Genomic DNA, 114,468 nt, shown 5'->3' on the forward strand with positions numbered 1-114,468 from the left:
ACGATCGCGCCCGCGAATGCGGTGACGAACTGCAACTGGCTGTCGCTACCGGCCGGCGCGCTCTGCGCGAGCTCCCACAGACCTTCGGCAACCTTCAGCCGGGCAGCCTGCTGTTCACCGGGCGCCACATAGAGCGCCGCTGCCGTGCGCAGCTGGGCGAGGGTGGTGCGAACGGTCGTCGATTCGGTCTCGCTGCCGATGTTCCCGAGCACCAGATCGATGTAATCGGATGCTGCGCTCTCGGCGTCGCGGGTCTGGTCCCAGGCTGCGCCCCAGACGATCGAACGCGCCAGCGGATCGGAGATGGCACCGAGGTGCGCGATGGCGGTGGCCAGTGACCGCTCGTCCAGACGGATCTTCGCGTATGCGAGGTCGTTGTCGTTGAGCAGTACCAGGTCTGGGCGGTCGTGACCCTGCAGCTCCGGAACTTCGGTGCGGTCGCCGTCGACGTCGATTTCGACGTAGTGCGTGCGGGTGAGCGCCCCATCGACAAGGTTGTAGAGACCGACGCCCAGGCGGTGCGGGCGGATCGTCGGGTAATCAGCGGGAGCCGTCTGCGTGACGGCGAAACGGGTGATCTTGCCTGAAGAGTCTTCGGCGATGACAGGGGAGAGCGTGTTGACGCCCGCGGTCTCCAGCCATTTGCTCGCCCAGGTGCTGAGATCGCGCCCACTGGTGGCCTCGAGCTCGGTGAGCAGATCGCTGACCTCGGTGTTGCCCCAGGCGTGCTTCTGGAAGTACTGGCCGACGCCGGCGAAGAAGGCATCGATCCCGACCCAGGCGGCGAGCTGCTTGAGGACCGAGCCGCCCTTCGCATAGGTGATGCCGTCGAAGTTGACCTGGACATCTTCGAGGTCGTTGATCTCGGCGACGATCGGATGCGTGGAGGGAAGCTGGTCCTGGCGGTAGGCCCAGGTCTTCTCCATGGCATTGAACGTCGTCCAGGCCTCGGTCCACTCCGTGGCCTCGGCGGTGGCGATGGTCGAAGCCCACTCGGCGAACGACTCGTTCAGCCACAGGTCGTTCCACCACCTCATGGTGACGAGGTCACCGAACCACATGTGCGCGAGTTCGTGCAGGATCGTGACGACGCGGCGTTCCTTGACAGCATCCGTCACCTTGCTGCGGAAGACGTAAGTCTCCGTGAAGGTGACCGCTCCCGCGTTCTCCATCGCGCCGGCGTTGAATTCCGGAACGAACAGCTGGTCGTACTTCTCGAACGGGTACGGCACGCCGAATTTCGATTCGAAGTAGGCGAACCCTTCGCGGGTCTTGTCGAAGAGGTAATCGGCGTCGATGTGCTGCCACAGGCTCTTGCGTCCGTAGACACCGAGCGGGATAATCCGGCCGTCAGAGCTGGTGAGCTCGGAGAATGTCGATTCGTACGGCCCCGCCACGAGTGCGGTGATGTAGGAGGAGATGCGCGGCGTCGGCTCGAAGCCCCATGTCGCTGTGCTGCTGGCGTCATGGTTGATCGGCTCGGGTGTGGGGGAGTTGGAGATGACCTTCCAGTTATCCGGGGCGGTCACGGTGAACTGGAAGGTGGCCTTCAGATCAGGCTGTTCGAAGACGGCGAACACACGACGGGAGTCGGGCACCTCGAACTGCGAGTAGAGGTAGACCTCGTCGTCGACGGGATCGACGAAGCGGTGCAGCCCCTCTCCGGTGTTCGTGTAAGAGCAATCCGCGTCGACGACGAGGACGTTCTGCTCCTGGAGGTTCGTCAGCGCGATGCGGGAATCGGCGAAGACCTCGCTCGGTGACAGCTGCTCGCCATTGAGCGAGATCTCGCGCACCTCGTGTGCGATGAGGTCGATGAATGTGAAGCTTCCCGGCTTCGCGGTGAAGCGCACGACGCTGCGGGAGCCGAAGAGTTCGGCGCCCTTCGTCAGATCGAGCGAGATCTCGTACGACTGTGTGTCGACGAGAGCACGACGCTCCTGCGCTTCGATTCGGGTGAGGTTCTCTCCAGGCACAGCTGTTTCTCCCAGGGGTTCGGGGGTGTCGCCTGCAATCGATGCGCGTGGCGCCGACGGCAACCATGACAGCCTACGCCAGGACTAGGCAGATCCTTATGCAAGCAGTGGAAAGATGAGCATGTGACTGTGTCTGATGAGAATGTCGTTCCCTTCGCTTCCGAAGCCGCCGCGGCCGGTGCCAAATTCATTGAAACGCCGGTGGCATATGACGCCGTGCTCCTCGCGGGCTTCGGCGGGCCTGAGGGACAGGACGATGTGATCCCGTTTCTGCGCAATGTGACTCGGGGGAGGGGAATCCCCGACGAACGCCTGGAAGACGTCTCGCATCACTATCGCCACTTCGGCGGCATCAGCCCCATCAACGCGCAGAACCGAGCCCTGAAAGCGGCTCTCGAGCACGAGCTGGCTGCGCGGAGCATCGAGTTGCCTGTGTACTGGGGCAACCGCAACTGGGCACCGTACCTGGAAGATGCCGTCACGGACGCCGAGCGTGCGGGGGACACGACGCTTCTTGCCTTTGCGACAAGCGCCTACAGTTCGTTCTCGAGCTGTCGTCAGTACCGCGAGGACTTCGCCCGGGTGCTGACCCAGACCGGTCTTGATGACCGCGTGACAATCGACAAGATCCGTCCGTTCTACGACCACCCCGGGTTCGTCCAAGCATTCATCGATGGCGTACACGCGGCAGTCGCACAGTTCGTTTCGGACGGGGTTCGAGCTGACGGCATCCACGTGCTGTTCTCCACGCACAGTGTTCCTATGGACGATGCCGAGCGCTCCGGACCGCGCGACATCGACTGGGGTGACGGCGGTGCTTATGCCGCGCAGCACCAGGCGGTCGCGGCCTGGGTGATGGATAAGGTACGTCAGCTCGTGCCCGAAGCCGTCAGCACCACCTGGGAACTCGTCTACCAGTCACGATCAGGCCCGGCTTCACAGCCCTGGTTGGAACCGGACGTGTGCGATGTCATCGGTGAGCTGCCTGCGCGCGGCATCGAAGCTGTGGTCGTGGTTCCGGTTGGGTTCATGAGCGATCACATGGAAGTGCTCTGGGATCTGGACACGGAAGCTGCGGAAGCTGCCCAGGAAGCCGGCTTGCAGTTTGTGCGCACGCCGACACCGGGGATTTCGCCCGCGTTCGTCTCCGGGATCGTTGACCTCATTCAGGAGCGACTCGAAGGCCGGGCAGCATCCGATCGCGCTCACGTCACAGCGCTGGGTCCCGCATTCGATATCTGCCGTCCTGGATGCTGTGAGAACATCCGAGCCGGATTCAAACCGGCCGCTGGCGGAATCGCCCCCTGATCAACCGCTGACTCAGACACTTCTAGGATGGTGAGCATGCGCATCCACATCGCCACAGACCACGCGGGACTGGAATTCTCCACACAGCTTCAGCAGCATTTGCGAACGCTCGGACACGAAGTCATCGATCACGGTCCCGTCGAGTATGACGCGCTCGACGACTACCCGGCCTTCTGTATCCGAGCCGCTCGTGCCGTCGTGGCCGACCAGTCCGCTGGAGTCGAAGCGCTCGGAATCGTATTCGGCGGCTCGGGCAACGGCGAGCAGATCGCTGCCAACAAGGTGCAGGGCGTTCGCGCTGCGCTGGTCTGGAACCTCTCCACGGCCGAACTCGCACGCCAGCACAACGACGCCAACGTGATCTCCATCGGCGCGCGCCAGCACACCTTCGAAGAAGTTGTCTCGTTCATCGAGCGTTTCATCTCGACACCGTTCTCGGACGAAGAGCGTCACGTGCGCCGTATCGGTCAGATCGCGGACTTCGAACGCGATGGGTCGCTGCTGCCGGACCCGCGCGCCTGAGATGCCTGAGGGACACTCCGTTCACCGAATTGCTCGGCAGTTCGATCGGAACTTCGTAGGCAAGACGCTGCAGGCGTCGAGTCCGCAGGGCCGATTCGTCGAGGGGGCATCGGTGCTCGACGGGCGCCAGGCCGTGAGCGTGAAAGCCGTCGGCAAGCAGATGTTCCTCGAGACCGAGGGCGATATCTGGCTTCGAGTGCATCTGGGACTGTACGGCGCGTGGGACTTCGCCGGGGAGGTCCTGCTCGACCCGACGATCGCATCCGCGAACGGACGGATGGGGCAGACGAATCAGCGCGGCGCTGATCTGGATGCGGGAGCCGAGACGCCGATCCTCGACGATGCCGGTGAGAACTCGCTGTCTTCGATCGGGGCGCCTCGGCGTACGCGCGTGCATGTGCGCATGTCAGAGCAGACCAAGGGGCTGGCGGATGAGGACATGCCGTGGCCGCCGCCGGTCGTCGGGCAGGTGCGCTTGCGTCTGATGACCGACATTACCGCGGCGGACCTGCGCGGCCCCACCGCCTGCGTGCTGCAGACGCCCGATGAGATGCTCGCATCCGTCGCCAAGCTCGGCCCGGATCCGCTGGTCGGGGACCCTGCCCAGAACGAAGCACGATTCGTGCACACAGTCGGCAAGAAGGGCACCGCGATCGCGTTGCTGCTGATGGATCAGTCCGTCGTCAGCGGAATCGGGAACGTCTACCGCGCGGAGATGCTCTATCGGGCGCGGCTGAACCCGCACACACCCGGAAAAGCTGTACCTGTGGAGATCGTCCGGGAGCTCTGGCACGACTGGGCCCGGCTTCTGCCGATCGGAGTCGAGACCGGTCAGATGATGACGATGGACGACCTCTCAGCCGACGACTACCGCGCAGCTATGGCAAGTCGTGATGACCGTCACTGGGTCTATCACCGTGCCGGTCTGCCGTGCCGTACGTGCGGCACGCAGATTGTGCTCGAGGAGCTCGGTGCACGCAAGCTCTACTGGTGCCCGAAATGCCAGGCCTGACCGTGGGATCAGACTTAGGCTGAGGGAATGCGTCAGAACCCGAGTTTCACACTGGCAGACGTCGCCGAGATGCGCCGTGTCATCGAGCACAATCCCTGGGCCACTATCGTCACGGCAACCGCAGACGGCCAGGTCGCTTCGCACTACGCGGTCATGCTGGATGATGATCGTGATGACCTCACGATCGTTGCGCATGTGGGAAAGCCGGACGACCTCATCCACGAACTCGGCCAGCACGAGATGCTCGTGATCTTCCAAGGGCCGAACGGGTACATCTCACCCGGCTGGTATGACGCAGACACCAAAGCGGTGCCCACGTGGAACTACACCGCGGTTCACCTTTCCGGCATTCCGGAGATCCTCAGCGACGAGGAGAACCTGCGGGTGCTGGATCGCCTCGTCGAGCGGTTCGAAGGCCAGCTGCCGGAGCCGCGGCTCATGTGGGAGCGCCCCAATGATGAAGCGTTCGTCCATCGGCTCGCGGCCGGAACAGTCGGCTTCCGCCTGACGCCGACACGCGTCGTAGCCAAACGGAAACTCAGCCAGAACAAGGATGCCGCCACGGTGGAGAACATCATCGCCGAACTTCAGAGCAACGGCGCTTATGCCAACCCGGCGCTTGCCGCGGAGATGCGCCGGGCGCAGGATGCGCGACCGGGACGAAGCGCATGAGCGCGGTCGGCGAACACATCTCGATGATTCGGGAAGTGCGCGTAGCGGGACCCGGACGCGAATATCTGGTCGACGCCGAGCCGGTGGACATTCACCTGGACGGCGACCGAATCGTGGACATCGCCCCGACTGGCGCCCTTCGTTCAGCCGGCGCTGTTCTCGAGGGGCAGGGCGCCTGGGTGGTGCCGGGGCTGTGGGACCATCACGTGCACACCACGCAGTGGGCGCTCACTGCCGAGCGGGAGCACCTCGGCGACACGACATCGGCTGCTGAAGCCGCAGCCCGAATGTCGAATGTGGCGGTGCTGACAGACGGAAGGCGAGTGGGCACAGGTTTTCGTGACGCCTTCTGGCCGGATGCCCCCTCGATTGCGGTTCTGGATGCTGCCACGGGGAGTGTGCCGACCTATTTGATCAACGCGGATGTGCACAGCGTCTGGTTGAACACCGCAGCGCTGGAGCGCGAAGGCTTTCGCACGTCCGATGGAATGCTGCGAGAGGACGACGCATTCCTGATCTCGCGGCGGTTGAACGCGGTGGACCCGGCTCACGGAGATCTGGCTGTCATACGTGCCGGAGACGCTGCCGCGGCGCGCGGCGTGACCGGGATAGTGGACTTCGATATGGCCTGGAACCTCCAAGCCTGGGACCGTCGAGCAGCGGGTGGATTCGCCGCGCAACGGGTTGAGTTCGCCGTGTACATCTCCGACCTCGACCGCGCGATCTCTGCTGGTCTGCGTACCGGGGATAGCATCGCTGATCTTGTGCGCATGGGGCCGCTGAAGATCATCTCGGATGGATCGCTGGGGACCCGGACTGCGGCGTGCTCGCATCCCTATCCCGACGACCAAACCGACTTCGGGGTGATGAACGTCTCACCCGTTGATCTCATCGAGCTGCTGACCCGTGCGACCGGGGCGGGACTCGAAGTCTCCGTACACGCCATCGGCGACCGCGCCGTGGCATCGGCGTTGGACGCGGTAGCCGCCTCCGGAGCCACCGGAACGATCGAGCATGCGCAACTGGTGCGACACGCCGACATCTCGCGAATCGCCCGACTGGGGCTGGCCGCCAGTGTGCAACCGCAGCACGCAATTGATGATCGTGACCTGGTGGAAGGGTATTGGGCTCATCAAACGGCCGTGGGCTACCCGATGGCCACCCTCCTTCGCGCGGGGGTCGAATTGCGACTGGGCTCAGATGCTCCGGTGGCGCCGCTGGATCCGTGGGCAACCATTGCCGCGGCGGTGGCGCGGACGGATGATGACCGCGATGCGTGGCATCCGGAGGAGCAACTGACCCGCGGTGAGGCTCTTGCCGCAAGCGTTCGCTCGTCAACGAGGCCAGGGGACACCGCAGATCTTGTGCTGTGCGGTGCGGATCCGCACACGGCATCGGCATCGACGCTGCGTGCCATGCCGGTGCAGGCTACGCTGCTCGCCGGACGCATCACACACCTGAGCTAAACGCGATCGGCAAAGCGCCCGCCGCAGTTGCGGGGGTTCTGAGGTGTTCACGCTAGCGTTGGAGGGTGAACTCCGCCGCGCCTTTCTCCTCGACCACCCGCTCTCAGCGCAGGCGCGACAAGTCTCCCGAGCACGAGAATCGCACGCGGTTCATTCCGCACGTCCAGGGGCTGCGAGCGATCGCCGTCCTCTTTGTCGTGCTCTACCACTTCTGGCCAGGACGCCTCAGTGGCGGTTACGTCGGTGTCGACGTGTTCTTCGTGATCTCCGGGTTCTTGATCACCGCGCACCTGGTCAGGGAGCTCACCTCCACGGGAACCGTGAAACTGGGCCAGTTCTGGGCACGGCGAGCACGTCGGCTGCTACCGGCATCGCTGCTTGTCCTGCTATTCTGCGCGATCGTCGTATCGGTCCCGTATCTGACTCCCACCTCTGCGCTCCCCGCCGAGCTCAAAGAGATCATCGCCTCGACGTTCTACGTGGAGAACTGGTTCCTGGCGTTCAACTCCGCCGACTATCTGGCGCTGACCGGCGAACCGACTACGGTGCAGCACTACTGGTCGCTCTCGCTCGAAGAGCAGTTCTACGTGCTGTGGCCGCTTCTGATGCTTCTGGCCGCGTGGGTCGCGGTCAAGTGGTTCTCGGGTGCGCGGCTTCGTGCGGTCACTATCGCCATCGCCATCGTCTCCGTTGCATCCCTCATCTTCTGCATCGTGTTCACGATCACCGACCCCGCACCCGCGTATTTCGTCACTTTCACTCGGATGTGGCAGTTCGGCGTCGGCGCGTTGATCGCGCTGGTGCCGATGCTGCGCGTTCAGCATCCGGTGCTGAGCTTCGTGCTCGGCTGGGGCGGCATCCTGGCACTTTTGTACACCGCGCTCCGCTTCGACGGGCAGACACCATTCCCGGGATACATGGCGCTGCTGCCGACCCTCGGAGCGGGTGCGATCATCGCTGCATCGAACACCGACCGCTGGTGGTATCCGACCCGCCTGCTCGCGGTTCGCCCGATGCGCTTCACCGGTGATATCTCGTACAGCCTGTACCTGTGGCACTGGCCGCTGATCGTGATTGCGCCATCGTTGCCGTTCTGGGGTCTGACCATCTACCACCGCGTTGCTCTGCTGGGCATCTGTTTCGTGCTCGCGTGGCTCACCAAACGTTTTGTGGAAGATCCGATGCGCTCGTGGAAGCCGCTGACCGCGCGCCGCCCCCGGGTCACTCTGTGGGCTGCTCTGGTGGCCATGATCCTTGTCGCCGGAACAGCTGCTGGCGGCTGGGCTGCCAATGCCCCCGCATACCAGCAGGGTGTGCAGGCCATCCAAGACGTGCGAGAGAACCCTCCGGCATGCTTCGGCGCTGCCGGTGCGCTGGATCCCGCGTGCGTTGACACGGAACTCGACGTCGTCCTCCCGGCACCCGGATTTGCGGGGGCGGATCGCCCCACCGAACAGCAGTGCTTCGTGCAGTTGAACGATACGAGACCCGTGTCGTGCGAGTTCGGGTCGGATGAACGGGATGCTGCGCAGATCGCACTCGTCGGCGATAGCCATGCCTTCCAGCTTCTGACCACGTTCCAAGCGATGGCCGAGCGTGAAGGATGGCACCTGACGACGTTCTTCAAGGGCGCCTGCCCCTGGAACACAACTCCGCTGTCGACGGGCGGAGCGTTCGGTTCGGCATGTTCAGAGTGGCGTGACGGCATTGAAGCCGAGCTCGAGGAGCGCGACTTCGATGCGGTGTTTACCGCGGCGATCTCGAACACACCCTTCTCGGCAGACGGCTATGACTCGGTACACGACGCGGCGGCGGCTGGGTACCAAGAGGCGTGGTCGACGATGACCGATCGTGGAATTCCTGTGGTCACCGTCATCGACAACCCGGTGTGGGAGACAGACCCGAACAAGTGCCTGCGGATCAGAGATCTCGCCGAGTGCGTGGGTGTGCGCTCAGACGTACTCGTCGATGAGGATCCTCTGCGTGCCGCAGCAGCGGACATGGCGGGAGTGACGCTTTTGGACTTCACCGATGTGTTCTGCGACGACGACCTGTGCTATCCCGTCGTCAACGGTGCGAACGTCTACCGTGACCAGGATCACCTGACGGTGACCTTCGCCGACACACTTGCGCCGCAGTACACCCAGGCATTGAAAGAAGCGATGGCGGCTGCGGTGGAGTGATCCGCAACCGCCATCGCTGGGGTTTCTGAGCCGGGACGTGTTACTCGGCGATGTGAGCGACGAGGAACCAGCGGTCCTTCTCGAGGCCACGCAAGATCTCGATCGCGACATCCTGACTGGTGAGGTCGACCTCGTCCAGGCCTTCGACCGCAGCCTTCGTGTCGACGAGGATCGCGTCGATGTCTGCGATCACATCGCGGATGAGAGCGTCCGACTGGGCGAAGCCGGCCGGAACGTTCGACGACGCCTTGTCAGCGACGGCGCTCAGGCGAGCGTCGATCGGCAGTCCCAGCGCAACGATGCGTTCTGCAGCGCTGTCGGCGAAGTCACCGGCGTGCGCGACAATCGTGTCGAACAATTCGTGCACCCCGACGAAGTTCGCGCCACGGACGTGCCAGTGCGCCTGCTTCGTGTTGATGGTGAGGGCCTGCAACCCGAGAACGACGGGAGACAGGAACTGAGCCGCGGCGGCAGCAACCGTCGGATCGCTGGCAGTGGTGGAAACAGTGGTTGTCTTGCTCATAATTCTTCCTCCAGAACGGCATCTTTGTTACCTGATGGATATAACGCTACTCAGCCTGGAAGATTCCGCAAGCAAGCTGAGGCTCGGCTTATCGGGCCGAAAAGACGCGGATTCACGCGGAAGTAAGGGTAGTCTCGCCTCATGAGTATCTCCTCGTCAGCATCTGTCCTCGCCCTCCCGGATAAGACTCCGAGCATCGCCGATGACACGTTCATCGCAGACGGTGCACGCATCATCGGCGCAGTCACCGTCGAGTCTGGTGCCAGCGTCTGGTACAACGCGGTGCTTCGAGCGGATTCCGCGGCCATCACGCTAGGTCGGGGAAGCAACGTGCAAGATAATGTGTCCGTTCACGTCGACAGCGGGCATCCCGTTCAGATCGGTGAGAACGTATCGATCGGGCACAACGCGGTCGTGCACGGTTGCACGATCGGCGACGGATCGCTGGTGGGGATGGGCGCGGTGATTCTCAGCGGAGCGGTCATCGGCAAGGGATGTTTGATCGCCGGGGGAGCGGTGATCCTCGGCGGGACCGAGATTCCCGACGGATCACTGGTTGCCGGAGTACCCGCGAAGGTGCGCCGCGAGCTCAGCGACGAGGAACGAGCGGGACTCATCCAGAACGCCATGATTTATCGTCAGCATCTCGGAACGCATCAGTCGGCAAAAGCGGTGTGAACGTGCGCGGCACGAACGCTTCGCTCCGATAAGCTGGGACTCTTACGGGGCGGTGGCCAAGCTGGTTAAGGCAGCGGGCTCATAACCCGACGATTCGTGGGTTCAAGTCCCACCCGCCCTACTCTTGCCCCTGACAGGTTACGCCTGATCGTAGCGGTGCGCAGACCCCCACCGAGCCTCCGGGCCCGGTGGGGGTCTTTTGTCGAATCAGACCCTGTCCGAGTTGACAGCTCGGCGAGGGACGAACAGTTCGATGAGTGCGATGATCGCTGCGATTCCAACGAGCACGTACACGACGCGGGATGCTGCTGACCCAGCACCGAAGATCGTGTCAACCAAGTTGAAATCGAAGGCGCCTACGAGGCCCCAGTTCAGCCCGCCGACGATGATCAGAACGCGAGCGATGACAAACAGAATGTTCATGGTGTTCACTTCTCCTCGTGCTTGAGTGCGATGCCGATCGCGAAGAGCGTCGGCGCCCATTCCCCGATGAATAGACCCCATCGGTCGGACTGCGGTTTGGAATCTCCCTTGCCCCTGGAGATGAGCCACGTGAGGAACGAGATCGCCACTGCGGCGAATCCGGCCATGTAGGCGTGGCTGCTGCGCACGCCCCATCCGCTGACGACCCGCATTGGAGTCCACGCGGTAGCGTCCGCGGCGCGCTGTACTTCCTTCTTCATCTTCATCCTGCCCCCAGTGTGCTTTATCCGGTCGCCCTCCGATTTGAAGGGCGTTAATTATGCACAGGTGAGACCGCGGATGGGAACCCCCTTTGCAGATTGGGGCCAACGGGATGTCCGACCGGTGAACGACGGCGAGCTGCGATACAAGGTCACGTTCGGCGGTGAGCTGCTGGGGTGGGCAGGGTCGCTCCAGTACGGTGCAGAAAGTCTTCACGCGCACTATGTGCGGAGTCTCGGGCCGAAGGATGCAGCGTGCCAGTTATAGCGGACGCGCGGTAATGGCCTCGTTGCCGAGGTCTTTACGCGCGGTTCGCAAGCACTTCGTGCACAGCAATTCGATCGTGCGAGGATGATCCTCGCCGCAGGTGCAGTCGATCGTCACGCGCCATTTGGCTCGGCGACCGCACGGGGCATAGGCCGCTTCGTCGCCGTGGTCGCACTCGCAGATCTGCGGCGCGTCGTCATCCCACCCGATCGAGATGTCGGCGAATGCTTGGTCGAAGGGGTCGGCAGTGAGATCGGGCAGTGCCGGAACCCTGGTGGGTGTTTCCTGTCGCATCACATCACGTTGCCGATATATGAGTACTTCACGAACACCTCGGCGGCGATGCCCGACTCTTCCAACACGCCCTGCACAGCGTTCATCATGTAGTTCGAGTCCCATCCCATGTACAGAAAGTTCTCGTCGTCCAGTGCGTCCCACTGGCCTTTCCACGCCATTTCATTGTAGATCGGTCCACCGTGCGCAGCACAGTACCTGATCGCAGCCGCGCGGTCGTCGGTCCAGGCGCGACGGAAGACGCGGTTGAACAGCGCACGAACGTCTTTGACCTCCCAGTGCTCGCCGCGATACTCGATGTAATCGAACTCGCGATCCCAGCCTGCGGGCCAGCCGCGGCGGCGCACGGCATCCAGAACCGGGGTCAACCCGTCATCGTCGATCTCAGGCAGCCCGGGGCGCGCCCAGATCTGCAGCAGCTGTGCGGTCAGCGCGATCGTGCGCTGAGAAATCGCCGACGTGGTCCACGCCGGCGTCTGCGCGAGGTCGCGGGTTTCTGAAACCTTGCTGCGAGCGTAGGTGCTCTGCTTGTCGGGATACGACGCTCCGAACACACGTTCAGTCAGGGGCTGCTCGAGTAGCGTCAGGTTTCCCAGGGTCGGTGCCAACGCACGATGGCTGTTCTGCTCGTCGTCGGTGTACTCGCTCCACGGGCGAACTCCATCGCCGGACCAGGTCTCTCCCGGTGCAAGGGGAACAATGTGCTCGATGTCGAACGCAGAGGTGTCGGGGACGCGTTCGATACGACCGAGTACGTACGCGGCGTGCGGGAGTTCTACGTACTTCAGTACCGCCGCGACGCGTTCGTCCGACGGAGTGATGCGTGCCAGCGCGCGCATCAGCGCCTCGCGCCCTTCCGAACGAGCACGGCACAGGCGTGCGATGAGGCGCTCCGTCGGCAGGTTGACGAGAGCTCGACGCAGATACAGTGCCTGGATCCACTCCAGCGTCTCCACGAGCTCATCACGAGAAATCAGCCCGCGTACGCGATCGCTGTATGCGCTCAACGCGAGCGGGTAAGCCTGTTTGCCGAAGGTGTTGATGTACTCGAGCTGCTGGCGAAGCACCGGGTCCGTTTCTTGAGACGGATCGAGAAGGATGCCGTAGATCTCGGCATAGTGGCGCCAGATCGCGGCATCAGCCTGCAGATGCTCCACATCGACCCGCGGGAAGGACTGGCGAAACGCGCTGTACACGCCATGCTCACCGGCGGCCGCGACTTCGCGACCTGTCGTCATCACCAGGTAGTGCCGCCAGAAAGCACCGATCGTCTCGCCCGTATGGCGCTCGATGGGCAGCCAGAAGCGCTCTTCGACATCCAACTGCTCGGTGTGGGTCAGGCCCATCAGGATGTAGTTGTGAATGAGCTCGTGATCGCGCAGGGGCTCGCCGGTGGAGTTCAGGCTCTCGAAGATCTGCTGGGCGTTGGCGGATGCCCCGAGCGTGATTGAGACGTGTTCGAGTTTCTGTAGCCCGCACCAGATGCGCGATGCCTCATCAGCGTGCACCTGGCTGCGGAAGAACGCATAGTTGTCGTCGAACCGCGACTCGCGCTCGCTGTCGTCACGCCGGTCGAGCACCACAGACTCGTAGAGCTCGGCCCAGGCGTCGTGCGGGCGCAACTTGGTGCGAGTCGGGTCGTCGGGGCGGATCAGCACGCGCTCGAGCTCAGCGCCCATGCTCGGATCGGTCTCGCGCACCGCGTGATGGAGCGCAGCAACCAAGAGCATCAGTGTGGTGATGCGCTGCTGGCCGTCGATGAGGATGAGATCGGTGTCGGAGGAGTCCTGGGCAGACAGGATCGAGCCGATGAAGTGGCGATGTGCGCTGTCTTCGCCGGCCACGGCGCGCACATCGGCGAGGAGGCGTTCGCATCCACCGATGTCCCAGCGGTACTGCCGCTGATAGACGGGGACGACGATGGTCGTGTCGGGGGCGGATAGCCACTCGATCGTGTTGACGGCGGTCGCTTCGACATTGGTGGCGGTGGCCATATTGTTCGCTCGTGCTCCTCACATCGGCGGAGTGCCATCCGCCGTCATCGAGTCTAGCGGCCTCGGATTTTTCCCGGCCGCGCTCTCGAAGGTGTTCAGGGCGCGCTGTTAGGCTTGCCTTATCAGGGCCTGTTAAAACGTGCTGGCCCCAGATGAAAGGACATGACTCAGATCATGGGATACATCAAATCCGCAGCCCTCGAAGACAAGGGTTTCGTCATTCTTGACAAGTACGACAAGGAGATGGACCCGAAGGAGTGGCTCGATATCGAGTACAACGACTGGAAGTCTTCGGGAGACACGCGCTTCGCGCCACTCGCGAGCGCCAAGGGCGAGATCGAGTGCAACGGCTTTTGGAACCACAAGCCGCCGCGCACTGACAAGGACGGGGTGTGGATCGACTCGCAGACCGCGATTGCGCCGACCCTGACCGCACGTGCTCAGGAACCGGGCGCGAACGTCGGTCGTTGCCGCGTGATCGAGCTGCAGCCGACCCCCTATGGCGAATGCCTCTACAACCTTCACCAGGACGACAACAATCGTCTCAACCCCGACGGTACCGGCTGGGTGGTTCGCGGGTTCTTCAACCTCACCGACGACAAGGACAGCTACTTCGTCCTGCGTGAGAACCGCACCGACCCGAGCATCGAGTACCGCATCGCGCTTCCCGCCGGCGCGCAGCTGATCGTCGACACCCAGCGCCTGTGGCACGCTACGACGCACAACGGTGACCAGCCGCGCTACTGCCTGATCACGTCGTGGACGTCAGGCCCCGAGCTGGATGCTTACATCGAGAAGTACAACGGCACCGACCAGCACGAGCAGGTCGAGGTCGCGCAGGATGTGCTCGAGCAGGGCTACGCAGAACAGGCTCGCCGGGATGCCGCACGTGCTGCCTATTACGCAGCCAAGGGGCAGCAGGCCAAGCTCGCCATGAGCGAGGCCTGACCCTCAGCTTGACATCGGGAAGCCCTGGTCTCACGACCGGGGCTTCCCGTGTAATCACACGCTTGTGATTTCACACAGACTGGGCGATAATCGCCATATAACCGCATACACGCGCCACGCTTCGTTGGTTTAGGTCGTTGGGGAAGACGCACCTGATGAAACGGAGAGATCATGGCGACGGCATACGCACGCGGAGTGGTGTACATCCACTCTGCACCTCGCGCGCTCTGCCCGCACCTGGAATGGGCGGTGGGACGCGCTATTGGTCGTGCAGTCAACTTTGACTGGGCTGATCAGCCAGTCCTCGATGGCGCCCGCCGCGCCGAGTTCTATTGGGATGGTCCGGCCGGCACGGGTGCGGCTCTCGCGACAGCCATTCGCGGGTGGGAGCATCTGCGGTTCGAGGTCAGTGAAGACCCGACGCCTCGCAGCGAAGGCGGCCGCTGGCTGCACACCCCTGATCTCGGCATCCATTACGCCCAGACCGACACCGCCGGCAACATCGTCGTCGGTGAGGACCGCATCCGCTACGCGATGGAGATCGCGGCCGGCAGCGCCGTCGAGCTGCAGCGCGAACTCGACGTTGCCTTGGGTTCGGCTTGGGATGAAGAACTCGAACCGTTCCGGCACGCCAGCGATGACGCGAGCGTCGTCTGGCTGCACAAGGTCGGCTGAGAAGGCTCGACGACCACAATGACCCGGGTGCCGGGAGGCGTCAGTATCGGAAACCGGTGAGCGATCCCGGAAGCTGAGAAATCGAATCCCGCCCCGCACGATGAAGGCCTCGCCCCGAAAGAATCGGGGTCGAGGCCTTCATCATGAGATCAGGCGCTACCGGTCAGCCGTCGTAGTCGGCGAATGCTGCGACGGCATTGTGCCCGCCGAAGCCGAAGGAGTTGCTGATCGCGAGCTGTGGGCCATCGCCCAGCGGCTGGGCGTCGCCGGAGACCAGCAGCGGGATCGCAGGATCCTGCGTGGTGATGTTGATGGTCGGGGGTGCCAGACGGTCCCGGATGGCGAGAACGGTGAAGATCGCCTCAAGCGCACCGGTGCCGCCGAGGAGGTGGCCTGTGGATGCCTTGGTCGCTGAAACGGGAACGTCATGGACTCGATCGCCCATGATGCTTCGCAGGGCGGTGTACTCGTTCGGGTCGCCGACCGGCGTTGACGTCGCGTGCGCGTTGATGTGGGTGATCTGATCCGGCGTGCGACCGGCCATCTCGAGCGCCTGGCGCACAGCGCGTTCCGCACCGCGTCCCTCGGGGTCGTTCGCGGTGATGTGGTACGAATCAGCGGTGACACCGCCGCCGACGATCTCGGCGTAGATCTTGGCGCCGCGTGCCTTGGCATGCTCCTCGGTTTCGAGGATCAGCACACCGGCTCCCTCGCCCATGACGAAACCATCGCGGTCGATGGAGTAGGGGCGCGATGCGCCGGCGGGGTCATCGTTGCGGCGCGAGAGCGCCTGCATTGAGGAGAACGAAGCGATGGTGATCGGATGCACGGCAGATTCCGTGCCACCGGCGATCACGATGTCGGCGTAACCGGCCTGCAGATGCTCGTAGGCGTTGACCAGTGATTCTGTGCTGGAAGCGCAGGCGGAGGCTCCGGTGCGAGCGAACGCCCGTGCCTGGAAGTGCAGTGACAGGTTGCCAGCGGCCGCATTCGGCATCAGCATCGGAACGGTCATGGGCATGACCCGACGCGGACCCTTTTCGCGCAGGGTGTCCCAGGCATCCAAAAGGGTCCAGATGCCGCCGATGCCGGTGGCGAAGTCGACGCCCAGGCGCTCCGGGTCAACATCCGGCGTGCCGGCATCTTCCCAAGCCTCCATCGCGGCGACCAGCGCGAACTGCGATGACGGATCAAGGCGCTTGGCCATCGGGCGAGCGAGTACGGTCTCTGGTCGCACCATCGCCTCAGCAGCGAAAGTGACGGGCAGGTCGTACTCGGCGACCCAGTCATGCTCGAGGGCCCGTCCACCGGCCATTCCAGCAAGCAGATTGGTCCAGTTCTCGGGGGCCGTGCCGCCGATGGCGGAGCTGGCGCCGATACCGGTGACGACGATGCGCTTGGTCATTGCGTGAGGTTCCTTGTCGGACGGAGTACTCGAGTGTGGGAAGGCAGAGGATGCCACGCCCCGCGGACAGCGGGTGTGGCATCCATCAGGTATTACTCCTGGCCGGCGACGATGAAGTTGACGGCGTCAGCGACGGTCTTGAGGTTCTTGACCTCGTCGTCGGGGATGGTGACACCGAACTTCTCCTCGGCGTTGACGACGATCGTCATCATCGAAATCGAGTCGATGTCGAGGTCGTCCGTGAAGGACTTCTCGAGTGCGACCTCGGAGCTATCGATGCCGGTCTCATCGGTGACGAGCTCGGCGAGGCCTGCGAGAACCTCATCGTTGGTGAAAGCCATGTGGTTTTCCTCTTTCTTGCGGGTTGTAATCGGAACCGTTGAATAGTTTAGGCAACGGATGAGGCGGATCAGGGGAGGACGACGACCTGTGCGGCAAAAACTAGGCCCGCGCCGAAGCCGATCTGCAGTGCGAGGCCGCCGGAAAGTTCCGGATGCTCACTCATCAGACGGTGGCTGGCCAGCGGGATGGACGCGGCCGATGTGTTGCCGGTGGTCTCGATATCGCGGGCGATAACCGTGGTCTCGGGCAGCTTGAGCTGCTTTGCGAATTCGTCGATGATGCGCATGTTGGCCTGGTGCGGAATAAAGGCGGCGAGGTCGGATGCCTCGATGCCAGCGGCCTCAAGTGCCTTCCGGGCGACCTTCGCCATGTCCCACACCGCCCAGCGGAAGACGGTGGGACCTTCTTGGCGCAGCGTCGGCCAGGGAGCCTGACCATCGCGGAACGCGGTGAGCGTGTGGTTCATGCCGACCGCGTCAGACTTCGAGCCGTCGGAACCCCACACGACGGGCGCGATTCCGGGAGTGTCACTGGGGCCGACAACGGCCGCACCAGCACCATCGCCGAGCAGGAACGAGATGCTGCGGTCAGCGGGGTCGACGACGTCGGAGAGCTTCTCCGTGCCGATCACGAGCGCGTAGTGCGCGGCTCCCGCGCGGATCAGTGCATCCGCCTGAGCGATGCCGTACGCGTAGCCGGCGCAGGCGGCGTTGGAGTCATACGCCGCGGCAGGGTTCGCCCCGACACGGTCAGCGACGATCGCTGCGGCCGAAGGCGTCTGCTTCGGGTTGCTGATCGTCGCCACGATGACGAGGTCGATCTTCGCCGGATCGATGCCCGAGCGCTCGATGGCCTCCTTGGCAGCGGTGGTTGCGAGGTCGATCGCGTCGGTTTCCGGTACCGCTCGTGCGCGGGTGATGATGCCCGTACGTTGACGGATCCATTCATCGCTGGAGTCGATCGGCCCGATCAGGTCTTCGTTCGGCACCGCGTTCTCACCCCGCGCCGCACCGTAAGCGAGGATGCGGGTGTACTGCGGGCCTGTCGTCTGCTTCAGCGTGACGGTCATGCGGCTGCTCCATTCAGCAGCTCAGCTGCTGCGTCGAGGTCTTCGGGGGTCTTGACAGCGACGGTGGGCGTGCCGCGCAGCCCGCGCTTGGCGAGTCCGGTGAGGGCGCCGGCCGGAGCCAGTTCGATCAGCCCGGTGATGCCGTTGTCGGCAAACGACGACATGCACAGATCCCAGCGCACCGGCGAGGACACCTGGTTGACGATGAGTTCGAGTGCGCTTGCGCCCGAGGTGACGATCGACCCGTCGCGGTTCGTCCACAGCTTGATCTGCGGGTCACTCGGAACGACTGCTGCGACGGCGGAGCGCAGCGCCGCAACGGCCGGAGCCATGTAATCGGTGTGGAAGGCACCGGCGACCTGGAGCGGGATCACGCGGGTGCCCTTGACCGGTGCCTCAGCGAGTTCTGCGAGTGCCGGCAGGCTTCCTGCCACGACGATCTGACCGCCACCGTTGTAGTTCGCCGGCGACAGCCCGAGTTCAGTGAGGCGCGCGAGCACTGTCTGCTCATCGCCGCCGATGACCGCGCTCATGCCGGTCGGAGTCTGTGCCGCGGCATCCGCCATCGCGCGCCCGCGCACCCCGACCAGACGCATAGCGTGTTCTGCGGAGATGACTGCCGAGCCGACCAGAGCGGCAAGCTCTCCGACCGAGTGGCCCGCCACGCCGTCCGGGGTGCGCCCCGCGCGCCCGACGAGAGCCTGTGCGGCGATCAGTGAGGCAGCGACGATCAGTGGCTGCGCAATGCGCGTGTCGCGGATCGTGTCGGCGTCCGATTCTGTGCCGTGGCGGATCAGGTCGACTTGAGCGGCCTCCGAGTAGGCGGCGAGGCTGTCGGCGACGCCGTCCAGCTCGAGCCAGGGGGCGAGGAAACCGGGGGTCTGGGAGCCCTGTCCGGGGCAAGCGACGACAATCACTCACCCAGTCTGCCAACGATCAGGCAAAAACGGTGGATGATCCATCACAAGATTGTGCGAATCGTTTGTGTGTGTCGAACACTCGTTGAAGGGCTGTTACCGTGCGCGACGGGGAGCGGAGCGGCGGCGCACCGATTCCGCCGTACCGATCGAGCCAAGAATCAGCGCCGTCTGCAGGATCAGGGCCTCACGAGGGCCGGTAGCATCCCAACCGATGACCTCGCTGACGCGCTTGAGGCGGTACCGGACAGTGTTGGGGTGGATAAACAACTCGCGCGCCGTGGCTTCGAGCGAGCGGCCGTTGTCGAGATAGCTCCACAGCGTCGTGACCAGATCGGTGGAGTGCGCCTGCAGGGGGCGATAGATCCGCTCGATGAGCGTCTGCTTCGCAAGCGGATCACCAGCCAGCGCACGTTCGGGAAGCAGATCATCCGCTTCTACCGGGCGCGGAGCGGTGCGCCAGGCGCGAGCGACGGCGAAGCCGGCAAGGGCCGCGCGGGCGCTCTGACCAGCATCCACGAGGGCTGCCACGGGTGGGCCGAGAACGACGTAACCGTTCCCAAACGTCGGCTCCAGGCGCGTTGCGATCTCCGCGAACGAAAGATCGTCGTCTTCTTCTTCCCGGCCCGCGACACGCGCACGGCCGAGCACAAGCACGAGGCGCGAACCCTGCACACCGATGAGCACGTCGACGGAAAGCTTGCGCGCCGTGCGTCGAACGTAATCCACGTCGAACTGCGGGGGAGTTGCACCGACGAGAACGCAGACCTCACCGTGACCGTGCCAGCCGAGGGCGGCGATTCGGCTGGGGAGTTCCTCGTCGGCTTCGCCGGTGAGGATCGAGTCGACGACGAGGGCTTCGAGCCGTGCATCCCACAGGCCGCGAGCCTCAGCCGCGCGTGCGTACACATCGGCTGCGGCGAAAGCGACGTCGCGGGAGTACAGCAGGATTCCCTCGCGCAGCATCTCGCCCTTGCCGGCGATGCGTTCCTCGGTGATCTCCACCGTGACGCGGATCAGCTGCAGCGTCTGGGTGAGGCTGACGCTGCGCAGCAACTCGCGGGGAGCTGCAGCGAAGATGTCAGCTGCGATCCAGGGGGTGGATGTCGGATCGTCGAACCACTGGATGAACGACGTGATGCCTGCCTGGGCCACCAGCCCGACCGCAGAGCGGCGGGCTGGTGGCATATCGGCGTACCAGGGCAGCGTGTCTTCAAGGCGCTGGATGGTCGCTGTGGCCAAATCACCGGAGATCCGGCGGAGCCAGGCGAGCGTCGCGGCCTTGTCCATCGACGTGGGAGACGATCCGGTCACACCCGGCTCAGCTATCTCCGCCGGCGTTTCCGCTCGTGCCGGCGTTGACGTTGTGCAGGTCGTACTTTGTGATCGCCTGTGCGATCAGCGAACGGTCGATCTGGCCCTTGTCCGCGAGGCTCTGCAAAGCGCGAACCACCATCGAGGGGCCGTCGATCTTGAAGAAGCGACGGGCAGCCGCGCGGGTGTCAGCGAAACCGAACCCGTCTGCACCCAGCGTGTAGTAGCTGCCGGGAATCCACTGACGGATCTGATCCTGAACCGCGTGCATGAAGTCGCTCGTTGCGATGAACGGGCCTTCCGCGTGCTGCAGCTTCTGCGTGAGGTAGGCCACCTGGGGCTCTGCCTCGGGGTGCAGGAAGTTGTGCTCGTCGGCGGCGAGTCCGTCGCGACGCAGCTCGTTCCAGCTGGTGACCGACCAGACATCGGCGACAATGCCCCAGTCCTGCTTGAGCAGTCCCTGAGCTTCGAGAGCCCACGGCACACCGACGCCGGATGCGAGCAGCTGCACGCGGGGTCCGTCGCCGTCACCTTCGGCGACACGGTGGATGCCCTTGAGGATGCCCTCGACGTCGACGTTCTCCGGCTCAGCGGGCTGCTTCAGCGGCTCGTTGTAGACCGTGAGGTAGTACATGACGTTCGGGTCGGGGTGCTCGCCGCCGTACATGCGCTCGATGCCGGCCTGGACGATGTGTGAAACCTCGTAGCCGTAGGCCGGATCGTAGGTCAGCGTCGACGGGTTGGTGGAGGCCAGCAGCGGCGAGTGGCCGTCAGCGTGCTGGGTGCCCTCACCGGTCAGCGTTGTGCGACCTGCGGTTGCACCGATGACGAAGCCACGAGTCATCTGGTCAGCAGCAGCCCAGAAGGCGTCGCCGGTGCGCTGGTAGCCGAACATCGAGTAGAAGATGTAGATCGGAATCAGCGGCTCGCCGTGTGTCGAGTAGGACGTACCGGTTGCGGTGAACGCTGCGGTGGCGCCGGCTTCGTTGATGCCGACGTGCATGATCTGACCCTGCGGGCTCTCCTTGTAGGCCAGGAGCAGCTCGCGGTCAACGGCAGTGTAGTTCTGTCCGTTCGGGTTGTAGATCTTCGCCGTCGGGAAGTACGCGTCCATACCGAAGGTGCGGGCCTCGTCCGGAATGATCGGAACGATCCGCTCGCCGAAGCCCTTCACCCGCATGAGGTCCTTGAGCATGCGGACGAACGCCATGGTCGTGGCGACTTCCTGGTTGCCCGAGCCCTTCTTGGGGAAGGCATAATCCTTGTCCTCGGGCAGAGTCAGATCGACATGCGTGCTGCGCCGCTCGGGGAGGAAACCGCCGAGGTCGCCGCGGCGGTCCAGCATGTACTGGATCGTCTCGTCCTGGGCGCCCGGGTGGTAGTAGGGGGGACGGTACGGGTCTTCTTCGAGCTGAGCATCCGTGATCGGAATCTGCATGGTGTCGCGGAAGAGCTTCAAATCTTCCAGCGTCATCTTCTTCATCTGGTGCGTCGCGTTACGACCCTCGAAGTGCGGGCCGAGGCCGTAGCCCTTGACCGTCTTCGCGAGGATGACGGTCGGCTGGCCCTTGTGCTCCATCGCGGCCTTGTAAGCGGCATATACCTTGCGGTAGTCGTGTCCGCCGCGGCGCAGCTTCCAGATCTGGTCGTCGGTGTAGTCCTTGACCAGAGCTGCGGCACGCTCATCGCGGCCGAAGAAGTTCTCGCGCACGAATGCGCCGCTCTCGGCCTTGTAGGTCTGGTAGTCACCGTCGGGGGTGACGTTCATGAGGTTCAGCAGTGCGCCGTCGGTGTCGCGGTCGAGGAGGTCATCCCATTCGCGACCCCAGACGACCTTGATGACGTTCCAGCCGGCGCCGCGGAAATACGACTCCAGTTCCTGGATGATCTTGCCGTTACCGCGCACCGGACCATCAAGGCGCTGCAGGTTGCAGTTGATCACGAAGGTGAGGTTGTCGAGGCCCTCGTTCGCTGCGACCTGGAGCTGGCCGCGAGATTCGACCTCATCCATCTCGCCATCGCCGAGGAATGCCCAGACGTGCGAGTCCCCGACGTCCTTGATGCCGCGGTTCTCGAGGTACTTGTTCGCCATCGCCTGGTAGATGGCGTTGATCGGGCCGAGTCCCATCGAGACCGTGGGGAACTGCCAGAACTCCGGCATCATGCGCGGGTGCGGGTAGGAGGGGATGCCGTTCGGGGCGCCGGACTTCTCCTGGCGGAACGCATCGAGCTGCTGTTCGCTGAGGCGACCCTCAAGGAAACTACGGGCGTACATGCCGGGGGAGGCATGTCCCTGGTAGAAGATCTGGTCTCCGCCGGAGGAGTGATCCTGCCCACGGAAGAAGTGGTTGTGACCGACCTCGTACAGCGAAGCTGCTGAAGCATAGGTCGAGATGTGGCCACCGACACCGATGCCGGGGCGCTGTGCGCGGTGCACCGTGACGGCGGCGTTCCACCGGATCCAGTGGCGGTAGCGGCGCTCGAGTTCTTCGTCACCCGGGAAGTCGGGTTCATTCTCTGAAGCGATGGTGTTGATGTAGTCCGTGGTCGGAACCATCGGGACGTTTAGGTGCAGCTCCTTGGAGCGCTTGAGCATGCTGAGCATGATCTCGCGGCCGCGGCCGGGACCCTTTACATCAACGAGCTCGTCGAGGGACTGATTCCACTCGCCGGTTTCCTCCGGATCGCTGTCAAGGGGGCCTTGGGAGTACGGATCCTGGTCGTGAACGGTCACGTGGAGCCTTTCGTCAAGCTGGCAGGTCTTGCCAAGGAAACGGGAAGCAACGCGGGGAGCCTTGTCGGCTCGGCACAACGCGCGCCTCATTCAGCCTAGCCCCCTTCATCGGTGTCGGCGCACATCTTTCAGGCGGATATGATGGAGACACCAGGGCCTGTAGCTCAGCTGGTAGAGCGCCACGTTTACACCGTGGATGTCGTCGGTTCGATCCCGGCCGGGCCCACCCAAAGTTCCTTACAGGAACACATGACATCGCATTTTGCGTCGTGTTCGTGTTCGTGTTTCGTTTCCTTGCTTCGTGCTACTTCGGTAATCGTGGTGAAGGGCACGGCCAGCTGTGGCCGTAGTTCCTCGTCGTCAGTGATTTCGAGGCGTGTGTAGAACGCTTGGTTCGCGAGCCTGCGGTTGCCGTCGTCGGAGTGCGCGTAGGCGTGCCGGGCGTCGGTGAGTAGCCGTAGGGAGTCATGGAGGAACGCTCGTCCACCGCTGTGGTGTTCATCATGCTCGCTCGGACGCTGCTCGATGTCGGCGAGGCCCGACCGGATGCGGTCTTGGTGCCGCTTCAACGTCGTAAGGTCGATAGCGTCTGCAAAATGGGCGGCGAGTAGTTTGTCGCTTTCGGATTCGAGGCGTGCCCGGTGCACGGTCAGGTCCGCGAACTCGGCATCGCGTCCAGCGCTGCGCTTGTCGAATGCGGCATCCACTCGTGCCGCGAGGTCTCTGTAGTCATCCTCGCTGATCGTGACGGAGTCATAGGAGGCTTCGACAAGTCGTTCCGCGACCTGCACAGGCACAGCGCGCCTGGTGCAGGGGGTCTTCTTGGCGGCGCGGCCGGAGCAAATGAAGTACGCGTAGGTGGTGCCTCTCGGGTTGGTCGCGAAGTCCAGCAGCATCCGTGATCCGCAGGTACCGCAGTGCAAGAGCCCTTTCAGGTGGTTTGCATGCCGCACATGCCGAGTCATCTTCGCGGTGCGCGCCTTCAACAACGATTGCACGGTGTCGAAGAGCTCAGCTTCGACGATGGGTTCGTGCGCGCCGGGATGCAGTGCGCCCTTGTAGCGGATCGCGCCCGCGTAGTACGGGTTCGTCAGCAGCGAGTAGAACGTTGCCTTGCCGAGCGGCTTCGAGGGGCGTTTCGGGGATGGCAACGTCAGTAGGCCGCGTGCGGTCAGATCAGGTAGGAGTGCTGCGACGGAGGTCTCGCCGGTGGCGTAGCGTTCAAACGCCCACGCGATCAGCGGTGCGCGTTCGGGGTCGATCTCGACGGTGCGGATCTCTCGGCCCTGGTCGTCGATGCGGCGGACGTTGAGGTAGCCGATGGGGGCACGCATCGGGGTGCCGCCCTGGGCGAGTTTCTGTTGCATGCCTTTGGTCACTTCGGTGGCGAGGTTGCGAGAGTAAAACTCCGCAATCGAAGACATGATCCCGTGCACGAGCATCCCCGACGGCGTCTGATCGATGCTCTCGGTCGCTGACACGAGCGTCACTCCCGCCGCAAGCAGCGCCTGGTGAATCTCGATGTCGTCGGCGCGGTTGCGGGCGAGACGGTCGAGCTTGTGCACGATGCAAAATTGCACCCGCGTCGCGGTGACGAACGCGAGCATCTCCTGGAGCCCGTCACGATCCGCGGAGCGCGCCGACTCGCCCGCGTCGACGAACTCCCGCACCACGCGTGCGCCGAACTCGGTAGCCTTACGCAGGTTCGCTTCGCGCTGGGCAGGGATCGAGAATCCTTCATCGGTGCCGCCGCGTTCGGCCTGTTCACGGGTCGAGACACGCAGATAGGACACCGCCCGTAGAACCGGCGCGTCTTGAGGTTTCACCATCATCGTGGTGGCGGGAGTGGTGATACTCATGCTGGCCTCCTTGCCGGGGATGTTGCTTGCTGTGATTCTCTCGCGTACTACTGATAGACGCTCAGGGTCATTGGGACGAGTCGACGGGCGGGAGGGCATCGGGCGGTGGCAGTGCGTAGGGGTCTGGTTCTCCGTTCAGCCAGGCGCGGTGGCGAGCCTCGGCGACGTTCAGCACCCACTCCATCAGACGAGCCATGTCGGGTTCCTCCCGCCGTTGCTCCCTGAGCCGCAGATTCCTCGCATCGTCCTTCATGCCCAGTAGGTGCGCATCCGCTCCCCGGGCACCGAATTACTGCCCAAAGAATCGGCTCATTCGGAACTGTCACGCGTCTTGCAAACGAGGATTAGCACCAGTAGGTATGTAGTTGTTAAACCCCACAGTACGCTGGGTTTCATGGCACGACCAGTGGGCAGACCCCGCTACGACACGAAACAGAAGCTCATCGCCGCGATGCGCGAACTCATGGCCGAACGCGGGTACACGGCGACGAGCCCAAAGATGGTCCTGGAACGCGCGAAACTCGGACAGGGCAGCCTCTACTACCACTTCACCGGCAAAGAAGAGCTCGCCATCGAGACTGTCGCGGCGCTCATGCATCGTTCCCTGATGATCGTGAACGACCACCTCGTTGGCGTCGCCGTGGAGGAATCCGATACGTGGCCAGTTGTGCAACTCAGCGAAGAAGTAAATCCTCCTGAATCCAACATTGAAGCGACCGACGGAGCACCCGAAGCGCCGAGGACGAGAGCCGCAGGGGCGCTCGGGCAACTGTTTGAGAAACGGGAAGGCAGAGCCCTCGTGCGTCTGCTCGCTGACCCGACTGCTAACCAGCCAGGCCCGCTCGCGGACGGCATCGCCGTCTGGATCGAAGCACTCCGACTCCTTCTCACCGAAGCCAGTGACAGCACGTGGGAAGCACCGGTGCCGGATGCCAGACGTGTCGCTGAAACGATCCTCAGGGAGGCCCTCGGCCAGGCACTGTTGCAGATCGGTGTCGAAGCGCATCTACCTCGGTAGCCTCCGTTCGTTCTTGGATATTGGTAAGTACATGAGAAGCGTGGGGAGGTCGATTGAATCGAGCGTTGAGGGCGGATGAAGTGCACGGTGAGAAGAGGCGTTGTTGCGGGGCTTCTGGGTGTGCACCGGAGGGTCAGGATCAGTGTTGACGGAGGTGGTGCCGTGTGGATTTCAAGGTCAGGTGCTCCGCCCCAGTGCCGCGTCGCTGCGGTGCGCGCGATGACTCCGTGACCCCTCAGCACGACGCCGTGAAGATGCGGGAAACAGGGGATTTCGATAGGAACAGGGGATTTCGATAGGGTCGGAGGCGTGTGAGGCGCGTTCCTTCGTGAGGGGGCGATCCAGGGCCCCGATGGAAGGTTTGAGACAGGTATGAACGCCGTGACGACACGCGACAGGTCGAGACTGCAGCGGTGGGGCGCCATGCTCGCCGCTGGGTTCCTTGCTGCGGCTGCCCTGATAGTGACGGTGCCGGTCGCGGCGCACGCCGCCCTCACCCCGGAAGCCACGATCACGGTCGGCGACGGCCCGCGCTCGGTGGCGGTGTCCCCGGACGGGGCCACCGTCTATACCGCCAACTCCTTTGATGATTCGGTGTCGGTGATCGATGCCGCCACGAACACCGTCACTGACACGATCACGGTCGACGACGACCCGTACTCGGTGGCGGTGTCCCCGGACGGGGCCACGGTCTATACCGCCAACTCCTTTGGTGATTCGGTGTCGGTGATCGATGCCGCCACGAACACCGTCACTGACACGATCACGGTCGGTGAGGCCCCGTACTCGGTGGTGGTGTCCCCGGACGGGGCCACGGTCTATACCGCCAACTCCTCTGGTGATTCGGTGTCGGTGATCGATGCCGTCACGAATGACGTCACTGACACGATCACGGTCGACGTCGACCCGCGCTCGGTGGTGGTGTCCCCGGACGGGGCCACGGTCTATACCGCCAACTTCTCTGGTGGTTCGGTGTCGGTGATCGATGCCGTCACGAATGCCGTCACTGACACGATCACGGTCGACGCCGCCCCTCGCTCGGTGGCGGTGTCCCCGGACGGGGCCACGGTCTATACCGCCAACTACTCTCATGATTCGGTGTCGGTGATCGATGCCGCCACGAATGCCGTCACTGACACGATCACGGTCGGCGACGACCCGTACTCGGTGGCGGTGTCCCCGGACGGGGCCACGGTCTATACCGCCAACTACTGGGATGATTCGGTGTCGGTGATCGACACGTCCACGAACACCGTCACTGACACGATCACGGTCGGCGACGGCCCGTACTCGGTGGCGGTGTCCCCGGATGGGGCCACGGTCTATACCGCCAACTACTTTGGTGATTCGGTGTCGGTGTCGGTGTTGCGGGAGGTCGCCCCGACCCACGCGGTGGCTTTCGAGGCCAACGGTGGTACTGGGGTGATGGCGCCGCAGGTAGCGAACACGTCCACCCCGCTGGCGTCGAACATGTTCACGCGGGAGGGGTACGCCTTCACAGGCTGGAACACCGTGGCGGACGGCACCGGAACCTCCTACGCGGAGGGCGCGGACTATGCGTTTACCACGGATGCGACCCTGTACGCGCAGTGGGCTGTAGTCGAGTACACGGTCTCCTATGACCTGGCAGGTGGGGTCGAGGGGACTCCGGTGAATCCGGCCTCCTACACCATCGAGTCTGCACCGATCACGTTGACTGCCCCGGTACGGGATGGGTTCACGTTCACCGGGTGGACGGGCACCGGCCTGACCGAACCCACTATGTCGGTGACGATCCCTACCGGCTCGACCGGCGACCGGGCCTTCACCGCCACCTGGGAGGCGAACCCTGCCGCGTCGCTGGTGATCTCTGGTCCGACCACGGTCACTGAGCTNCGCTACGGGAGCCTCCGGGGCGTTGGGGAACGCGACCGGGTACGCGGTGATCACCTCTAACGTGCCTACCGATGTGGTCGACGGCGCGCAGGTGTCATTCCCGTCCGCGAGCCCCCACACTCTCACCATTACCCTCGGTGCCCTCACATCTACCCACATGGTCGATGTCACCCCCGCTGTGGTTGAGTACACGGTCTCCTACGATCTGGCAGGTGGGGTCGAGGGGACCCCGGTGAACCCGGCCTCCTACACCATCGAGTCTGCACCGATCACGTTGACTGCCCCGGTACGGGATGGGTTCACGTTCACCGGGTGGACGGGCACCGGCCTGACCGAACCCACTATGTCGGTGACGATCCCTACCGGCTCGACCGGCGACCGGGCCTTCACCGCCACCTGGGAGGCGAACCCTGCCGCGTCGCTGGTGATCTCTGGTCCGACCACGGTCACTGAGCTGGAGTCGCATTCGTTCACGGTGGAAGCGTTCGACGCGCACGGGGTCTCCCTCGGGGATGTCACCGGGGAGGTGACGTTCACCGGCGCGGACATCACTGGCACGGACGTCTCTTTCCCTGTTGATTTCTCGTCGGCCGGTCAGATTACAACGCGGACTCTGACCGCGGTGTTGGACAGTGATCCGTCGGTCACGGGAACCTTGGATGTGCACGTCGCGTCCGCGGTAACTGGGATCACGGTCACCGCGCCTGCGATCGCAGCGGAGGGCGACACGATCACCGTCGAGGTCACCGCTACGGGAGCCTCCGGGGCGTTGGGGAACGCGACCGGGTACGCGGTGATCACCTCTAACGTGCCTACCGATGTGGTCGACGGCGCGCAGGTGTCATTCCCGTCCGCGAGCCCCCACACTCTCACCATTACCCTCGGTGCCCTCACATCTACCCACACGGTCGATGTCACCCCCGCTGTGGTTGTCAACCCGACCCCGACCCCGGCCCCGACTCCGACCCCGACCACGCCGGCCCCGACCCCAGCCCCGCCGACCCCGACCCCGCCCACGTCGACCCCGACCACGCCGGGCGGACTCCCGGCTACGGGCGCGAACCTCTACTGGGGTGTGCCCGTGGCGGCTGGGCTGCTCCTCGCCATCGGCGCAGCACTCACCATCACCAACCACCGGCGGCGCGACAGCTGACGGGTTGAGGCGGGAGGGCATCTCGGGCGTGTGAATATCCCGAGATGCCCTCGCTTCCGCATGCCTCGCATCGTCTTTGTGTGTTTCCGCGGTGGCGAGAGGAAGGAATCCGTGGAACCAGACCGAGGGTGTGACCGTCTGATGGGTACCGGCAGCTGTGAAGGCTCAAGCAGGCACACCCCGGTGGTCTCACTTAGTCTTCGCCCACACCGTTGCCCGGTGAATCTCGAACTGTCTCGCAAGCGCCGTCACGCTGATGCCTTGTGCCCGGGCTGTTCGTATAGCGTCCACTTCTTCGTCTGTGAGGCGTGTTCGAGGTCGTTTCTTTGGTTCCGCCGACGCGCCAACCAACGGGTCTTCCGCGTCGCTCTCGGACTCGGCATCACTACGAACCCCTTGATTCCACGCGGTGTCGACGGCGCTCGAACTCTGAACGCTTTCGGCGTTCGAAAAGTGAACGGTTGCGGGCAGTCTAGTCAGGGTTCTCGTTGGTCGTGGTTCTGATGCTGGGGAGGCTGTCGATGCCTCTCCCGCGGAGCCGGTAGCTGGCGCCCTTGAGCGTGAGAACATCGGCGTGGTGAACGATCCGGTCGATCATCGCGGCGGCGACGGCTTGGTCACCAAACACACCACCCCAGCTCGAGAATGGCAGGTTCGATGTCAGAATCAGTGAGGCATGTTCGTAGCGGGACGACACGAGCTGGAAGAACAGGTTCGCGGCGTCTTGCTCGAACGGGAGGTAGCCGACTTCGTCGACGATGATCAGCCCGTATCGGCGGAGCCTCGCGAGCTCTTGCGGGAGCCGGCCCTGTCGGTGCGCGTCGGTCAGGCGAGTGATCCAGTCCGTCGCCGTCGCGAACAGCACGCGGTGTCCGTGTCTGGCCGCAACGATCCCGAGCGCGGTCGCCAGGTGCGTCTTCCCCGTCCCCGGTGGGCCGAGCAGCACGACGTTTCTCGCTTCGAGGAGGAACCCTCCGGAGGCGAGAGCGCCGATCTGCTGCCGGCTGGTGGGTTGCGGATCCCAGTCGAAGTCCTCAAGCGTTTTCCTCGATGGGAACCCGGCGGCTTTGATCCGCAACTCTGCTCCGGACGCGTTGCGGGCTGACACTTCGCGTTCCAGGACCGCGGCGAGGTAGTCCTCGAACGACCAGCCCGCGTCCCGCGCTTGATCACCGAGGCGGCCTGCAGCCTCGGTGATCCGCGGTGCTTTCAACGCGGACGCGAGATAGGTGATCTGCTTGACCGACTCGGTCTGCTTCGCGCCCATCAGTTCAGCCCTCCCTCGACGAGCCCGAACGCGCGGTCGTAATCGCCCAGGTCTCGCGTGAGATCATCGACGACACTGATCGGGCGAGGTTGCTGGAACTCGCGCCGTAGTACTGCGGCGGCTGCTTTGTGGGTGGGGTCGGTAATCACCATCGAGCGTGCCCAAACCCGCGGATGATCCGCGATGACCCGGCCATCCAGACGGACCTTGACCCTGTCCAGGTCCGCGGACACGTCGACGACCCGACCGATCGCGCGTGGGTCAACGGAGTAGTCGGTTGTGTCGACACGGACGTAGTAGTCGCGGCCGAGGCGGATCCGGGTCCGCCATCCCAGATGCAATGGGATCGGTGGCAACGGCAGCATCGCCTCCAGATCAGCGGGAAGGCGGTCCGTGGGCGATGCGCGTAGCGTGCGCACGACCCGCCGGTTCGCGGTCTCCAACCAGTCAGTGAACTGGGTGTTGAAGTCCGCCGGTGATGTGAAAGAACGCCCGGGCATGAACGATGTCTCGAACCAGCCGTTTCGTCGCTCCACGATCCCTTTGGATTCTGGGTCCCGTGGTGGAAGAAGGATCAGTTTCGTCGCGAGGGTGCCCATGAACGCTTCGACTCCGGCCGCGTGGCGTTTCCCGCGGCCGATGCCCGGCTCGTTGTCCCAGAGCAGTCGCCGTGGCACCCGCCCGAGTTGCTCGATCAGCTCCCACGATCCCAGAAGTAGATCCTCGGTCTTGCGGGTCGGGATCATCCGCCCCAGAGCGAAACGGGAGTGCGCAGGAGTGATCACCAGCACGGGCAGCAGCTTCGCGGTGCCGTCCTCGAGCGGGATCCGTTTCGGCGGGAACCAGAGATCACACTGCGCCGCGTCCCCGGCCGCCCAAACCAGACGGTCTGCCGGATCAATGCGTTGCTGCTCAGGGCGCAACCGGCGCACGTTGTCACTGAACCAGCGGATCGAGCCCTCCCATCCGACCCGCTCAGCGAGCACCGTCGCCGGCATCGACGGCGTCTCGACCAACAACGCCCGCACCCGCTCCTCGAACGGCGTGAACGACGTCACCGCCGCTTTCCGCACGTATTCTGGTGGCGATTCCGATGCCACGGCCTTGATGACCGTGGTCCGCGAGATCCCCAAACGTGCAGCGATCTTCGTCTTCGGCACGCCCTCCGCGGCCAACCTTCGAATCAGCGCCCAATCTTCCAAAGTGATCACTCTCCAATAATTGAGTGTTCACTTTTCAAGCGCCGAAACTGACCAGTTTTCGAGCGCCGCCGACACGCGGCAACTAGCTTCTGGACTCGTGGTTGTCTGTTCCCGCAACGCTCCATTGCTTCCACCCAATGTTCGATGTCAAACTCGCGACATCCGCAGGTTTGACATCCTCCCCTGCACGCAGCCTGGCCTCGTAGGCCAGTGCTGCGGCGTGGAGGTCCGGATCAAGAAGCGATTCGAACGATTCACCGGGTTCGCCTTCCACCGTATCTTCGATCGGGATGGCCTGACGGACACAGTTACGCGTTGTTGAAATATGCACCCCCAACGCACAATAAAATCGTGCCTTATGCGTCGATCATTGTTGAGCGCGAGTGCCGTCGTTTCACTCGCCGCTGGTGCCCTGTTCATCAGCACTCCCGCCTACGCGGATGCCGTCTCTTTCCAATTCCAATACACCGTCACTAACGAAGACCCGAGCATCGCCGCCTGGCCCAGTGGCTCCGACTGCTCAACAGCCGCGGCTTGGGATAACAGTGGACGTCGTGCGATGGCCTCGGTGGCCGTCGTGAGCGCGACCGGTCTGTACACCTTCCTTGACTTAAGAAGCCCGACGGATGGGCGATTCGTGATATTTGAAGGAGCCTTCGACCGAAATGACGTCAGTAACTGTCTTATGGAGGTTGATGACGTCGGGCATGTGAATCTCGAAGCTGGGGTGGAGTACACGATGGTGCTCGCTGGTTTCGCGGGCCAAGCGGGCACGGTTACCTACCATGTCTCGGGCCCCGGAAATTTTGGCACCGCCAACACCCTCTTAGGTGCCACCACCGTGCTGACCGCCAGCAGTGGCACGGTCACGGCGGGAGACCCTGTTGATCTGACTGCAACGGTTGCACGCCCGGGGTTTACGGCGAACTTCGCGGGCAATGTCGAATTCTTCGATGGTGCTACGAACCTCGGGGAGGTTTCGGTGGCTGCGACGGGCGAAGCTACCCTGCCTAATGTGGTGCTGACCGATGGATCCCACCAGATCACCGCCCACTATGAGGGCAACGCTTGGGTTTTACCATCGATTTCAGCGCCTGTGGCTGTCGAAGTAGAACCACCAGTAGCGGCGACCACGACGGTCGTGACTGCAGCCAATGCGTCGGTGGAAGCCGGCACTGAGGTGTCCTTCAACGCCGAGGTAACGGGGGCGACGCCCACCGGCACGGTCGAGTTCTTCGCCGATGGCACCTCGCTGGGTAGCGCAACCACAACGGCCGGCGCCTCGGCCACAACGGCGAGCGCGATCCTCGCCACCGCCTCGCTCGCGGTCGGTACTCACTCGATCACCGCAACCTACGGCGGAGATCTCAACAACGCGGCATCGACGTCGCTCGTTGCGCTGACATTGATGGTGACCGCGGTGCCGGATCCTGAGCCAACACCCGATCCGGTACCAACACCTGAGCCGACACCTGCGCCTGTGCCGGTGACCCCGGTCGTCAAACCGGAGCCTGCGAAGAATGACACCTCTGCCAAGCAACTTGCGGCTACCGGGACAGAGCTGCCGCTTGGGTAGCTTGGGCTCCTCAGCGGAGGGCTGACGATTGCGGCGGGCGCGATACTGCTGGTCGCTAGGCAACGAGCGCGGCGCACACGTCAGGCGTAGGGAACCGGAGCCGGATCAGCGGGTGCTTGGTGAGCGGGTGTTTGGGCCGCAAGTACCCAGCTCGTACGCGATAATCTCGTACGTTTGATCACCGAGCCGAGCACTTTAGCGAGCACGAGTTTCCGGTACGTCAGCGGCGTGTAGAGCAGGCCCTCGATGGTGCGGCGCTCCTTCTCGCCGACAAAGCTGGAGGAGGCGGTGATCGACGCGGTCATGACGGGGATGACCCGGAGGAACGGTGCGAGGAAGCACACGATCACCGCGTACACGATGGTCTGCTCTGGTGTGTACCCAGACGGTGCGATGCCTTGGGGTGCAGAGCTGGAGCCTGTGATCATCCAGCTGGGTGCTTGGGGCGCCCGATCGCCCTTCTTCGACCGCGAGCGGGGGTTGAGCGTGAGTTCGGTCATCCTCTCGCAGCGCATGATGTTCCGGCCGGAGGCGGCGTCAGGTGTTCGGCTGAGCAGAGAGATGCTGCTCGAGGAGCGCCGTTTTCATGCGCAGGTAGACAACGGATCCTTGCGCGTAGAACCGGTATCGGCGACATCAGCGGACGCGACTATTGCAACGGACCCCAAGACACTCGCCTCGCTGCTCTACGACGGGAGAACGCTTGCAGAGGCCGTGGACACAGGTGCGGCCGACGTCAAGGGTGACGCGGCCGCGGTCGAGTAGTTAGATGTATACGCAGGTATCGGTGCAAATCCCGGGCTCCCGATGGGGCGCGGCGGCGGTCGGCTGCACAAATGGTTCGCTCACGACGTTGCGGATCGGGCACAGTTCACAGCCGACGAGATCCTGTCCCGAGTTCGAGCGCACCGGCTCGATGATCATGGGTCGTGACAGCTACGACCACGCCGAGGCGCTGTGGGGCGAGCGTCCGCACCTCATTCCGGTGATCCTTGGCAAGGGACGCCGACTGTTCTCAGGCCTCGATGACGAGCCCATCGCAATGGAGATTATTCGGGTCGTTGAGGGGCCGGCGGTCACGCATCTCAAATATGGGATGCGTGAGGGGTGAGAGCATTCTGGTGGGGTCGAGAAAGCGACTGTTTGCCGCTGTCGCTTCGTGCAGGCGAAGTCATGCGCTAAGCAGAAGGATCGCGCCGACGATCATGACCGCTGCTGTCGTTCCATGTATACGCCATGCGGCCTTGACGTCACCGCGTGCAGCCAGTATGGTCACGGCGTCCCCGACTGGGATGATTGCGAATGCGAGCAGGGTCCATCCGATCACGGTAGAGGGTGCCAGCAGAATGAGGACACCAACTACGACGCCGGTTGTGAGGTCACGAATGCCTTTGATGCGGAGCCACGGTGTCGCACCCTCGTGCGGCAGTGCGGGTAGCCCGAAAACTGTTGCCATCATGCGTGGCCGCATGAGGTAGAGAACGCCAATGGCAGCGATCGCTAGGCCAGCAAGTGCGGCAATCACGAGTCCCAGGGTCTCCATAATCGTTGATAGTAGCCCTAGCGTCGATAGAAGGCTGGTCCGCGCGGCCCCATGGTCCCGCCACAGTCGGCGAGGTTGCGGCGCCATTCGATATGAGTGCACCCGCGATCTCCCAGCACATCAAGGTGCTCGAACGCGCGGGTCTCGTTACCCGCACCGTGCAGGCGCAGTGGCGAACACTCTCCATTACCGGCACTTTTGACGTCTCGCGTGAACTCGTATGGCGCGCCTGGACGGAGGAGTCCGAGCTGGCCCAGTGGCTGCGCCCGTTCGGCGTCAGCACCGACTCGGTCTCGTTCGACGTCCGCGTCGGTGGCCGCTACGCGTACACGATGACCAATGACGAGACCGGCGAGAAATTCCCCACCGGCGGCGTTTTCCTCGAGGTCGAGCCGATTCACCGTCTCGTCTTCACATGGGGCGAACCAAGCGCGCCCGTCGAGACAGCACCGGTCATCACCCTCACCTTTACTTCGCAGGGTCTCAACCGCAGTGAGCTGGTGTTCCATTTGCGCGGGTACGAAGGGAAGCCCGGCGATGGCTTCGTGTACGACGGCTGGGACGAAGCGCTCACAAACTTCGGACGACACCTGTCCGGTGAACAGCTGGGCTGAGTCACCGGGGTCTCCGATGATGGCATCCCGCCGCCGCGAGGGTACCCGACGGAGCCTCGATGGTTGACGTGCACGTCTGCGCTCAGGCGTCGTCCTCCGTGACGCGAATGAGGACTTTGCCGATCGTTCCCTGTTGCACCGCGTCGTGAGCGGCGGCGGTCTCTTCTAGCGAAAACCAGGTGAGCGGAAGCCCGGCCTCAGCACCAACGGGAAGCGCGTTTGCTTCCAGCGCAGCCGTGATGTCTTCGACCGCCCTGGCGAGAGCATCCTCGCCGACCGTGTACAGCAGCAATCCCTGCCAGCGGGCGTTCTTTGCGAAGCTGGCGACGATGGGGACCGTGATCGTTTCGCCCTTGTCGTTGGCGTAGAACGCGATCGAACCGTGGTTGGCCAGCACAGCGACATCCACGGCGGCGTTCATGGCTGGTGATACCTCAACGATGTGGTCGACGCCCGACGGGGCGACCTCGAGAATGCTTTCAGCCAGCCGGTGGTCGGGATAGCGGAATACGTGGTGGGCCCCGGCCGCGCGGGCGAGCTCCTCCTTCTGGTCGCTGCTGACGGTCGTGAGAACCTTTGCGCCTGCCCAGACGGCGAGCTGGATGGCCGCATGCCCCACAGCGCCCGCCCCACCTTGAACGAGAACCGTCCGATCGGCGAGCGCGCCGGGGGAGAGCCGGGATGGGCCATGCTCGTGCACGGTCAGCGCGCGATGCGCAGTCATCGCCGGTACGCCGAGGCTCGCAGCGACGTCGAATCCGACCCCGTCCGGAAGTCGGACAGCGCGAGACGCGGGAACGATCGTGACGTCCTGGGCGGTCCCGGTCGGACGTTCGTGCGCTGCAAGGTACACCCACACACGATCTCCGACCTGCAGGTCACCGACGCCGTCACCGACGGCATCCGCGATGCCGGCACCATCCTGGTTGGGCACGATCTGCTCGAACGGCATGGGTGTTCCCGAGGACGCTCGAGCCTTCCAATCGGTGGGATTCACGCCCGATACGTGGACGCGGATGCGCACCTCACCGGTGCCCGGCTGTTCTTCGTCGCGCTCGACCAACGTGAGCGTGTCGGAGCCGCCCTTGCCTGTGTACACGATTGCTCTCATACTCAATGCAAGCAGGCGACGCAGCCGGATATTCCGGTCTGGGCATCAGTCTCCCGGGTCGAGAGCTGCTAGGACTCTTCGTGCGTACGCGGATCCGCATTGAACAGTCGGCCATCAACACGACCGAGGGCCGTAATCGCGGCAACCTCGTCATCGGCGAGAACGACGGATGCTGCCGCAAGATTGGCCTGCTGGTGCTCCAGCGACGACGCCTTCGGGATTGCAACAGTCTCCCGAGCTACATGCCAGGCCAGCACTGTCTGCACCGGCGTGATGCCGTGCGCCTGGGCGACCTCGACGACCACCGGCTCTTCAATCAGATCACGGGCACGCCCGATCGGGCTCCAGGCTTCGGTGATGATCCCGTGCTCGCGGTGGAATGCGAGCTGCTCCTCCTGCGGGAAGTACGGGTGCAGTTCAATCTGATTCACGACGGGCAGCACACCGGTCTCACGCTCGAGACGCTCCAGGTGCTCGGGCAGAAAGTTCGACACACCGATCTGTCGCACGATGCCGCGCTGCTGGGCGTCGACGAGTGCTGTCCACGCCTGCACGTACTCGTCTTGGGTCGGATTCGGCCAATGAATGAGGTGCAGATCGGTCACATCCAGACCGAGCCGGAATCGGCTTTCCTCGATGCTCGTCCGAGCCTTCTCGAGTGGGTGATGGCGACCGGGAATCTTGGTCGTGACGATGATCTCTGAGCGCTCGGTGATAGCAGCGGCCACGCCGCGACCGACCGCACCCTCGTTCTCATAATTGAAGGCGGAGTCCACCAGCCGATATCCGGCATCGATGCCCGCGGCAATCGCGGCGGCGCCCTCCTCACCGTTCAAGCGATAAGTTCCAAGCCCGAGTGCGGGCAGCGTGAAGCCGTTGTGCGCCGTACGGATGGGAAGAGCGGTCATCGAGATCTCCTTCGGTCGTGATTCAGCGTAGCGGGGCGGCCCCTACGCGGCATGATTGAACCATGCGCTGCCCCTGCTTATCCGGCGACATTTATGAGTCGTGCTGCGGTCCGATCCTGTCGGACGCTATCGCTGCGCCGACCGCGGAGCGGTTGATGCGATCGCGATTCACTGCGTTCGCGATGGGGGATGCCGCGTACCTGCTGCGGTCGTGGCATCCATCCACCAGACCGAACGACCTGGAACTGGACCCGCAAATTCGGTGGACGAGACTCGACATCATCGCCACGGAAGCCGGCGGGCCGTTCGATACGGCGGCGGTCGTCGAGTTCGAAGCGTTCTACCGTGAAGACGGCGTGCATGCCTCGATGCGGGAGCGGAGCCGATTCGTTCGCGAGAATCGCGTCTGGACGTACCTCGATGGCACGCCCGGCTGAACGAGCCGATCGGCGGATGTCAGCTGCCGCGGGTAGGTTGGACATGTGAACGCCAGTCCTGAGCACCAGCGCATCCTTCTCGACGTCGCCGACCTAGATCGTCGCATCCAGAAAGTCGAGCGCGCGCGGACGACCCCGGTCCAAGGGCCGCGTATCAACGAGCTGGCAACACAACGCCAGGAGCAGCTTCGTGAGCTGACGGCGTTGGCCGGTGCTCGTGACGACGCGCGCACAGAACTCAAGCGTCTCGAATCAGACGTTCAGCTCGTCGAGCAGCGTCGGACCCGGGACGCGGACCGGCTGGCGACATCCACCAATGCGAAAGATGCTCAGGCTCTCGAGAGCGAACTCGCCAGCCTTGCCAAGCGCGTCAGCGATCTGGAAGACATGGAGCTCGAGGTCATGTCGCGGGTTGAAGCGGCCGAGGCTGCCGTTGCCGCGCAGCAGGCGCTGATTGACGTGACGACTGCTGAGGGCACCGAGCTTACAACGCAGGCAAAAGCTGCCGTGGCAGCGGCGACCACAGAACTCGATCACCTGAACCGTGACCGTGAAGCCATCACCGCCGCCATTCCCGCCGATCTCCTCGCCGACTACACACGTCGTGCAACACGGGGAATTGCCGTTGGTCTGCTGCGTCGCGGCACCTGCGAGGGATGCCGCATGATGCTCCCCGGGACGAGCCTCAGCCAGATTCGCCAAGCTGCACCCGATGCTGTGCTCTCCTGCCCGGAGTGTGGCGGAATCCTCGTGCGCACCGAAGAATCGGGCCTGTGACACCATGTCGGCACCGTCCCCGACGGTGACGGCGCCGACGGTCTCCGCCTCGGGCACCAGAATCCTGCTGGCCGATACCGGCGCTGGCGAAGTTACCGCGGTCGAGCTCGACGCCGGCGACGCTGAACACGAGCGCACCGTGCTGCGTGGTGCCGCGTTCATCACATGGGTGCGAGAAACCGAAACCGAGCGCTCTCCGCGGTGGGTGATCCGCAGCGCCCGCGAGATCTATCCGCGGCTGCTGGCAGCGTCGGTGCTCCTCGTGCGCACACATGACCTGCTGCTGTGTCATGCGATCCTGCGCGACACCGATGCGGTCGCCCGGCCACTTGCTCCTTCATCCGAATGGATTCCCCGCGCTCCGGAGGACGGCGCGCCCGCCCTGTTCGAAGTCGTCGATCACACCGCCGCCGATCCGGTGGCCGATCTGCTTGCGCAATACCTCGAGCAGCGTCGCGTCATCGAAGCTGATCGCACCGGGCGGCTCGCTCTGCTGTGCGCAGCAGAGTCGGCCGGGGGCCTCCTCGCCGAAGAGATGCGCGCCGGCGGGTTGCCGTGGGATGTCGAAACGCACGACCGCATTCTCGTGGATGCCCTCGGACAGCGACCTGCAGGCGGGGGGATGCCGGCACGGATGGCTCAGTTCGCCGATACTGTGCGCTTCCACCTGGGAGATCCGCAACTCCATCTCGACAGCCACACCAAACTGCTGCGCGCGCTGCACCGCGTCGGCGTCAACGTCGAATCCACCAGTCAATGGGAACTCAGCGAGATCTCGCACCCGGTGATTGAGCCGCTGCTGGCGTACAAAAAGCTTGCACGGCTGCTGAGCGCGAACGGTTGGGCATGGCTTTCCGAGTGGGTGCACGACGGACGCTTTCGCCCGGTCTACATTCCTGGCGGCGTCGTCACCGGACGCTGGGCATCGGCCGGCGGCGGGGCGCTTCAGCTGCCGCGGATTCTCCGCCCTGCCGTGCGCGCTGACCCGGGATGGGTTCTGGTCGTCGCCGATGTCGCGCAGCTCGAGCCCCGGATGCTCGCAGCGCTCGCTGAGGACAAGGCGATGGCTGAGGCTGCTCGCGGGCGTGATCTGTACGAGGGAGTCGTCGCGTCCGGTGCGGTAGCCACGCGTGAAGAAGCCAAGTACGCGGTGCTCGGTGCAATGTACGGCGCGACCACAGGAGACAGCGGACGCCTGGTGCCGCGCTTGCGCAGGGTCTATCCCCGCGCGATGCGTCGTGTCGATGAAGCGGCGCGCACCGGCGAGAACGGGGGAGTCGTCTCGACCAAGCTCGGGCGATCCTCGCCGCCGCCCGATGAACGTTGGCAGGCGCTGCAGAGCGCAGCATCCGATGCGGATGTTGACCCGGGCGAGGTCAAACGCGCCCGACAGAGTGCGCGTGAACGCGGACGGTTCACGCGTAACTTCATCGTGCAGGGAACCGCGGCCGAGTGGTCGCTGATCTGGCTTGCTGAGATCCGGCACCGTCTGCGGCAACTCCCGGACGCGCAGGTGGAAGCCCCAGCATCCGGCCCGTTCGCACGAAGTGCACATCTGGCCTTCTTTCTGCACGACGAGGTGATCCTGCACGTGCCAGAGGAACAGGCAGATGCCGCGGCCGCCGCGGTACGCGAAGCAGCGGCGATTGCCACCCGACGTCTGTTCGGGACGTTTCCGATCGATGTTCCGCTCGACCTGCAGATCGTGCAGACGGCGGAGAAGTAGACTGGGCACGCGAATGGGTCGGCTGGACGGCCGCGTTGCGGGAAACCGCACCGAGGAACGTCCGGGCTCCACAGGGCAGGACGGTGGGTAACACCCACCAGGAGTAATCCGCGAGACAGTGCCACAGAGAGCAGACCGCCATCCGTTCCCTGAGCTTGTCGAAGGGCTCGGATGGTAAGGGTGAAAGGGTGGTGTAAGAGACCACCGGGGGTCATGGTGACATGACCCGCCAGGTAAACCTCGTCCGGAGCAAGGTCATACAGAGGATGTTGACGCGGCCCGCTGAGTCCTCGGGTAGACCGCTAGAGCGGCACGGCAACGTGTCGCGTAGAGAGATGGCCGTCGAAGGGAACCTCGAGAGGGGCCCCGGAACAGAACCCGGCGTACAGGCCGGCCCATTCGCCCTGTACGACACAAGAGCCCGGCAGCTGCCGGGCTCTTGCTGTTCGTGCGATGTATAGAAGCTCGTGCGGATCAGTCGTTGGAAAGCGACGCGGCGCCGATGATGCCCGAGTTGTTGCGGTGGATCGCCGGGACGATCGGGGTGTTGAGTTCGAGCAGGGGGAGGAAATCTGCGGCGTTCTTGGACACGCCGCCGCCGACCACGAACAGGTCAGGGCTGAAGAGGAACTCGATGTGCGAGTAGAACGCCTGCAGGCGCTCGGCCCACTCGGCCCAGGTGAGGCCTTCGCGTTCGCGTGCGGATGTTGCGGCCCACCGCTCCACAGACTCGTGCTCGCGGAAGTTCAGGTGCCCGAGTTCTGTGTTCGGTACAAGAACACCGTCGTAGAGGAATGCTGAACCGATCCCGGTGCCGAGGGTGGTCAGCAGCGTGAGGCCGCGGACATCCCTGGCAGCACCATGGCGTGCTTCGGCGACTCCGGCGGCATCGGCGTCGTTCACGAAGACGATGTTGCGCTGCAGACCGTCACGGAAGAACTGCTCCGCCTCGAATCCCACCCATTCTGGTGAGACGTTCGCCGCGGACAGCGTCTTTCCGCGCTTGACGATGGCGGGGAAAGCCACCCCGAGAGGCAAGGTCGAATCCTGCACATCGAGCTTCTCCAACACGGTCTGCACTGCCGTGAGGACGTCCTGCGGAGAAGCGCCCTCGGGCGTTGGGACGCGGACGCGGTCGGATGCCATCGTTCCGTGCTCCAGATCAACAATGCCTGCTTTGATGCCTGTGCCGCCGATGTCGACGCCGATCGCTTTTGCCATGCCCACTAGCCTAGCGAGACTGGTCCGCGACAGTAGGATCATGACAGACCCTTACAGAGGGATGCGGCCATGTCAGACGGTAAGGATGCGCACATGTCTAACGGTGAAGACAAGTACTGGTACAACATCAAGTCCGGTGAAGTCGAACTCGGGTACGTTTCGCCCGCCGTCGACCGGGTCGGTCCCTTCGATACCCAGGAGCAGGCGGCGAACGCATTGCAGACGCTGCGTGAGCGCTCTGAGGCCTGGGCTGCCGAAGACGCAGAAGAAGACGCCTGGACCGATAACGACGAAGCTGAGGGGAACTAGGACACCATATGGGCATGGACAAGCAGCGGGATTTCGTCTTGCGCACGATCGAAGAGCGTGGCGTCAAGTTCGTCCGACTCTGGTTCACAGATGTGATCGGCACGCTCAAATCGGTGGCAATCGCTCCCGCTGAGGTCGAAGGCGCATTTGCTGAGGGCATCGGTTTCGATGGCTCCGCAATCGAGGGCTTGACGAGAACCTTTGAGTCGGATCTGCTCGCGCAGCCTGATCCGACGACGTTCCAGACGCTGCCCTGGCGTGGTGACGTCGATCCCACCGCACGCATGTTCTGCGATCTGACCACTCCCGACGGCCAACCGGCGGTCGCGGATCCGCGTCAGGTGCTCAAGCGCTCCCTCGCGAAGGCCGCGGATGCCGGATTCACTTTCTACACGCATCCGGAGATCGAGTTCTATCTGCTCAAATCGTCCGAGATCGGTCCGGATGGCCCTGTTCCCGTCGACTCAGCCGGATATTTCGATAACGTCCCCGGTGGCACTGCACATGATTTCCGTCGTCGTTCAGTGCGGATGCTGGAAGACCTCGGCATCTCCGTCGAATACAGCCACCACGAAGGTGGCCCGGGCCAGAACGAGATCGATCTGCGGTATGCGGATGCGCTGACCACCGCTGACAACGTCATGACGTTCCGCACGGTGATCAAAGAGGTTGCGATCGAGCAGGGCGTCTACGCGACGTTCATGCCGAAGCCGATGAGCGATCAGCCCGGTAGCGGCATGCACACGCACATGTCGCTGTTCGAGGGTGACCAGAACGCGTTCTGGGAAGAGGGTGCGGAGTACCAGCTTTCAAAGACAGGCCGCCACTTCATCGCAGGGCTGCTGAAGCACGCCAACGAGGTCGCGGCCGTCACTAATCAATTCGTGAACTCGTACAAGCGACTGTGGGGCGGCGACGAAGCCCCGAGCTTCGTCACCTGGGGGCACACCAACCGGTCTGCACTGGTGCGCGTGCCGATGTACAAGCCACACAAGAGCCAGTCCTCGCGGGTTGAGCACCGGGGCCTTGACCCGGCAGCGAACCCGTACCTGGCCTATGCGCTGCTTCTCGCGGCCGGACTCAAAGGCATCGAGGAAGAGTACGACCTGCCACCCGAAGCGGAGAACAACGTATGGGCGTTGAGCGCCGCTGAACGGCGCGCACTGGGCTACCGCTCGTTGCCCACCAGCTTGGATCAGGCGCTCGAGTACATGGAAGACTCCGAGCTGGTCGCCGAGACACTGGGCGAACAGGTCTTCAACTATGTGCTGCTCAACAAGCGCAAGGAATGGGAAGCCTACCGGGGGCAGGTCACCCCGTTCGAGCTGAAGAGCAACCTCGAGCTCCTCTGAGCGCCGATGGCCAGATCAGGTTCGACGTTCACCCTCTCCGGCCTTGCCCGTCTGGGGTTCACCGAGCTGAGAGCGGCCGCCTCCGCGCTGGATGAGCTGTCGGCTTTGGTCGACCTCGATCGAGACGAACTGGTGCGGGGCGCGGACGCTGCCGACCCGGATGCTGCCGCAGCCGGAATGCTGCATGTCGCGCGGCGCGACCCCACCGTACTGGCAGCGATCTTGCGTGACGAGACGGCGCGCAGTCTGGCTTGGCGCGTATTCGGTGCCTCCGTCGGGCTGGGCGACTTCTTTCACCGGCACCCAGAGCAGCTCGAAGTACTGCTCGAGGCGGGCCCGCTCGTCCCGAACGCGGTGACGCTGACGGAGCGCATGCTCGCGGCCGTCGGCGCGCACGATGGTTTTGCCGCAAGCGGTGACGAGTTCGCATGGTGTTCGCTGCGGGTGGCCTACCGCCGGTGCATCGCCGAGATCGCGGCCATCGATCTGTCGACCCCGGAGCCGGCATCCAGAATCGCCGCAGTTTCGGCATCTTTGGCCGACGCCGCAGGTGCGGCTCTGGAAGCGGCGTTGGCGATCGCCAGAACACGCGTGGCCGAGGTGGTCTCGCGCGAGGAAGTCGCCCTGACACAGCTGTCGATCATCGGCATGGGTAAAGCGGGAGCTCGCGAGCTCAATTATGTGAGCGACGTCGACGTCATCTTCGTCGGGGCCAGTGCTGATGAGGATCGTCTTGACGAAGGACGAGCGATAGATATCGCCACGAAACTCGCTCGGGAGACGATGCGCGCGCTGTCGTCGGCCGAGATCGAGCCTCCGCTGTGGGAGGTCGACGCGAACCTGCGCCCGGAGGGCAAACAGGGGGCGCTGGTGCGTTCGCTCGCGTCGCACCTGGCGTATTACGACCGCTGGGCGAAGAGCTGGGAGTTCCAAGCGCTCCTGAAAGCCAGGCCGCTCGCAGGCGATTCCGAACTGGGCGAAGCGTATATCGAGGCCGTGCAGCCGAAAATCTGGTCGAGCGCCGCGCGTGAGAACTTCGTCGATAGTGTGCAGCGCATGCGCGAGCGGGTCACCGAGCACATCGACCCGGAGGATGCCGGTTACCAGATCAAACTCGGTGCCGGTGGACTGCGGGACATCGAATTCACGGTTCAGCTGCTGCAATTGGTGCACGGCCTCACCGATCCGAGCATCCGAACCCAGGGCACCCTGGAGAGCCTGGACGCCCTCGTCGCGGGCGGATACATCGGGCGAGAGGACGCCGCGATTTTTGCCGCGGACTATCGGATGCTGCGCCTGCTCGAGCACCGTCTGCAACTGCGAGAGCTCTCTCGCACGCATCTGATGCCGCGCACTGGTGATGGGCTGCGCGTGCTCGCCCGGGCCACCGGGCTTGCCGAAGATGGTCCTGGTGTGTGGGCGATGTGGGAGAGCGTGCGCCGCGAGGTGCGGGAGATTCATACGCGCCTGTTCTATCGGCCGCTGCTGAGTGCTGTCGCCGAGCTGCCGGAAGATCAGCGCACACTCGCCACAGAGCGTGCGCACGACCGACTCGCGGCGATCGGATTCCGAGACCCTGCCGGGGCGCTGGGCCACATCGGTGCGCTGACCACGGGGATCAGCCGCAAGGTGACGATTCAGCGGCATCTGATGCCGGTGATGGTCAGCTGGTTCGCCGAGGGGAGCGACCCGGACTACGCGCTGGTCGCATTTCGTCGCATCAGCGAGCGACTGGGGGACAGCTCCTGGTTCCTGCGTGTGCTGCGCGACTCCTCCGGTGCAGCCGAGAGATTGACGCGTCTGCTGTCATCATCTCGTTACATCGGCGAGCTGATGGAGTGGATTCCCGAGTCCGTGGCATGGCTCGACAGCAACGAGCGATTGCGCCCGCGCGGTGAATCGAAGCTCTACGAGGAAGCCCGCGCCATTCAGACCCGTCACTCTTCGGTGGCATCGGCGCTGAAGGCTGTGCGCGCTCTTCGAAGACGTGAGCTGCTGCGCACAGCGATGGGCGCGGTGCTGGGCACCATCACGATCGAGGAGGTCGCCACCGCTCTCACGGCGATCACCGACGCCACGATTCAGGCGGGTCTGCGGGCAGTGCGTCGGGAAGTCGTGCCTGCTGAGGACGACGCCTTGGAGTTCGCGGTCATCGGGATGGGACGCTTCGGTGGTGCTGAGCTCGGTTTCGGATCGGATGCTGACGTCCTCTACGTATACGACGCGCACGGTGTCGATCCGGAACGGGCGCAGATTCTGGCGACAAAGCTGGTATCCGGGCTGCGCGAGCATCTCACCGACCATCGTGCTCCGCTCGATCTCGACGCCGATCTGCGGCCCGAAGGGCGGCAGGGGCCGCTGGTGCGTTCGCTGGCGGCCTATGCCGCGTACTACCAGCGCTGGTCGGTCTCGTGGGAGGCGCAAGCGCTGCTGCGAGCTCGGGGGGTCGCCGGCAGCACCGCGCTGATCGAGAGATTCACGGTGATGGCAGATGCCGTGCGGTACCCCGAGGATGTCGATCAGCAGGGGCTGCGTGACATCAAACGCATCAAGGCGCGTATCGAGGGGGAGCGGCTGCCGCGGGGTGCCGACCCGCGACGGCATCTCAAGCTCGGCCCCGGCACCCTTAGCGATGTGGAGTGGCTGGTGCAGCTGTTGCAACTGCAGCACGCGCATGCGCTGGCCGAACTGCGCACGACCTCGACTCTCGACGCGCTTTCGACCTGTGTGGAAAACGGACTCATCTCCGCTGATGATGCCGAGCTCCTCCGTGAAGCCTGGCTGCTGTCGAGCCGCCTGCGCAGCGCAATCACGCTGTTGACGGGAAAAACGAGCGACATGCTGCCCTCGGATCGCAGCGAGCTCGATGCGATCGGCCGGCTGCTCGGATACCCCGACCGCTCGGCGAGCGCCGTGGAAGAGGACTATTTCGGTGCCACTCGCCGCGCACGCCGCGTGTTCGAGCACCTCTTCTACGGATGAGTTGCGATCTCAGCGTCGCTGGCTCAGGCTGAGCACATGACAGCTACGAAGCTCGGCATCATCTGGAATCCTTCGAAGATCGACGAGGACGAATTGCGCTCCGCCGTCGAGCAGCAGCTGAAGGATGCTGACGGCGATGAGATCACGGTTCAGTGGTGGCAGACCAGCGAGGACGACCCGGGACTGGGTATGGCTCAGGAGGCCGTGCAGGCCGGTTGCACGACCGTTGTTGCTGTCGGAGGCGATGGCACTGTTCGAGCGGTAGCCGAGGCGCTTGCGGGAACAGACGTGGCGTTGGGCATCGTGCCACAAGGAACCGGAAATCTGTTGGCGCGAAACCTTGAGATTCCACTCGACGACATTCCTGCTGCACTCGAGCGCATTAGCGCGGGTGAAACGCGTCAGATCGACCTTGGATGGGTCGCCTTCAACGACGAAGAACGAGCCTTCGCCGTAATGGTGGGCTTCGGAATAGACGCGCAGATGCTGGTGGAGACTGACGATGATCTGAAGGATCGTGCCGGGTGGTTGGCGTACGTCGAAGCGATGGGGCGGGCGATGGCCGGCACCGAAATGACCGGGATCACAATGCAGATCGATGGGGGAGAGCCTCAGGAGCTCAGGGGCCACACTCTGCTGATCGGCAACTGCGGAATGGTGCAGGGCGGTATCCGGTTGCTGCCGGACGCGAAGATCGACGACGGACAGCTGGATCTGCTCCTCGTGAGCGCAGACGGGGCACTGCAGTGGCTCGACACGGCCCGCTCGTTCATCTGGGACAACGGCATCCGACGGCTCTTCAAGGGTGAGGAGAGTGCCGTGAGCACCGAGTCGACGCGGCATCTGACAGTTGTGAGCGTGAAGATCGAGCTCGAGACACCACTTGCCTTCGAGATCGATGGCGAGGAGGTCGGCGAGGTCGCGGCCTTCGAAGTGCGAGTGCAAGCGGGTGCACTGAAGGTGCGCTGAAGGCCCGCCACCTGAGATGACGGGCCTTCATAAGGTCACGTTGAATCAGACGCCGTAGTACAGCTCGAACTCGAACGGGTGCGGCCGCTGTGCGATCGGCAGGATCTCATTCTCCATCTTGTAGGAGATCCAGGTCTCGATGAGCTCCTCGGTGAAGACGCCGCCCTCGAGCAGGAACTGGTGGTCGGCGCGCAGGTCGTTGAGCGAGTCAAGCAGTGAGTTGGGCACCTGCGGGATGTTCTTGGCTTCCTCGGGCGGCAGCTCGTACAGGTCCTTGTCGATCGGCGCGAGCGGCTCGATACGGTTCTTGATGCCGTCGAGGCCAGCCATGAGCTGAGCTGCGAAGGCGAGATACGGGTTGCTCGAAGCATCCGGAACCCGGAACTCGATGCGCTTGGCCTTGGGGTTCGAACCGGTCAGCGGGATGCGGATCGCAGCCGAGCGGTTACCGGCGGAGTAAGCCAGGTTGACGGGTGCCTCGAAGCCCTTCACCAGACGGTGGTAGCTGTTCAGCGACGGGTTCGTGAACGCGAGCACGGCGTTGGCGTGCTTGAGCAGTCCGCCGATATACCAGCGGGCGATATCGCTGAGTTGGCCGTAGCCTGCCTCATCGTAGAACAGCGGCTTGCCGTCGCTCCACAGTGACTGGTGCGTGTGCATGCCGGAGCCGTTGTCGCCGTACAGCGGCTTGGGCATGAACGTCACCGTCTTGCCCCACTGCTCGGCAGTGTTCTTGATGATGTACTTGAACTTCAAGATGTCATCGGCGGCGTGGACCATCGTGTCGAAACGGTAGTTGATCTCCTGCTGACCGCCGGTGCCGACCTCATGGTGTGAACGCTCCAGGGCGAACCCGGCCTCGATGAGGTTGAGGGTCATCTCATCGCGCAGATCAGCCGTCTTGTCCACCGGAGCTACGGGGAAGTATCCGCCCTTGTACGGCGTCTTGTTGCCCAGGTTGCCGCCGACCTCTTCGCGGTCGGTGTTCCAGGCGCCCTCTTCGGAGTCGACGCTGTACGAGCTGTGGTTCGAGGTCACCGAGTAGCGGACATCGTCGAAGATGTAGAACTCGGCCTCGGGGGCGAAGAATGCGGTGTCGGCGATCCCGGTGGATGCGAGGTACTTTTCGGCCTTCTTAGCGACCTGGCGCGGATCTTTTGCATAGATCTCGCCGGTGCGCGGGTTGTAGATGTCGAACAGCATCACGAGCGTCTTGGCTTCGCGGAACTGGTCCAGGTACGCGGTGGTCACGTCAGGGATGAGCTGCATGTCAGATTCGTGGATGCTGGCGAAACCCCGGATCGAGGAGCCGTCGAAGAGCTGTCCTTCAGTGAAGAACGCCTCGTCAACGGTCGACGCGGGGATGTTGAAGTGCTGCTGCACGCCGGGCAGATCGGTGAACCGGATGTCAAGGAACTTGACGTCATGCTCCTTGATGTAGCTCAGCACTTCGGACGAATCGGTGAACATGTATCACTCCTGGATGATTCGGGTTTGCGGTCTTCAGACCTTCATGAAGATTACGGGCCAGCCATTACTCGGCCGTGTCTTCTTTGTTTCCGCCATGTTACAGACCATCGGTAGACTGGATCCGTGAGTGACGCTCAGATCTTGTACCCCGGTGAGCGTCTTGGCCTCCCGAAAACCGGCAGCGGAAGCATCGGTCGTGTCGGCCGCCGACTGGCTGCACTGGCTATCGATTGGGCTGCCGCGGTGATCATCTCCGTCGCGTTCTTCGACTATGACTCGATTGCGACGCTGTTGATCTTCGCTGTGGTGCAGATCGCCTTCATCCCGACGATCGGCGGGAGCCCGGGGCACCGCATCGTCGGCTTGCGCCTGGTGATGTTGAACGGATCCTGGGTGGGGCTGTGGCGTCCGATTGTGCGCACACTGCTTCTTGTCATCATCATTCCCGCGGTGATCTGGGACCCTGACCAGCGCGGACTGCATGACAAGGCCGTGGGAACAGTACTGATTCGCGTGTGAGCTACTCGCGTCCGCGGTTGCGACGCCGTGCTTCGCGTGGAGCGCGACCGCCTAAGAACGACCGAGCGGGATCAACGATGAAGCCCCGTCGCAGCGCCTCGCGTCCGATCAGCATCCGAAACCCCATCGCATCGCGCTTGCTCAGCGTCACCTCAGAAACGACAAGCCGATCCACCAGGCGAATGGCGAGCAGCACGACGAGCCGCAGTTCAGTGTGTCCGGATGAACTGCGTACTTCGCGGCGGTCATGCAGCGGCGACTCCACGAACGTGGCATCCGCGTCGGAGTCCTGCCAGGGATTGACGCGGAAACGGACCCAGTCCTCACCCTCACGCTGGAACTCTTCGATATCGAAGGCGTGCAATGACGATGTTCGCGCGCCGGTATCGACCTTCGCCTTGATCCAATCGACTCCGGCATCGGGCAGGCTCACCCATTCACGCCATCCCGTGAGCGTGTTTGAATGAGAAGACCTATCCACTTGATACATCTTGGCAGGAAAATTTCGTGAAGCTGGCCGTACTTTCTCGCGCACCGCAGGCATACTCGACGCAGCGTCTGCGCGCCGCAGCCCTGCAGCGCGGTCACAACGTCAAAGTGCTGAACACGCTGAAGTTCGCCATCGATCTGACCGCCGACGAACCCGACCTGCATTTTCGCGGAAAGCAGCTCAGCGACTATGACGCGATCCTGCCGCGTATCGGCAGTTCGATCACGTACTTCGGCACCGCGGTGGTGCGCCAATTCGAACAGATGGACGTCTACACGCCCAATACCGCCAACGGCATCTCCAGCGCCCGCGACAAGCTGCGCGCGAATCAGATTCTGTCGCGCCACAACATCGCGATGCCGCCGACAGCGTTCGTGCGCAACCGTGCTGACGTCCGCCCTGCCATCGAGCGCGTCGGTGGCGCGCCGGTCGTGATCAAGCTGCTCGAGGGCACCCAGGGCATCGGTGTGATCCTCGCACCACAGGTCAAGGTGGCCGAGGCGATCATCGAAACGCTGCACTCGACCAAGCAGAACGTTCTGATCCAGAAGTTCATCGCCGAGAGCCGTGGCCGTGATATTCGCGCGCTCGTGGTCGGCGACCGAGTGGTCGCTGCGATGCGTCGCGTCGCGGCTGGCGATGAGTTCCGCTCAAACGTGCATCGCGGCGGCAGCGTCGAACCGGTTGAGCTGGACCCGGTCTACGAGCAGGCGGCGGTGCGTTCTGCGCAGATCATGGGGCTGCGCGTCGCTGGCGTCGACATGCTCGAGGGCGACGAGGGCCCGCTGGTGATGGAGGTCAACTCCTCACCAGGACTGCAAGGAATCGAGCAGGCGACCAAGCTCGACGTCGCCGGTGCCATCATCGACTACATCGCCGCCCAGGTGGCGTTCCCGGAGATCGATGTGCGCCAGCGGCTGACCGTTTCCACCGGATACGGCGTCGCGGAGCTGCTCGTGCACAACGCCGCCGAGTTGGTCGGCCGCACGCTCGGCGAATCCGGGCTGTGGGAGCGTGACATCACCGTGCTGACGCTGCACCGGGGTGTCAGCGTGATCCCGAACCCACGTAAGCACGTCGTTCTGGAGGCGGATGACCGCCTGCTGTGCTTTGGGAAGCTCGAGGAGATGCGCGGAATGATTCCGGAGCGTCGCCGTCGCCGTGCGAAGGTACGCCGCCTGCCGAAGCAGCCGCTGAGCTGATCGGTCCCTGAGGTCGCTCGTACTGAGCCCGCTCGTACTGAGCGAGCTTCAGTGAGTCGAAGCGATAGGTCAGCGCGGACGCTGCGCGCGAACCTTCGTCGGGTCGATGCCCTTGGGGATCGGCAGCGAGGAGAGCGACTGTGAGACCGAGTCGATGCGGCGGATGACTGCGGCGAGGGTCGTCTTGTCAATCGCCTTGGGCAGCTTCTTGATGGTCTTGGCAAGGTCCGCGATCGCCACCTCGTCCTCACCATGTCCGACGTAGAACACGTGAACCGGGACGCCATTAGCAACCCGTTGGGCCTTGGTGCGCTCTTCGTTGACGAGGCGGGTGAGTCGGCCACGTGCGCCTTCACCGACAACGACAATGCCGCCGCGTCCGATCGCTCGGTACACGGCCTCCTGCGTCTTCGGGTTGATGCCTACAGGGGTGTCGGACGCCTGCCAGGCACGCCCGAGGCTTGAGCTCATGACATGGCCGGTGGCGCCGGGCATCCCGTCGATCTTCACGTACATTGCCTTCGTCGACAGACGAGTCATCAGGAAGAGGGATCCCAGGACACCAACCATGAGACCGGTGACGCCCCACAGCACCAGCGTCCACACCTGGAACGGCGGGATGAGGTAGCCGATGACGAGACCGAGCAGCACGCCGCCGACCAGGATCGCGATCTGCGCCCAGGGCAACCAGGGGTACACCTCACGCGTGAACCGGAAGAGGGACTTGATCTGGGAGAAGAACCCCGGACGCTTGTCGGGTTCTGGAGCGCGCTTAGCCATGGGTACAAGACTACCGAGTCTGCAGGCCTGCTTCATGCGCGTTCGCGCCAGGCGCACTGGTTACTCACATTCGGCCGGGCGGCGGACCTATCCACAATCGGGCCTTTCCCGCGTTGCCGGCAGGAGCTATGCGCTGTGATGAAGTGATGACCGAACCGGATGCCGTTGCAGATCGTTCCTCGTTAGTGCCTGGGGTGCATCGAGTGATTCGTGTTGTCGACGGAAAAGAGGGTCCATTCGCCGGGCAGCTCGTCACTGGGGATGACGGGGTGGCGGTCTGCGTGGATGCTGAGGTGCTCACCGACTGGGACGGATGGGCATTCTCAGACGCTGAACACGTCTGTGGGGTGATCGATGTTCGGCGCCGCATCAACGGTCATGATGCGCTACTGCCGTGGTGCACGCAGCGTGTCGAGGCATTTCTGGGCCGCAGGATGGTGGCTGAGGCTCCGCTCACGGCGGGCGAATTGGGAACGCTCGTCGTGAGTCTGCTTCGTGGAATGCGTGAACTGGGAAACGCGGCGGCCGATGCGACCGGAGAATGGTGGCTGACCGGTGACGGGCGCCCGCTGTTCGTGCTCGGAGCCGGAGGAGTGGCGCGCGCGGCCTCGGCAGCGCTGACAGACCGGGTGGCTGAGCACAGCGCAGATCGGGCCACCACGCGCGTTCTCGAAGAGATAGCCACCTCACTGCGCCAACCTCGCCATCACATCGACGACGACCACCGCTGGGAGGAGCAGCTGTTCGCGATGGCAGCACCCCGCGCACTGCGCCTGGATGTATTCGCACCGGAGCGTGTGGTGGACGTCGGCGTTCGCCGCCTGCCGAGGGTTCCCGTGGAACACCCCGGTAGCCGGCACTCGAGAAGTGAAACACGCCGTGCGCGATCGGAAGATCGTCCGCGCGGGGTTGTCAGTGCTGTGGTGCGCACGATAGGCCAGCAGGTCCATGCCGCTATCGAGCGATTCGGTCCCGCGGATGACAGGGTGAAGGGCGCCAGGGTGGGCGCTGTGACTGCAGCCGATCCGAGACAGGCCCCGACGAAGTCACGCAAACGTCCGCTCATTCTGGCGGGCTCGCTGGCGGCAATGGTGCTGGCTGTGGGATTGATGTGGCCGAGCGGCGAGAAACCGGACGATGCGAATGCGATGGTGCCGATCGCCACGAGTACACCGCCTGCAGCGGGGGAACCGCCAGCGTCGAGCGAAGCGTCTCCTCCGGAGGGCGAAACGGCGCCGCCGGCTGAGGGGCCCCCGACTGAGGCGCCGCCAGCTGAGGCGCCCCCGAATTCCGAGAAGCCGCCGAACGATACCGGGGCTGTTGCCGCCGTACCGGCTCTGCTCGATGAGATCCGCGAATGCGTGGATGCCGCAGCGGACAGCTGCCCGTCGGCGACAGCCGAGGGAACAGTGGTGCCGACCGACGGCATCGCGAGCCTGGGGTCAACTGCGAGCACAGCCGCGCTGGTCGACGACCACGGGGACGTTGCCGTGGTCAGGCTCACACCGGTGGAGGAGGGAGACCAGCTGGAGCAGATGCTGGTGCTTGAACGCAGAAACGAAAGCTGGCTGGTGCGCGACGTATATGACGTCGCGCACCAGCCAGCGTAGGTACTACTCGTGCTTAGGCTCCGAGGTCTCCCGCGAAGTTCGCAGCCTCGAGACGTGCCTTGACCGCTCCGAGGAAGCGAGCAGCGTCCGCGCCGTCAACGATGCGGTGATCGTAGGACAACGCGAGGTACACGTAGGAGCGAATCGCGATCGCCTCAGCGCCGTCGACCTTCACCAGGCCGGGACGCTTGACGACCGTGCCGGTTCCGAGAATCGCAGACTGCGGCAGGAACACGACTGGCGTGTCGAACAGCGCGCCACGTGAGCCCGTGTTGGTCAGCGTGAACGTGCCTCCGGACAGCTCATCGGGCTTCAGCTTGTTGTCGCGGGTGCGAGCAGCAAGGTCGGCGATCTCGTGAGCGATCTCCGCGATGTTCTTCGTCGCAGCGTCGCGCAGCACCGGCGTGAGCAGACCACGCTCGGTGTCGACCGCGATCGAGAGGTTCTCTGTTGCCGGGTAGACGATGTTCTCGCCCTCGACAGTCGAGTTCACGATCGGGAAGGCCTGCAGAGCCTCGGAAGCTGCCAGAGCGAAGAACGGCAGGAAGGAGAGTTTGTCGCCCGTCTTCTTGAGGAACTCAGCCTTGACGCTCTCGCGGTAGTTGGCGAGGTTGGTGACGTCGACCTCGACCACGGTGGTGAGCTGGGCCGTCTGCTGCATCGACTCGACCGCGCGCTTGGCGAGAACCTTGCGCAGGCGCGACATCGGCTGGGTCGTGCCACGCAGCGGCGAGACCTCAAGCGGCGCAGGCGCCGGGGCCGCAGCGGGAGCAGCGCTCTGCGATGCTGCAGCCTTGAGGACGTCTTCCTTGCGGATGCGTCCACCCACTCCAGAACCGGTCACGGTTGCCAGGTCGACGCCCTGCTGAGTCGCCAGACGACGAACCAGCGGGGTGACGTACTTGATCTGCTCGTTGTCAGCAGCAGGTGCGGCGGCGGGAACGGGTGCAGCGGCAGGTGCGGCGGGTGCAGCAGGAGCTGCGGCGGGCGCCGGAGCAGCAGGCGCAGGAGCGGCAGCGGCAGGCGCGGGAGCAGCAGGTGCCGGTGCCGGTGTGGCCGGTGCCGGTGCGGCCGGTGCCGCGGCAGCGGGCGCTTCGGCGGCGGGCGCCGGAGCAGCAGCTGCCGCGCCGGAGCCGACACGTGCGAGCACGCTGCCGACGGCGATCGTCTCGTCTTCAGCAGCGAGGATCTCCTGCAGGACGCCGGCCACCGGCGACGGGATCTCGGTGTCGACCTTGTCGGTCGAGATCTCGAGCAGCGGTTCGTCCACCGCGACGTCATCACCGACCTGCTTCAGCCAGCGCGTGACGGTGCCCTCAGTGACGCTCTCGCCGAGCTCGGGGAGAACGACGTCGGTGGCGTCGCCAGCGGGGGCAGCCTCAGCGGCCGGAGCCGCAGCCGCCGGAGCAGCCTCAGCCGGTGCAGCCTCGGCCGGTGCGGCTTCAGCAGGTGCTTCAGCAGGTGCGGCCTCAGCCGGTGCTGCCGAGCTGCCGTCACCGATCTTGGCGAGAACAGCGCCGACCTCGACGGTCTCGTCTTCGGCGACCATAATCTCTTCGATCACGCCGGAGACAGGCGAGGGGATCTCGGTATCGACCTTGTCGGTCGAGATCTCGAGCAGGCCTTCGTCCGCCTGAACGGTGTCTCCCACCTGCTTCAGCCAGCGGGTGACCGTACCCTCTGTGACGCTCTCACCGAGAGCGGGGAGGACCACGGATGTGCTCATGACGGAGTCTCCTTCAAGAATGTTTGTGACGTATTCAGCTTAGTGACCCTGACACCGATTGGTGTTCAGAGAGCGTGCAATGGTTTTCCGGCGAGCGCGAGGAACGCTTCGCCCAGGGCCTCGCTCTGCGTGGGGTGCGCATGAATGAGCGGGGCAATGTCTTCGGGGTGTGCCTCCCAAGCGACGGCGAGTTGACCCTCAGTGATGAGTTCTCCGACCCGATCGCCGAGAAGGTGCATACCTACGATAGGCCCGTCCTTCAGTCGTACGACCTTGACGAGGCCGCTCGTGCCGATGATCTCGCTCTTGCCGTTACCTGCGAGGTTGTACTCATAGGATACGACCGCGTCCGCGCCATGCTCGCCAATGGCGGCTTCCTCAGTCACTCCGACCGAAGCGACCTCCGGGTTGCAGTAGGTGATCTTCGGGATCTGCGACTCCGGAATTGGCGCGGGCGTGAGCCCCGCGATTCGCTCCGCGACGGCGATGCCCTGCAGGAAACCGCGGTGCGCGAGTTGAAGTCCGGGCACGATGTCACCGACCGCCCAAACGCCAGGCACGTTGGTGCGCAGCTCCTGGTCAGTCGTAACGAAGCCGCGGTCGAGCGTGATGCCGGCCGCTTCGAAACCGAGGTCGGCTGTGGCGGGGCCACGTCCAACCGCGACCAGCAGATAGTCGCCGGTGAAGGTCTTTCCGTCTTCGAGCGTGACGGTCACGCTGGAGTCATCCTGCGTTGCCGTCTGGAACCGCGTACCCAGTGAGTACTTGATCCCGCGACGACGGAACGCCCGTTCCAACCCCTTGCTCAACGCGATGTCCTCGTTGGGTACGAGATGAGGCAGCGCCTCGATAATGGTGACTTCCGCGCCGAAGGATCGCCACACACTGGCGAACTCGACACCGATGACACCGCCACCGAGCACAAGAACCTGCTGGGGAATGACTTCCAGCTCCAGCGCCTGCTCGCTGGTCAGGATGCGTCCACCGATCTTCAGGCCGGGCAACGAGCGGCTGTAAGACCCGGTGGCGAGTACGACATCCGTGCCCGCATACACATCATCACCAACGCTGACCGTGCGGTCCTCGTTGAGACGACCGGTGCCGGCGACCGTGGTGATGCCGCGAGCCTTGATCAAGCCCTCCAGCCCCTTGAACTTCTTCGCGACGATATTCTCGCGGTAGGTGCGCACACCGCCGGCATCGACGCCCTCGAAAGTGGCGCTGACACCGACGGATGCGGCATCGCGCACGTGATCGGCGACCTCGGCTGCGTGCAGCAGCGCCTTCGTCGGGATGCATCCACGATGAAGGCAGGTACCACCCACCTTGTCCTTCTCAATGAGAGCGACGCTCTTGCCGAGCTCTGCAGCCCGCAGGGCAGCGGCGTATCCGCCGCTGCCACCACCGAGGACGACGATGTCGAAGGTGTGCGTGGTCATCATGCCTCCTTGGCTGCAGCCTCTGCGTACGCGACGAGCGAGCGAACGGTGGCACCCGTTGCGCCCTTGTCGGTGAACCCGAACGGTGCACTGGCGTGCTCGGCGGAACCGGCGACATCGAGGTGCACCCACGGAATGCGCGGAGCATCCCCAGCCTCACTGGTGCGGCCGATGAAACGCTGCAGGAACAGCCCCGCGAACATTGAACCACCAGCGCGATCGCTCATGTTCGCGTTGATCATGTCGGCGATGGGGGAGTCGAGTGAATCCTCCATGTACGCCGGTAGCGGCAGTGCCCAGGCCAGCTCACCGACTGACTCAGCAGCGGCGAGGTAGTCGGCGACGGCGTCATCGTCGCCCATGACACCGGTGTGACGGTGTCCGAGCGCGACGAGGATCGCGCCGGTGAGCGTTGCGACATCGAAGATCACATCGGGATTCTCGCGGCTCGCGGCCACCAGGCCATCGGCGAGAACGAGACGGCCTTCAGCGTCGGTGTTCAGCACCTCGACGGTTGTACCGTCGAGCATCCGCAGAACATCGCCGGGGCGCGTGGCCTTACCGGACGGCATGTTGTCCGTGATGCACATCCACGCGGTGACCCGCACCGGAATCTTCAACGCGGCGATGGCGCGAATGGTGGCGAGCACGGTGGCGGCACCGGCCATGTCGAACTTCATCCCCACCATGCTGGCGGCCGGCTTGAGCGAGAGGCCGCCGGTGTCGAACGTGATTCCCTTGCCGACCAGTGCGATGTGGCGACCTGCGTCAGCCGGGGCGTAATCCAGGCGGACCACGCGAGGCGGGCGATCGGAGCCCTGTGCGACTCCGAGGACACCGCCGAAGCCCTGTTCTGCGAGGTCGGACTCGTCGAGAACCGTGACCGTGACATCAAGGCCGGCGACAGCGTCGACGGCGCTCTGCGCGAGATCGGCGGGACTCTGCCATTCGGCCGGGACGGTGACCAGGTCCTTGACGAGCGCGAGAGCATCACCGAGCGTCTGAGCGCGAGCGATGTCGGCGTCGGAGAGCGTGGAGCTGTGCACGCTGACCGCAGCTGCGCGGGTCTTGCCCGGCTTTGCCTGGTAAGCGTCGAATCGGTAACCGCCGAAGACGGCGCCCTCGGCAGCAGCCGCGGAATGCTCAGCCAGCGACCCGGCGAGAGCGAGCGACACGCTATCGAACCCGGTCAATGAACGCAGTGCCACTCCGGCGGCATCGCGCACGGATGCCGCATCTGCGGCGGACCCGGCACCGACGACGGCGAAGGGGAGCGTGGTCACCTCCGGCAGATACACACGGGCGAATGCGGACGCAGCACCGGTGAACCCGATGCTGGCGAGAAGATCGGCAAGGCCGGGGAAGGCGTCCAGAGCCTCGGGGAACGCGGTGGTGTCCGGAACGATGAGCGCTGCTGCGTCGGCAGCACTCCCGGGGAATGGATCTGTTGTGTGCGAGAGCGCAGGAAGCGACATGCCTCCATCCTAAGCGCGTGTGCACCCTCCTCCTCCAGTTCTGTTCGCTGTGAGCTAGACACAGCCCCGCTGTCTCCGCCTGCTCGTAGCATGGGAGCATGCCCGTCTCCGGAGAGCTTTACGAACGCGTCTCGAACGCCCCCGCTGTTACGCAGGGACTCCCACTCGTGATCCTGCTCACGGGGTTCACCGATGCAGGCAGCGCGGTCTCCGGACTGATTGACCATCTGCGCGACGTCACCGATCCGCAACCGATCGTCGTGTTCGATAATGACGTGCTTCTCGACTATCGGGCTCGTCGTCCGATCTTCGTCTTCGAGCAGGATCACCTCTCCGAGTTCCGGCCCGCCCGACTGGAGCTGTCGTTGGCGCATGACACCCTGGGTCAGCAGTTCCTCCTGCTCGCCGGATACGAACCGGATTTCTCCTGGAACGCCTTCACCCAGGTGGTGCTCGACCTGGCAGAAGAGTTCGGCGTCTCCGGGGTGAGCTGGGTGCATTCCATCGCGATGCCCGTCCCGCACACTCGACCGATCAGCACGACCGTCAGCGGAAACCGCAAGGAACTCACGGCGAGCCTGTCGGTGTGGCGGCCGCGCACGCAGCTCCCGGCGACCGCCGGGCACCTGCTCGAGTACCGGTTTGCCCAGCGCGGGGATCGTGTCGTCGGATTTGTGCTGTTGGTTCCGCATTACCTCGCAGACACGGAGAACCCGGACGCGGTCATTGCAGCCGCCGACCGCGTGATGAGTTCAACGGGCATCGTGCTGGGACTCGACGATCTTCGGGAAAGCCGCCAGGAATACCTCGGCAAAGTGAACGACCAAGTCGAGACCAACGACGAGCTGCGCCAGATGGTGCAGACGCTGGAGAGCCGCTACGACGCGTACATGGCCGGCCGCAATCCTGATGGCGCCGACCACTTCGATGAGGGCGGGTTCGACGAGCGGGACCTGCCCAGCGCGGATGAACTCGCAGCCGAACTCGAGCGGTATCTGGCCACTCGTCCTCCCGGAGATGACGACAAGCGCTCACGATCCTGACTTCCTCGATCCTGATGCATCCGGATCGCTGATCATATGCGATACTGGTTATCTGACCCGTTGTCAATCGTCCGCCGTCAGGCAGATGGCTTGACAAGGGTCTTACTAGTGTCCGAAATGTCCCGGGGTAGGAATTGCTACCCCGTGAAAGGCGAAACGTGACTCCTGCCGCGACCAAGAACTCCCGGACGACCAAGATGACCGAAGCTGCTGACGTCGACGTCAACGTCGTCGAACCCGAAGAGACCGCGCCAGCGGCGAAGAAGCCGGCTGCCAAGAAGGCTCCCGCCAAGAAGGTGGCTGCTGAGAAGGTGGCTGCTGAGAAGGCTCCCGCGAAGAAGGCCCCTGCGAAGAAGGCGCCGGTCAAGCGCAAGAAGGCTGCTGACCCGGTCGACGAAGCGCAGGCCGAGCCAGAAGTTGTCGACGAGGTCGATGACGAAGACAACAAGAAGCCTGCGTTCACCGAGCCGCTTCCCACCGGCGCTATCGTGCTGTCCTCGAAGGACGAGGACGATGTTCCGGTTTACTCGACGCAGATCACCGGTGCTACTGCCGACCCGGTCAAGGACTACCTGAAGCAGATCGGTAAGGTCGCACTGCTGAACGCCGCCGAAGAGGTGGAGCTTGCGATGCGTATCGAAGCCGGCCTGTTCGCCGAAGAGAAGCTGTCGGATATGACGCCGGCTGAGAAGACCGGCCAGCTCGGCCTCGACCTCCAGTGGGTCGCCCGCGACGGACAGCGCGCAAAGAGCCACCTGCTCGGCGCCAACCTCCGTCTGGTCGTCTCCCTGGCTAAGCGCTACACCGGCCGCGGCATGCAGTTCCTCGATCTCATTCAGGAAGGAAACCTGGGTCTGATCCGTGCGGTCGAGAAGTTCGACTACACCAAGGGCTTCAAGTTCTCGACCTATGCCACGTGGTGGATTCGTCAGGCGATCACCCGTGCGATGGCCGATCAGGCCCGTACCATCCGCATCCCGGTGCACATGGTCGAGGTCATCAACAAGCTCGCTCGTGTGCAGCGCCAGATGCTGCAGGACCTGGGCCGCGAGCCCACGCCGGAAGAGCTCAGCCGCGAGCTCGATATGACTCCGGAGAAGGTCGTGGAGGTGCAGAAGTACGGTCGCGAACCGATTTCGCTGCACACCCCGCTCGGCGAAGATGGCGACAGTGAGTTCGGTGACCTCATTGAGGACACCGAGGCTGTCGTTCCTGCCGACGCGGTTGGCTTCACGATGCTGCAGCGCCAGCTCGAGCAGCTTCTGGATTCGCTCTCCGAGCGTGAGGCCGGCGTGATTCGCATGCGCTTCGGCCTCGGCGACGGTCAGCCCAAGACGCTCGACCAGATCGGTGACACCTTCGGCGTGACGCGTGAGCGGATCCGCCAGATCGAGTCGAAGACGATGGCGAAGCTGCGTCACCCGAGCCGCTCGCAGTCGCTGCGCGACTACCTCGAATGAGCCAGGCGAACGACGGTAAGGCGCTCGAAACGAGCGTCGACGGCAAGCAGTACGCGCGCATCCCGCTGCGTACCCGTGTCGTCATGCCCGGTGATGATCTCGATGCGATCATCACCGAGTACGCGTCAGCAGCTGTCGAACCCGGAGATCTGCTGTTCGTCACGGAGAAGATCGTCGCGATCACTCAGGGACGCTCTTTCCGCCTCGACGAGATCAAACCGCGCAAGCTCGCGCTGTTCCTATCGAAGTACGTCACACGCACGCCGTACGGCATCGGTCTCGGCATGCCCGAGACGATGGAAATGGCGCTGCGAGAGTGCGGCACGTCGCGCATCCTGTTCGCCTCCGCGGTCGCAGCCGTGACCAAGGCGTTCGGACGGAAGGGTGACTTCTACCGCATTGCCGGTGACAAGGCCCGCGCGATCGACGGACCGACGAAGAACACCATCCCGCCCTATAACGAGGCGGTCGTGCTCGGACCGACAGATCCGGCCGGAGTGTCCGCGCATCTGAAGCAGCTGATCGGCGGGACCGCTGAGGTCGCCGTCGTCGATATCAACGATCTCGGTGGCAACATCCTCGGGTCAACCCTCGACAAGGCTGGTGAGCAGCGTCTCCTTCAGGTCCTCGGCGATAACCCGCTCGGGCAAGGACACCAGTCCACCCCGCTCGGGATCGTCCGCGAGGTCTGACCAACAGACACGTGAAAAGAGGCCCGGATGCTCGCATCCGGGCCTCTTTTCCGTTGGGCGACGGCTTCGCTTAGAACCCGATGACCTGCTGGTAGCGCGGTTTGTGACCGGTGCGGATGCCGCTGACGCTCGGCTTGTTCTCATAGACACCGCAGCCCCAGTTGCCCTCGACAAGGACGGGGCCATCGGGGGAGACGACAATATCCCAACCGACGTACTGAATCTGCGGGACGACGCGGGCCACCTCATCGATGAACTCGCGCACCTTGTCCATATGTGGCAGTTGGAAATCGGCGATACGGAACCCGGAGTCCGGATGCACCTCGTGCACGTGGCCGTGCGAGTCGTAGCCCGCGCTCACTGCGTGGCCGTTCTCGTCGAGCATCGTGTAGAAACCGCCGAAAGTCATCTGGTCGCTGACCTCGCCGCGGCCGAATTTCTGCGCCATCGCGAGAATGTGGGCCTTCTCGCCATCGAAGAAAGCCGTGATACGCGTGGTGTTGACGGTGCCGGGGCAAACAGCGGCGAGATCTGCGTGCTGACGGATGACCTCTTCGATCAGCAGTTCTCCGCGCGAGAGAAGTCCGCGGTGGAACTCGTCCCAGTCCTCGACATCCGCCGCGTAGTAGCGGTGCACGCCGGTGCCAGCCTGCCCGACTGGTTCCTTGGTGACGATCGTTCCCAGACGCTGAGCGAACTCGCGCACAGCATCGGAGTTTCCCTCCTCGACGATCATCCAGTCGCGGTGCAAGTACTGAGAGAACTGCTTGTCGAACTCGACCTTGTCCTGGAAAATCCAACGATAATCGGGGTGGTCGTACTTCTGCGACAGCTCGTTCGACACCGGATGCGTCATGAACGTCGCACGCTCGGCGCGATTGAGCATGGCGAAGTCATAGTCGATGTAATCCTGGAAGCCGACGTTGTGCCGACCCGCCGACCACAGCATGTCGACGACGATCCGCGGGACCGCCTTGCCGTGCTGCTTCGACGCCTCCCTGGCACGCTCGAAGACCGCGCCGACGTCAATGCGTCGGGCACGTTCGATCACGTAGCTGATGCGGGTCGCGAGAGAAAGGCGTGACATGGAACTCCGAGGGTTGGGGATACCCCAGTCTACGGTGGCGCACCGGAGAAGACGGTGAGCGAAGCTAGTGTGGAGGGTGTGAGTGAGACGACTTCCAGCTCAGCGACACGTGTTCTGATTTCGCGCTCCGCATTGGCTGAGGCCGCGGTGGCTGCCTTCGCAGCCGGTGGGTCTGTGGCAGACCTTCGCGGCGACGCCTACGGCCATGGCACACTCCGGGTCGCGCGAGCGGTGACAGTTGCTGGCGCACGCAGGGTCGTTGTGGATTCGGCAACGGAGGTCGCGCTGCTGGCCGGCGAAGGCATCAGCGCAGCATCATCCGGCACTGCCGATATCGACCCGGGCGTGCTCTACGGCATCCGTGATGGCGAGCACACAACCCGCACGCCCCCACTACGCCTGCGCGGGAGCATCCTCTCAACGAAAATCCTGCAGGCTGGCGATGCCGTTTCCTACGGCTACACCTACCGTGCGCCCTCCGTTCGCACGGTCGCCCTGGTGACCGGCGGCTACGCGCAGGGAATCGTCCGTGCACTGGGAAACCATGCCCAGGTCGAGATCAACGGCGAGCTGTGCCCGATCATCGGCCGTGTTGCGATGGATGTCTGCGTTGTAGACCTGGGCCATTCAGACGCTGCGGCCGGCTCCGATGTGACCTACTTCGGAGGCAGCGGTCCGGCGGCGCATCAACTGAGTCAGTGGGCTGCGGTGACCGGCATGTCAGCGGCAGAGCTGCTCACGGTCGCGGCCAGCCACGCCGTACGGGAAGAGGAAGCCTGATGCGCCCAACGCTGCACATTTCACACGCGCAGTTTCTGCACAACATCGATGTGGTCCGCTCGCGCATCGCGCCCTCGGCACTGATGCTGGTGATGAAGGACGACGCCTACGGGCACGGTATCGATTGGGCGGTGGATGCTGCCGCCAGCGCGGACGTCCGCTGGTACGGCTCCTACGACGTGCGTACCGGGCTTCGTATCCGGACGCGCCTCGCAGGGCGAGCAGGACGAGTATTCGCCTGGGCGACGTCTGTGGCAGGCGAAGTCGAAGCAGCGCTGCGGGCAGAGATCGACCTCGGCGTCGGGACGCTCGAGTACCTGCGGCTGGTGATCGAGGCCGCCGAGCGGCTCGGCATCTGCGCGCGCGTACACCTGAAGATCGATACCGGACTGCATCGCAACGGCATTCGCTCGGAGGACTGGCCCGAGGCGGTGGCCCTCGCGCGTACGGCTGAAATCGCGGGCCGAGTGGCCGTGGTGGGCGTCTGGAGCCACCTTGCTGAAGCTAGCGATGCGGAAGACGATGACGCCCAGTCGGTTTTTCTCGATGCGGTTGACGTGCTTCGCGCGAGCGGCTCGAATCCGGAGGTCTTGCACCTCACTGCTTCTGCGGCGTCGTGGTGGCGTCCGGCATTGCGCGGATCGCTGTCGCGCGTGGGCGCTTTCTGCTTCGGCATCCGATCCGCGGACGGTCCCGATCTCGATGGCATTCGCCCCATCAGCGCGCTGAGCGCACCGGTTCTGGAGATCCGCGACGACCACGCGCTCGTCGGCATCGGAGCCTTCCACGGGTTGCCGTCCACGCTAGCTGGGATCACCGTGGGCACCGCCGGGGGAGCACGCGAACTGCGTCGCGTCGACGAGACCACCTCTCAGGTAGCACTGTGGCCGGGAGCCGCTCTCGGAGACGACGTGTGGATTCTCGGGCCGGGGGACAGCGGGGAGTCCTCAGCAACGACACTCGCCGAGCGGATCGACACCGTCGGGGAAGAAATAATCACCCGCCTCACCCCAGGGGTGCGACGGGTGATTGAAGACTGAGTGGCTTAGACGGCGTCGACGAGGCGTGCTGTCTCGTCATGCCATGTGGTAGCCACGCTGCGGAGCTTCTCTTCGTACTTGCGACCATGGTGGGCGCAGAAGAGCAACTCGGAGCCACTGACCTCTGCGGCGATATACGCCTGAGCTCCGCATGAGTCGCAACGATCTGCGGCGCTCAGACGATACTCGACAGTGGAGGTCTCACGTTCGGTTGTAGCGTTCATCTCGGTGCCTCCTCGGGTGTCGGCTTCAGGTGGAATGTGCTCAATACAACCACGAACACCTCGTAGTCATGCCCGGAAGACGGCGTGTTTCGCTCCGGGCGTACCTGCACCGCGCGCACCTGCGACGAGTAGGAGTGTCTGCGCGGCTGCGCTGGGGCAGAAGAATAGAATGGGGGATTGTGACCGCCGAGTATTCCGCCCATCATCTTCAGGTGCTTGAAGGGCTCGAAGCAGTCCGGAAGCGCCCCGGCATGTACATCGGATCGAACGGGTCTCCCGGGCTGATGCACTGCCTCTGGGAGATCATCGACAACGCGGTGGACGAGGCGGTCGGCGGGAACGGCAATCAGATCGAGATCGTTCTGCACGCCGATGGCAGCGTGGAGGTTCACGACCAGGGGCGAGGCATCCCCGTCGATGTCGAACCGCGCACCGGTCTCACGGGCGTCGAAGTGGTGTTCACAAAGCTCCACGCCGGAGGAAAGTTCGGCGGTGGCTCGTACGCAGCTTCCGGCGGACTGCACGGTGTCGGAGCATCCGTCGTCAACGCGCTCTCCGAGCGCCTCGATGTCGAGGTCGATCGCGGCGGCAAAACCTACGCGATGTCGTTCCACCGTGGCGAGCCCGGTGTCTTCGCGGACTCGGGTGAGAAGCGACCGGATGCCCCTTTCACGCCGTTCCAGAAGAGCAGCGAGCTGCGCGTCGTCGGCAAGACGAAACGCGGGGTGACCGGCACGCGGGTGCGGTACTGGGCCGACCGACAGATCTTCACGAAGGACGCGGCTTTCCAACTGGAAGAGCTGGAAACGCGGGCACGCCAGACGGCATTCCTCGTTCCCGGCCTGGAACTGGTCATCCGCGACGCGCGCGGCGAAGAGAACAATGTCACCTCGCACAAGTACGAGGGCGGAATCTCCGAGTTCGTCGACTATCTGGCAACGGATGCCCCGATCACCGACACCTGGCGAATCCAGGGTGAGGGGACGTTCACAGAGACGGTTCCCGTGTTGCAGGCGAACGGCACAATGGCCTCCACCGAGGTGGAGCGTGTCTGCCGCGTCGACATCGCGATGCGCTGGGGCACCGGCTATGAGACGACAACGCGATCGTTCGTCAACATCATCGCAACGCCGAAGGGCGGTACGCACCAGCAGGGATTCGAGCAGGAACTCCTGAAGGTGCTGCGGGCGCAGATCGAGCAGAATTCGCGACGGCTGAAGGTCGGCAACGACAAGGTCGAGAAGGACGATGTGCAGGCCGGGCTGACGGCTGTGCTGACCGTCGAGGTGCCCGAACCGCAGTTCGAGGGGCAGACGAAGGAAGTCCTGGGTACGCCGGCCGTGCGGCAGGTCGTCGCTCAGGTGCTGCGCAAAGAGCTGGGCGCGCGCTTCAGCTCGACCAAACGCGACGATAAGAACCAGGCGAGTCAACTGCTGGACAAGGTCGTCTCCGAGATGAAGGCGCGCGTATCTGCGCGCGCTCACAAAGAGACCCAGCGTCGAAAGAACGCCCTAGAGTCGTCTTCGCTGCCGGCCAAACTCGTCGACTGCCGCTCCAAAGATCTGGATCGCAGCGAACTGTTCATCGTCGAGGGGGACTCGGCGCTGGGGACCGCCCGACGCGCCCGCGACAGCGAGATCCAGGCGCTGCTGCCGATCCGCGGCAAGATTCTGAACGTCCAACGCGCCTCGATCGCGGACATGCTCAACAACGCAGAATGCGCGGCCATCATCCAGGTGATCGGTGCGGGTTCCGGACGCTCGTTCGATATTGATTCGGCGCGGTACGGCAAGGTGATTCTGATGAGCGACGCCGACGTTGACGGCGCGCACATTCGCACGCTGCTGCTGACGCTGTTCTTCCGCTACATGCGGCCGCTGATCGAAGCGGGTCGCGTTTTTGCTGCGGTGCCGCCGCTGCACCGCGTGATCGTAATGAACCCGGGCTCCAAGCCGAACGAGACTATCTACACATACTCAGAGCAGGAGTTGCACACGCTACTGGCGAAGCTTCGCAAGACGAACAAGCGCTGGCACGAGCCGATCCAGCGGTATAAGGGTCTCGGCGAGATGGATGCCGATCAGCTGGCAACCACCACGATGGACAAGTCTGGGAGGCTGCTTCGTCGGGTGCGCATGGAGGATGCTGAGGGAGCAGGCCGAGTGTTCGAACTGCTGATGGGCAACGAAGTCGCTCCGCGTCGGGAATTCATCATCGACTCATCAGATCAGCTGTCGCGCGAGGCGATCGACGCCTGAGGTCAGATGATCGGGCGGCCGATCGAGCCGATCACACCGTCGATCGGCTGACCGGAGGCATCACGCTTCGACAGCGTCTCCGGCAGCTTGCGCACGGCGCCGTCGGTGCCGACCGCGTATGCGGGTGCCGCACCGACCCAGGCGACCGTCAGCCGATCCTCGCCCTTCAAGAACGAGTGCGCACGAACGCCCCCGGTCGCGCGGCCCTTCGCCGGGAACTCCGCGAAGGACGAGACCTTGGCGCGTCCCGGATCCGTGCCGGGGATCACACCCTCAGCCCCCGAGACGGTTGCGACGGTGATGTCGTCCAGGTCAGTGGTGACGCCGAAGAACAGGACGGAAGCACCGGCGGCGAGCTTGATGCCGGCCATACCGGATGCTGGTGCCCCCTGTGGCCGCACAGTGGATGCTGGGAAGTGCAGAAGTCGAGCATCCGTGGTCAAGAACACGACACTCGTGTCTTCTGGGGCAGACACCGCGCCGACAAGCGTGTCACCGGACTTGAGTCCGATGACTTCCAGTTCTTGCCGGACGGCCAGCGACGCGGGGACGATTCTCTTCACCGTTCCCTGCGCCGTGCCGAGCGCGACGGGAGTCTCGGTGGTGAGGTCGATGAGTGCAACGACCTTCTCTGAGCGTGATGTGATTCCGAGGTAGTCGCGGAGGGGAGTGCCAGCAGCCAGCTGGACAGAAGTCCCGGGGACAGACGGAAGATCCACGGGAGAGAAGCGCAGCAGACGTCCGGTGCTTGTGATCGCACCTGCCTCGCCACGAACCGTTCCCGACACCGTCGAGAGGATCGCATCGTGTTTACTGCGCCGTGCGGGACGGCTCAGCTCCTGGCCCTCAGCGAGATCCACCCGGACGGCACGTCCGGTGGTCGACAGGGCGATGATCGTGGGAGCATCCGCGATCTGCAGATCTGCTTCACCTGCCTTCGCGCGACGAGGCGCGGCGGGCTTCGCGTTCATGAGCAGGGTGCGGCGCGGAGTGCCGTAGGCCTCGGCTGCGGCATCCAATTCTTTCGCGACCTGAGCACGCAACAGCGCCGGGCTGCTCAGCAGTTCTTGAAGCTGGGCGATCTCCGCCTGCAGTGCATCGCGCTCGGCCTCGAGCTCGACACGGGAGAATTTCGTCAGCCGACGCAGGCGCAGCTCGAGTATGTACTCGGCCTGTGCCTCGGAGAGATCGAACACCGATCGAAGGCGTGCACGGGCCTGCTCCGAGTCATCGGACGAACGAATGACCTGGATGACCTCGTCGATGTCGAGAATTGCGATGAGCAGACCCTCAACCAGGTGCAGCCGCTCTTGTCGGCGTGCCAAACGGTATCGACTCCGACGAGTCACCACCTCGAGCCGGTGCCCGACGTAGACGCTGAGCATCTCCTTGAGGCCGAGCGTGCGGGGCTGGCCCTCGACGAGGGCGACATTGTTGATGTTGAAGGAGTCTTCCAACGGCGTCAGCCGGTAGAGCTGCTCAAGTACCGCGTTCGGATCGAAACCGGTCTTGATGCCGATCGCGACGCGCAGACCGTGTTGGCGGTCGGTGAGGTCGTTGACATCGCTGATGCCCTGCAGCTTCTTGGCCTGCACGGCATCGCGGATCTTCTCGATCAGTCGCTCCGGGCCCACCATATAGGGCAGTTCGGTGACGATGATTCCGGTGCGGCGCGGTCCGATCGACTCGATCGACACCTTGCCGCGCACCTTGAACGCGCCGCGGCCGTTCGTGTACGCGTCCTTGATGCCATCGAGCCCCATGATGATGGCTCCGCAGGGGAAATCAGGGCCGGGCACGAATTCCATGAGCTCGTCGAGAGTGGCATCCGGATGTTCGAGAAGATGGGCCGCTGCCGCCACGACCTCGTTGAGGTTGTGTGGGGCCATGTTCGTCGCCATGCCGACTGCGATGCCACTGGCACCGTTGACGAGCAGATTGGGGAACGCGGCGGGAAGCACAGCTGGCTGCTGGAACTGGCCATCGTAGTTGGGCACGAAATCGACGACATCTTCGTCGAGATTCTCGGTCAGCGCGAGAGAAGAGGGGGCGAGACGCGCCTCGGTGTAACGGGATGCTGCGGGGCCATCATCGAGTGAACCGAAGTTTCCGTGTCCGTCGACCAGCGGCACGCGCAGCGCGAAGTCCTGCGACAGGCGCACGAGAGCGTCATAGATCGCTGAATCGCCGTGCGGGTGCAACTTTCCCATGACCTCGCCGACGACGCGGGCACTCTTCACATGGCCGCGGTCGGGTCGGAGCCCCATCTCTGCCATCTGGTAGAGGATGCGCCGTTGCACGGGCTTGAGCCCATCGCGAGCGTCCGGAAGCGCGCGGGAGTAGATGACCGAGTAGGCGTACTCGAGAAAAGATCCCTGCATCTCATCGGACAGATTGATGTCCTGGATGCGCTCCTCGACGGGCTCGGCAGATTCGGTGCGGGGCATGAACTTCCTGGGGACGATGCTGGGCCTGTGAAAGACTGGCTCGGATGCCTCCCATTCTACCGACCACGCCCCCCACAGCTCGGATTCTGAGCGGGGTGGCGGGCGACCTGCTCGCGTCGCTGCGCGGCGCGGAGGGCGCGTTGCCGGCAGCGCGCTCCGTTGTGGTCGTCGTCATTGACGGACTCGGCGCGATCCAGCTGCGCGCACACGCCGGGCATGCCCGGCACCTGACCGCAGGGCTTGGCAAGAAAGACGTGGCGTATTCCGTATTTCCCACCACGACGGCTGCGGCCTTGACCAGTCTGCTGACCGGTGTCGACCCCGGAGTGCACGGTCTGGTCGGATACCAGGTGCTGGACCGCTCCCGCGACATGCTGGTCAATCAGCTCTCCGGCTGGGAAAGCGACGGAATCGATCCGCTGCAGTGGCAGCCAACGCCGACGGTCTTCGAGCAGGCTGCAGCGAGCGGCTACCCCAGTTATGCCGTCGGCGTTGGAGCCTACGCGAACAGTGGATTCACAAGAGCAACACTGCGTGGAGCCACGTTCGTCGCGGCGAAAACCCCCGCCGAGCGCGTGGCTGTCGCGTATCAGCTTGCCGCCGACACGCCGGGAACGCTCGTCTACTGCTATCTGCCGGAGGTCGACAAAGCGGGCCACCGCTATGGCGTCGACTCGGCCCAGTGGATTGCGGCGCTGGAAGAGATCGACGCGGCACTCGCCCTGGCCGCGCCTCGTCACGTAGGGGTGCTGATCACAGCAGACCACGGGATGATTGATGTACCCGCACACCGGCAGATCGTGCTGGATGACGGTGATCCGCGGTTCGAGGGCATTCGTCATATCGGCGGCGAGCCGCGCATGTTGCACGTGTATCTGGAAGCGGATGCTGATCCCGCCGCTGTCGTGGACTGCTGGAGGCAACTCTGCGAAGGCACTGCTGACGTGTTCAGCCGCGCTGAGGCAAAGGCCGCGGGGTTGTTCGGTCCGACGGTCGGCGAGGCGGCATCAGCACGGATCGGGGACATCCTGGTGATCGCCCGTGGAAACCGCGCCTTCTACGACGGAACGGCCGCGGATCAGCGTGCACGCACAATGATCGGACAGCATGGCGCGCTGACGCCGGAGGAACGCCTGGTTCCCTACGTCAAGCGCGGTGCTTTCGCCGCCGCTCGCTGATCTGGGTCAGTCGTCGGTGCGGGCGCCGAAGACGATCTCGTCCCAGGACGGCATCGCATTGCGACGCTTTCGCCGAGCGGGGGTGTCTGCGGAGCGTTCCTGAGGAGCAGGTGCCGGTGCGGGTTCCGGTTCTGGATCAGGATCGGCGGCAGCCTCAGGTGCGAGAGCATCGAAGAGTGCGATTGGTTCGGAACTCTTCGAAGGTGCGATCACCTCGCCGTCGTCATCGATCAGAGGCGCGCTCTCGCGCTGGCCGCGCCGGCGACGAAGCGCCTCGAGCAGGTCAGCGGTTTCAGCGCTGGTCGTGGACTGATCGGGTGCCCGTTTGATCGCGGCTTGCTGCGCCGCGCTGTTCGACCGCTCAGGCGCCACGGGCTCGTCGGGCTCGGCATCGGGCTTCGGCAGAAGACGTGGCCCGAATGCGCCGGAGTCGAAGCGGCTGTCGTCCTTGTACGGCGACTCGACACGCTCGCTCTCGACCGCGCGGAGGCGGGGGATCAGCCCGTCGGGAAGCGAACCCTGTCGAGAGAGCTGCGTGGCATCAGAGTTCAGCGGCGAGAGCGAACTGCGTCGCGGGTCGAAGCTCCAGCGAGCGTCGTGGCTCACCTCGTTCGCGAGGAACTCCAGCTTGACGATCCATCCGGACTCGTCTTTCCAGCTTGCCCAGCGCTCATCGGATGCTTCCAACTCAGCGAGCTTGCCGCGGATGGCGACTCCGAAAGTGGGCTGCGCATCTGGTTCGACCTCGCTGCCGATGAGTACGGGGACGGCGAGGGCCTGCCCGATAATGTGCTCGCGTTCTGCGAGAACCGGTCCTTCGAAGCGGGAGACATCGTCGAGTCCGATGCCCAGAAGCTCTGCCACCTCCGTCGCGGACAGACCGGAACGGATGTGGGTCTGGATCTCGCGCGGGCTTACGGTAACCCGTGAGGTCTCCTCGGCGCCCCGCCGACGGGCGCGACGGATCTCGCGCTGCAGTACATCGTCGATGGCGAGGGCGAATCGTTCGCCCGAACCGGTGGCGAGGATCAGCAGGTCGTCTTCGGTACCGACGATCGTGACGTTTTCCATGCGAATGCCCCTCTGAATGGGTGTTCTCCAATGGTGTCATGCGTGTGGCGCGGGAGGCGGGAATACCCTGGGCGCGCCGTCAGTTTGATGTGTCGTGCGCGGGCGCATTTGCAAATTGCTTCCGGGTCGTGCAAACTATGCCCGCCGCTTACCCGATGGCACACCGCCCACTAGCACCATGAAAGTGGAGATCTACCGCATGGCAACCGACTACGACGCCCCCCGAAAGAGCGAAGACGACTCCGAGTCGATCGAAGCCTTGAAGGAGCGTGTGCCGGACAAACTGTCCGGGACCACCGGTGACGAAGACTCTGACAACCCGTCGAGTTTCGACCTCCCCGGTGCCGACCTTTCTGACCTCGAACTCGACGTCGTTGTGCTACCCGCGCAGCAGGACGAGTTCACCTGCATGAGCTGCTTCCTCGTGAAGCACCGCTCGCAGCTTGACCATGAGGGTGCAGAGGGTCTGATCTGCAAGGAGTGCGCTGCCTGATAGCAGTCGCTCCACGTTCACGCGCCCCGGCCGCATGGTTTGGGGCGCGTTGTCGTATCCGGAGGCGTCTTCGTGCCGGCGCCTTCGTGCTGCCGTCGGTGTATCCGCCGGGACTGCTCAGTCGTCGGATGCCGCCGTCTGAGCTCCGCGGATAGCCGCAGCCAGGCGATCGGGAGTGCGCGTCGAGATCGTCCAGCTCGGCGCCGGATCGTTCGGGTCGGTGTTCTCCACGACCACGACGGAATCGATCCCGCTGCGGATCAGGTGCCAACCCCGTGCCGGGAGCGCCGTGCCACGCGCAGCTCGCGCTTCATCGCCGGTGAGCTCGACGACGGAGCCCAGCCAGCGTGCGTCGATGTGTGCGCGACCGGCGCGCAGGACGGTGCCATCGACGCGGATGACCGGCGACCCGAGAATGAGTGCTGCGATCAGCACTACCGCGGCAGCGATCCCGATGATAAGAGCGATCAGCGAGCCCAACGGCGTGAGCGTGAATGTCACCATGGGAGCGGCAACAGCGGCCGTGACGACGAGCCACAGGCTCGGCGAAAGACGCTCGCGGTAGCGAGCACGTGTGTCAGTCATGGGGTTCTGCATTAGCCTCAGGGGGTGAGCGATTCCATTGATCTTCCCATTATCGCGTCTGTCATGCCGCATTACGCCCATCCCGGCGATGCCGGTGCCGATCTGGTGGCAGCTGAGGCCGTCCATCTCGCTCCCGGAGAGCGTGCGCTCGTTCCCACCGGTGTGAGCATCGCGCTGCCCGAGGGGCACGCCGCTTTCGTCGTCCCCCGCAGCGGTCTTGCCGCTAAACACGGCATCACGATCGTGAACTCGCCTGGAACGGTTGATTCGGGTTATCGCGGCGAGATCAAAGTGAGTCTGCTGAACACCGACAGCTCCAGCGCGTACGATGTGGCGGTCGGCGACCGGATCGCGCAATTGATCATCATGCCGGTGACCCGCGCGAAATTCATTCCGGTTGCGGAACTCCCCGACAGTGCACGCGGTGCCGCGGGATTCGGCTCGACAGGCTACACCGCGACTACACAGGCAGTCGAATAGGCAGGAACGACAGAGATGACTGAAGAGATCACCCAGCCGACGTCCAAGTCGGCTCCCGCGAACCGAGCCAGCGATGGTCCGTTCGATGAGAGCGAGGCGAACCCGATTCGCCCCTACATCGATCTGGGCGGCATCAAGATCCTGCCGCGCGAAGGGCTCAACCTCCGACTCGAGGTGGAAGAGCAGTCCAAGCGCATCGTCGCGGTGGGGCTCGACTACGAAGGCTCGTCTCTGCAGGTGCAGCCGTTCGCCGCCCCGCGCACGCTGGGGCTCTGGCACGAGACACGCATGCAGCTCGTCGATCAGGTGCGTCAGCAGGGCGGTCGTGTCGAAGAGCGCGAGGGCCCGCTTGGCCAAGAGCTGCTCGCCGAGGTCCCGGGGCCCGCGGCTGAAGGCTCAGCCCTGCGTCTGGCGCGCTTCATCGGTGTCGACGGACCGCGCTGGTTCTTGCGCGGCGTCATCAGCGGTGCGGCAGCTTCCGATCCGGAAGCCTCCGAGAAGGTCGAGGATCTCTTCCGCTCGATCGTCGTCGTGCGCGGCGGAACTCCGATGCCTCCGCGGGATCTCATCCCGCTGAAGATGCCGGCCACTCCTGGGTCGGCGTGAGCGAACAAGAGCGCAACGACGACCACGAGCCTGCTGAGCAGAGTGCCTCAGACATACTCGGGGCTGCACTAGGTGGTGTTGCGCGTCGGGCCGGAATAGACCCGGCCGAAGGGGCGAGCACGCAGAAAGTCGTGTGGTCCGCGATGGGTGGATGGCGCGGCATCCTGGAATCGGTTCTTCCGAGCCTTGCCTTCGTGGTGCTGTTCACGTTGAAGCCGGACCCGCTTCTGCTCTCGCTGGGAGTTTCGGTCGGTCTTGCGGCCGTATTCACGATCGTTCGACTGTTGCAGAAGTCGCCGCCGTCAGCCGCGATCGGCGGGCTGGTCGCGGCAGGTGCGGCCGCCGCGCTCGCACTTTTCACCGGACGCGGCGAAAACAATTTCGTCCTCGGTTTCTTCACGAACGCCGCCTATGGCTCGGCGCTTCTCATCTCGGCGCTGGTCGGCTGGTCGCTGATCGGACTCGCGGCTGGATTCCTCCTGGGGGAGGGCACCGCGTGGCGGCAGAGCAAACGGATGCGTCGTGCGTATTTCTGGCTCGCCATCGCCTGGGCAGGACTCTTCGCCGCTCGCCTCGCTGTGCAGCTTCCGCTGTACTTTGCCGGCGACGTCACGGCCCTGGGGACGTTCAAGATCGTGATGGGTTTGCCGCTGTTCGCACCGATGATCGCGGTGACCTGGTTGGTTGTCCGGGCACTGCATCCGAGCGCGTCGCGCAGTGACGCGTCCGCCGGTGCATGATAGATTTATCTTGACGTCAAGATAAATTTAAGACTTTCGCTGGGTGCCAATCCAGAGGACACTGTTAGGTGTGCCTTGCTGGCAGCCAGCTCCCCAGGCGAGCAAGATTGAATCGCCTGTCGCTCCCACAGATGAGAAGGAGACGGATTCGTGTCCACGGTTAACAGCTTCGGTGCTAAAAGCACCCTGACGGTCGGCAGTACCGACTATGAGATCTTCCGCGTTGACACGGTTCCGGGCTTTGACAAGCTCCCGTTCAGCCTGAAGGTACTCCTCGAGAACCTGCTTCGCACCGAGGACGGCGCGAATGTCACGAAGGCTCAGATCGAGGCTCTGGGATCGTGGGATGCCGCGGCCGAGCCCAACACTGAGATCCAGTTCTCGCCGGCCCGCGTGGTCATGCAGGACTTCACCGGCGTGCCCTGCATCGTCGATCTTGCGACCATGCGCGAGGCCGTCACCGCTCTCGGTGGCGACCCGAACAAGATCAACCCCTTGTCGCCTGCTGAAATGGTGATCGACCACTCGGTGATCGCCGACCTGTTCGGCTCCGAGAATGCTCTTGAGCGCAACGTCGAGATCGAATACGAGCGCAATGGTGAGCGTTACCAGTTCCTGCGTTGGGGTCAGACCGCGTTCAACGACTTCAAGGTCGTCCCCCCGGGAACCGGAATCGTGCACCAGGTGAACATCGAACACCTCGCCAAGGTCATCTATGACCGCACCAACGGCGGCGTGCTCCAGGCTTACCCCGACACCTGTGTCGGAACCGACTCGCACACCACCATGGTCAACGGCCTGGGTGTGCTCGGTTGGGGCGTCGGTGGCATTGAGGCCGAGGCCGCGATGCTCGGCCAGCCCGTGTCGATGCTGATCCCTCGTGTCGTGGGCTTCAAGCTCACCGGTGAGATTCCCGCCGGCGTCACCGCGACCGACGTGGTGCTGACGATCACTGACATGCTGCGCAAGCACGGCGTGGTCGGCAAGTTCGTCGAGTTCTACGGTGCCGGTGTGGCTTCCGTGCCGCTCGCCAACCGCGCCACCATTGGAAACATGAGCCCGGAGTTCGGTTCGACCGCGGCGATGTTCCCGATCGATGCTGTCACCACCGACTACCTGCGTCTCACCGGTCGCGACGAGCAGGCGATCGCTCTCGTCGAGGCCTACGCCAAGGAGCAGGGCCTGTGGCACGACGCCTCGAAGGAGCCCTCCTTCAGCGAGTACATGGAGCTCGACCTCAGCACCGTAGTGCCGTCGATCGCAGGTCCCAAGCGTCCGCAGGACCGGATCCTGCTGTCGGAGGCGAAGTCGCAGTTCGAGAAGGACATCGTCGACTACGCGCAGCCGAGCACATCGGACTCGCTGGTCGACCTGGAATCGAAGCACTCCTTCCCGGCCTCCGACCCGGGCCCCGTGCCCGGTGAGGAAGACCACGACACGCGTCCGGTGCACATCTCCAGCGGCGTCAACGGCTCGTCCAAGCCTGTTCCGGTGACCACGCCTGATGGCGAGAGCTACATTCTCGACCACGGTGCTGTCACCCTGGCCGCGATCACCTCGTGCACCAACACCTCGAACCCGTCGGTCATGATGGCCGCAGGACTTCTCGCCCGTAAGGCGCGCGAGAAGGGACTGAAGCAGAAGCCGTGGGTCAAGACCACGCTCGGCCCGGGGTCGAAGGTCGTCACCGACTACTACGAGAAGTCCGGCCTCGATAAGGACCTGGAAGGCCTCGGGTTCTACACAGTCGGCTACGGCTGCACCATCTGCATCGGTAACTCTGGTCCGCTCATCGAAGAGGTTTCGGCCGCGATCAACGATCACGACCTCGCCGTCACCGCAGTGCTCTCCGGTAACCGCAACTTCGAGGGTCGCATCAGCCCCGATGTGAAGATGAACTACCTGGCTTCGCCGCCGCTGGTAGTCGCCTACGCACTGGCGGGATCGATGCACTTCGACTTCGAGAACGACGCACTCGGCACAGACACCGAGGGCAACGACGTCTTCCTCAAGGACATCTGGCCGACCCCGGCAGAGATCCAGGAAGTCATCGACTCATCGATCTCGCGTGAGCAGTTCATCAAGCAGTACGCCACGGTCTTCGACGGTGACGAGCGCTGGACGAGCCTGCCCACCCCGACCGGCCCCATCTTCGAGTGGGACGACAAGTCGACCTACGTGCGTCGTCCTCCATACTTCGAGGGCATGACGATGGAGCTGACCCCCGTGTCAGACATTACCGGTGCGCGTGTCATGGCAACCCTGGGTGACTCGGTCACGACTGACCACATCAGCCCGGCCGGAAACATCAAGATCGGCACCCCGGCTGCGAAGTACCTCGAGGAGCACGGAGTCCGGCAGAAGGACTTCAACTCCTTCGGTTCACGCCGTGGCAACCACGAAGTGATGATCCGCGGCACGTTCGCGAACATCCGCCTGAAGAACCAGCTGGTTCGTGCCGTCAACGACGGCAACGAGATCGAGGGTGGCTTCACTCGCGACTTCACCCAGGCTGACGCACCGCAGTCGTTCATCTACGACGCCAGCCAGAACTACCAGGACGCCGGCACCCCGCTGGTGATCTTCGGTGGCAAGGAATACGGTTCGGGATCGTCGCGCGACTGGGCTGCGAAGGGCACCAGTCTGCTGGGCGTCAAAGCCGTCATCACCGAGAGCTTCGAGCGCATTCACCGCTCGAACCTGATCGGCATGGGCGTCGTCCCGTTGCAGTTCCCCGCTGGCGAGAGCTGGGAATCGCTGGGTCTCGACGGCACCGAGATCGTCTCGATCACGGGCCTGGAAGAGCTCAACAACGGCACCACGCCGAAGACGGTGCGGGTCACGGCTACGCCGAGCGAGCACTCGCCTGAGGGTAAGCAGCCGGTGGAATTCGACGCGGTCGTTCGCATCGACACCCCCGGTGAGGCGGACTACTACCGCAACGGTGGAATTCTGCAGTACGTGCTGCGTTCGCTGGTCTGATCAGCGTTTGTCGAAGGGGCTCGGATCGTATGATCTGGGCCCCTTTCGCGTACTCGGCAGGAACGTGGGGGTGCCTGTTCACCGAAGATTCTCTGCCGAGCGCGGTAAGATTCCCGTTGGAGTGTTCGCTCGCTCAGGAGCGTCGCGCGGAGTCGATGAGGAGGTGCAGATGCCCATTCTTCCGAGCATCTCAGGACCCCGGGATCTAGATGGATTGTCTCTCGATCAGCTCGATGATCTGGCCGCAGAGATTCGCACATTCCTGGTCGACAACGTTTCGCGCACCGGCGGCCATCTCGGGCCGAACCTCGGCGTGGTGGAACTGACGATCGCGCTGCATCGGGTCTTTTCTTCACCGGATGACCCCTTCGTCTTCGATACCGGGCATCAGTCCTACGTGCACAAGATTCTCACCGGCCGCCAAGACTTCTCGAATCTGCGTGTTCGCGGCGGCTTGGCCGGTTACCCGCAGCGCAGCGAGAGCGCGCATGATGTGGTCGAGTCCTCTCACGCTTCCAGTTCACTCAGCTGGGCGGATGGCATCTCACGGGCGCTGACAGCCACAGGTCGTGCAGATCGCCATGTGGTGGCGATCGTCGGCGACGGCGCACTCACCGGCGGTATGACCTGGGAAGCGCTCAACAACATCTCCGACGATAACGACCGCAACCTCGTCATCGTCGTCAACGACAACGGCCGATCCTATGCGCCGACCATCGGCGGTATGTCCCGATATCTCAACCGCGTGCGCACGGCGGCCACTTACCGCAATCTGCACCGCAAATCAGATCGATTGTTCCGCGCCTTCGGCCCTGTTGGACGTGCGCTCTTCCGCGGCGTTCGCGGTGGCACGCATGGCTTTCTTTCACGGTTCACCAACAACGCGGCCCTGTATTCGAACCTCGACATTAAGTACCTCGGACCCGTCGACGGGCACGACCTTCCCGCGCTGATCGAGACCATGGAGCAGGCGAAGTCTTACGGCGCGCCGGTGATCGTGCACGTCATCACGGAGAAGGGCCGGGGCTATCAGCCGGCGCGTGACGACGAAGCAGATCAGTTCCACGCCGTTGGGCGCATCGATCCGGCGACGGGGGAGACACTCTCCTCGAGTGGTCAGGGCTGGACGGATGTCTTCTCCGATGCCCTCGTCAAAGTCGGTGAACGCGATCCGCAAGTGATCGCGATGACCGCCGCGATGTTGCGTCCGACCGGCCTTGCCGCATTCGCCGAGCGCTTTCCCGACCGTGTGTATGACGTGGGGATCGCTGAGCAGCACGCGGTGACAGCGGCAGCGGGCCTCGCCTATGGCGGCCTGCATCCGGTAGTCGCTATGTACGCGACCTTCATGGGGCGCGCGTTCGATCAGGTGCTCATGGATGTCGGCCTGCACCGGGCCGGAGTGACCTTCGTGCTCGATCGCGCCGGAATCACGGGACCGGACGGCCCGAGCCATCACGGCATGTGGGACCTCGCAATGCTGCAGATCGTGCCACACATCCGGATTGCTGCCCCCAGAGACGCTGTGCGGCTGCGTGAAGCGTTGGAAGAGGCTGTCGCCGTCAACGATGCCCCGACGGTCATTCGATTCCCCAAGGGGACTTTGGTGCCCGAATTGCCTGCGTTGGAGCGGCTCACCGACGGCGTCGATGTGCTCAGCCGTGGTGAGGGCGAGGACGTGCTGCTTGTCGGCATCGGGCCATTCGCTGCGCTAGCCATGGATGTTTCCGCGCGGCTGCGAGCGCAGGGGATTGGTGCGACGGTGATCGATCCGCGCTGGGCTATCCCCGTGCAGCCCTCGGTGATCGAACTCGCAGCCCAGCACCGGCTGGTGATCACCCTGGAGGACGGCATCCGTGTCGGCGGCATCGGCACCAGGGTCCGCCAGGTTCTGCGTGAAGCGGGTATTGACACCGCTGTTGACGAGCTGGGGCTGCCTGATGAGTTCCTCGACCACGCGTCACGCGAGGAGATCCTCGCCGACGCCGGTCTCACGGCTTCGAAGATCGCTCAGGATATCGTCGCGCAAGTCTTGGGAACGCGTATCCCCATGGCGCGAAACGCCGGCGAGACCGGCGCGATCGATCTTCCGCTGCACGAACGGCGCTGAGTCCTAGACAGCTGCGTCGTGGCGTGCAGCGGGCGCACGGTGACGGGGGACGCGCTTGTGACGCCTTGCTGTCCAGGCCCAGCCTGACACAACACTGAGGGCGCACATTGTGGCCACCATCGCGGGGAACCACGTCGAGAAGACGTAGGCGAAGCTACCGCGGGTGATGAGCACACCTGCGCTGAGGACGACAAAGCCCAGCAGCACACCGAAGGCCGTGTACACGGCGACGTGCACGATGATTCGTGGGCTTCGTGCCAGACGTCGCGCAATCAGTCGCAGGATGGGCGCCGCGATGAGCGTGACGACGGCTGATACCGCGCCACCGACCGGGACCCCGAACATCAAGTACAGCGTGATCATCGCCAGAGGCGGGCCCCACGGGAGGCCGGAGTTCAGCACCGCCGTCACGATGAGCATCGAGACGAGCAGAAGCATGAACGAGATCCATGCGGCGAACGCGCCCTGACGAAACTCCCCGTCAGTGAACGCCATCGGCTCTTCAACGGTCCGTGGGGAGACTTCGGTCATGTTCGCACCTCGCCGATCAGGGTCAGCAGCTCGCTCGTCGCCTTGCGGATTCCTGGGACTCTGGCGAACGGAAGCGCGAGCGCCAGAGTCCGCAGCCCGCTATCGAGCAGACGCCTCGTGCTGCGCTGCCCAGGGGTGCTGTCGTACGTCCACCGCAGTACGAGCGCAAGATAGGCAACGAACAGGGCCTGCGGCATCCGCCCTGCGATCTCTTCCGGGAGTCGATGCTGCGCGCCGGAGACAGCCGACCGAAACAGATTCAGCGTCATCGCGCGCGCGGGCCCGGACTCATCGGCAAGCGGGTTGAGCGGAGAGTCCGGAGGGATCATCGCAGTCAGGAATCCCGGCGCGACGTGCTGGTAGGGGAGTACTGCGCTCAGGCCCGTCTCGAACACGATCCGCAGGCGGTCGACGAGCCCAGGAACCCCTTCGAGCTGAGGAAGCGCGAGAGCGGCATGTTCTCGCTGGACGCGGACGTAGAGCTCCTGCACCAGATGGGTTTTGGACGGGAAGTAGTAGTACGCGTTGCCGACAGAGACGCCTGCTGCCTCAGCAATCGCGCGCATCGTCGTGTCGGCGTAGCCGTTCTTGATGAACGAAGTGATTGCAGCATCCCGGATCTTCACCCGGGTGCGTTCGCTCTTTTTGACGGGGCCCTCGTCCTTTTCGAACATGTTCAAAACATAGCAGGAAAGAGGGGGCGCATCCGAAGATGCGCCCCCTCTTTCCTGCTGACGAGTACTAGCTCAGCTCCCGATCCCGCGGATCGGCGGGTTATGGAAGGTGCCGCCGAACACCCGCTCCGATGCGCCCTCTCGGTCCAGGTACGGCGAAGCACCGCCATCGATGAAGGGCCAACCGGCGCCCAGGATCAGGCAGAGGTCGATGTCCTCGACCTCGGGCACGACGCCCTCATCGAGCATAAGTTTGATCTCCTGCGCGAGGCCGTCCTGCACGCGGGTGAGGATCGTCTCGGCCGATGCCGGGGCCGAACCCACAGCGCCCTTGAGTGCCTTCTCCGCCGCCTTGGTCCAGCCGGTGACACGCCCGCCCTTGTCCTTCTCCACGACCTTGTCAAGCTCTGCCAGAGCGTGGAAGTTGTCGTTGGCGTAGAACCGATCGGGGAAGTGCCGGACCATCGTGTCCTGCACGTGGGCTGCGACCTTCCAACCGACGAGGTCGATGAGTTGGAATGGGCCCATGGGAAGACCGAGCGGTCCGAAGGCCTTCTCGACGTCGGCGATCGGTGTTCCCTCGTAGACTGCCCGTGCCGCCTCGCCCATGACCTTCGCCAGGAGCCGGTTCACGACGAAGCCCGGAGCATCGGCGGTGAGCACTGCGCTCTTGCCGAGTCCCTTCGCCACGACGAAGGCTGTCGCCAGCGTCTGCTCATCGGTGCCCGGCGTCTTCACGATCTCGATGAGCGGCATGACCGCGACCGGGTTGAAGAAGTGGAATCCAACCAACCGCTCCGGGTGGGCGAGTTTGGCTCCGATCTCCTCGACCGACAGCGACGAAGTGTTCGTCGCCAGGATCGCGTCATCGGCGATGATCTTCTCGATGTCGCCGAACACCTGCTGCTTCACGCCGACCTCTTCGAACACCGCCTCGATGACGAAGTCGCAGTCCGCATACTCGCTCTTGTCGACTGTGCCATGAATCAGACCGCGCAGCTTGTTCGCACTGTCGGAGTCGAGCCGGCCCTTGGCCTCAAGTTTGCCGATTTCCTCATTGATGTACGCCAGGCCCTTGTCGACACGTGCCTGGTCGATGTCCGTGATCAGCACCGGCACCTGCAGCCTGCGCACGAAAAGCAGCGCGAACTGGCTGGCCATGAGACCAGCGCCGATGATGCCGACCTTCGTAACCTTCTTGGCGAGAGCCTTGTCCGGCGCTCCAACCGGACGTTTCGCACGCTTCTGCACGAGATCGAACGCATACATGGATGCCGCGAACTGGTCGCCGGAGACGAGATCGGCAAGCGCCTCATCTTCGCGCGCGAAGCCTTCGGCTTTGGTACCGCTCTTCGCCTTGTCGAGCAGGTCGAGCGCGACATAGGGCGAGCGCGGCATCGTGCCGATCTTCGATTCCAGCATCCCGCGTGCCATCTTGATGGCAATTGGCCACTTCGTCAGGCGCTCGAGCTTTCCCGGCTCATTCTTGCGCTCCACCTTCTTGCCGCTGAGTACCTCATCCGCCCAGGCGAGCGAGTTCTCGAGGTAGTTAGCGGCCGGGAAGATGGCATCCATAATCCCGAGGTCGAATGCCTGCTGCGGCTTGAGCATCCGGTTCTGCTTGAGCGGATTCGAGATCACGACCTCAAGGGCGTTCTCGATGCCGATGAGGTTCGGAAGCAGGTAGGCACCGCCCCAACCGGGAATGATGCCGAGGAATACCTCTGGCAGCGCGACCGCCGCGGCCGAAGCATCCACCGTGCGGTACGTCGAGTTCAGCGCGATCTCGAGCCCACCACCCAGCGCGAGCCCGTTGACGAAGGCGAACGAGGGAACACCGAGTTCGCTGAGCGAGCCGATGACCTTGTGGCCGAGCTGCGCGATCAAGCGCGCGTCATCGGTGGATGTGACCTTCGAGATATCCGAGAGATCTGCACCAGCAGCGAGGATGTACTGCTTGCCGGTGATGCCGACAGCATGGATCTCGCCAGCCGCTGCGCGCGCTTTGAGCCCGGCGAGTGTTTCACCCAGTTCGGTGAGGGTTGCTGGTCCGAGCGTATTCGGCCTGGTGTGATCGCGGCCGTTGTCGAGGGTGATCAACGCCATCACCTTGCCAGAGGCGAGGCGAATGTCGCTGACCGGCGAATGCGTGATGACCTCGTCGCCGGCGAGGGCGAGAATGGGAGAGAAATCGATCTTGTCGTAGTCGGTCATGTTCGTACTCACTTTCGCTTCTTGCCGTCGTAGTACGGGTTCTCCCAGATGACGCTGCCGCCCTGGCCCAGGCCGACGCACATGGCGGTGAGACCGTAACGCACGTCCGGACGTTCGGCGAACTGCGCGGCGAGTTGGATCATCAGTCGCACACCGGATGCTGCGAGGGGGTGACCGAGCGCGATAGCCCCGCCCCACTGGTTCACACGGGGGTCGTCATCCGCGATGCCGAAGTGATCGAGCAGCGAGATGACCTGGATGGCAAATGCTTCGTTCAGTTCGAACAGACCGATGTCGGCGATCGTGAGTCCGGCCTTCTTCAACGCCTTCTCCGTCGAGGGGATCGGGCCGATGCCCATGATCTCCGGCTGCACGCCGGCGAATGCGAACGACACCATCTTCATCTTCGGCTTCAGACCGAATTCCTTCACTGCGCCGCCACCGGCCAGTAGCGACATCGTCGCTCCATCGGTCAGCGGCGAAGAGGTGCCGGCGGTCACTCGACCATGCGGTCGGAAAGGAGTCTTGAGAGCCGCGAGATCATCCATCGTGGTCTGCGGGCGACGGCCCTCGTCCTCGCTGGCCAACCCCCAAGCGCCGTCGGCGCCCTTGATAGCAACCGGTACGAGATCCGGCTGGATCTTCCCGGCGTCATATGCGGCCTGCACCTTGTGCTGGCTCAGCATCCCGAACCGGTCAGAGCGCTCCTTGGTCAGGTGCGGGAAGCGATCGAAGATGCGCTCCGCGGTCACGCCCATGTTCAGTGCGCCCGGGTCGACCATCTTCTCCGCGACGAAACGCGGGTTCGGGTCGGCATTGGCGCCGATGGGGTGGTGCCCCATGTGCTCGACGCCGCCGGCGATCGCGAAGTCGTACATGCCGATGCCGATCGAGCCGGCCATGGTCGTGACACTGGTCATGGCGCCGGCGCACATGCGCTCAACGGCAAGGCCAGGCACGGTGTTGGGCAGACCCGCAAGAATTGCCACGGAGCGACCGAGCGTGAGCCCCTGGTCGCCGGTCTGTGATGTCGCGGCGATGGCCACATCGTCGATGCGGTCTGCCGGAACGTCGGCGTTGCGCTCCATGAGCCCGATCGTCGCCTTCACGGCGAGGTCGTCTGCGCGGGTGTTCCAGTACATGCCTTTTTCGCCAGCGCGCCCGAACGGGGTGCGCATGCCATCGACGAAGAAGACGTCCGAGATCTCGGCCACTCTGCCTCCAAGGTTGGGTTTCATCTCAGCCTAGGAGCCAGCAGGGGCCCGCGGGAATCGGTTGGGTTGAACCTACGACTCAGGGGCGACGGCCGGTTCTGGCAATTGCGTAGCTTCTACAAAGGCATCCGCAATCTTCTGTGCAGTCTGATCAATCTGCCAGGGCCGGGCACCGAGCTTCGCCAGCGAATCAGCGACGGCTTCTGCGGTCGGCTCTGGCGGTGTCCAGGCTAGACGCCGCAGCGTGTCGGGCTTGAGAAGATTCTCGGTGGGCATCGCGAGTTCCTCGGCGAGTGCCTCTACAGCGGGCCGCGCGTGCTTCAGCCGGCTATCGGCTTCGGGGTTGCGATCAACCCACGCCCGTGCCGGCGGAAGCGCATCGGTACTCACTCGCAACCGCGGAAGCAGTTCGGTCTCACGCCCGCGCACGATCGCCTGCCACCACCGGTCCAGCTGTGAGCGGCTGGCCCGTCCGGTGAAGTTCTGCACACTCGCGAGCGCCTGTTTGCTCTGCGGGTTCGCCAGGACAGCCGCGACCAAGGAACGATCCGGTACGAGGCGGCCCGGGGCGGTGTCCTGTTGTTGGGCGTACTCCTCGCGGGACTCCCACAGGGAGCGGGCGATGGCAAGGCCGCGTGCACCCTTGACCTGGTGCAAGCCGCTCAGACGGCGCCATGGGTCCTCTCGTGGCGGACGAGGCGGCTGCGCGAGGGTTGCCGCGAACTCTTGGCGGGCGAACTCGGTCTTCTGCTGCTCGTCGAGTTCGGCTGCGATCGCGTCGCGGACATCGACCAGATGAAGAACATCGAGAGCTGCGTAGTCGAGCCAGCTGTCCGGCAGCGGTCTCGTCGACCAGTCTGCGGCGGAATGCTCCTTCTTCAGCGTGATTCCGAGGGTGTCCTCGACAACGGCGGCGAGGCCGACATGATCGTGTCCGAGCAGGCGAGCAGCCAACTCGGTGTCGAAGATGGTCGCCGGTTCCAAGGCGAGCTCGCGCAGCGAGGGGAGATCTTGGCTGGCGGCGTGGAAGACCCATTCGATGTCGCCGATCGCCTGCTGCAGTGCGCTGAAGTCACCGACTGCTGGCGGGTCGAACAGGAACACGCCGGCATCGCGCCGAAACACCTGAACGAGATAGGCGCGTTGCGAATAGCGGAATCCGGAGGCTCGCTCGACATCGACGGCAACGGGGCCGGTGCCGTCGGAGAGCAGCGCGCATGCCGCCTCGAATTCGATCGGATCGTCGATGACGGAGTACTCAGTCACGACCTGCCTTTCGTGCGCCGAACACGGCGATGTTCTCAGAACCGGGAGGAAGCCCGGCGAGCATGCCGACCAGTTCGGCCCATGCCTCTACGTGCGGCCGGAATGGTTCCTCCGGCGTCCAAGACGAGCGTAGTTCGATCTGCGCTCCGTCGCCTTCCGCAGCCAGACCGCCGAACCCCTTCGACAGGGTCTTCGTCGACGTTCCGGACGCGGAATGGTAATCAGCGCTGTGCGATTCCAGGGCATCGACCAGCCACGACCACGTGACATCGGCCAGCAGCGGGTCAGTGCCGATCTCGGGTTCGAGCGGAGCCTGTGCGAACGTGATCACACGCCAGGCACCATCCCAGGCATTCGGCTCGTCGGGGTCGTACAACAGGATGAAGCGTCCGGTGCCGTAGAGCGAGTCGCCGGTGTCATCGGGGCGTACGTCTGCAGCGAGCGCGATTGAGTATGGCGCAAGCCCCTGCGGGGAAGGAATCTCCCGCACCACGATGTCATCGCGGAACACCGTGTCGCGCAGCTCAGCTGCGGCACGTTCGAATTGCGCTCCGTCATCGGGATGTGCGGTCACGGCAACAGGCTAGAGTCAGGAAGCGATGAAGAGTCTCAGGCACGCCGTTGCACTGGTGGTACCCGCGATTGTCGCCCTCGGTGCTGCAGTGCTGTTTTTCGTGTTCGCGATCGCTCGAAAGGTCGTGACGCCGGCTGCTCGCGCCGCAGATGTCGAGATCCTCGCCGTTGATACCGGCGCGCAGACGATCGAACTGAGCCGCACCGCAGACACGGAGCTCCCGGGCCGGTACGGTCTGTTCACGACCGGGACCACCGGATATGTGAAGCTCGGCGCCGTGCTCAGCTCTGACACGAAACGCGTGCGCAGAAAACTGCTGACGCAGGTCGATACCGGCGCACGCATCGATCGTGCTGCCGCGTTCAGCGGCTGGTATTACTCGACGCCAGGAGAGTTGCATCTGCCGTGGGAGTCGGTGCTCATCGGGACACCCGCGGGGCCCTGCCCGGCCTGGCTGTTCCCCGCCCAATCGGACACCTGGGTCGTCCAGATTCACGGGCGCGGTGTGACGCGGGCGGAGTGCCTGCGCGCGGTGCCGGTGTTTCACTCGATGGGATTGCCGAATCTTGTCGTCTCGTATCGAAATGACGGTGAGGCGCCGCGCAGTCGCGGTGGCGCTTATTCGCTCGGAGCATCCGAATGGCGTGATGTGGATGCGGCGATCGGTTATGCGCTGCGTCACGGCGCCCAGCGGATCATCCTGGTGGGATGGTCGATGGGCGGCGCGATCGCATTGCAGACACTCATGTCATCTGCGCACCGTGAGCAGATTGTCGGTGTTGTGCTGGAGTCACCAGTTGTCGACTGGCGCACGGTGCTGCGATTTCAAGCACGCGAGTCTGGCTATCGCGATCCGCTGCCGACGTTGGCGATGAACGCCCTGTCTTCGCCGGTGACCGCGCGCCTCAGCGGTGCGGACGAGCCGATCGCCTTCGATCGGCTCGATATGGTCGCTCGAGCGGATGAACTGAATGTGCCGATTCTGGTGCTGCACAGCGAGGACGACGGTTTCGTCCCGATCGATGCATCACGCGCTCTGGCTGAAGCCCGCCCGGACATCGTCACAATGCCGCCGTTCGCCGTCGCACGACACACCAAGCTGTGGAATTACGATCAGATCAGCTGGACGACTGCGATCACCGAGTGGATGAGCGCGAACCACTTCACCGCTTCTCAGTGACCTGCCGCTTCACGCGCATCAGCATCCCGGTCATTCCGCCGATGCGCAGGGGGGACACCGCCCTGGTCAGACCGATCGTCTGCGGGTAGTCGTTGGGGATCGCAAGGACTGCGTCGGCGGTCAGTCCGGTGATGCCCTGAGCCAGGATGCTGGCGAATCCGCGAGTCGTCGGCGCCTCGGGCGGCGCGGTCGCATGCATCGTCACGATGTCGTCGACGATCTCGACGTTGATGAACACAGGGGACTGGCACTCGGCGACGCGCTCGTACATCTCCGGATGCTCCCGCAGAGCTGCGGGGACATCGGGAAGCTCGTTCGCGAACTCGAGCAGCAGCTCGAGGCGCTCGGACTCTGCGAGCTCGAGGAATTCGCCGCGAATCTCGGCGAGAGTGTCAGGGGCCGGAGTGTCAGTCATCCCTGTGATTCTGCCACGTTCAGAGGGACCCGGGCTCGCTTCCGGTCACGATCGGCACGCGCACGGCGCTGCCCCATTCTGTCCACGAGCCGTCGTAGTTGCGCACGTTTGTGAAGCCAAGCAGGTGGTTCAACACGAACCAGCTGTGGCTGGAGCGCTCTCCGATGCGGCAGTACGCGATCACATCATCGCCGACCTGGAGGCCTGCGCCATCGAGATAGATGGCGTCGAGCTCGGCACGTGTCTTGAACCCGCCGTCCTCGGCGACAGCGCGAGCCCAGGGCACGCTCTGCGCCGTCGGGATGTGGCCGGCGCGAAGTGCGCCCTCCTCGGGGTATGCGGGCATGGTCGTGCGCTCACCGCTGTACTCCTCGGGCGAGCGTACGTCGATGAGGGGGCCGTTGCCGATGAACGCGACGACCTCATCCTTGTAAGCGCGCAGCGCCGAGTCGTCGCGTTCGATGACCGGGTAGTCGGTCGTGGGACGCGCTGTCTTGTCCGTGGTGAGTTCGCGGCCCTCGGCGATCCACTTGTCGCGTCCCCCATCGAGTAGTCGTACATCTTCGTGCCCGAACAGCGAGAAGACCCAGAGCGCGTACGCCGCCCACCAGTTGTTCTTGTCGCCGTAGATCACGATCGTGTCATCGCGTGAGATCCCCTTGCGGCTGAGCAGCTGCGCAAAGCCTTCACCGTCGACGTAGTCACGCACGACAGGGTCGTTCAACTCGGTGTGCCAGTCAACTTTCACGGCGCCCGGGATATGACCGGTCTCATACAGCAGCACGTCTTCGTCGGACTCCACGACGACGAGGCCGGGGGTACCCAGATTCGCGGCCAGCCACTCGGTGCTGACGAGTCGGCCAGGTTCGGAGTACTCGGCGAACTTCGCGGATGAAGAATCGAACTCGATGGTCACAGGGCGCTCCTCGATGGATATGCAGGGCAGGGTTCACGTGATGACGGCGTAGTGTTGAGCCGTCCCCTTCGACGATAGATCGCTTTAGTCTGCTCTGGACGCGTTCTGTCAGACTTCGACACAGGAAACCCATGCCCGCCACTTCCGTTCCGCACGCCGTGCACCTCACCGACCGCCAGCCACAGGTCAGCGGCCCGGAGATGCTGGCAAGCCTGGTACCGCCTCCGCAGTTCGACAACGCGACTTTCGAGAGCTACCGATCGGATGCCGCATATCCGTCTCAGGCCGAAGCCAAGGCTCTACTGGAACGATTTGCCGGGCGTGGTGCGCCGGTCAAACGCGGCGGGCTCTTCAGCCGCGCGAAGAAGGAACCGCAACTAAAACCGGGCGTGTACCTGGACGGCGGCTTCGGTGTCGGCAAGACCCATCTGCTGGCATCGATCTACCATGCGCTTCCTGCACGCAGAAAGTACTTCGGCTCGTTCATCGAATACACCGCTCTGGTCGGTGCGTTGGGTTACAAGAACACGGTCGACCTGCTGCGCGGCGCCGACCTGATCTGCATCGACGAGTTCGAACTCGACGATCCCGGCGACACGATGGTGATGACCCGGCTGCTGGGTGAACTGGTGCCCACCGGCACCCGGCTGGCGGCGACCTCGAACACGCCGCCCAATGCGCTGGGAGAAGGACGCTTCGCCGCACAGGACTTTCTCCGCGAGATTCATGCGATGTCCAGCAGCTTCGAGACGATCCGCATCGACGGCGTCGATTTCCGCCAGCGCGCGCTGGACGGGAACGCTGTGACATTCACGGTGCAGGACTACGAGCAGCGGATCACTGCCGAAGCGGCTGCAGGCGTAGCATCCGATGATCTTTTTGACGACGTCATCCGCCACCTCGCCAAGGTGCATCCCTCGCGCTACATCCGCTTGATCGATGACCTCTCCGTTGTCGGCATCCGAGATGTGCGCGTGCTGACCGATCAGTCTGAGGCGTTGCGTTTCGTGGCGTTCATCGACCGGGTCTACGACGCCCAGATTCCGGTGGTTGCCACAGGCCTGAGTCTGGATCAGGTGTTCTCCGAGGAGATGCTCGGCGGCGGATATCGCAAGAAGTATCTCCGTGCGATTTCTCGACTCAACGCGCTGACGCATTCTGCGCGTGAAGTCAGCTCCGTGTAACGCGATGGTTACACGGGCATCTCAGCTGTAACCGCGGAGAAACACTCGACGTATCTTGCGGAAACGGGGTCTCGTCACACTGAAGTCTCAATTACTTCGGATGTGAGGTTTCCCAATGGATGCTCCCGGCAATATCTCGTGGGGGATAACCGCCACGGCACTGGTTCTGCTGATGACCCCAGGGGTCGCGTTCTTCTATGGCGGTCTCGTCAAAGCGAAGAGCGTCGTCAGCATGATGATGATGAGCTTCGGCTCGATCGGGCTCGTCGCAGTCCTGTGGATTCTGTTCGGCTATTCGATGAGTGCCGTCGACAGCCCGGGCCAGTTCGCCGGTAACCCGTTCGCCGACTTCGGTCTGGCGTCGCTGTCGGCAGGCGAAGGATCAAACGTCGCGCTGCTCAGCGTTGCCTACGGCGCCACATTCGCGATCATCACGGTGGCACTGATATCCGGCGCCATCGCCGACCGTGCGAAGTTCGGAAGCTGGCTGATCTTCGCCGGCATCTTTGCCACGGTCGGATACTTTCCCATCGCAGCGTGGGTATGGGGCGGCGGCTGGGTGATGGAGCTCGGCGCAACGCTCTTCGGCGCGGACAGCGGTATCGAGGTCATCGACTACGCCGGTGGAACCGCCGTGCACATCAATGCCGGCGCGGCAGCTCTGGCTCTGGCGCTCGTTCTCGGCAAACGGATCGGTTTTCAAAAGGGCATCCTCAAGCCCCACAACGTGCCGCTCACACTGCTGGGGGCAGCACTGCTGTGGTTCGGCTGGTTCGGTTTCAACGCCGGCGCCGAGTGGACCGCTGAAGACATGGGTGGAGTCGGCCTCATCGGCCTGAACACCATGGGGGCTACTGCCGCGGCAATTCTTGGTTGGATTCTCATCGAACGGATCAAAGACGGCAAGGCCACGTCTGTGGGCGCGGCATCCGGCGCTGTTGCGGGTCTGGTCGCCATCACCCCGGCGTGCGCGAATCTGACTCCGGGGTGGTCGCTGCTGCTGGGAGCGCTGTCGGGAATCGCCTGTGCGCTGGCAGTGGAAATGAAGTTCCGCTTCGGGTTCGACGACTCCTTGGACGTGGTTGGCATCCACCTGGTCGGCGGCCTGCTCGGCACCGTGTACCTGGGGCTGTTCGCCACTGAGCAGGGACTGTTCGTGGGTGGTGATGGCCGGCTGCTGGCTGTGCAGGTGATCGCGGCGCTGGGCGTATTGATCTACTCCTTCGTCGTGGCGTTCATCATCGGAACGGTGATCCAGAAGACGATCGGTTTCCGAATCACGAATGAAGACGAGATCGCCGGGGTCGACTCGGTCGTGCACGGTGAGGAGGGCTACGCGCTCGTCGACGCCAGGTGACGATCTACGGGTGATCGATAGGGTGGCTGGGTGAGTTCTTCCCGCAGCTTTCTCGGTCAGATTGCGGATCTGGCCCTCAAGTCACTGGCATCCGTTCTGTCCCGGTCCTCGAAGCGAGGATCGGGACAGAGCCGTGGATCGACCGCAAGCCCGACGCCGCCGTCGTCGCGGTCCGAGTATGGGCGCGAACACGGTACGGAGACGATCCGGATCGATCCGGAGAGCGCCCCGCACCTGCGAGTCGATTATTCTCCGAAGCGCGACGGCGCACCGGATGCTGGCGAGGTGATCTGGACCTGGGTGCCGTATGAGGAGAACGACGGGCGTGGAAAGGACCGTCCGGTTCTCGTGATCGGCCGAGTCTCACCTGATCGCGTCTACGCCGTGCGGATGACGAGCAAGGCGCACGAGCGCGATCGTGACTATCTGTCGATCGGAAGCGGAGGCTGGGACTCGCAGGGTCGTGAGTCCTGGGTCGATATCGAGCAGCTGTACAGCGTGCACGAGGACGGAATGCGGCGTGAAGCCGCCGTTCTCGATCGAAGAAGGTACGACAGAGTGGCGGCGGCGCTGATCGCGCGTTACGGCTGGGCCCACGGCCGTTGAGCGATCCCCACGTGCCTCACACGCGCTGAATGGGGAGCGCCCGGGAAAGCTCAGGGAAGGCTTGCAGCACCATGTCGACCAGGAGACTCAGCGGCCGAGTCAGCGGGTCGGTTGCCGGCACTGCGAGGTCCAGTTCGATCTCATCGATCGCCGCGGTGATCTGGGCGTCGGTGAGATTCTCGTGGTTGACGGTTACGCCGATCACCCGGGTGTCAGCGAACGCTTCGATGAGGGCGACTTCGCTGGCGATATCGGGCATGGGCATCATCGGGAAGTCGCCGAGCACCTGCCGGCCCGGCGCATGCTGAACGATCACCCCTGCAGGGCGGCTACCACGCAGGATGTGCGCTGAGGTCAGGTAGGCGGGGTGGCTGAGGGCGCCCTGGCCCTCCACGATGATGATGTCGGGATCTTCGCCCTCGAAGGCGCGGACGACCTGGTTCTCGACCTCCCCGGAGCAGAACTGCGGGACGAGAGCGTCGAGTGCGACACCGTAACGGCCGCCCTGGATGATCGTGGTCTGACCGGTGCCGACCATGACCGCGCGGATGCCGTGGTCCTGAAGTGCCTTGACGAGCAGGGTCGCTGTCGTGCGTTTTCCGATGGCGCCATCGGTGCCGAGGATGGCGATCCGTGGGCAGGTGACGTCGAAGATGCGCCCGGAGAACAGGTGCAGGTCCTTCTTGTCCTTCGGGCGGCGCACGTCAGTGATGGTGACGCCGGACACGAGCGCAGCCGCGACGAACTCAGCATCGTCGTTGAGGAACTCGTGAAGTCCGTTGATGATGTGCATGCCGTGGGCGATGCCATCCAAGAGCACCACGCGCTGGGCGGGGGAGAGGAGCCCGTTGGCGGGTGCGACTCCGCAGATCAGGTAGTCCGGAGTGCGACCGGCGTGTGCCATGGCCTCCGGAAGGCTGGACAGGATCGGGATTCCGTTGGCTGTGCCATCGAGGTAGGCGCCGGAATCTGCTCCCGCATGGCGACTATCGATCACACTGAGGATCTCGTACTTCTCGGAGTGGCGGACGAGACCGTTGGCCGTCTTACCGTCCTGCTCGCCGAATTGACCCTCGCAGTAAACGATCGCGGACGAACCGACCGGAAGTGTTGGGACGGCACCTGACGTGCGATCTGCTTGTGTATCGACGGAATGGCTAAACGGGTACACGAAAATCGGGTCTCCTTGGGCTCATCCAGAGGAGGCGACGGAGAACGAAATGGCTGACTGCGGCCCGTTGGTCGACAAGAAGTCTTCCCTGATGTCGGCAAGATGCCGACGCTTGTCACCGTAGCAGTGAAATCTGCAGGTCAGCCGGGGAACGTGATACCTGTCTCGTGGAGACGCTCGAAGGCGTCGAGGAGTAAGTCGAGGGCGAACTCAAACTCGAAGTCTTCGTCGCACCCCGGGCCGTCGAGATCGCCGCCTGAGGTGGCGAGAGCAATCGCGAGGATGTTCGGGTAGGCGCGGCCAACGTGCTGCACGAGTGCCGCGCGCTCTTCCGGGTCGTCGGGTAGGGGGAACGCATTCGGGTCTTCGAAGGCTTCGGGGCTGAAACCCCAGATGCGGTGGCCGAGTGCGTGCATGACGTGGTGGGTGAGGTTGGGTGAGAAGCCGCCGCGTATGAAACTGCCGGAGAGCGAGTCCATGTAGGCGAGTACCGCGTGCGTCCGCTTGGTTCGGGTCTCGAAGACGCGTCTGGCCCACGGGTGGCGTAGCAAGACTGTGCGCGCGGAAAGTATGCGGCGGCGTACCTCCTGCTTCCAGCCGCCGCCTGGTGTGGGCGTTTCGTACTCGGCTATGAGCACATCGATCATGCCGCTGAGTAGGTCTTCCTTGCTCGAGACATGCTTGTACAGGGCCATCGGTACGACGCCGAATCGGGCGGCGAGGCCGCGCATGGTCACGGCATCGATGCCCTCAGCATCGGCGAGGGTCACCGCTTCGCGAAGCGTGCGATCTCGGGTAACCGCTTCGCGCTGCATTGACATGGTGTACAGGGTACACCTATGCTCATTCGCGAGCGAGGTGTACGCCGTACACTCGCCGCGATTCGAGAGGAACCCATGTCTAACTCACGGCGCGTTGCCCTGACTGCCGGCACCCTGTATCTGCTCACGGTCGTCGTCTCAATTCCTGCGCTCGCGCTGAAGGAACCCACGCTCACCGATCCAGGCGTCCTTGCCGCCGCTGGCGGTGAAATTGCGATGCTGTGGTCGGTGCTGCTCGAGATCGTGCTCGTCGTAGCCTGCATTGGCACGGCGGTCGTGCTCTACCCGGTCATCCGTCGGTACGGTGAAGCGGCGTCGCTGGGCTTCGTCGCCGCGCGCATTACCGAGGGCGTGATCATCCTCATCGGCATAATCGGGATGCTTTCACTCATCACAATCCATCGAATTACGCCAGATTCGAGCGCGCTGGGCATCGTGGATGCCGCGCTCGTCTCCGTTCACGACTGGTCGTTCCTCCTGGGGCCGGGTCTTATCCCTGCAGCCAACGCCCTTCTGCTCGGCAGTGTGCTCTATCGGTCGCGCCTCGTGCCGCGCCTTCTGCCGGTTATCGGGTTTATTGGCGCTGGGCTACTCACCGCATCTTTTCTCGGAACAGTGTTCGGAGTTTTCGACCAAGTCTCGCTCTTCGCTGGTCTTGCGGCACTCCCGATCGCGGCCTGGGAGATCGGACTTGGCTTGTGGCTCGTGCTCAAGGGGTTCCGGACTCCGGCGAGGGTGACAGACGGTCCCAATGCTCCCCGTCCCCGCGTCGAACAAGGAGGCGGCCTTTGACCCGCAGGTCAATGCCGCGGCGCTGGGTTACGAGCCCTGACCGCGTGCGCGAAGACATGCGGGTATCGTGCGCGCGTACACAGACAATTGCTTGCCAGTAGCCAGAGTTTCGGCCCTGACGAGGTTTCTTATGTGGTGGGCGATACCGGACTCGAACCGATGACCTCTTCCGTGTGAAGGAAGCGCGCTACCAACTGCGCCAATCGCCCATAACCTGTGTGGTCGAAAATCGATACTACCGGAACCAGAGGAGCGGATCTGACCAGAACGCGAGACACGCGCGAGATCCGTGTCGAGTTTTACACCTCGCGAATCCTCGGCTATTGTTTTACAAGTGCCCGGTCAGCCGGAACACAACGCGGATGTAGCGCAGTGGTAGCGCATCACCTTGCCAAGGTGAGGGTCGCGAGTTCGAATCTCGTCATCCGCTCGAATGTACAAATCTCCTCGGAGAAATATACATGTGGGAATCCACCTCACGGTGGCGTGGCCGAGCGGCTAGGCACCGGCCTGCAAAGCCGTTTACACGGGTTCGAATCCCGTCGCCACCTCACGGCACAACTGAATAGCCTGTATAGGCGCGATTGGCGCAGCGGTAGCGCGCTTCCCTGACACGGAAGAGGTCACTGGTTCGATCCCAGTATCGCGCACTCTATAACCCCCGGAATCACGGGGGTTTTTGCGTATCCGGGGGAGCGCGTGCAATATGCGTGCAATAGCGGAAGTCACCCGGCGCTAGCATTCTCAGATGGACGGACTACCAGACCCGATCACCTGCCCAGATGATGGCATCCTCCTGCGCGACGGCGCAACAGGGCTCGAATGCCCACTGTGCGGCCATGTAGAGCCTTATGCGGCGACAGAACGGCCCGCGGGGGTGGATGGCACGCCTGGGATACACGGCGGTTAGACGCGCTCCTGTGCGTTAACGCAAAAAGGCGGGGCCAGCAGTCCGAAGACCACCAGCCCCGCCAATTTCATTTAAGGATCAAGCCCCGCGAACCATTACCCGGCTTCGATACGCGCTGATCTCGCAGCACCCGCAACGCCAAAGCGCCGGCGATCAAAGGTGACACGTCGGCCCCGTTGATGCCGACCAGCTTCCAACCCTTGCCGTCGTCGAACGTTGAACGGGTAGCACCAGCAGCAGCCGCATCCAACCGCGGATCGGCGTGCAGCAGCTTGCCCTCACGCACCGTGCGCACCAGCCCGTCACACGCCAACGTCAGATCACGGGACGTCACCGGGACAACACGCCGCTTATCCCCACCGTCACGGATGCCAACGTGTCGCAGATCCGCCGTCAGATCACCTGTACGGATCGGATCAAACGTGGCAATGACACGCGGGGACGACCTCTTGATCTTCGCCAACGCGTCGGCAACCCATGCGAGGCCCGGTGCGGCATCCAGAACAACCAAACTGGCCTGCCCGTCACGATGCAACACCGCCTCAATCAGCGTCGTCATCTCCGCGTTGTACGTGCAATCGATACCGATCACACGGGCCGTCTCGAGACGCTTCGGGAACACGGACACGTAACCCTGTACCCACTCGGCCTCCGACAGTGCCAACGCCTTATCGCCAGACTTGCCCCACTCGCCCAGACGCTCACGACGGAACACGTCAGGCCGACCCTGCAACGCATTCCACTCGTCGCGGATCTTATCTTCCATGACGATCGCACCCAAGCTCGGATTCGTTCGAGCCCAAACCTTCGGGTCATCCGGTCGATCATCCGGCTCACAAGACCACTCCGACCACGACAAGCGATCGTCGCCACCAGAGTATGCCGCGGCCCTCGTGTCATTGAACATCTCACCGCGTGCGTCATACGGCGGCGTACCGAACATGAGTAGCTGCGTGCGGAGATCCCGTTGCCCAGACATGACCGGCAACATGGCACCAGCAGCAAGCATGGTGAACTCCTGCGCCTCATCGACGATGATCGTCGTGAAGCCGAGGCCGCGCGTTGCCGACTTCGAACGTGCCGAATAACGGACCCTCGCCCCATTCACGAACTCGATCGTCTCCCGACCGGTCGCCTGGTGCACCTTGGCAACCTTCGTGCTGATACCAGGATTCGACTCGAGGAGCGCTTTGAACCGGTGGAAAGCCTCGATCATCGTCTGCGAATGGTGCGCCGTCCACAACACCTTCTCGCCCAACAGGACAGTCTTGGCGAGCACAACAGCCTCGATAACAACACCCTTGCCCGACTGTCTCGGGACGGCGCACGCATGACGGACCGCAGCCCATTCGCCGGCCACAGTCAGCCCGAGGATGCGGCGCACCTGCTCCTCCTGCCACGGCAACAGCACAATGCCGGCGAGCTTCGCTAGGGCGATGGCATCCTCGGCCGTCGAGTAGTCGTCAACCTCAGGAACAACCTCGAACGTCGGGGTCTGATTACCTACCAGAGTCATCGTGCACCTCGCTTCGTGCGAGCCTGCAGAAGATCGTCAACGGGGCTTTCGGCGGCACCACCCTGCAGTGACCGGAGAGCGGCCTCAATGTCGAGCAAACAACGCGCCAGAGTGCCGGTTTCTCTCGCGGAATCCGTCTCATCCAGCCGTGCCGCGACAATCAGACGCAACGCACGCAGACGCTTACCCGCGTCATCCTCATGCAACTCGATCGCGCGGACCATGCTCCTTGGACTAGCCATATTGAACCTCAATTCGTTGTATCCACAGACGCCCGTTTAAGCGCCTGGAAAGTCGTTCTAAGACACCTACAGCACAAAGCCCACAGAGGGCCGCACAGAGGCTCCTAGACCCCTCCTTGGCGGTGCAGAGCCCCGACGGGTAACGCTAATGCCGAGGGAGGCCGCTTAGACCCCCCTCCCCAGGGTCGGGGGCCCGTCGTGTTCATCCGGCTGTGAAGGTGTGTGTCTTTGTTCGTGTGCCTGGTAGTGCGTGGCCGGGGAGTCGTGGTCCGGTGCCGGTGTTGGGTGTCCAGTGTCCGGCGACTGCGACTGGTTTGGTCTTGCGTGTGGTGGTTGCGCCTTTCGCGCCAGCGGATCTATTGCAGGCTGAGTGGGATGGGGCGGCGTTCTCGAGGGTGTCTTTCCCGCCTGCTGCGTGTGGGGTGAGGTGGTCTACGTCGAGTGCGAGGGGTCGGGGTTGGCCGACGAGCCAGTACTCCCCCCGGGCCCTCGCTTCTGCATCTGCCTGTCGCTGTTCTCTGTAGTCGATGGGGCCTAGGCGTCCTCGGCAGAGGTGGCATGGCGTGTTGGCTGCTCGGCCTTGTGCTCGTACTTTCCGGGCGATGCGTCGCCATGCGGTGGTTGCTGTTCTGCTCACGATGACCTCCTAGTGCAGAAGGGGCCGGTCTGAGTGGTAGACCGGCCCCGGGGTTTGTTAGTTGGCGAGTTCCTGCATTGCCATCGCGTACGGTGCGAACGTGTCGGTGCGCTTGGATGCTGCTACTGCGGCGATGTGGCGCGGGTCGTCGCTGTCCTCGTAGTCCTCGGGGTCGAAGTGGGCGGGACTGCCACCGCTTCCCACGATTGGTGCGGGCTCACGGAACGGCTGGTAGTCGTCGAGGTTGGGTGCCTGGATGGTTGCTCCGGTTGCGAGGATTGCGACCCAGCGGTGTTCGTCAGTCCATGCCGTCCAGACCTTGCGGCGGTGTGCACCGTTGCGATCGATGACGAGTCCCATTTGTGCGGACTGTGGGGTTACGTGAATGCCGGTGAGGCGTGCTGCGGCCTGCAGTGCGCCGAAGAGCCGGTTGAGCTCGAGGGTGAGTGCGTTACCGTCCATCCATGCTTTCTGGATCTTCTGGCTGGCACCGACGAGGATCGCGCCGTCTGCTGCGGGGGACTGGATGCTCGCGGCCTCATCGAACTTAATCGCGGCGGCGTTGAACTCGGCTTGGAACTTCTCGTAAGCGTCGCGGCCGGAGATCTTCACTTCGGCTGCGATCTTGATATCGATGACCTGTCGTGCCCGGATGAGTGCAGCACCGCGGATGCTCGCGGGGTACTGGGTCTCAGCGATTGCGAGTTCCTCGAGGAGTGCAATATCGCCTTCACCGCTAACGACGGCTTCGGCCAAGCGCACGGATGCTGGTACGCGCTCGGTGGCGACGTATGCGTTCCAACGCTCCTCGATCTCTTCATGGCGCTTGGTGAGTGTTGCGCCGTTGTTCTGGATGGTCTGGATGTCTGCCTGAATGCTCATTCGGTTTCTCCTTGGTTTAGTGCTGCGTTGATTGCTGCGGCGAATGCGTCAGCGGTTGTTGTGGTTTGCGTTGCGGTGTTTTCTTCCGCACGTTGGTTGAGCCAGTCCTGTAGGGCGTCGTTTATGCTCATGACGTTTCCTCTTCTCGGATGGTTATGAGTAGTCGGTCGCCGGCTGGCCTGATTGATATCTGATATCCGGCATCTCTCAGGTTCAGGAAGTCGTCAAAGACCTGTTCGTCAAGGAATTGCGGGCGTGCTATCCAAAGCCAGTTGCCGTTGTCGTTTTCTACGATTCGTGGCAGGCCCGCCCATTTGATGTATCCGGGGCCGAGTACGTCACGGACGCCCGCGTGTTCTTCGGGCCATCCGAGGGTGATTTCTCGCCTCATTCGTTCTCCTTGTTCTTTCGGTTACATTCGTCACACGCGTTTTTCCACTTGCCGTCGTAGATGGATGTCCAACCGGCTCGATGCGCGGCGGATGTCAGCTCGGAGTGTGATCCGCGTGCCCCGAGGTCGAACACGGATTCGTCGCAGTGGTCGCACAGCACGACCGACCTCACAGTCATGCGAGCCTCCAGAACTTGCCTGCGAGGTCAGCCCAGACCATTCCGGCGATGCCGCCTGGTACGTCGCCTACAGGCTTGGTGGCCATTGCAGGGATTCGGATCGTGCCGTCCGTGAGGTACATGGAGACACCTGCGCCGCCCGTGTTGAACGACAGGGCTCCGGGGCCGGCGTTGATGTTCGCAGCGCCCAGCAAGATGCGCGGGTCACTGTAGGAACTATCGAGAACAACGTCACCGCCCGCACCTTGGATGGTGATCTTGCCACCGCCGTTGACCGTGGCGCTTCCCGTTTGGGTATAGTCGCCATCGATATCGCCAGGCCCGTTGAGGTGCCAGGGTCCGTTCTGTGTGAACGTGCCGACTGACGTGACGTTGCCGGTGATGGTCACATCGCCCGTGATCGTGCCGTCACCCTCGAGCTCCCAGGGGCCGGTGACGGTGAATGATCCGGTGACGGTGGTTGTTCCGTCGATATCCAGCGTGCCGACGATTTCGACCTTGCCACCGGAGTCCACACGCAGCAGACCGCCGATGAAACGCATACGGCCATCTGTGATGGATGAGTTTTCGAGCTGGATGCCGGATCGTAGCCGGCGTACTTCTGATTGCAGTTCTCGGATCTGTGAGAACGCATCTGACAGGTCAGGCATGGTTAGTTCCTCGCTTCTTCATTGCTTGCATTAGCGGGCAGGTGTCGTCGTGGAAGATCTGTGCGACTTGCATGTGCGGCTGGATCTCCACTAGCCGCACTTCGGCTACGCAGTCAGGGCAAGCGCTCATGCGGTCACCGCCGCATCTGCACGGTGGTTTGCGTGGGCTGTGTCGCTGGTGTCGCAGTAGTCGAGGTTGATCATCCCGACCGGCTCAGCACAGACCGGGCAGAACCCATCGTTCTCATAGTTCTCACGTTCTGAGAGGTGAGAACCTTGAGAACCTTGAGGCTCACGCGGCGTCGAAGGTGTCACGAAGGTGCCCAAGGTGTCGCCCTTCTGAGAGGTGGCACCTTGGGCACCTTCGGTGACGCCTTCGTGGACGATCGCCCAAACCCAGCCGGCACCGAACCCTGACTTCTGCGATTCGATCCGTGGGTTACGGCAACGGCGGCGGGCATTCTTGATGTCCGTATCAGTGAACCCAGCAGCACGCCCCGCCTTGAGGACATCTCCCGCTGCGGCCTCGAACGCTTCCCGGCCGTTGAAGTAGTCGAGGAGAAACGCTTGCGCCGCGTTGCGTTCATCGCTCACGCCTTCGGTTTCGCTCGGCATCCGGTTGATGATGTCGCTCACCGAGATGTCGGTTTCTCCGAGATATTCGACGGCACCGACTGACGTGATCTCTCCGTCAGCAGCCGCGACATCGGTGGATACTAGGTTGAACGCGAATGATGCGCCACGCTCTTTCGAGTAGTTCGACTTGTCGACGGTCACGATGCGCTGTTCTGTTTCGTCGTCCGTTGCGAATAGCAGCAGTGAGCGCACAACGTCCCGGAACCCGTGCGACCCGGACAGCTTGTTCGATGCGTTGCCGGTGCCCTTGTTGAAGTGCATGATCCCGATAACCGCGATGTCGAGTTCCTGCGCGAGTGCTGCGAGTGGGTCGAGTGCGCGGCGTACGTCAGCGACCTTGTACAGATCCCCGCCGATGGTGGAGGTGATCGGGTCGATGATCAACAGTCGTGCGTCCGTGTCGGTGATTGCCTGACGAATCAGGTTTAGATCCATCGGCAGTGCAGGGACTGTCTCGGCGGTGACTTCATCCACGGTCGTTTCGACAGACAGCCGGAACACGTTGTCGAGGCTGGCACCGGCACCGACTAGCCGGGGGTTCATGACCGTTCCCCAGTCGTCCTCGTGCGAGATGATGAGGATGTTTGAACCAATGCCGCGTAGGTCACCTTCCAGCTCGCCCTTGATAGCGAGTGCGGAGAGGTACAGTGCGAACGTGGATTTACCCTCACCGCCGTGCCCAGCAAAGATTGTTGCGGTTCCCATCGGCACGCGGTCTTGCCAGAACCAGCGTTGCCGTCGTATCGGGATTTGGCTTGCCGGCGTGAGTAGCAGTTGACGAGCGTCAGTCATGCTGCGGCCTCCTTCGTTGTGGGTTGCGCGTAGGGGAGTAGCCCTTGTACTGCGCGTTCTGCGGCGTATGCGTCGGGACCGGCCTGCTCGGCTATGTTGAGCGCGTGTAGGCGTCGGTCGTGCCAGTGGTTGGCTTTGCTTCGGAGGTTTGCGAGCGCGCGCGCCCGTTCCGTCTCGATTAGTGCGCGTTCGTCTACGCGGCCTGCATGGTAGGCGGCTAGCGTTTCGGCGTTCAAAGAGCGGTCCCGAAGTTCTCCACGCTGCGACGGTCTACGCGTACGAGTTTCGGACCCATGCGTCGGGCGATCAAGCTGTTGTCAGCGATGCGCCGGCGGATCGTTTTTGTGCTCACGCCGGCTAGTTCGGCGGCCTCGGTGAGTGTCAGCCAGTTTGATGCAGTCATGTCGTCCCCATTTCTTGTGGGGGATCGGTGCGTGTGTTAGTTTTGACACACGATCCCCAAGATCGAATTGAATATTTGGCGTCCACGGCCTTTGCAGAGGCTTGATGGACGTGTTTAAGTGCAGGAGATGCCCACTCTTGGCGAGTGGGATGATCCGGCATCTTGGTTGATTTCGCGGAGCGCCTCCCGCGTGTCCCGGCTCCCGTCTCGTGGCGGGCCGTGTTCCTGCATCTGGTCGTGCTCGACATCCAGCGAATCGGTGTGATCCGCCTTGTTCGTGCCTGGACTCTAAAGTCTACGAAGCGGCCCCGACACGGGGACTAATCGCTGATCACACGCCATTTATGGGATATCAGCGAGTGTCGACTATCCATACGGATTTTGCGCGCGACAAAAGACGCAGAACTGCGCGAAACGTGGACCCTCTGACAGGAATCGAACCTGCACTCTCCGGGGTAGAACACCCGATGCGCTATCCATTGCGCCACAGAGGGGAAGAGGTGGGACAGAAGCCCCACGCTCGGTCAATCAGTTACATCTACCGCTTTCCCGTTCTCATCACGTCGAACACCGGCACGTAACCGTCTACGTTGTGCACTCTCGACCGACAACCCCAGATGCGTTGCCAACGCCCGATCGCTGTATTGCTTCTCTAATAGCAGCACCCGGATCTCATCGGCAGTCGTTTGGGATCTCGTCGGCCGTGTCCGTTCGGCAGGAAGGTTGAGTGTGCGCACCCAGTTCGAAACCGTGAACCGTGAGACGCCGCACCTGCTGCCGATCTCATCCCACGTCAACCCCTCCTCACGCCACCCGATTACTTCGTCACGTGTCGGCTTATCCCAAACCATTGCCACTCCTTCGCCTAAGCGTCGACAGTCTCGCGAGTGCGCTTTGTCGTCGTGCGTAGTTCCTGCTGCTCCCGGATCAGCGACTTGTGCGCCTTCTCGAGCATCCGCATCTCACGGATGAGACGGTTCTTCTCGTCCTTGATCCGCGACCACTCCTCAGAGATAGTCATGGACTCTTCACATGCCTCGCAATAGCGTGCGCCGGGTACGTCGGCCCTGCCGCTTGTGCCAGGCGTGACGGTCGGGATGAATACGTCTCCGCAGAAGGCCATCACCTTTGTGCCCTCGATGATTGCTAGGTCAATGTCGTACTTCGGGCGGATGGTGTGATTGGTGGCGTTCATGCGTCCCGCTCCATCGCGTCAGCCGCGGCGATGAACTCTGCCGCGAACTGTCGAAGGTCAGCCGCAGTCACACCCGTTTCGTTTTCACGGAAGTAGACGAACGCGGGGGGCTGGTTGGGGAAGTGCACAACGCCATCCCGGATGCGACCAGCGGTGCCGATCTCGACAGACCCAAACGACCTTTCGTAGAGGACAGAAATGTCGTCGAAGTCGATATCAGCGTCGATCGTGTCAGCCCATCCGGGAGCAGCGGCGGTGATCTCAGGGTGCGCGGCGATCAGCTCAGCACTCGTGACGGTAATCTGGTCAGTAGACATTTCGACTCCTAGTTGTTGATGTCTCGCCCTCGTCGTGTTCCAGCACGCCGGGGGCATCTTCATTTCAGCTGCGCGAATTCGCGCACCTCAGGCAAGGTCACTCATGCGCCTTGCAAGCTCTTCGTCACGTCCAGCCGTGTGCTGGTATCTCATCGCAGCGGCAACAGTCGAATGCCCCAACCGTGACTGCAACTCTTTCAACGTCGCACCAGCCAGAGCTGCCCGCGTAGCGCCGTAATGCCGTAGACCGTGCCACGGGAGATCCGGGCGTTTAGCGGCGATCCTTGCCGGGTTCCAGTGCTTATAGAACGAACTCTGAGCGAGGTGAGAATGCCCATCCGCAGCGGGGAACAGCAGCGACTCAGGGAACGGGTTTACGTGCTCTCTCAGGTGATCCTCAACGATCCGGTTTACGTGCGGGGGAAGAACGATGGTCCGCACACCCGCTTCGCTCTTCGTCTGTCCCACGATGTACCCCTCGCCGGTGACATGCGCGACTGCTCGAGCGATGTTCAACGCGATAACGTCGGTGCTGATCGTGTCGTCCGCTTTCAAGATCTCAATGTCTTTACGGCGAAGCTCGGTAAGTTCCCCATACCGGACGCCAGACCATGCGGCGATGATTACTGCGGCCTTGTACTGAGGTGCGATCTTCGCCACAATCACTTGCAACTCTGCAGCGGTCGGCGGCACAACCTTCTTGCCGGTGGATGCCGACGCAGCGCCGCGGATCTGGCACGGGTTCGACTTGATGCGCCCATCCTGAACAGCGGTCGAAAGAATCGACTTCAACAACTCGTAAGCGCGTGCGGCTTGCGTCTTCGTGCCGGCCGCGATCAGCGCCGAATACCAGGCGCGCACCTCCTCAGTACCGATTCCCCGTAGACGCACCTCTGAGAACGTCGAGAGCGGGCCACCGACTAGGCGACGGTACTCAGAAGCGGTCCGGGGGCGCAGGTGGTCACCATGGCGGTTCGTGCGGGTTGAGATCCACTGTTCCGCGTACGTGGCGAACGTCTCAGTTTTACCGACCTTCGCTGCCTTGATCGCCTTAGCCCCACTGGGGGACCATTCGCCGTCTTCAATCTCGATGCGCTTGCGTGCCAGCCAACCGCGGGCGTCTTCGATCGCGTGGAAGGTCTGGGGTGCGTTATGCCGTTCACCATCCGGGCCGGTGTAGGACGCCTGGTAGCGACCACTAGGAAGCTTGCGTACGGCCCCGAAGGACTCACGCCGCTTTCGCTTCGCTGCCATGCTCTGATCCTCTCGCCGTGCAATACCGTGCAATACCGTGTGTCATATCGTGTCCGCTTAGGTCTTCCAGTGACATTAACACAACACGCCCCGATCCGCACCAAAACGCGCAAAAACCCTGGGAATCCGCCGATCTACCCAGTAACCCTGATACAGATTCGATCCCAGTATCGCGCACAAACGACAAGTAACCGACACTATCGCGGGTGAACGTCAAGGAACCCTGATGAACAGCTATTGTCTGTTGGTCGGGGTTTTTCGCCGTTTCAGGCAGTTTCATGATTGCTGTTGGTTTTAGTCTTGCGCCGCCCCAGTATCGCGGGGTGAGTCGTTGCTGTGGGGCTTTCATCAGTCTCGAGGCAGGAGTCTGCGGCGCGACGCACTCGGATGCCTGGACATCTGCTGGGTATCGGTTCCGGCCGGTGGCTGTGGTGGTCAGTCTCGGGCGCAGACGTGGAGTACGGTGCGTGCGAGCCAGGTTTCGTAGTCGGGTTGGCTCCAGCCCGAGCCGTGTACGAGCTGGTTGTATCCTTCGGGCGACAGGATGAATGAGATGCTATCCGCGACCGCTTCTCGTGGCCGGTCAGTTTCCGCGAATCCGCGGCGGCGGAGTTCGTCAACGAGTACGAGCATGTCTGCGCGGCGGCGTTGTTGCAGCCCGTCGAGTTCTTTGCGGAGGAGAGCGTCGGATCTGGCTGCTGACAGGAGTGCCGTCCAGAGAATGCTGCTGCGTCGGTTCGATTCCGCTACAAAGTGCGCGATGCCTGCGAGGTAGCGGGTGTTGTCGATTTCAGCGGTAATCTCGGCGACTGGGCCGTGACTGGCGAGCGATGCAATGTCGTCGCTGCCGGCAAAGCTGTGTGTGAATGCGTCAAGCAGGAGGCGGTGTTTGGGTCCGCCGAGCTTCACTGTTTCGACGGAGACGCCCGCTGCGTGCGCGATGTCGGCGAGTGAGGTGCCGGTGTAGCCGGCGACGGTGAACAGGGCGGCTGCGGCATCCAAGATTCGGGACCGTGTTGCGGCGGCTTGGTTTGTGCGCACCTCGGATTGATATCGGCGGGTGCGCGGGCGTGGTTCCTGACCAGGCATATTGACTTGCCTCCAGGTGCAGTGAATACTAATTTCATTAGAAAGATTACCGTGGTCTGCCCTCTAGCGAAAGTCGTGCATGAGCTCGTTCCTGATCTGCAGTACTCCTGTTCATGGTCACGTGACACCGTTGCTTGCGGTTTCGCGTTATCTCGTGCAGCAAGGTCATCGGGTGCGTTTCTTGACTGGGCAGCGTTACGCTGACCGGGTGCGGAGCACCGGGGCTGAGTTTCTGGCGCTCCCAACAGGGGCGGACTACGACGACACAGATATGAATGTCGCGTTCCCTGGCCGGGTCGGGAAGACCGGGGTGGCGGGGATTCGCTGGGACGTGAGCAATATTTTCTTGAAACCCGCGCCGATGCAGATTCGCGCAGTCGATGACGCGATCGCGCAGGAGCCGGTCGATGCGATCCTCGTTGAGAGCATGTTTATTGGGGCTGTGGGGTTGCTCTCGAGGCCCCGTGCAGAACGGCCCGCGATTGTGAATCTTGGAATCATTCCGTTGGGGGTGGAAAGCCGCGACACGGCCCCGTTTGGTTTGGGGATTCTTCCAAGGCCTGGCGTGCTCGGCCGGGTGCGTAATGCTGTGCTTGCCGTGCTCACGAAGAAAGTCATCTTTGGTGGGGTGCAGAAACAGGCCGAGCAGATCTTGTTGGAAGCGACGGGGAAAGAACCTGACGGGTTCTTTATGTCGGGCGCTTCGCGGGCTGATGCGATTGTGCAGTTCACTGTTCCGGGTTTTGAGTACGAACGAAGCGACCTGCCAGAGACCGTGCACTTCGTGGGCCCCCTGTCTCGTGCCACGAAGAGTGATGGTGTGTTGCCGGAGTGGTGGTCTGAGCTTGATGGGTCGCGGCCTGTGGTGCACGTGAGTCAGGGCACGATCGCGAACACTGACTACGACGAACTCATCACCCCCACTATGACTGCGCTCGCTGACGATGATGTACTCGTGGTCGTCAGCACGGGTGGGCGGCCACTTTCGACCCTCCCATCGCCACTACCTGCGAACGTGCGAGTGGCCGAGTACCTGCCACACGACAGGCTCCTGCCTCTTACGGACGTGTATGTGAGTAACGGCGGGTACGGCGGAGTGCATTACGCGCTCGAGCATGGGGTGCCACTCGTCGTTGCGGGTGCGACCGAAGACAAGGCCGAGGTCGCTGCCCGTGTGCAGTGGACGGGTACTGGGGTGCGTCTGCGCACGAACCGGCCAACGCCCGAACAGGTGGGTTCGGCGGTGCGGCGGGTGCTCGCAGACCCAGGCTACGCCGAACGCACCCGGAAGATTGGCGCGGAAATCGAAGCGTCGACCGGGCTCGCAGGCCTGGAAACAGTGCTCGAAACACTGGTACCGAAGACGGTACAGGAGTGAGTATGCGTGGGCGTGGTTTCGTGGCGGATCGGGCCTTGCCGACTGCCCTGCTGAAGGCTGCGTGCTGTCACACGCTATTTTCTGGCTCTCAGGCGAGCCTCCATATGGATAGAACGACAAAAGGTTGTTGAGTGATGTTGCGTAACGCGTTGCGGGGACTACTCGCTGTGAGTGTGGCGGTAGGGCTCGTCGGGGTGGGGGTCGCGGCGAACGCGGCGCCAGATCCTGCGAACGCGGCATCGACACCGACGAGTGCGGTGCTGACCCCGACGAACGGCCCTACGACAGGGGGCACCGAAGTCACGATTACACCACCTCCCGGGGTGACCTTCACACAGGTGAGTGCAGGCTCTTATCATTCGGTCGCGGTTGATGCAGACGGTACCGCGTATGCCTGGGGACTCAACAACTACGGGCAGCTGGGTGACGGCAGACCCTGGAGCCGTGGCGCGCCGGTGCAGGTACAGATGCCTGCTGGGGTGAAATTTACGCAGGTGAGTGCAGGCGGCTCACATTCGGTCGCGCTTGCTGAAGACGGTACCGCGTATGCCTGGGGATACAACAGGTACGGGCAGCTGGGTGACGGCAAAAACACGCACAGTAATGTGCCGGTGCGGGTGCAGATCCCTGATGGGGTGACTGTTACGCAGGTGAGTGCAGGCAATTATCATTCGGTCGCGGTTGATGCAGACGGCACCACGTATGCCTGGGGACACAACGGCGACGGGCAGCTGGGTGACGACACATCCGCGGACAGTAATGTGCCGGTGCAGGTACAGATGCCTGCTGGGGTGAAATTTACGCAGGTGAGTGCAGGCGGCTCACATTCGGTCGCGCTTGCTGAAGACGGTACCGCGTATGCCTGGGGATACAACAGGTACGGGCAGCTGGGTGACGACACAATCGATGACAGTAATGTGCCGGTGCGGGTGCAGATCCCTGATGGGGTGACTGTTACGCAGGTGAGTGCAGGCGGCTCACATTCGGTCGCGGTTGATTCAGACGGTACCGCGTATGCCTGGGGATCCAACGGCAACGGGCGGCTGGGTGACGACACAATCGATGACAGTAATGTGCCGGTGCGGGTGCAGATCCCTGATGGGGTGACTGTTACGCAGGTGAGTGCAGGCGGCTCACATTCGGTCGCGGTTGATTCAGACGGTACCGCGTATGCCTGGGGATCCAACTCCGACGGGCGGCTGGGTGACGACAAAACCACGGACAGTAATGTGCAGGTGCAGGTGCAGATGCCTGCTGAGGTGACTGTTACGCAGGTGAGTGCAGGCACTTATCATTCGGTCGCGCTTACTGAAGACGGTACCGCGTATGCCTGGGGACACAACAACTACGGGCAGCTGGGTGACGGCACAGACATGGACAGTGACACGCCGGTGCCGGTTCTTACGGATACGACAGTAACGGGTGTTTCGTTTGGTGGGGACAGCGCAACCAATCTCGTGAATAACGGCGACGGGTCATGGACGGCCACCACTCCACCTCACGCTGCTGGCCCAGTCGACGTCGTTGTGTCGTGGGAGCTGAACGGTGTGGCGCAACCAGACATCACGTATGCGGACGCCTTCACCTATATCATCGTTCCCGATGTGGCACCGACGGTTTCTGATCCTGAAGACCAGGTGGTGACCGCGGGGGACGCGGCCATGTTTACGGTTGAGGCGACGGGCACCCCGGTGCCGAGCTTGTTGTGGGAGTTCAGCACCGATGACGGTGTCATCTGGGGTCCGGTGGGTGCAGCGGATGGCACGGTCAGTGGTGACGGGAAGACGTTGACTGTTGCGGCGACGGAAGCATTGTCGGGAACCCTGTATCGGGTGACTGTCGAGAACAGTGTTGATGCGGTGACGAGTGAAGCGGCAACGCTGACGGTGTCTGCAGCGCCGGTGGCTCCGACGGTTACTGATCCTGCAGACCAGTGGGTGACCGCGGGAGATCCTGCCACGTTTACGGTCGAGACGACGGGAACCCCGGAACCCGGTGTGACGTGGGAGTTCAGCACCGACGACGGCGTCACCTGGACTGTGGTGGGTGCAGCGGATGGCACGGTCAGTGGTGACGGGAAGACCCTGACCGTTGCTGCGACCGAGGCATTGTCTGGCTTCCAGTATCGGGCGACAGCCGAAAACACGGTTGGCGCAGCGTCCAGTAATGCAGCAACGCTGACGGTGACCGCAGCGCCGGTAGCACCGACAGTCACTGACCCTGCAGACCAGGCGGTGACCGCGGGAGATCCTGCCACGTTTACGGTCGAGACGACGGGCACCCCGGAACCCGGTGTGACGTGGGAGTTCAGCACAGACGACGGCGTCACCTGGAGTGCGGTGGGTGCAGCGGATGGCACGGTCAGTGGTGACGGGAAGACGTTGACTGTTGCGGCGACGGAAGCATTGTCGGGAACCCTGTATCGGGTGACTGCCGAAAACAGTGTTGATGCGGTGACGAGTGAAGCGGCGACGTTGACGGTGGCTGCGGTGCCGGTGGCGCCGACGGTGACTGATCCTGAAGACCAGGCGGTGACCGCGGGGGATGCTGCCATGTTTACGGTCGAGACGACGGGAACCCCGGTGCCGAGCTTGTTGTGGGAGTACAGCACCGACGACGGCGCCACCTGGGGTCCGGTTGGTGCAGCGGATGGCACGGTCAGTGGTGACGGGAAGACGTTGACTGTTGCGGCGACGGAGGCATTGTCGGGAGTGCTGTATCGGGTGACTGCCGAAAACAGTGTTGATGCGGTGACGAGTGAAGCGGCGACGCTGACGGTGACTGCTGTGCCGGTGGCTCCGACGGTTACTGATCCTGAAGACCAGGTGGTGACGGCGGGGGATGCTGCCATGTTTACAGTTGAGGCGACGGGAACCCCGGAACCGAGCTTGTTGTGGGAGTTCAGCACCGATGACGGTGTCACCTGGGGTCCGGTGGGTACAGCGGATGGCACGGTCAGTGGTGACGGGAAGACGTTGACTGTTGCGGCGACGGAAGCATTGTCGGGAACCCAGTATCGGGTTACTGCCGAAAACAGTGTTGATGCGGTGACCAGTGCTCCGGCGACGCTGACGGTGTCTGCAGCGCCGGTGATTCCGCCGGTCACTGATCCGGTGGCTCCGCCGGTGACTGACTCTGTGGGTGAAACGGATCTAGCTCGCACGGGCAGTGATCCTGTACCGGCTATCGCGGTAGCAGTTCTCTTTGCGTTAATTGGAGCTGGTCTTCTACTTGCCTCGCGGCGCAAGCACGCGTAGGTGTGTGGCGCATTCGTTCGAAGTATCGGGACGAATGCGCGCTGCCACACATTATTTTCTGGGTCGAGGTTGAGCCGCCATACGGATAGAACGACAAAAGGTTGTTGAATGATGATGCGTAACGTGTTGCGGGGACTGCTCGCTGTGAGTGTGGCGGTAGGGCTCGTCGGGGTGGGGGGCGCAGCGAACGCGGCGCCAGATCCGGCGAACGGACCTGTGACAGGGGGTACCGAAGTCACGATTGAACGACCTGCTGGGGGGACTTTTACGCAGGTGAGTGCAGGCGATTATCATTCGGTCGCGCTTGCTGCAGACGGTGCCGCGTATGCCTGGGGAGACAACGGCTTCGGGCAGCTGGGTGACGGCACAGGCGTGATCAGTAGGGTGCCGGTGCGGGTGGAGATGCCCGCTGGGGTGAAATTTACGCAGGTGAGTGCAGGCGGCGAACATTCGGTCGCGGTTACTGAAGACGGTACCGCGTATGCCTGGGGAAACAACCAGTACGGGCAGCTGGGGGACGGCACAAACAGGCGGCGTTACGTGCCGGTGCGGGTGGAGATGCCTGATGGGGTGTCTATTACGCAGGTGAGTGCAGGCGGCTCACATTCGGTCGCGGTTACTGCAGACGGCACCGCGTATGCCTGGGGATACAACGAGTACGGGCAGCTGGGTATCGGTACAACCACGAACAGTAACGTGCCGGTGCAGGTGCCTTTTGGGATGTCTTTGACGCAGGTGAGTGCAGGCAATTGGCATTCGGTCGCGCTTGATGAAGACGGTGCCGCGTATGGCTGGGGATATAACAAGGACGGGCAGTTGGGTATCGGCACAACCGCGAGCAGCTGGGTGTCGGCGCCGGTGCGGGTGCGGATGCCTGCTGGGCTGTCCTTTACGCAGGTGAGTGCAGGCAGGTGGCATTCGGTCGCGCTTACTGAAGACGGTCCCGCGTATGCCTGGGGATACAACATCGCCGGGGAGCTGGGGGACGGCACAGACAAGCTGCGTGACGCGCCGGTGCGGGTGGAGATGCCTGATGGGGTGACTTTTACGCAGGTGAGTGCAGGCCATCGTTTTACGGTTGCGGTTACTGAAGACGGTGCCGCGTATGCCTGGGGAGGCAACCGGTCCGGGCAGCTGGGTATCGGCGGACCCTCGGATGGTGTGTGGAGGCCGGTGCGGGTACGGATGCCTGCTGAGGTGACCTTTACGCAGGTGAGTGCAGGCGATGGACATTCGGTCGCGGTTACTGCAGACGGTACCGCGTATGCCTGGGGAGTCAACGGCAATTCCTGGTCAACTTACCGCGACGGGCGGTTGGGTGACGGCACAGACGTGGACCGTCACGTGCCGACCCCGGTTCTTACGGATGCGACAGTAACGGGTGTTTCGTTTGGCGGGGCCAGTGCAACCAATCTCGTGGATAACGGCGACGGGTCATGGACGGCGACCACTCCGCCTCACGATGCTGGCCCAGTTGATGTTGTTGTGTCGTGGGAGCTGAACGGTGTGGCGCAACCAGACATCACGTATGCGGACGCGTTCACCTATATCGCTCCCGATGTGGCACCGACGGTTACTGATCCTGAAGACCAGGCGGTGACCGCGGGGGACGCGGCCAGGTTTACGGTCGAGACGACGGGAACCCCGGAACCGAGCTTGTTGTGGGAGTTCAGCACCGACGACGGCGCCACCTGGAGTGCGGTGGGTGCAACGGACGGCACGGTCAGTGATGACGGAAAGACGTTGACTGTTGCGGCGACCGAGGCATTGTCTGGCTTCCAGTATCGGGCGACAGCCGAAAACAGTGTTGATGCGGTGACCAGTAATGCGGCGACGCTGACGGTGACCGCAGCGCCGGTGGCACCGACGGTCACTGACCCTGAAGACCAGGCGGTAACCGCGGGCGATGAGGCCATGTTTACGGTCGAGGCGACGGGCACCCCGGTGCCGAGCTTGTTGTGGGAGTTCAGCACCGACGACGGCGGCACCTGGAGTGTGGTGGGTGCAGCGGACGGCACGGTCAGTGATGACGGAAAGACGTTGACTGTTGCCGCGACCGAGGCATTGTCTGGCTTCCAGTATCGGGCGACAGCCGAAAACAGTGTTGATGCGGTGACCAGTGCTCCGGCGACATTGACGGTGACCGCAGCGCCGGTGGCACCGACGGTTTCTGACCCTGAAGACCAGGCGGTAACCGCGGGCGATGAGGCCATGTTTACGGTCGAGGCGACGGGCACCCCGGTGCCGAGCTTGTTGTGGGAGTTCAGCACCGACGACGGCGGCACCTGGAGTGTGGTGGGTGCAGCGGACGGCACGGTCAGTGATGACGGAAAGACGTTGACTGTTGCGGCGACCGAGGCATTGTCGGGCTTCCAGTATCGGGCGACAGCCGAAAACAGTGTTGATGCGGTGACCAGTGCTCCGGCGACATTGACGGTGACCGCAGCGCCGGTGGCACCGACGGTTTCTGACCCTGAAGACCAGGCGGTAACCGCGGGGGATGAGGCCAGGTTTACGGTCGAGGCGACGGGCACCCCGGAGCCGAGCTTGTTGTGGGAGTTCAGCACCGACGACGGCGGCACCTGGAGTGTGGTGGGTGCAGCGGACGGCACGGTCAGTGATGACGGAAAGACGTTGACTGTTGCGGCGACCGAGGCATTGTCTGGCTTCCAGTATCGGGCGACAGCCGAAAACAGTGTTGATGCGGTGACCAGTGCTCCGGCGACATTGACGGTGACCGCAGCGCCGGTGGCACCGACGGTTTCTGACCCTGAAGACCAGGTGGTGACCGCGGGGGATGCTGCCATGTTTACGGTCGAGACGACGGGCACCCCGGAACCGAGCTTGTTGTGGGAGTACAGCACCGACGACGGCGCCACCTGGGGTCCGGTGGGTGCAGCGGACGGCACGGTCAGTGATGACGGAAAGACGTTGACTGTTGCTGCGACCGAGGCATTGTCTGGCTTCCTGTATCGGGTGACTGCTGAGAACAGTGTTGGTGCGGTGACCAGTGCTCCGGCGACGCTGACGGTGACCGCAGCGCCGGTGGCACCGACGGTCACTGACCCTGAAGACCAGGCGGTAACCGCGGGGGATGCGGCCAGGTTTACGGTCGAGGCGACGGGCACCCCGGTGCCGAGCTTGTTGTGGGAGTTCAGCACCGACGACGGCGCCACCTGGAGTGCGGTTGGTGCAACGGACGGCACAGTCAGTGATGACGGAAAGACCCTGACTATTGCAGCGACGGAAGCATTGTCGGGAACCCTGTATCGGGTGACTGTCGAGAACAGTGTTGATGCGGTGACGAGTGAAGCGGCAACGCTGACAGTGACTGCAGCGCCGGTGGCACCGACGGTTACTGATCCTGCAGACCAGTCGGTGACCGCGGGGGATGAGGCCATGTTTACGGTCGAGGCGACGGGAACCCCGGAGCCGAGCTTGTTGTGGGAGTTCAGCACCGATGACGGAAGTACCTGGAGTGTGGTTGGTGCAGCGGATGGCACGGTCAGTGATGACGGGAAGACCCTGACTATTGCCGCGACGGAAGCATTGTCGGGAACCCTGTATCGGGTGACTGTCGAGAACAGTGTTGATGCGGTGACGAGTGAAGCGGCAACGCTGACAGTGACTGCAGCGCCGGTGGCACCGACGGTTACTGATCCTGCAGACCAGTCGGTGACCGCGGGGGATGCGGCCATGTTTACGGTCGAGACGACGGGCACCCCGGAGCCGAGCTTGTTGTGGGAGTACAGCACCGACGACGGTGCCACCTGGGGTCCGGTGGGTGCAGCGGACGGCACGGTCAGTGATGACGGGAAGACCCTGACCGTTGCGGCGACCGAGGCATTGTCTGGCTTCCTGTATCGGGTGACTGCTGAGAACAGTGTTGGTGCGGTGACGAGTGCTCCGGCGACGTTGACGGTGTCTGCTGTGCCGGTGGCACCGACGGTTACTGATCCTGAAGACCAGGAGGTGACCGCGGGGGATGCTGCCATGTTTACGGTCGAGACGACGGGCACCCCGGAACCGAGCTTGTTGTGGGAGTACAGCACCGACGACGGTGCCACCTGGAGCGAGGTGGGTGCAGCGGACGGCACGGTCAGTGATGACGGGAAGACCCTGACCGTTGCGGCGACCGAGGCATTGTCTGGCTTCCTGTATCGGGTGACTGCTGAGAACAGTGTTGGTGCGGTGACCAGTGCTCCGGCGACGCTGACGGTGACTGCAGCGCCGGTGGCACCGACGGTTACTGATCCTGCAGACCAGGAGGTGACCGCGGGGGATGCGGCCATGTTTACGGTCGAGACGACGGGCACCCCGGAACCGAGCTTGTTGTGGGAGTACAGCACCGACGACGGCGTCACCTGGAGCGAGGTGGGTGCAGCGGACGGCACAGTCAGTGATGACGGGAAGACCCTGACCGTTGCGGCGACCGAGGCATTGTCTGGCTTCCTGTATCGGGTGACTGCTGAGAACAGTGTTGGTGCGGTGACGAGTGCTGTGGCAACGCTGACGGTGACTGCAGCGCCGGTGATTCCGCCGGTCACTGATCCGGTGGCTCCGCCGGTGACTGACTCTGTGGGTGAAACGGATCTAGCTCGCACGGGCAGTGATCCTGTACCGGCTATCGCGGCAGCAGTTCTCTTTGCGCTAGTTGGAGCTGGTCTTCTACTTGCCTCGCGGCGCAAGCACGCGTAGGTGTGTGGCGCATTCGTCCGAAGTATCGGGACGAATGCGCGCTGCCACACACTATTTTCTGGCTCGAGGCCGAGCCGCCATACGGATAGAACGACGGAAAGTTGTTGAATGATGTTGCGTAACGTGTTGCGGGGACTGCTCGCTGTAAGTCTGGCGGTGGGGCTTGTCGGGGTGGGGGGCGCGGCGAACGCGGCGCCAGATCCGGCGAACGCGGCATCGACACCGACGAGTGCGGTGCTGGCCCCGGCGAGCGGACCG

General features: G+C 63.5%; 103 protein-coding genes, 7 tRNA genes, 1 other RNA gene and 1 pseudogene (2 of these 112 running past the window's edge). 55 read left to right on the plus strand and 57 right to left on the minus strand.

Annotated elements, in window-relative coordinates:
- On the minus strand, positions 1–1,976 hold the 5' portion of the coding sequence (gene pepN / locus ACSS7Z_RS09420; RefSeq protein WP_438254366.1) for an aminopeptidase N. It extends 589 nt beyond the left edge of the window; the window shows 1,976 of its 2,565 coding nt (coding positions 1–1,976); its start codon is at positions 1,974–1,976; the stop codon falls past the left edge of the window.
- Positions 1,977–2,099: 123 nt separating this feature from the next.
- Here pepN and ACSS7Z_RS09425 point away from each other — a divergent pair, with 123 nt between their 5' ends.
- The 6 genes from ACSS7Z_RS09425 to ACSS7Z_RS09450 all read left to right on the plus strand — a co-directional run bounded on the left by ACSS7Z_RS09425 (position 2,100) and on the right by ACSS7Z_RS09450 (position 9,139).
- Positions 2,100–3,284, plus strand: a complete 1,185-nt coding sequence (locus ACSS7Z_RS09425; protein ID WP_438254367.1) for a ferrochelatase — start codon at positions 2,100–2,102, stop codon at positions 3,282–3,284.
- A 36-nt stretch (positions 3,285–3,320) separates the two neighbouring features.
- Entirely contained in the window at positions 3,321–3,806 is a 486-nt protein-coding gene (locus ACSS7Z_RS09430; protein ID WP_438254369.1) for a ribose-5-phosphate isomerase, read from the plus strand.
- Between the two features lies 1 nt (position 3,807).
- Positions 3,808–4,818, plus strand: coding sequence for an Fpg/Nei family DNA glycosylase (locus ACSS7Z_RS09435; protein ID WP_438254370.1), 1,011 nt, complete (start codon positions 3,808–3,810; stop codon positions 4,816–4,818).
- Between the two features lie 27 nt (positions 4,819–4,845).
- A complete protein-coding gene (locus ACSS7Z_RS09440) occupies positions 4,846–5,490 on the plus strand; it encodes an FMN-binding negative transcriptional regulator (RefSeq protein WP_438254372.1) in 645 nt (214 codons plus the stop codon).
- On the plus strand, positions 5,487–6,956 hold the full coding sequence (locus tag ACSS7Z_RS09445) for an amidohydrolase (RefSeq protein WP_438254373.1): 1,470 nt from the start codon (positions 5,487–5,489) through the stop codon (positions 6,954–6,956). The genes ACSS7Z_RS09440 and ACSS7Z_RS09445 overlap by 4 nt, the downstream gene beginning before the upstream one ends.
- A gap of 65 nt (positions 6,957–7,021) precedes the next feature.
- Positions 7,022–9,139, plus strand: a complete 2,118-nt coding sequence (locus tag ACSS7Z_RS09450) for an acyltransferase family protein (protein ID WP_438254375.1) — start codon at positions 7,022–7,024, stop codon at positions 9,137–9,139.
- 40 nt (positions 9,140–9,179) lie between these two features.
- Here ACSS7Z_RS09450 and ACSS7Z_RS09455 read toward each other — a convergent pair whose 3' ends face one another.
- Complete coding sequence (locus ACSS7Z_RS09455; RefSeq protein WP_438254376.1) at positions 9,180–9,662, minus strand: Dps family protein; 483 nt, start codon at positions 9,660–9,662, stop codon at positions 9,180–9,182.
- A gap of 141 nt (positions 9,663–9,803) precedes the next feature.
- Here ACSS7Z_RS09455 and ACSS7Z_RS09460 point away from each other — a divergent pair, with 141 nt between their 5' ends.
- Both ACSS7Z_RS09460 and ACSS7Z_RS09465 read left to right on the plus strand, forming a co-directional pair.
- Positions 9,804–10,340: a gamma carbonic anhydrase family protein gene (locus tag ACSS7Z_RS09460; protein ID WP_438254378.1), complete on the plus strand. Its 537-nt coding sequence runs from the start codon at positions 9,804–9,806 to the stop codon at positions 10,338–10,340.
- A gap of 46 nt (positions 10,341–10,386) precedes the next feature.
- Positions 10,387–10,461 (plus strand) — tRNA-Ile (locus ACSS7Z_RS09465).
- An 86-nt stretch (positions 10,462–10,547) separates the two neighbouring features.
- On the opposite strand, the gene ACSS7Z_RS09470 is transcribed toward ACSS7Z_RS09465, so the two are convergent.
- From ACSS7Z_RS09470 to ACSS7Z_RS09485, 4 genes are all read right to left on the minus strand, one after another.
- Entirely contained in the window at positions 10,548–10,763 is a 216-nt protein-coding gene (locus ACSS7Z_RS09470; protein WP_438254379.1) for a DUF378 domain-containing protein, read from the minus strand.
- Positions 10,764–10,768: 5 nt separating this feature from the next.
- Positions 10,769–11,029, minus strand: coding sequence for a hypothetical protein (locus tag ACSS7Z_RS09475; RefSeq protein WP_438254380.1), 261 nt, complete (start codon positions 11,027–11,029; stop codon positions 10,769–10,771).
- Between the two features lie 256 nt (positions 11,030–11,285).
- Positions 11,286–11,585: a hypothetical protein gene (locus ACSS7Z_RS09480; RefSeq protein ID WP_438254381.1), complete on the minus strand. Its 300-nt coding sequence runs from the start codon at positions 11,583–11,585 to the stop codon at positions 11,286–11,288.
- The gene (locus tag ACSS7Z_RS09485; protein WP_438254382.1) at positions 11,585–13,579 is read right to left on the minus strand and encodes a DUF262 domain-containing protein; all 1,995 of its coding nucleotides are present in this window, start codon (positions 13,577–13,579) and stop codon (positions 11,585–11,587) included. Before ACSS7Z_RS09485 ends, ACSS7Z_RS09480 begins: the two co-directional genes overlap by 1 nt.
- Before the next feature lie 174 nt (positions 13,580–13,753).
- Between ACSS7Z_RS09485 and ACSS7Z_RS09490 the strand changes: the two genes are divergently transcribed.
- Positions 13,754–14,527 carry a hypothetical protein gene (locus ACSS7Z_RS09490; RefSeq protein ID WP_438254843.1) on the plus strand — a complete coding sequence of 258 codons (774 nt, stop codon included), beginning with the start codon at positions 13,754–13,756 and terminating at the stop codon, positions 14,525–14,527.
- 171 nt (positions 14,528–14,698) lie between these two features.
- Complete coding sequence (locus ACSS7Z_RS09495) at positions 14,699–15,202, plus strand: DUF3145 domain-containing protein (RefSeq protein WP_438254384.1); 504 nt, start codon at positions 14,699–14,701, stop codon at positions 15,200–15,202.
- Positions 15,203–15,365: 163 nt separating this feature from the next.
- Here the strand turns inward: ACSS7Z_RS09495 and ACSS7Z_RS09500 are convergent, their stop codons facing one another.
- From ACSS7Z_RS09500 to aceE, 6 genes are all read right to left on the minus strand, one after another.
- On the minus strand, positions 15,366–16,607 hold the full coding sequence (locus ACSS7Z_RS09500; protein WP_438254385.1) for a beta-ketoacyl-[acyl-carrier-protein] synthase family protein: 1,242 nt from the start codon (positions 16,605–16,607) through the stop codon (positions 15,366–15,368).
- A 92-nt stretch (positions 16,608–16,699) separates the two neighbouring features.
- Positions 16,700–16,948 (minus strand): acyl carrier protein, encoded by a 249-nt coding sequence (locus ACSS7Z_RS09505; RefSeq protein ID WP_147038765.1) that lies wholly within the window; start codon positions 16,946–16,948, stop codon positions 16,700–16,702.
- Positions 16,949–17,016: 68 nt separating this feature from the next.
- Positions 17,017–18,018: a beta-ketoacyl-ACP synthase III gene (locus tag ACSS7Z_RS09510; RefSeq protein ID WP_438254386.1), complete on the minus strand. Its 1,002-nt coding sequence runs from the start codon at positions 18,016–18,018 to the stop codon at positions 17,017–17,019.
- Positions 18,015–18,935 carry an ACP S-malonyltransferase gene (locus ACSS7Z_RS09515; protein ID WP_438254388.1) on the minus strand — a complete coding sequence of 307 codons (921 nt, stop codon included), beginning with the start codon at positions 18,933–18,935 and terminating at the stop codon, positions 18,015–18,017. The genes ACSS7Z_RS09510 and ACSS7Z_RS09515 overlap by 4 nt, the downstream gene beginning before the upstream one ends.
- A 96-nt stretch (positions 18,936–19,031) precedes the next feature.
- Entirely contained in the window at positions 19,032–20,225 is a 1,194-nt protein-coding gene (locus ACSS7Z_RS09520) for a PucR family transcriptional regulator (RefSeq protein WP_438254845.1), read from the minus strand.
- A gap of 31 nt (positions 20,226–20,256) precedes the next feature.
- A complete protein-coding gene (gene aceE, locus ACSS7Z_RS09525; RefSeq protein WP_438254389.1) occupies positions 20,257–22,983 on the minus strand; it encodes a pyruvate dehydrogenase (acetyl-transferring), homodimeric type in 2,727 nt (908 codons plus the stop codon).
- A gap of 153 nt (positions 22,984–23,136) precedes the next feature.
- Here aceE and ACSS7Z_RS09530 point away from each other — a divergent pair.
- Both ACSS7Z_RS09530 and ACSS7Z_RS09535 read left to right on the plus strand, forming a co-directional pair.
- Positions 23,137–23,209: transfer RNA gene (locus ACSS7Z_RS09530), tRNA-Val, on the plus strand.
- A gap of 241 nt (positions 23,210–23,450) precedes the next feature.
- A complete protein-coding gene (locus ACSS7Z_RS09535) occupies positions 23,451–23,594 on the plus strand; it encodes a hypothetical protein (RefSeq protein WP_438254390.1) in 144 nt (47 codons plus the stop codon).
- A 162-nt stretch (positions 23,595–23,756) separates the two neighbouring features.
- Here ACSS7Z_RS09535 and ACSS7Z_RS09540 read toward each other — a convergent pair.
- Positions 23,757–24,941: pseudogene (locus ACSS7Z_RS09540) on the minus strand (recombinase family protein); the annotation flags it as partial.
- Positions 24,910–25,038 carry a hypothetical protein gene (locus ACSS7Z_RS09545; RefSeq protein ID WP_438254391.1) on the minus strand — a complete coding sequence of 43 codons (129 nt, stop codon included), beginning with the start codon at positions 25,036–25,038 and terminating at the stop codon, positions 24,910–24,912. The pseudogene ACSS7Z_RS09540 and the gene ACSS7Z_RS09545, both read right to left, overlap by 32 nt.
- 198 nt (positions 25,039–25,236) lie before the next feature.
- Between ACSS7Z_RS09545 and ACSS7Z_RS09550 the strand changes: the two genes are divergently transcribed.
- The 3 genes from ACSS7Z_RS09550 (at position 25,237) to ACSS7Z_RS09560 (ending at position 28,888) form a co-directional block, all read left to right on the plus strand.
- The gene (locus ACSS7Z_RS09550) at positions 25,237–25,860 is read left to right on the plus strand and encodes a TetR family transcriptional regulator (RefSeq protein ID WP_438254392.1); all 624 of its coding nucleotides are present in this window, start codon (positions 25,237–25,239) and stop codon (positions 25,858–25,860) included.
- A gap of 423 nt (positions 25,861–26,283) precedes the next feature.
- Positions 26,284–27,795: a beta-propeller fold lactonase family protein gene (locus ACSS7Z_RS09555; protein ID WP_438254846.1), complete on the plus strand. Its 1,512-nt coding sequence runs from the start codon at positions 26,284–26,286 to the stop codon at positions 27,793–27,795.
- Positions 27,782–28,888, plus strand: a complete 1,107-nt coding sequence (locus ACSS7Z_RS09560) for an LAVTG motif-containing sortase-dependent surface protein (protein WP_438254393.1) — start codon at positions 27,782–27,784, stop codon at positions 28,886–28,888. Before ACSS7Z_RS09555 ends, ACSS7Z_RS09560 begins: the two co-directional genes overlap by 14 nt.
- A gap of 472 nt (positions 28,889–29,360) precedes the next feature.
- Here the strand turns inward: ACSS7Z_RS09560 and istB are convergent, their stop codons facing one another.
- Positions 29,361–30,155 (minus strand): IS21-like element helper ATPase IstB, encoded by a 795-nt coding sequence (gene istB / locus ACSS7Z_RS09565; RefSeq protein ID WP_438254395.1) that lies wholly within the window; start codon positions 30,153–30,155, stop codon positions 29,361–29,363.
- The gene (gene istA / locus ACSS7Z_RS09570) at positions 30,155–31,366 is read right to left on the minus strand and encodes an IS21 family transposase (protein WP_438254396.1); all 1,212 of its coding nucleotides are present in this window, start codon (positions 31,364–31,366) and stop codon (positions 30,155–30,157) included. Before istA ends, istB begins: the two co-directional genes overlap by 1 nt.
- A 349-nt stretch (positions 31,367–31,715) precedes the next feature.
- On the opposite strand from istA, the gene ACSS7Z_RS09575 reads away from it, so the two are divergent.
- Positions 31,716–32,933, plus strand: coding sequence for an Ig-like domain-containing protein (locus ACSS7Z_RS09575; RefSeq protein ID WP_438254397.1), 1,218 nt, complete (start codon positions 31,716–31,718; stop codon positions 32,931–32,933).
- Between the two features lie 80 nt (positions 32,934–33,013).
- On the opposite strand, the gene ACSS7Z_RS09580 is transcribed toward ACSS7Z_RS09575, so the two are convergent.
- On the minus strand, positions 33,014–33,361 hold the full coding sequence (locus tag ACSS7Z_RS09580; protein WP_438254399.1) for an ABC transporter permease subunit: 348 nt from the start codon (positions 33,359–33,361) through the stop codon (positions 33,014–33,016).
- On the opposite strand from ACSS7Z_RS09580, the gene ACSS7Z_RS09585 reads away from it, so the two are divergent.
- Together ACSS7Z_RS09585 and ACSS7Z_RS09590 are read left to right on the plus strand one after the other, a co-directional pair.
- Positions 33,354–33,698 carry an alkyl sulfatase C-terminal domain-containing protein gene (locus tag ACSS7Z_RS09585; protein WP_438254400.1) on the plus strand — a complete coding sequence of 115 codons (345 nt, stop codon included), beginning with the start codon at positions 33,354–33,356 and terminating at the stop codon, positions 33,696–33,698. The genes ACSS7Z_RS09580 and ACSS7Z_RS09585 overlap by 8 nt on opposite strands.
- A 151-nt stretch (positions 33,699–33,849) precedes the next feature.
- The gene (locus ACSS7Z_RS09590) at positions 33,850–34,044 is read left to right on the plus strand and encodes a dihydrofolate reductase family protein (protein ID WP_438254401.1); all 195 of its coding nucleotides are present in this window, start codon (positions 33,850–33,852) and stop codon (positions 34,042–34,044) included.
- Between the two features lie 60 nt (positions 34,045–34,104).
- Here the strand turns inward: ACSS7Z_RS09590 and ACSS7Z_RS09595 are convergent, their stop codons facing one another.
- Positions 34,105–34,476: a DUF4267 domain-containing protein gene (locus ACSS7Z_RS09595; RefSeq protein ID WP_438254403.1), complete on the minus strand. Its 372-nt coding sequence runs from the start codon at positions 34,474–34,476 to the stop codon at positions 34,105–34,107.
- 92 nt (positions 34,477–34,568) lie between these two features.
- On the opposite strand from ACSS7Z_RS09595, the gene ACSS7Z_RS09600 reads away from it, so the two are divergent.
- Positions 34,569–35,090, plus strand: a complete 522-nt coding sequence (locus ACSS7Z_RS09600) for an SRPBCC domain-containing protein (RefSeq protein WP_438254404.1) — start codon at positions 34,569–34,571, stop codon at positions 35,088–35,090.
- Positions 35,091–35,172: 82 nt separating this feature from the next.
- Here the strand turns inward: ACSS7Z_RS09600 and ACSS7Z_RS09605 are convergent, their stop codons facing one another.
- On the minus strand, positions 35,173–36,201 hold the full coding sequence (locus ACSS7Z_RS09605; protein WP_438254847.1) for an NADPH:quinone reductase: 1,029 nt from the start codon (positions 36,199–36,201) through the stop codon (positions 35,173–35,175).
- Positions 36,202–36,269: 68 nt separating this feature from the next.
- The gene (locus tag ACSS7Z_RS09610) at positions 36,270–37,109 is read right to left on the minus strand and encodes an aldo/keto reductase (RefSeq protein ID WP_438254406.1); all 840 of its coding nucleotides are present in this window, start codon (positions 37,107–37,109) and stop codon (positions 36,270–36,272) included.
- Between the two features lie 62 nt (positions 37,110–37,171).
- On the opposite strand from ACSS7Z_RS09610, the gene ACSS7Z_RS09615 reads away from it, so the two are divergent.
- From ACSS7Z_RS09615 to rnpB, 4 genes are all read left to right on the plus strand, one after another.
- Entirely contained in the window at positions 37,172–37,546 is a 375-nt protein-coding gene (locus ACSS7Z_RS09615) for a YchJ family protein (RefSeq protein ID WP_438254407.1), read from the plus strand.
- 45 nt (positions 37,547–37,591) lie between these two features.
- On the plus strand, positions 37,592–38,323 hold the full coding sequence (locus ACSS7Z_RS09620; protein WP_438254409.1) for a zinc ribbon domain-containing protein: 732 nt from the start codon (positions 37,592–37,594) through the stop codon (positions 38,321–38,323).
- A gap of 4 nt (positions 38,324–38,327) precedes the next feature.
- The gene (locus tag ACSS7Z_RS09625) at positions 38,328–40,049 is read left to right on the plus strand and encodes a bifunctional 3'-5' exonuclease/DNA polymerase (protein ID WP_438254410.1); all 1,722 of its coding nucleotides are present in this window, start codon (positions 38,328–38,330) and stop codon (positions 40,047–40,049) included.
- A gap of 14 nt (positions 40,050–40,063) precedes the next feature.
- Positions 40,064–40,451, plus strand: an RNA gene (rnpB, locus tag ACSS7Z_RS09630) — RNase P RNA component class A.
- Positions 40,452–40,523: 72 nt separating this feature from the next.
- Here the strand turns inward: rnpB and ppgK are convergent.
- Complete coding sequence (gene ppgK, locus ACSS7Z_RS09635; RefSeq protein ID WP_438254411.1) at positions 40,524–41,270, minus strand: polyphosphate--glucose phosphotransferase; 747 nt, start codon at positions 41,268–41,270, stop codon at positions 40,524–40,526.
- Between the two features lie 69 nt (positions 41,271–41,339).
- On the opposite strand from ppgK, the gene ACSS7Z_RS09640 reads away from it, so the two are divergent.
- Genes ACSS7Z_RS09640 through ACSS7Z_RS09655 form a run of 4 tightly spaced genes read left to right on the plus strand, consistent with a single transcriptional unit; the run spans position 41,340 to position 46,882 of the window.
- Positions 41,340–41,579, plus strand: a complete 240-nt coding sequence (locus tag ACSS7Z_RS09640) for an SPOR domain-containing protein (protein WP_438254413.1) — start codon at positions 41,340–41,342, stop codon at positions 41,577–41,579.
- Positions 41,580–41,593: 14 nt separating this feature from the next.
- Positions 41,594–42,931, plus strand: a complete 1,338-nt coding sequence (gene glnA, locus ACSS7Z_RS09645) for a type I glutamate--ammonia ligase (protein ID WP_438254414.1) — start codon at positions 41,594–41,596, stop codon at positions 42,929–42,931.
- Between the two features lie 6 nt (positions 42,932–42,937).
- Positions 42,938–45,913, plus strand: coding sequence for a bifunctional [glutamine synthetase] adenylyltransferase/[glutamine synthetase]-adenylyl-L-tyrosine phosphorylase (locus tag ACSS7Z_RS09650; protein WP_438254416.1), 2,976 nt, complete (start codon positions 42,938–42,940; stop codon positions 45,911–45,913).
- Positions 45,914–45,949: 36 nt separating this feature from the next.
- Positions 45,950–46,882 (plus strand): diacylglycerol/lipid kinase family protein, encoded by a 933-nt coding sequence (locus ACSS7Z_RS09655; protein WP_438254417.1) that lies wholly within the window; start codon positions 45,950–45,952, stop codon positions 46,880–46,882.
- Positions 46,883–46,927: 45 nt separating this feature from the next.
- Here ACSS7Z_RS09655 and glnA (ACSS7Z_RS09660) read toward each other — a convergent pair whose 3' ends face one another.
- Complete coding sequence (gene glnA, locus ACSS7Z_RS09660) at positions 46,928–48,352, minus strand: type I glutamate--ammonia ligase (protein ID WP_438254419.1); 1,425 nt, start codon at positions 48,350–48,352, stop codon at positions 46,928–46,930.
- Positions 48,353–48,475: 123 nt separating this feature from the next.
- On the opposite strand from glnA (ACSS7Z_RS09660), the gene ACSS7Z_RS09665 reads away from it, so the two are divergent.
- Positions 48,476–48,871, plus strand: a complete 396-nt coding sequence (locus ACSS7Z_RS09665; RefSeq protein ID WP_438254420.1) for an RDD family protein — start codon at positions 48,476–48,478, stop codon at positions 48,869–48,871.
- Between the two features lies 1 nt (position 48,872).
- Here the strand turns inward: ACSS7Z_RS09665 and ACSS7Z_RS09670 are convergent, their stop codons facing one another.
- Complete coding sequence (locus ACSS7Z_RS09670) at positions 48,873–49,361, minus strand: ATP-dependent zinc protease family protein (RefSeq protein WP_438254421.1); 489 nt, start codon at positions 49,359–49,361, stop codon at positions 48,873–48,875.
- 17 nt (positions 49,362–49,378) lie between these two features.
- Between ACSS7Z_RS09670 and ACSS7Z_RS09675 the strand changes: the two genes are divergently transcribed.
- On the plus strand, positions 49,379–50,563 hold the full coding sequence (locus ACSS7Z_RS09675) for a RimK family alpha-L-glutamate ligase (RefSeq protein WP_438254422.1): 1,185 nt from the start codon (positions 49,379–49,381) through the stop codon (positions 50,561–50,563).
- A 69-nt stretch (positions 50,564–50,632) separates the two neighbouring features.
- Here ACSS7Z_RS09675 and ACSS7Z_RS09680 read toward each other — a convergent pair whose 3' ends face one another.
- A complete protein-coding gene (locus ACSS7Z_RS09680) occupies positions 50,633–51,343 on the minus strand; it encodes a DUF4191 family protein (protein WP_438254424.1) in 711 nt (236 codons plus the stop codon).
- Between the two features lie 203 nt (positions 51,344–51,546).
- On the opposite strand from ACSS7Z_RS09680, the gene ACSS7Z_RS09685 reads away from it, so the two are divergent.
- A complete protein-coding gene (locus ACSS7Z_RS09685) occupies positions 51,547–52,953 on the plus strand; it encodes a hypothetical protein (protein WP_438254425.1) in 1,407 nt (468 codons plus the stop codon).
- A gap of 13 nt (positions 52,954–52,966) precedes the next feature.
- Here ACSS7Z_RS09685 and sucB read toward each other — a convergent pair whose 3' ends face one another.
- The 3 genes from sucB to ACSS7Z_RS09700 all read right to left on the minus strand — a co-directional run bounded on the left by sucB (position 52,967) and on the right by ACSS7Z_RS09700 (position 57,593).
- Positions 52,967–54,679 carry a 2-oxoglutarate dehydrogenase, E2 component, dihydrolipoamide succinyltransferase gene (gene sucB, locus ACSS7Z_RS09690; protein ID WP_438254426.1) on the minus strand — a complete coding sequence of 571 codons (1,713 nt, stop codon included), beginning with the start codon at positions 54,677–54,679 and terminating at the stop codon, positions 52,967–52,969.
- A 65-nt stretch (positions 54,680–54,744) separates the two neighbouring features.
- Positions 54,745–56,118: a dihydrolipoyl dehydrogenase gene (gene lpdA, locus ACSS7Z_RS09695; RefSeq protein ID WP_438254427.1), complete on the minus strand. Its 1,374-nt coding sequence runs from the start codon at positions 56,116–56,118 to the stop codon at positions 54,745–54,747.
- On the minus strand, positions 56,118–57,593 hold the full coding sequence (locus ACSS7Z_RS09700; protein WP_438254428.1) for a leucyl aminopeptidase: 1,476 nt from the start codon (positions 57,591–57,593) through the stop codon (positions 56,118–56,120). Before ACSS7Z_RS09700 ends, lpdA begins: the two co-directional genes overlap by 1 nt.
- Positions 57,594–57,691: 98 nt before the next feature.
- Here ACSS7Z_RS09700 and ACSS7Z_RS09705 point away from each other — a divergent pair, with 98 nt between their 5' ends.
- From ACSS7Z_RS09705 to ACSS7Z_RS09715, 3 genes are all read left to right on the plus strand, one after another.
- Positions 57,692–58,636, plus strand: a complete 945-nt coding sequence (locus ACSS7Z_RS09705; RefSeq protein WP_438254430.1) for a proteasome assembly chaperone family protein — start codon at positions 57,692–57,694, stop codon at positions 58,634–58,636.
- 158 nt (positions 58,637–58,794) lie between these two features.
- Positions 58,795–60,096, plus strand: coding sequence for an RNA polymerase sigma factor (locus ACSS7Z_RS09710; RefSeq protein WP_438254432.1), 1,302 nt, complete (start codon positions 58,795–58,797; stop codon positions 60,094–60,096).
- Entirely contained in the window at positions 60,093–60,788 is a 696-nt protein-coding gene (locus ACSS7Z_RS09715) for a coenzyme F420-0:L-glutamate ligase (protein ID WP_438254433.1), read from the plus strand. The genes ACSS7Z_RS09710 and ACSS7Z_RS09715 overlap by 4 nt, the downstream gene beginning before the upstream one ends.
- 70 nt (positions 60,789–60,858) lie before the next feature.
- Here ACSS7Z_RS09715 and ACSS7Z_RS09720 read toward each other — a convergent pair whose 3' ends face one another.
- Positions 60,859–61,875 (minus strand): sugar-transfer associated ATP-grasp domain-containing protein, encoded by a 1,017-nt coding sequence (locus ACSS7Z_RS09720; RefSeq protein ID WP_438254434.1) that lies wholly within the window; start codon positions 61,873–61,875, stop codon positions 60,859–60,861.
- A 78-nt stretch (positions 61,876–61,953) separates the two neighbouring features.
- Here ACSS7Z_RS09720 and ACSS7Z_RS09725 point away from each other — a divergent pair, with 78 nt between their 5' ends.
- Both ACSS7Z_RS09725 and ACSS7Z_RS09730 read left to right on the plus strand, forming a co-directional pair.
- Positions 61,954–62,655, plus strand: coding sequence for an alanine racemase (locus ACSS7Z_RS09725; protein WP_438254436.1), 702 nt, complete (start codon positions 61,954–61,956; stop codon positions 62,653–62,655).
- Positions 62,655–63,695, plus strand: coding sequence for an alanine racemase (locus tag ACSS7Z_RS09730; protein ID WP_438254437.1), 1,041 nt, complete (start codon positions 62,655–62,657; stop codon positions 63,693–63,695). The genes ACSS7Z_RS09725 and ACSS7Z_RS09730 overlap by 1 nt, the downstream gene beginning before the upstream one ends.
- Before the next feature lie 5 nt (positions 63,696–63,700).
- On the opposite strand, the gene ACSS7Z_RS09735 is transcribed toward ACSS7Z_RS09730, so the two are convergent.
- Positions 63,701–63,919: a DUF7455 domain-containing protein gene (locus ACSS7Z_RS09735; protein WP_438254438.1), complete on the minus strand. Its 219-nt coding sequence runs from the start codon at positions 63,917–63,919 to the stop codon at positions 63,701–63,703.
- 179 nt (positions 63,920–64,098) lie between these two features.
- On the opposite strand from ACSS7Z_RS09735, the gene ACSS7Z_RS09740 reads away from it, so the two are divergent.
- A complete protein-coding gene (locus tag ACSS7Z_RS09740) occupies positions 64,099–66,177 on the plus strand; it encodes a DNA gyrase/topoisomerase IV subunit B (RefSeq protein ID WP_438254439.1) in 2,079 nt (692 codons plus the stop codon).
- A gap of 2 nt (positions 66,178–66,179) precedes the next feature.
- Here the strand turns inward: ACSS7Z_RS09740 and ACSS7Z_RS09745 are convergent, their stop codons facing one another.
- A complete protein-coding gene (locus ACSS7Z_RS09745) occupies positions 66,180–68,624 on the minus strand; it encodes a DNA gyrase/topoisomerase IV subunit A (protein WP_438254441.1) in 2,445 nt (814 codons plus the stop codon).
- 44 nt (positions 68,625–68,668) lie between these two features.
- Here ACSS7Z_RS09745 and ACSS7Z_RS09750 point away from each other — a divergent pair, with 44 nt between their 5' ends.
- Positions 68,669–69,802 (plus strand): alkaline phosphatase family protein, encoded by a 1,134-nt coding sequence (locus tag ACSS7Z_RS09750; protein ID WP_438254442.1) that lies wholly within the window; start codon positions 68,669–68,671, stop codon positions 69,800–69,802.
- 6 nt (positions 69,803–69,808) lie between these two features.
- Here ACSS7Z_RS09750 and sepH read toward each other — a convergent pair whose 3' ends face one another.
- Complete coding sequence (gene sepH, locus ACSS7Z_RS09755; RefSeq protein WP_438254443.1) at positions 69,809–70,873, minus strand: septation protein SepH; 1,065 nt, start codon at positions 70,871–70,873, stop codon at positions 69,809–69,811.
- Between the two features lie 199 nt (positions 70,874–71,072).
- Here sepH and ACSS7Z_RS09760 point away from each other — a divergent pair, with 199 nt between their 5' ends.
- Complete coding sequence (locus ACSS7Z_RS09760; RefSeq protein ID WP_438254848.1) at positions 71,073–71,366, plus strand: DUF4193 domain-containing protein; 294 nt, start codon at positions 71,073–71,075, stop codon at positions 71,364–71,366.
- Positions 71,367–71,483: 117 nt separating this feature from the next.
- Here the strand turns inward: ACSS7Z_RS09760 and ACSS7Z_RS09765 are convergent, their stop codons facing one another.
- The gene (locus ACSS7Z_RS09765) at positions 71,484–71,951 is read right to left on the minus strand and encodes a DUF3093 domain-containing protein (protein WP_438254444.1); all 468 of its coding nucleotides are present in this window, start codon (positions 71,949–71,951) and stop codon (positions 71,484–71,486) included.
- Between the two features lie 63 nt (positions 71,952–72,014).
- Here ACSS7Z_RS09765 and dut point away from each other — a divergent pair, with 63 nt between their 5' ends.
- The 5 genes from dut (at position 72,015) to dxs (ending at position 78,869) form a co-directional block, all read left to right on the plus strand.
- Positions 72,015–72,431: a dUTP diphosphatase gene (dut, locus tag ACSS7Z_RS09770; protein WP_438254850.1), complete on the plus strand. Its 417-nt coding sequence runs from the start codon at positions 72,015–72,017 to the stop codon at positions 72,429–72,431.
- 15 nt (positions 72,432–72,446) lie between these two features.
- Entirely contained in the window at positions 72,447–73,037 is a 591-nt protein-coding gene (locus ACSS7Z_RS09775) for a DUF3710 domain-containing protein (protein WP_438254445.1), read from the plus strand.
- Positions 73,034–73,777 carry a DUF3159 domain-containing protein gene (locus tag ACSS7Z_RS09780; RefSeq protein ID WP_438254447.1) on the plus strand — a complete coding sequence of 248 codons (744 nt, stop codon included), beginning with the start codon at positions 73,034–73,036 and terminating at the stop codon, positions 73,775–73,777. Before ACSS7Z_RS09775 ends, ACSS7Z_RS09780 begins: the two co-directional genes overlap by 4 nt.
- A 150-nt stretch (positions 73,778–73,927) precedes the next feature.
- Positions 73,928–76,759, plus strand: a complete 2,832-nt coding sequence (locus tag ACSS7Z_RS09785) for an aconitate hydratase (RefSeq protein ID WP_438254448.1) — start codon at positions 73,928–73,930, stop codon at positions 76,757–76,759.
- A gap of 169 nt (positions 76,760–76,928) precedes the next feature.
- Positions 76,929–78,869, plus strand: coding sequence for a 1-deoxy-D-xylulose-5-phosphate synthase (gene dxs / locus ACSS7Z_RS09790; protein ID WP_438254450.1), 1,941 nt, complete (start codon positions 76,929–76,931; stop codon positions 78,867–78,869).
- A 3-nt stretch (positions 78,870–78,872) separates the two neighbouring features.
- Here the strand turns inward: dxs and ACSS7Z_RS09795 are convergent, their stop codons facing one another.
- The 6 genes from ACSS7Z_RS09795 to ACSS7Z_RS09820 form a co-directional block, all read right to left on the minus strand.
- Positions 78,873–79,400, minus strand: a complete 528-nt coding sequence (locus ACSS7Z_RS09795) for a hypothetical protein (protein WP_438254451.1) — start codon at positions 79,398–79,400, stop codon at positions 78,873–78,875.
- Positions 79,397–80,074, minus strand: coding sequence for a TetR/AcrR family transcriptional regulator (locus ACSS7Z_RS09800; protein ID WP_438254452.1), 678 nt, complete (start codon positions 80,072–80,074; stop codon positions 79,397–79,399). The genes ACSS7Z_RS09795 and ACSS7Z_RS09800 overlap by 4 nt, the downstream gene beginning before the upstream one ends.
- Before the next feature lie 72 nt (positions 80,075–80,146).
- Positions 80,147–82,288, minus strand: coding sequence for a 3-hydroxyacyl-CoA dehydrogenase NAD-binding domain-containing protein (locus ACSS7Z_RS09805; protein WP_438254851.1), 2,142 nt, complete (start codon positions 82,286–82,288; stop codon positions 80,147–80,149).
- Between the two features lie 8 nt (positions 82,289–82,296).
- A complete protein-coding gene (locus tag ACSS7Z_RS09810) occupies positions 82,297–83,502 on the minus strand; it encodes a thiolase family protein (protein ID WP_438254453.1) in 1,206 nt (401 codons plus the stop codon).
- 72 nt (positions 83,503–83,574) lie between these two features.
- Positions 83,575–84,768 carry a ribonuclease D gene (locus tag ACSS7Z_RS09815; RefSeq protein ID WP_438254454.1) on the minus strand — a complete coding sequence of 398 codons (1,194 nt, stop codon included), beginning with the start codon at positions 84,766–84,768 and terminating at the stop codon, positions 83,575–83,577.
- Complete coding sequence (locus tag ACSS7Z_RS09820; RefSeq protein ID WP_438254455.1) at positions 84,761–85,342, minus strand: DUF3000 domain-containing protein; 582 nt, start codon at positions 85,340–85,342, stop codon at positions 84,761–84,763. The genes ACSS7Z_RS09815 and ACSS7Z_RS09820 overlap by 8 nt, the downstream gene beginning before the upstream one ends.
- Positions 85,343–85,367: 25 nt before the next feature.
- Here ACSS7Z_RS09820 and ACSS7Z_RS09825 point away from each other — a divergent pair, with 25 nt between their 5' ends.
- On the plus strand, positions 85,368–86,522 hold the full coding sequence (locus tag ACSS7Z_RS09825) for an alpha/beta hydrolase family protein (protein WP_438254456.1): 1,155 nt from the start codon (positions 85,368–85,370) through the stop codon (positions 86,520–86,522).
- Here the strand turns inward: ACSS7Z_RS09825 and ACSS7Z_RS09830 are convergent.
- Positions 86,506–86,937 carry a SufE family protein gene (locus ACSS7Z_RS09830; RefSeq protein ID WP_438254457.1) on the minus strand — a complete coding sequence of 144 codons (432 nt, stop codon included), beginning with the start codon at positions 86,935–86,937 and terminating at the stop codon, positions 86,506–86,508. The two genes, ACSS7Z_RS09825 and ACSS7Z_RS09830, sit on opposite strands and share 17 nt — an antisense overlap.
- A gap of 19 nt (positions 86,938–86,956) precedes the next feature.
- Positions 86,957–87,853, minus strand: coding sequence for a sulfurtransferase (locus ACSS7Z_RS09835; protein WP_438254459.1), 897 nt, complete (start codon positions 87,851–87,853; stop codon positions 86,957–86,959).
- 131 nt (positions 87,854–87,984) lie between these two features.
- On the opposite strand from ACSS7Z_RS09835, the gene zapE reads away from it, so the two are divergent.
- The 3 genes from zapE to ACSS7Z_RS09850 all read left to right on the plus strand — a co-directional run bounded on the left by zapE (position 87,985) and on the right by ACSS7Z_RS09850 (position 91,000).
- Positions 87,985–89,037, plus strand: a complete 1,053-nt coding sequence (gene zapE / locus ACSS7Z_RS09840; RefSeq protein WP_438254461.1) for a cell division protein ZapE — start codon at positions 87,985–87,987, stop codon at positions 89,035–89,037.
- 115 nt (positions 89,038–89,152) lie between these two features.
- Positions 89,153–90,394, plus strand: a complete 1,242-nt coding sequence (locus ACSS7Z_RS09845) for an ammonium transporter (RefSeq protein ID WP_438254463.1) — start codon at positions 89,153–89,155, stop codon at positions 90,392–90,394.
- A gap of 30 nt (positions 90,395–90,424) precedes the next feature.
- Positions 90,425–91,000, plus strand: a complete 576-nt coding sequence (locus tag ACSS7Z_RS09850) for a type II toxin-antitoxin system PemK/MazF family toxin (RefSeq protein WP_438254465.1) — start codon at positions 90,425–90,427, stop codon at positions 90,998–91,000.
- Between the two features lie 16 nt (positions 91,001–91,016).
- On the opposite strand, the gene ACSS7Z_RS09855 is transcribed toward ACSS7Z_RS09850, so the two are convergent.
- Entirely contained in the window at positions 91,017–92,171 is a 1,155-nt protein-coding gene (locus ACSS7Z_RS09855; protein ID WP_438254466.1) for an N-acetyltransferase DgcN family protein, read from the minus strand.
- Positions 92,172–92,311: 140 nt separating this feature from the next.
- The gene (locus tag ACSS7Z_RS09860; RefSeq protein WP_438254467.1) at positions 92,312–92,992 is read right to left on the minus strand and encodes a TetR/AcrR family transcriptional regulator; all 681 of its coding nucleotides are present in this window, start codon (positions 92,990–92,992) and stop codon (positions 92,312–92,314) included.
- 75 nt (positions 92,993–93,067) lie between these two features.
- Between ACSS7Z_RS09860 and ACSS7Z_RS09865 the strand changes: the two genes are divergently transcribed.
- Entirely contained in the window at positions 93,068–93,784 is a 717-nt protein-coding gene (locus tag ACSS7Z_RS09865; RefSeq protein ID WP_438254469.1) for a DUF4386 domain-containing protein, read from the plus strand.
- 133 nt (positions 93,785–93,917) lie between these two features.
- Here ACSS7Z_RS09865 and ACSS7Z_RS09870 read toward each other — a convergent pair.
- Positions 93,918–93,993 (minus strand) — tRNA-Val (locus tag ACSS7Z_RS09870).
- Between the two features lie 149 nt (positions 93,994–94,142).
- Between ACSS7Z_RS09870 and ACSS7Z_RS09875 the strand changes: the two genes are divergently transcribed.
- From ACSS7Z_RS09875 to ACSS7Z_RS09885, 3 genes are all read left to right on the plus strand, one after another.
- Positions 94,143–94,214, plus strand: a tRNA-Gly gene (locus tag ACSS7Z_RS09875).
- Between the two features lie 50 nt (positions 94,215–94,264).
- Positions 94,265–94,335 (plus strand) — tRNA-Cys (locus ACSS7Z_RS09880).
- A 27-nt stretch (positions 94,336–94,362) separates the two neighbouring features.
- Positions 94,363–94,434, plus strand: a tRNA-Val gene (locus ACSS7Z_RS09885).
- Between the two features lie 327 nt (positions 94,435–94,761).
- On the opposite strand, the gene ACSS7Z_RS09890 is transcribed toward ACSS7Z_RS09885, so the two are convergent.
- The 14 genes from ACSS7Z_RS09890 to ACSS7Z_RS09955 form a co-directional block, all read right to left on the minus strand.
- Entirely contained in the window at positions 94,762–96,210 is a 1,449-nt protein-coding gene (locus ACSS7Z_RS09890; protein WP_438254471.1) for a terminase large subunit domain-containing protein, read from the minus strand.
- Positions 96,207–96,434, minus strand: coding sequence for a hypothetical protein (locus ACSS7Z_RS09895; RefSeq protein ID WP_438254472.1), 228 nt, complete (start codon positions 96,432–96,434; stop codon positions 96,207–96,209). The genes ACSS7Z_RS09890 and ACSS7Z_RS09895 overlap by 4 nt, the downstream gene beginning before the upstream one ends.
- A gap of 220 nt (positions 96,435–96,654) precedes the next feature.
- Complete coding sequence (locus ACSS7Z_RS09900; protein ID WP_438254474.1) at positions 96,655–97,089, minus strand: HNH endonuclease; 435 nt, start codon at positions 97,087–97,089, stop codon at positions 96,655–96,657.
- A gap of 57 nt (positions 97,090–97,146) precedes the next feature.
- Complete coding sequence (locus tag ACSS7Z_RS09905; RefSeq protein ID WP_438254476.1) at positions 97,147–97,971, minus strand: hypothetical protein; 825 nt, start codon at positions 97,969–97,971, stop codon at positions 97,147–97,149.
- Positions 97,968–98,102 carry a hypothetical protein gene (locus ACSS7Z_RS09910; RefSeq protein WP_438254477.1) on the minus strand — a complete coding sequence of 45 codons (135 nt, stop codon included), beginning with the start codon at positions 98,100–98,102 and terminating at the stop codon, positions 97,968–97,970. The genes ACSS7Z_RS09905 and ACSS7Z_RS09910 overlap by 4 nt, the downstream gene beginning before the upstream one ends.
- A complete protein-coding gene (locus ACSS7Z_RS09915) occupies positions 98,099–98,362 on the minus strand; it encodes a hypothetical protein (RefSeq protein WP_438254478.1) in 264 nt (87 codons plus the stop codon). Before ACSS7Z_RS09915 ends, ACSS7Z_RS09910 begins: the two co-directional genes overlap by 4 nt.
- A gap of 175 nt (positions 98,363–98,537) precedes the next feature.
- The gene (locus ACSS7Z_RS09920) at positions 98,538–99,191 is read right to left on the minus strand and encodes a hypothetical protein (protein ID WP_438254479.1); all 654 of its coding nucleotides are present in this window, start codon (positions 99,189–99,191) and stop codon (positions 98,538–98,540) included.
- 126 nt (positions 99,192–99,317) lie between these two features.
- Positions 99,318–100,619, minus strand: coding sequence for an AAA family ATPase (locus ACSS7Z_RS09925; RefSeq protein WP_438254480.1), 1,302 nt, complete (start codon positions 100,617–100,619; stop codon positions 99,318–99,320).
- A gap of 232 nt (positions 100,620–100,851) precedes the next feature.
- On the minus strand, positions 100,852–101,022 hold the full coding sequence (locus ACSS7Z_RS09930; protein ID WP_438254482.1) for a helix-turn-helix domain-containing protein: 171 nt from the start codon (positions 101,020–101,022) through the stop codon (positions 100,852–100,854).
- A gap of 417 nt (positions 101,023–101,439) precedes the next feature.
- Positions 101,440–101,516: transfer RNA gene (locus tag ACSS7Z_RS09935), tRNA-Glu, on the minus strand.
- Between the two features lie 371 nt (positions 101,517–101,887).
- Positions 101,888–102,217, minus strand: coding sequence for a hypothetical protein (locus tag ACSS7Z_RS09940; RefSeq protein WP_438254484.1), 330 nt, complete (start codon positions 102,215–102,217; stop codon positions 101,888–101,890).
- On the minus strand, positions 102,214–102,534 hold the full coding sequence (locus ACSS7Z_RS09945) for a hypothetical protein (protein WP_438254485.1): 321 nt from the start codon (positions 102,532–102,534) through the stop codon (positions 102,214–102,216). The genes ACSS7Z_RS09940 and ACSS7Z_RS09945 overlap by 4 nt, the downstream gene beginning before the upstream one ends.
- 87 nt (positions 102,535–102,621) lie before the next feature.
- Positions 102,622–103,788: a tyrosine-type recombinase/integrase gene (locus ACSS7Z_RS09950; RefSeq protein WP_438254486.1), complete on the minus strand. Its 1,167-nt coding sequence runs from the start codon at positions 103,786–103,788 to the stop codon at positions 102,622–102,624.
- A 435-nt stretch (positions 103,789–104,223) separates the two neighbouring features.
- A complete protein-coding gene (locus tag ACSS7Z_RS09955; RefSeq protein WP_438254487.1) occupies positions 104,224–104,829 on the minus strand; it encodes a TetR/AcrR family transcriptional regulator in 606 nt (201 codons plus the stop codon).
- Between the two features lie 220 nt (positions 104,830–105,049).
- Between ACSS7Z_RS09955 and ACSS7Z_RS09960 the strand changes: the two genes are divergently transcribed.
- The 4 genes from ACSS7Z_RS09960 to ACSS7Z_RS09975 form a co-directional block, all read left to right on the plus strand.
- On the plus strand, positions 105,050–106,255 hold the full coding sequence (locus ACSS7Z_RS09960; RefSeq protein ID WP_438254489.1) for a glycosyltransferase: 1,206 nt from the start codon (positions 105,050–105,052) through the stop codon (positions 106,253–106,255).
- 134 nt (positions 106,256–106,389) lie between these two features.
- The gene (locus ACSS7Z_RS09965) at positions 106,390–109,512 is read left to right on the plus strand and encodes an RCC1 domain-containing protein (RefSeq protein ID WP_438254852.1); all 3,123 of its coding nucleotides are present in this window, start codon (positions 106,390–106,392) and stop codon (positions 109,510–109,512) included.
- Positions 109,513–109,620: 108 nt separating this feature from the next.
- Complete coding sequence (locus ACSS7Z_RS09970) at positions 109,621–114,210, plus strand: RCC1 domain-containing protein (protein WP_438254491.1); 4,590 nt, start codon at positions 109,621–109,623, stop codon at positions 114,208–114,210.
- Positions 114,211–114,318: 108 nt separating this feature from the next.
- Positions 114,319–114,468 carry the beginning of an RCC1 domain-containing protein gene (locus ACSS7Z_RS09975; protein ID WP_438254492.1) on the plus strand. 2,964 nt of this gene lie beyond the right edge of the window, so only the first 150 of its 3,114 coding nucleotides appear in the window; it begins with the start codon at positions 114,319–114,321; its stop codon lies beyond the right edge, outside the window.

The sequence above is a fragment of the Microbacterium wangyouchuni genome (assembly GCF_051546305.1).
In the GTDB taxonomy this organism is placed as follows: Bacteria; Actinomycetota; Actinomycetes; order Actinomycetales; family Microbacteriaceae; genus Microbacterium.

Coding starts and splice junctions, on each gene's coding strand:
- ACSS7Z_RS09430 (WP_438254369.1), top strand. CDS start 3,321: ATGCGCATCCACATCGCCACAGACCACGCGGGACTGGAATTCTCCACA.
- ACSS7Z_RS09435 (WP_438254370.1), top strand. CDS start 3,808: ATGCCTGAGGGACACTCCGTTCACCGAATTGCTCGGCAGTTCGATCGG.
- ACSS7Z_RS09440 (WP_438254372.1), top strand. CDS start 4,846: ATGCGTCAGAACCCGAGTTTCACACTGGCAGACGTCGCCGAGATGCGC.
- ACSS7Z_RS09445 (WP_438254373.1), top strand. CDS start 5,487: ATGAGCGCGGTCGGCGAACACATCTCGATGATTCGGGAAGTGCGCGTA.
- ACSS7Z_RS09455 (WP_438254376.1), bottom strand. CDS start 9,662: ATGAGCAAGACAACCACTGTTTCCACCACTGCCAGCGATCCGACGGTT.
- ACSS7Z_RS09460 (WP_438254378.1), top strand. CDS start 9,804: ATGAGTATCTCCTCGTCAGCATCTGTCCTCGCCCTCCCGGATAAGACT.
- ACSS7Z_RS09470 (WP_438254379.1), bottom strand. CDS start 10,763: ATGAACATTCTGTTTGTCATCGCTCGCGTTCTGATCATCGTCGGCGGG.
- ACSS7Z_RS09475 (WP_438254380.1), bottom strand. CDS start 11,029: ATGAAGATGAAGAAGGAAGTACAGCGCGCCGCGGACGCTACCGCGTGG.
- ACSS7Z_RS09480 (WP_438254381.1), bottom strand. CDS start 11,585: ATGCGACAGGAAACACCCACCAGGGTTCCGGCACTGCCCGATCTCACT.
- ACSS7Z_RS09485 (WP_438254382.1), bottom strand. CDS start 13,579: ATGGCCACCGCCACCAATGTCGAAGCGACCGCCGTCAACACGATCGAG.
- ACSS7Z_RS09490 (WP_438254843.1), top strand. CDS start 13,754: ATGGGATACATCAAATCCGCAGCCCTCGAAGACAAGGGTTTCGTCATT.
- ACSS7Z_RS09495 (WP_438254384.1), top strand. CDS start 14,699: ATGGCGACGGCATACGCACGCGGAGTGGTGTACATCCACTCTGCACCT.
- ACSS7Z_RS09500 (WP_438254385.1), bottom strand. CDS start 16,607: ATGACCAAGCGCATCGTCGTCACCGGTATCGGCGCCAGCTCCGCCATC.
- ACSS7Z_RS09505 (WP_147038765.1), bottom strand. CDS start 16,948: ATGGCTTTCACCAACGATGAGGTTCTCGCAGGCCTCGCCGAGCTCGTC.
- ACSS7Z_RS09510 (WP_438254386.1), bottom strand. CDS start 18,018: ATGACCGTCACGCTGAAGCAGACGACAGGCCCGCAGTACACCCGCATC.
- ACSS7Z_RS09520 (WP_438254845.1), bottom strand. CDS start 20,225: ATGGACAAGGCCGCGACGCTCGCCTGGCTCCGCCGGATCTCCGGTGAT.
- ACSS7Z_RS09535 (WP_438254390.1), top strand. CDS start 23,451: ATGGAGGAACGCTCGTCCACCGCTGTGGTGTTCATCATGCTCGCTCGG.
- ACSS7Z_RS09545 (WP_438254391.1), bottom strand. CDS start 25,038: ATGGCTCGTCTGATGGAGTGGGTGCTGAACGTCGCCGAGGCTCGCCAC.
- ACSS7Z_RS09550 (WP_438254392.1), top strand. CDS start 25,237: ATGGCACGACCAGTGGGCAGACCCCGCTACGACACGAAACAGAAGCTC.
- istB (WP_438254395.1), bottom strand. CDS start 30,155: ATGGGCGCGAAGCAGACCGAGTCGGTCAAGCAGATCACCTATCTCGCG.
- ACSS7Z_RS09575 (WP_438254397.1), top strand. CDS start 31,716: ATGCGTCGATCATTGTTGAGCGCGAGTGCCGTCGTTTCACTCGCCGCT.
- ACSS7Z_RS09580 (WP_438254399.1), bottom strand. CDS start 33,361: ATGATCACAGGCTCCAGCTCTGCACCCCAAGGCATCGCACCGTCTGGG.
- ACSS7Z_RS09590 (WP_438254401.1), top strand. CDS start 33,850: ATGATCATGGGTCGTGACAGCTACGACCACGCCGAGGCGCTGTGGGGC.
- ACSS7Z_RS09595 (WP_438254403.1), bottom strand. CDS start 34,476: ATGGAGACCCTGGGACTCGTGATTGCCGCACTTGCTGGCCTAGCGATC.
- ACSS7Z_RS09600 (WP_438254404.1), top strand. CDS start 34,569: ATGAGTGCACCCGCGATCTCCCAGCACATCAAGGTGCTCGAACGCGCG.
- ACSS7Z_RS09605 (WP_438254847.1), bottom strand. CDS start 36,201: ATGAGAGCAATCGTGTACACAGGCAAGGGCGGCTCCGACACGCTCACG.
- ACSS7Z_RS09610 (WP_438254406.1), bottom strand. CDS start 37,109: ATGACCGCTCTTCCCATCCGTACGGCGCACAACGGCTTCACGCTGCCC.
- ACSS7Z_RS09615 (WP_438254407.1), top strand. CDS start 37,172: ATGCGCTGCCCCTGCTTATCCGGCGACATTTATGAGTCGTGCTGCGGT.
- ACSS7Z_RS09625 (WP_438254410.1), top strand. CDS start 38,328: ATGTCGGCACCGTCCCCGACGGTGACGGCGCCGACGGTCTCCGCCTCG.
- ppgK (WP_438254411.1), bottom strand. CDS start 41,270: ATGGCAAAAGCGATCGGCGTCGACATCGGCGGCACAGGCATCAAAGCA.
- ACSS7Z_RS09640 (WP_438254413.1), top strand. CDS start 41,340: ATGTCAGACGGTAAGGATGCGCACATGTCTAACGGTGAAGACAAGTAC.
- glnA (WP_438254414.1), top strand. CDS start 41,594: ATGGACAAGCAGCGGGATTTCGTCTTGCGCACGATCGAAGAGCGTGGC.
- ACSS7Z_RS09650 (WP_438254416.1), top strand. CDS start 42,938: ATGGCCAGATCAGGTTCGACGTTCACCCTCTCCGGCCTTGCCCGTCTG.
- ACSS7Z_RS09655 (WP_438254417.1), top strand. CDS start 45,950: ATGACAGCTACGAAGCTCGGCATCATCTGGAATCCTTCGAAGATCGAC.
- glnA (WP_438254419.1), bottom strand. CDS start 48,352: ATGTTCACCGATTCGTCCGAAGTGCTGAGCTACATCAAGGAGCATGAC.
- ACSS7Z_RS09670 (WP_438254421.1), bottom strand. CDS start 49,361: ATGTATCAAGTGGATAGGTCTTCTCATTCAAACACGCTCACGGGATGG.
- ACSS7Z_RS09680 (WP_438254424.1), bottom strand. CDS start 51,343: ATGGCTAAGCGCGCTCCAGAACCCGACAAGCGTCCGGGGTTCTTCTCC.
- sucB (WP_438254426.1), bottom strand. CDS start 54,679: ATGAGCACATCCGTGGTCCTCCCCGCTCTCGGTGAGAGCGTCACAGAG.
- lpdA (WP_438254427.1), bottom strand. CDS start 56,118: ATGACCACGCACACCTTCGACATCGTCGTCCTCGGTGGTGGCAGCGGC.
- ACSS7Z_RS09700 (WP_438254428.1), bottom strand. CDS start 57,593: ATGTCGCTTCCTGCGCTCTCGCACACAACAGATCCATTCCCCGGGAGT.
- ACSS7Z_RS09705 (WP_438254430.1), top strand. CDS start 57,692: ATGCCCGTCTCCGGAGAGCTTTACGAACGCGTCTCGAACGCCCCCGCT.
- ACSS7Z_RS09715 (WP_438254433.1), top strand. CDS start 60,093: ATGAGCCAGGCGAACGACGGTAAGGCGCTCGAAACGAGCGTCGACGGC.
- ACSS7Z_RS09720 (WP_438254434.1), bottom strand. CDS start 61,875: ATGTCACGCCTTTCTCTCGCGACCCGCATCAGCTACGTGATCGAACGT.
- ACSS7Z_RS09730 (WP_438254437.1), top strand. CDS start 62,655: ATGCGCCCAACGCTGCACATTTCACACGCGCAGTTTCTGCACAACATC.
- ACSS7Z_RS09735 (WP_438254438.1), bottom strand. CDS start 63,919: ATGAACGCTACAACCGAACGTGAGACCTCCACTGTCGAGTATCGTCTG.
- ACSS7Z_RS09745 (WP_438254441.1), bottom strand. CDS start 68,624: ATGCCCCGCACCGAATCTGCCGAGCCCGTCGAGGAGCGCATCCAGGAC.
- ACSS7Z_RS09750 (WP_438254442.1), top strand. CDS start 68,669: ATGCCTCCCATTCTACCGACCACGCCCCCCACAGCTCGGATTCTGAGC.
- sepH (WP_438254443.1), bottom strand. CDS start 70,873: ATGGAAAACGTCACGATCGTCGGTACCGAAGACGACCTGCTGATCCTC.
- ACSS7Z_RS09760 (WP_438254848.1), top strand. CDS start 71,073: ATGGCAACCGACTACGACGCCCCCCGAAAGAGCGAAGACGACTCCGAG.
- ACSS7Z_RS09765 (WP_438254444.1), bottom strand. CDS start 71,951: ATGACTGACACACGTGCTCGCTACCGCGAGCGTCTTTCGCCGAGCCTG.
- dut (WP_438254850.1), top strand. CDS start 72,015: ATGCCGCATTACGCCCATCCCGGCGATGCCGGTGCCGATCTGGTGGCA.
- ACSS7Z_RS09775 (WP_438254445.1), top strand. CDS start 72,447: ATGACTGAAGAGATCACCCAGCCGACGTCCAAGTCGGCTCCCGCGAAC.
- dxs (WP_438254450.1), top strand. CDS start 76,929: ATGCCCATTCTTCCGAGCATCTCAGGACCCCGGGATCTAGATGGATTG.
- ACSS7Z_RS09795 (WP_438254451.1), bottom strand. CDS start 79,400: ATGACCGAAGTCTCCCCACGGACCGTTGAAGAGCCGATGGCGTTCACT.
- ACSS7Z_RS09800 (WP_438254452.1), bottom strand. CDS start 80,074: ATGTTCGAAAAGGACGAGGGCCCCGTCAAAAAGAGCGAACGCACCCGG.
- ACSS7Z_RS09805 (WP_438254851.1), bottom strand. CDS start 82,288: ATGACCGACTACGACAAGATCGATTTCTCTCCCATTCTCGCCCTCGCC.
- ACSS7Z_RS09825 (WP_438254456.1), top strand. CDS start 85,368: ATGAAGAGTCTCAGGCACGCCGTTGCACTGGTGGTACCCGCGATTGTC.
- ACSS7Z_RS09830 (WP_438254457.1), bottom strand. CDS start 86,937: ATGACTGACACTCCGGCCCCTGACACTCTCGCCGAGATTCGCGGCGAA.
- zapE (WP_438254461.1), top strand. CDS start 87,985: ATGCCCGCCACTTCCGTTCCGCACGCCGTGCACCTCACCGACCGCCAG.
- ACSS7Z_RS09845 (WP_438254463.1), top strand. CDS start 89,153: ATGGATGCTCCCGGCAATATCTCGTGGGGGATAACCGCCACGGCACTG.
- ACSS7Z_RS09860 (WP_438254467.1), bottom strand. CDS start 92,992: ATGTCAATGCAGCGCGAAGCGGTTACCCGAGATCGCACGCTTCGCGAA.
- ACSS7Z_RS09865 (WP_438254469.1), top strand. CDS start 93,068: ATGTCTAACTCACGGCGCGTTGCCCTGACTGCCGGCACCCTGTATCTG.
- ACSS7Z_RS09890 (WP_438254471.1), bottom strand. CDS start 96,210: ATGACTCTGGTAGGTAATCAGACCCCGACGTTCGAGGTTGTTCCTGAG.
- ACSS7Z_RS09895 (WP_438254472.1), bottom strand. CDS start 96,434: ATGGTCCGCGCGATCGAGTTGCATGAGGATGACGCGGGTAAGCGTCTG.
- ACSS7Z_RS09905 (WP_438254476.1), bottom strand. CDS start 97,971: ATGAGCATTCAGGCAGACATCCAGACCATCCAGAACAACGGCGCAACA.
- ACSS7Z_RS09910 (WP_438254477.1), bottom strand. CDS start 98,102: ATGAGCATAAACGACGCCCTACAGGACTGGCTCAACCAACGTGCGGAA.
- ACSS7Z_RS09915 (WP_438254478.1), bottom strand. CDS start 98,362: ATGAGGCGAGAAATCACCCTCGGATGGCCCGAAGAACACGCGGGCGTC.
- ACSS7Z_RS09920 (WP_438254479.1), bottom strand. CDS start 99,191: ATGCCTGACCTGTCAGATGCGTTCTCACAGATCCGAGAACTGCAATCA.
- ACSS7Z_RS09925 (WP_438254480.1), bottom strand. CDS start 100,619: ATGACTGACGCTCGTCAACTGCTACTCACGCCGGCAAGCCAAATCCCG.
- ACSS7Z_RS09930 (WP_438254482.1), bottom strand. CDS start 101,022: ATGACTGCATCAAACTGGCTGACACTCACCGAGGCCGCCGAACTAGCC.
- ACSS7Z_RS09940 (WP_438254484.1), bottom strand. CDS start 102,217: ATGAACGCCACCAATCACACCATCCGCCCGAAGTACGACATTGACCTA.
- ACSS7Z_RS09945 (WP_438254485.1), bottom strand. CDS start 102,534: ATGTCTACTGACCAGATTACCGTCACGAGTGCTGAGCTGATCGCCGCG.
- ACSS7Z_RS09950 (WP_438254486.1), bottom strand. CDS start 103,788: ATGGCAGCGAAGCGAAAGCGGCGTGAGTCCTTCGGGGCCGTACGCAAG.
- ACSS7Z_RS09965 (WP_438254852.1), top strand. CDS start 106,390: ATGTTGCGTAACGCGTTGCGGGGACTACTCGCTGTGAGTGTGGCGGTA.
- ACSS7Z_RS09970 (WP_438254491.1), top strand. CDS start 109,621: ATGATGATGCGTAACGTGTTGCGGGGACTGCTCGCTGTGAGTGTGGCG.